General features: G+C 65.7%; 90 protein-coding genes and 1 tRNA gene (2 of these 91 running past the window's edge). 41 read left to right on the forward strand and 50 right to left on the reverse strand.

Annotated features, from left to right (window positions below):
• The 3 genes from V6U71_RS18590 to V6U71_RS18600 all read left to right on the forward strand — a co-directional run.
• Window positions 1-244 carry the final stretch of a GMC family oxidoreductase gene (locus V6U71_RS18590; protein WP_411339830.1) on the forward strand. It extends 1,460 nt beyond the left edge of the window, so only the last 244 of its 1,704 coding nucleotides appear in the window; its start codon lies off the left edge, out of view; it ends in the stop codon at window positions 242-244.
• Window positions 241-927 carry a gluconate 2-dehydrogenase subunit 3 family protein gene (locus V6U71_RS18595; RefSeq protein ID WP_411339831.1) on the forward strand — a complete coding sequence of 229 codons (687 nt, stop codon included), beginning with the start codon at window positions 241-243 and terminating at the stop codon, window positions 925-927. Before V6U71_RS18590 ends, V6U71_RS18595 begins: the two co-directional genes overlap by 4 nt.
• 80 nt (window positions 928-1,007) lie before the next feature.
• On the forward strand, window positions 1,008-3,761 hold the full coding sequence (locus tag V6U71_RS18600; protein WP_411339832.1) for a TonB-dependent receptor domain-containing protein: 2,754 nt from the start codon (window positions 1,008-1,010) through the stop codon (window positions 3,759-3,761).
• 184 nt (window positions 3,762-3,945) lie between these two features.
• On the opposite strand, the gene V6U71_RS18605 is transcribed toward V6U71_RS18600, so the two are convergent.
• Both V6U71_RS18605 and V6U71_RS18610 read right to left on the reverse strand, forming a co-directional pair.
• Window positions 3,946-5,214 carry an MFS transporter gene (locus V6U71_RS18605; protein WP_411339833.1) on the reverse strand — a complete coding sequence of 423 codons (1,269 nt, stop codon included), beginning with the start codon at window positions 5,212-5,214 and terminating at the stop codon, window positions 3,946-3,948.
• Window positions 5,215-5,216: 2 nt separating this feature from the next.
• The gene (locus tag V6U71_RS18610; protein ID WP_411339834.1) at window positions 5,217-6,053 is read right to left on the reverse strand and encodes an MBL fold metallo-hydrolase; all 837 of its coding nucleotides are present in this window, start codon (window positions 6,051-6,053) and stop codon (window positions 5,217-5,219) included.
• 384 nt (window positions 6,054-6,437) lie between these two features.
• Here V6U71_RS18610 and V6U71_RS18615 point away from each other — a divergent pair, with 384 nt between their 5' ends.
• Both V6U71_RS18615 and V6U71_RS18620 read left to right on the forward strand, forming a co-directional pair.
• A complete protein-coding gene (locus tag V6U71_RS18615; RefSeq protein WP_411339835.1) occupies window positions 6,438-7,196 on the forward strand; it encodes a helix-turn-helix domain-containing protein in 759 nt (252 codons plus the stop codon).
• Window positions 7,193-7,912 (forward strand): FadR/GntR family transcriptional regulator, encoded by a 720-nt coding sequence (locus V6U71_RS18620; protein ID WP_411339836.1) that lies wholly within the window; start codon window positions 7,193-7,195, stop codon window positions 7,910-7,912. Before V6U71_RS18615 ends, V6U71_RS18620 begins: the two co-directional genes overlap by 4 nt.
• A gap of 42 nt (window positions 7,913-7,954) precedes the next feature.
• Here the strand turns inward: V6U71_RS18620 and V6U71_RS18625 are convergent, their stop codons facing one another.
• Together V6U71_RS18625 and V6U71_RS18630 are read right to left on the reverse strand one after the other, a co-directional pair.
• On the reverse strand, window positions 7,955-10,174 hold the full coding sequence (locus V6U71_RS18625; protein WP_411339837.1) for a TonB-dependent receptor: 2,220 nt from the start codon (window positions 10,172-10,174) through the stop codon (window positions 7,955-7,957).
• Window positions 10,175-10,266: 92 nt separating this feature from the next.
• Window positions 10,267-11,775: a carboxylesterase/lipase family protein gene (locus V6U71_RS18630; RefSeq protein WP_411339838.1), complete on the reverse strand. Its 1,509-nt coding sequence runs from the start codon at window positions 11,773-11,775 to the stop codon at window positions 10,267-10,269.
• A 629-nt stretch (window positions 11,776-12,404) separates the two neighbouring features.
• On the opposite strand from V6U71_RS18630, the gene V6U71_RS18635 reads away from it, so the two are divergent.
• A complete protein-coding gene (locus V6U71_RS18635) occupies window positions 12,405-13,052 on the forward strand; it encodes a hypothetical protein (protein WP_411342374.1) in 648 nt (215 codons plus the stop codon).
• 336 nt (window positions 13,053-13,388) lie between these two features.
• On the opposite strand, the gene V6U71_RS18640 is transcribed toward V6U71_RS18635, so the two are convergent.
• Window positions 13,389-13,463 (reverse strand) — tRNA-Gly (locus V6U71_RS18640).
• Between the two features lie 198 nt (window positions 13,464-13,661).
• Between V6U71_RS18640 and V6U71_RS18645 the strand changes: the two genes are divergently transcribed.
• On the forward strand, window positions 13,662-14,573 hold the full coding sequence (locus V6U71_RS18645) for a tetratricopeptide repeat protein (protein ID WP_411339839.1): 912 nt from the start codon (window positions 13,662-13,664) through the stop codon (window positions 14,571-14,573).
• Entirely contained in the window at window positions 14,573-15,223 is a 651-nt protein-coding gene (locus V6U71_RS18650) for an LON peptidase substrate-binding domain-containing protein (RefSeq protein ID WP_054731864.1), read from the forward strand. Before V6U71_RS18645 ends, V6U71_RS18650 begins: the two co-directional genes overlap by 1 nt.
• Here the strand turns inward: V6U71_RS18650 and V6U71_RS18655 are convergent.
• Together V6U71_RS18655 and V6U71_RS18660 are read right to left on the reverse strand one after the other, a co-directional pair.
• Window positions 15,210-16,049, reverse strand: coding sequence for a sigma factor (locus V6U71_RS18655; RefSeq protein ID WP_411339840.1), 840 nt, complete (start codon window positions 16,047-16,049; stop codon window positions 15,210-15,212). The two genes, V6U71_RS18650 and V6U71_RS18655, sit on opposite strands and share 14 nt — an antisense overlap.
• 96 nt (window positions 16,050-16,145) lie before the next feature.
• Window positions 16,146-17,387: an FAD-dependent monooxygenase gene (locus tag V6U71_RS18660; RefSeq protein WP_411339841.1), complete on the reverse strand. Its 1,242-nt coding sequence runs from the start codon at window positions 17,385-17,387 to the stop codon at window positions 16,146-16,148.
• Between the two features lie 125 nt (window positions 17,388-17,512).
• On the opposite strand from V6U71_RS18660, the gene V6U71_RS18665 reads away from it, so the two are divergent.
• From V6U71_RS18665 to ribA, 4 genes are all read left to right on the forward strand, one after another.
• Window positions 17,513-19,825, forward strand: coding sequence for an FtsK/SpoIIIE family DNA translocase (locus V6U71_RS18665; RefSeq protein WP_411339842.1), 2,313 nt, complete (start codon window positions 17,513-17,515; stop codon window positions 19,823-19,825).
• A 155-nt stretch (window positions 19,826-19,980) separates the two neighbouring features.
• A complete protein-coding gene (locus V6U71_RS18670; protein WP_411342375.1) occupies window positions 19,981-20,592 on the forward strand; it encodes a LolA family protein in 612 nt (203 codons plus the stop codon).
• A 475-nt stretch (window positions 20,593-21,067) separates the two neighbouring features.
• Window positions 21,068-21,853: an exodeoxyribonuclease III gene (locus V6U71_RS18675; RefSeq protein WP_411339843.1), complete on the forward strand. Its 786-nt coding sequence runs from the start codon at window positions 21,068-21,070 to the stop codon at window positions 21,851-21,853.
• Window positions 21,850-22,917, forward strand: coding sequence for a GTP cyclohydrolase II (gene ribA / locus V6U71_RS18680; protein ID WP_411339844.1), 1,068 nt, complete (start codon window positions 21,850-21,852; stop codon window positions 22,915-22,917). The genes V6U71_RS18675 and ribA overlap by 4 nt, the downstream gene beginning before the upstream one ends.
• Before the next feature lie 87 nt (window positions 22,918-23,004).
• Here the strand turns inward: ribA and V6U71_RS18685 are convergent, their stop codons facing one another.
• The 4 genes from V6U71_RS18685 to V6U71_RS18700 form a co-directional block, all read right to left on the reverse strand.
• Window positions 23,005-23,811, reverse strand: coding sequence for a LytR/AlgR family response regulator transcription factor (locus V6U71_RS18685; protein ID WP_411339846.1), 807 nt, complete (start codon window positions 23,809-23,811; stop codon window positions 23,005-23,007).
• Window positions 23,808-24,932, reverse strand: a complete 1,125-nt coding sequence (locus V6U71_RS18690; protein ID WP_411339847.1) for a sensor histidine kinase — start codon at window positions 24,930-24,932, stop codon at window positions 23,808-23,810. The genes V6U71_RS18685 and V6U71_RS18690 overlap by 4 nt, the downstream gene beginning before the upstream one ends.
• A 43-nt stretch (window positions 24,933-24,975) precedes the next feature.
• The gene (locus V6U71_RS18695) at window positions 24,976-25,485 is read right to left on the reverse strand and encodes a winged helix-turn-helix transcriptional regulator (protein WP_411339848.1); all 510 of its coding nucleotides are present in this window, start codon (window positions 25,483-25,485) and stop codon (window positions 24,976-24,978) included.
• A 135-nt stretch (window positions 25,486-25,620) separates the two neighbouring features.
• Window positions 25,621-26,880, reverse strand: coding sequence for a glycosyltransferase (locus V6U71_RS18700; protein ID WP_411339849.1), 1,260 nt, complete (start codon window positions 26,878-26,880; stop codon window positions 25,621-25,623).
• A 124-nt stretch (window positions 26,881-27,004) separates the two neighbouring features.
• Between V6U71_RS18700 and V6U71_RS18705 the strand changes: the two genes are divergently transcribed.
• Window positions 27,005-29,098, forward strand: coding sequence for a RelA/SpoT family protein (locus tag V6U71_RS18705; RefSeq protein ID WP_054731872.1), 2,094 nt, complete (start codon window positions 27,005-27,007; stop codon window positions 29,096-29,098).
• 46 nt (window positions 29,099-29,144) lie between these two features.
• Here V6U71_RS18705 and V6U71_RS18710 read toward each other — a convergent pair whose 3' ends face one another.
• From V6U71_RS18710 to gdhA, 5 genes are read right to left on the reverse strand one after another with little or no spacing between them, the layout of a single operon-like run.
• On the reverse strand, window positions 29,145-33,446 hold the full coding sequence (locus V6U71_RS18710; RefSeq protein ID WP_411339850.1) for a hypothetical protein: 4,302 nt from the start codon (window positions 33,444-33,446) through the stop codon (window positions 29,145-29,147).
• Entirely contained in the window at window positions 33,447-35,351 is a 1,905-nt protein-coding gene (locus tag V6U71_RS18715; protein WP_411339851.1) for a hypothetical protein, read from the reverse strand.
• Between the two features lie 3 nt (window positions 35,352-35,354).
• On the reverse strand, window positions 35,355-37,334 hold the full coding sequence (locus V6U71_RS18720) for a heme-binding protein (protein WP_411339852.1): 1,980 nt from the start codon (window positions 37,332-37,334) through the stop codon (window positions 35,355-35,357).
• A 4-nt stretch (window positions 37,335-37,338) separates the two neighbouring features.
• Window positions 37,339-38,796: a multiheme c-type cytochrome gene (locus V6U71_RS18725; protein ID WP_411339853.1), complete on the reverse strand. Its 1,458-nt coding sequence runs from the start codon at window positions 38,794-38,796 to the stop codon at window positions 37,339-37,341.
• Between the two features lie 60 nt (window positions 38,797-38,856).
• Window positions 38,857-40,212, reverse strand: coding sequence for an NADP-specific glutamate dehydrogenase (gdhA, locus tag V6U71_RS18730; protein ID WP_054731875.1), 1,356 nt, complete (start codon window positions 40,210-40,212; stop codon window positions 38,857-38,859).
• Window positions 40,213-40,369: 157 nt separating this feature from the next.
• Here gdhA and V6U71_RS18735 point away from each other — a divergent pair, with 157 nt between their 5' ends.
• On the forward strand, window positions 40,370-41,308 hold the full coding sequence (locus V6U71_RS18735) for a hypothetical protein (RefSeq protein WP_411339854.1): 939 nt from the start codon (window positions 40,370-40,372) through the stop codon (window positions 41,306-41,308).
• Window positions 41,309-41,492: 184 nt separating this feature from the next.
• On the opposite strand, the gene putA is transcribed toward V6U71_RS18735, so the two are convergent.
• Window positions 41,493-44,588, reverse strand: coding sequence for a bifunctional proline dehydrogenase/L-glutamate gamma-semialdehyde dehydrogenase PutA (putA, locus tag V6U71_RS18740; protein WP_411339855.1), 3,096 nt, complete (start codon window positions 44,586-44,588; stop codon window positions 41,493-41,495).
• 97 nt (window positions 44,589-44,685) lie between these two features.
• Here putA and V6U71_RS18745 point away from each other — a divergent pair, with 97 nt between their 5' ends.
• The 5 genes from V6U71_RS18745 (at window position 44,686) to V6U71_RS18765 (ending at window position 49,186) form a co-directional block, all read left to right on the forward strand.
• Window positions 44,686-45,156 (forward strand): Lrp/AsnC family transcriptional regulator, encoded by a 471-nt coding sequence (locus V6U71_RS18745; RefSeq protein WP_054731878.1) that lies wholly within the window; start codon window positions 44,686-44,688, stop codon window positions 45,154-45,156.
• A 94-nt stretch (window positions 45,157-45,250) separates the two neighbouring features.
• Entirely contained in the window at window positions 45,251-45,679 is a 429-nt protein-coding gene (locus tag V6U71_RS18750) for a nuclear transport factor 2 family protein (RefSeq protein ID WP_411339856.1), read from the forward strand.
• A 93-nt stretch (window positions 45,680-45,772) separates the two neighbouring features.
• Window positions 45,773-46,600: a ThuA domain-containing protein gene (locus V6U71_RS18755; protein WP_411339857.1), complete on the forward strand. Its 828-nt coding sequence runs from the start codon at window positions 45,773-45,775 to the stop codon at window positions 46,598-46,600.
• A gap of 69 nt (window positions 46,601-46,669) precedes the next feature.
• Entirely contained in the window at window positions 46,670-48,217 is a 1,548-nt protein-coding gene (locus tag V6U71_RS18760) for a hypothetical protein (protein WP_411339858.1), read from the forward strand.
• Window positions 48,218-48,292: 75 nt separating this feature from the next.
• Complete coding sequence (locus V6U71_RS18765; RefSeq protein WP_411339859.1) at window positions 48,293-49,186, forward strand: hypothetical protein; 894 nt, start codon at window positions 48,293-48,295, stop codon at window positions 49,184-49,186.
• 13 nt (window positions 49,187-49,199) lie between these two features.
• On the opposite strand, the gene V6U71_RS18770 is transcribed toward V6U71_RS18765, so the two are convergent.
• Entirely contained in the window at window positions 49,200-50,066 is an 867-nt protein-coding gene (locus V6U71_RS18770; protein ID WP_411339860.1) for an arylamine N-acetyltransferase family protein, read from the reverse strand.
• Window positions 50,067-50,250: 184 nt separating this feature from the next.
• Between V6U71_RS18770 and V6U71_RS18775 the strand changes: the two genes are divergently transcribed.
• The 4 genes from V6U71_RS18775 (at window position 50,251) to V6U71_RS18790 (ending at window position 53,006) form a co-directional block, all read left to right on the forward strand.
• Window positions 50,251-50,712 (forward strand): glycine zipper 2TM domain-containing protein, encoded by a 462-nt coding sequence (locus V6U71_RS18775; protein WP_054589390.1) that lies wholly within the window; start codon window positions 50,251-50,253, stop codon window positions 50,710-50,712.
• A gap of 104 nt (window positions 50,713-50,816) precedes the next feature.
• Complete coding sequence (locus tag V6U71_RS18780) at window positions 50,817-51,707, forward strand: hypothetical protein (protein WP_411339861.1); 891 nt, start codon at window positions 50,817-50,819, stop codon at window positions 51,705-51,707.
• Between the two features lie 43 nt (window positions 51,708-51,750).
• Window positions 51,751-52,317: a hypothetical protein gene (locus V6U71_RS18785; protein WP_411339862.1), complete on the forward strand. Its 567-nt coding sequence runs from the start codon at window positions 51,751-51,753 to the stop codon at window positions 52,315-52,317.
• Between the two features lie 104 nt (window positions 52,318-52,421).
• On the forward strand, window positions 52,422-53,006 hold the full coding sequence (locus V6U71_RS18790) for a 2'-5' RNA ligase family protein (RefSeq protein WP_411339863.1): 585 nt from the start codon (window positions 52,422-52,424) through the stop codon (window positions 53,004-53,006).
• A 10-nt stretch (window positions 53,007-53,016) separates the two neighbouring features.
• Here V6U71_RS18790 and V6U71_RS18795 read toward each other — a convergent pair whose 3' ends face one another.
• Both V6U71_RS18795 and V6U71_RS18800 read right to left on the reverse strand, forming a co-directional pair.
• Window positions 53,017-53,445 (reverse strand): OsmC family protein, encoded by a 429-nt coding sequence (locus V6U71_RS18795; protein WP_411339864.1) that lies wholly within the window; start codon window positions 53,443-53,445, stop codon window positions 53,017-53,019.
• Between the two features lie 28 nt (window positions 53,446-53,473).
• A complete protein-coding gene (locus V6U71_RS18800; RefSeq protein WP_411339865.1) occupies window positions 53,474-53,815 on the reverse strand; it encodes an Mpo1-like protein in 342 nt (113 codons plus the stop codon).
• Between the two features lie 103 nt (window positions 53,816-53,918).
• On the opposite strand from V6U71_RS18800, the gene V6U71_RS18805 reads away from it, so the two are divergent.
• A complete protein-coding gene (locus tag V6U71_RS18805) occupies window positions 53,919-54,140 on the forward strand; it encodes a hypothetical protein (RefSeq protein ID WP_411339866.1) in 222 nt (73 codons plus the stop codon).
• A gap of 87 nt (window positions 54,141-54,227) precedes the next feature.
• Here V6U71_RS18805 and V6U71_RS18810 read toward each other — a convergent pair whose 3' ends face one another.
• The 5 genes from V6U71_RS18810 to V6U71_RS18830 form a co-directional block, all read right to left on the reverse strand.
• Complete coding sequence (locus V6U71_RS18810) at window positions 54,228-54,410, reverse strand: hypothetical protein (RefSeq protein ID WP_145923569.1); 183 nt, start codon at window positions 54,408-54,410, stop codon at window positions 54,228-54,230.
• 149 nt (window positions 54,411-54,559) lie between these two features.
• Window positions 54,560-55,018 (reverse strand): YaiI/YqxD family protein, encoded by a 459-nt coding sequence (locus tag V6U71_RS18815; protein ID WP_054731890.1) that lies wholly within the window; start codon window positions 55,016-55,018, stop codon window positions 54,560-54,562.
• A complete protein-coding gene (locus tag V6U71_RS18820; protein ID WP_411339867.1) occupies window positions 55,015-55,773 on the reverse strand; it encodes a sulfite exporter TauE/SafE family protein in 759 nt (252 codons plus the stop codon). The genes V6U71_RS18815 and V6U71_RS18820 overlap by 4 nt, the downstream gene beginning before the upstream one ends.
• Window positions 55,770-56,483 carry a uracil-DNA glycosylase gene (gene ung / locus V6U71_RS18825; RefSeq protein ID WP_411339868.1) on the reverse strand — a complete coding sequence of 238 codons (714 nt, stop codon included), beginning with the start codon at window positions 56,481-56,483 and terminating at the stop codon, window positions 55,770-55,772. Before ung ends, V6U71_RS18820 begins: the two co-directional genes overlap by 4 nt.
• A gap of 41 nt (window positions 56,484-56,524) precedes the next feature.
• Window positions 56,525-59,596, reverse strand: coding sequence for a TonB-dependent receptor domain-containing protein (locus V6U71_RS18830; protein WP_411339869.1), 3,072 nt, complete (start codon window positions 59,594-59,596; stop codon window positions 56,525-56,527).
• A 178-nt stretch (window positions 59,597-59,774) separates the two neighbouring features.
• Between V6U71_RS18830 and V6U71_RS18835 the strand changes: the two genes are divergently transcribed.
• From V6U71_RS18835 to V6U71_RS18855, 5 genes are all read left to right on the forward strand, one after another.
• A complete protein-coding gene (locus tag V6U71_RS18835) occupies window positions 59,775-60,095 on the forward strand; it encodes a phosphoribosyl-ATP diphosphatase (RefSeq protein ID WP_411342376.1) in 321 nt (106 codons plus the stop codon).
• 14 nt (window positions 60,096-60,109) lie between these two features.
• Complete coding sequence (locus V6U71_RS18840; protein WP_411339870.1) at window positions 60,110-60,487, forward strand: histidine triad nucleotide-binding protein; 378 nt, start codon at window positions 60,110-60,112, stop codon at window positions 60,485-60,487.
• A gap of 131 nt (window positions 60,488-60,618) precedes the next feature.
• Entirely contained in the window at window positions 60,619-66,462 is a 5,844-nt protein-coding gene (locus V6U71_RS18845; protein WP_411339871.1) for an alpha-2-macroglobulin family protein, read from the forward strand.
• Window positions 66,463-66,692: 230 nt separating this feature from the next.
• Window positions 66,693-68,867: a penicillin-binding protein 1C gene (gene pbpC, locus V6U71_RS18850; RefSeq protein ID WP_411339872.1), complete on the forward strand. Its 2,175-nt coding sequence runs from the start codon at window positions 66,693-66,695 to the stop codon at window positions 68,865-68,867.
• 106 nt (window positions 68,868-68,973) lie between these two features.
• A complete protein-coding gene (locus V6U71_RS18855) occupies window positions 68,974-70,539 on the forward strand; it encodes an amino acid permease (RefSeq protein ID WP_411339873.1) in 1,566 nt (521 codons plus the stop codon).
• A gap of 62 nt (window positions 70,540-70,601) precedes the next feature.
• Here V6U71_RS18855 and V6U71_RS18860 read toward each other — a convergent pair whose 3' ends face one another.
• Entirely contained in the window at window positions 70,602-71,849 is a 1,248-nt protein-coding gene (locus V6U71_RS18860; RefSeq protein WP_411339874.1) for a multidrug effflux MFS transporter, read from the reverse strand.
• A gap of 112 nt (window positions 71,850-71,961) precedes the next feature.
• Between V6U71_RS18860 and V6U71_RS18865 the strand changes: the two genes are divergently transcribed.
• A complete protein-coding gene (locus V6U71_RS18865; protein WP_411339875.1) occupies window positions 71,962-72,594 on the forward strand; it encodes a hypothetical protein in 633 nt (210 codons plus the stop codon).
• Between the two features lie 120 nt (window positions 72,595-72,714).
• Here V6U71_RS18865 and V6U71_RS18870 read toward each other — a convergent pair whose 3' ends face one another.
• The 3 genes from V6U71_RS18870 to V6U71_RS18880 all read right to left on the reverse strand — a co-directional run bounded on the left by V6U71_RS18870 (window position 72,715) and on the right by V6U71_RS18880 (window position 78,216).
• The gene (locus V6U71_RS18870; RefSeq protein ID WP_411339876.1) at window positions 72,715-73,017 is read right to left on the reverse strand and encodes a hypothetical protein; all 303 of its coding nucleotides are present in this window, start codon (window positions 73,015-73,017) and stop codon (window positions 72,715-72,717) included.
• A 25-nt stretch (window positions 73,018-73,042) separates the two neighbouring features.
• Window positions 73,043-75,928 (reverse strand): M16 family metallopeptidase, encoded by a 2,886-nt coding sequence (locus tag V6U71_RS18875; protein ID WP_411339877.1) that lies wholly within the window; start codon window positions 75,926-75,928, stop codon window positions 73,043-73,045.
• A 98-nt stretch (window positions 75,929-76,026) separates the two neighbouring features.
• The gene (locus tag V6U71_RS18880; RefSeq protein ID WP_411339878.1) at window positions 76,027-78,216 is read right to left on the reverse strand and encodes an acylase; all 2,190 of its coding nucleotides are present in this window, start codon (window positions 78,214-78,216) and stop codon (window positions 76,027-76,029) included.
• A gap of 158 nt (window positions 78,217-78,374) precedes the next feature.
• On the opposite strand from V6U71_RS18880, the gene V6U71_RS18885 reads away from it, so the two are divergent.
• Complete coding sequence (locus V6U71_RS18885) at window positions 78,375-79,949, forward strand: leucyl aminopeptidase (protein WP_411339879.1); 1,575 nt, start codon at window positions 78,375-78,377, stop codon at window positions 79,947-79,949.
• Between the two features lie 81 nt (window positions 79,950-80,030).
• Window positions 80,031-82,613 carry an ATP-dependent chaperone ClpB gene (gene clpB / locus V6U71_RS18890; protein ID WP_411339880.1) on the forward strand — a complete coding sequence of 861 codons (2,583 nt, stop codon included), beginning with the start codon at window positions 80,031-80,033 and terminating at the stop codon, window positions 82,611-82,613.
• 74 nt (window positions 82,614-82,687) lie between these two features.
• Here the strand turns inward: clpB and V6U71_RS18895 are convergent, their stop codons facing one another.
• The 5 genes from V6U71_RS18895 to V6U71_RS18915 all read right to left on the reverse strand — a co-directional run bounded on the left by V6U71_RS18895 (window position 82,688) and on the right by V6U71_RS18915 (window position 88,381).
• Entirely contained in the window at window positions 82,688-85,690 is a 3,003-nt protein-coding gene (locus tag V6U71_RS18895) for a TonB-dependent receptor plug domain-containing protein (protein ID WP_411339881.1), read from the reverse strand.
• Between the two features lie 242 nt (window positions 85,691-85,932).
• Window positions 85,933-86,529, reverse strand: a complete 597-nt coding sequence (locus tag V6U71_RS18900) for an aspartyl/asparaginyl beta-hydroxylase domain-containing protein (RefSeq protein ID WP_411339882.1) — start codon at window positions 86,527-86,529, stop codon at window positions 85,933-85,935.
• 24 nt (window positions 86,530-86,553) lie between these two features.
• Entirely contained in the window at window positions 86,554-87,177 is a 624-nt protein-coding gene (locus V6U71_RS18905) for a sulfotransferase family 2 domain-containing protein (protein WP_411339883.1), read from the reverse strand.
• A gap of 3 nt (window positions 87,178-87,180) precedes the next feature.
• Complete coding sequence (locus tag V6U71_RS18910; protein ID WP_411339884.1) at window positions 87,181-88,134, reverse strand: aspartyl/asparaginyl beta-hydroxylase domain-containing protein; 954 nt, start codon at window positions 88,132-88,134, stop codon at window positions 87,181-87,183.
• Between the two features lie 4 nt (window positions 88,135-88,138).
• Complete coding sequence (locus tag V6U71_RS18915) at window positions 88,139-88,381, reverse strand: hypothetical protein (RefSeq protein ID WP_411339885.1); 243 nt, start codon at window positions 88,379-88,381, stop codon at window positions 88,139-88,141.
• 134 nt (window positions 88,382-88,515) lie between these two features.
• Between V6U71_RS18915 and V6U71_RS18920 the strand changes: the two genes are divergently transcribed.
• Window positions 88,516-89,238 (forward strand): 2OG-Fe(II) oxygenase, encoded by a 723-nt coding sequence (locus V6U71_RS18920; RefSeq protein WP_411339886.1) that lies wholly within the window; start codon window positions 88,516-88,518, stop codon window positions 89,236-89,238.
• Here the strand turns inward: V6U71_RS18920 and V6U71_RS18925 are convergent.
• The 5 genes from V6U71_RS18925 to xseA all read right to left on the reverse strand — a co-directional run bounded on the left by V6U71_RS18925 (window position 89,235) and on the right by xseA (window position 97,311).
• Complete coding sequence (locus V6U71_RS18925; RefSeq protein ID WP_411339887.1) at window positions 89,235-91,223, reverse strand: tetratricopeptide repeat-containing sulfotransferase family protein; 1,989 nt, start codon at window positions 91,221-91,223, stop codon at window positions 89,235-89,237. The genes V6U71_RS18920 and V6U71_RS18925 overlap by 4 nt on opposite strands.
• Window positions 91,224-91,291: 68 nt before the next feature.
• Complete coding sequence (locus tag V6U71_RS18930; protein ID WP_411339888.1) at window positions 91,292-94,363, reverse strand: TonB-dependent receptor domain-containing protein; 3,072 nt, start codon at window positions 94,361-94,363, stop codon at window positions 91,292-91,294.
• Window positions 94,364-94,649: 286 nt separating this feature from the next.
• A complete protein-coding gene (locus tag V6U71_RS18935) occupies window positions 94,650-95,576 on the reverse strand; it encodes a M23 family metallopeptidase (protein WP_411339889.1) in 927 nt (308 codons plus the stop codon).
• Window positions 95,573-95,785 (reverse strand): DUF2093 domain-containing protein, encoded by a 213-nt coding sequence (locus tag V6U71_RS18940; RefSeq protein WP_054589418.1) that lies wholly within the window; start codon window positions 95,783-95,785, stop codon window positions 95,573-95,575. The genes V6U71_RS18935 and V6U71_RS18940 overlap by 4 nt, the downstream gene beginning before the upstream one ends.
• Before the next feature lie 86 nt (window positions 95,786-95,871).
• A complete protein-coding gene (gene xseA, locus V6U71_RS18945; RefSeq protein WP_411339890.1) occupies window positions 95,872-97,311 on the reverse strand; it encodes an exodeoxyribonuclease VII large subunit in 1,440 nt (479 codons plus the stop codon).
• Here xseA and purD point away from each other — a divergent pair.
• Window positions 97,310-98,587, forward strand: a complete 1,278-nt coding sequence (purD, locus tag V6U71_RS18950; protein WP_411339891.1) for a phosphoribosylamine--glycine ligase — start codon at window positions 97,310-97,312, stop codon at window positions 98,585-98,587. The two genes, xseA and purD, sit on opposite strands and share 2 nt — an antisense overlap.
• A 59-nt stretch (window positions 98,588-98,646) precedes the next feature.
• A complete protein-coding gene (locus tag V6U71_RS18955; protein ID WP_411339892.1) occupies window positions 98,647-99,381 on the forward strand; it encodes a hypothetical protein in 735 nt (244 codons plus the stop codon).
• A 663-nt stretch (window positions 99,382-100,044) separates the two neighbouring features.
• On the opposite strand, the gene V6U71_RS18960 is transcribed toward V6U71_RS18955, so the two are convergent.
• A complete protein-coding gene (locus V6U71_RS18960; RefSeq protein WP_054589422.1) occupies window positions 100,045-100,782 on the reverse strand; it encodes a Bax inhibitor-1 family protein in 738 nt (245 codons plus the stop codon).
• Between the two features lie 139 nt (window positions 100,783-100,921).
• Here V6U71_RS18960 and thpR point away from each other — a divergent pair, with 139 nt between their 5' ends.
• The gene (thpR, locus tag V6U71_RS18965; protein ID WP_411339893.1) at window positions 100,922-101,536 is read left to right on the forward strand and encodes an RNA 2',3'-cyclic phosphodiesterase; all 615 of its coding nucleotides are present in this window, start codon (window positions 100,922-100,924) and stop codon (window positions 101,534-101,536) included.
• Here the strand turns inward: thpR and V6U71_RS18970 are convergent.
• Window positions 101,446-101,934 (reverse strand): low molecular weight protein-tyrosine-phosphatase, encoded by a 489-nt coding sequence (locus V6U71_RS18970; RefSeq protein ID WP_411339894.1) that lies wholly within the window; start codon window positions 101,932-101,934, stop codon window positions 101,446-101,448. The two genes, thpR and V6U71_RS18970, sit on opposite strands and share 91 nt — an antisense overlap.
• A gap of 106 nt (window positions 101,935-102,040) precedes the next feature.
• Between V6U71_RS18970 and V6U71_RS18975 the strand changes: the two genes are divergently transcribed.
• Window positions 102,041-103,639, forward strand: coding sequence for a spinster family MFS transporter (locus V6U71_RS18975; protein ID WP_411339895.1), 1,599 nt, complete (start codon window positions 102,041-102,043; stop codon window positions 103,637-103,639).
• A gap of 43 nt (window positions 103,640-103,682) precedes the next feature.
• Here the strand turns inward: V6U71_RS18975 and V6U71_RS18980 are convergent, their stop codons facing one another.
• From V6U71_RS18980 to V6U71_RS19005, 6 genes are all read right to left on the reverse strand, one after another.
• Window positions 103,683-104,249 (reverse strand): superoxide dismutase family protein, encoded by a 567-nt coding sequence (locus V6U71_RS18980; RefSeq protein ID WP_411339896.1) that lies wholly within the window; start codon window positions 104,247-104,249, stop codon window positions 103,683-103,685.
• A gap of 78 nt (window positions 104,250-104,327) precedes the next feature.
• The gene (locus V6U71_RS18985; RefSeq protein ID WP_411339897.1) at window positions 104,328-105,638 is read right to left on the reverse strand and encodes a UDP-glucose dehydrogenase family protein; all 1,311 of its coding nucleotides are present in this window, start codon (window positions 105,636-105,638) and stop codon (window positions 104,328-104,330) included.
• 114 nt (window positions 105,639-105,752) lie between these two features.
• Window positions 105,753-106,178: an ExbD/TolR family protein gene (locus V6U71_RS18990; protein WP_054589428.1), complete on the reverse strand. Its 426-nt coding sequence runs from the start codon at window positions 106,176-106,178 to the stop codon at window positions 105,753-105,755.
• A gap of 31 nt (window positions 106,179-106,209) precedes the next feature.
• Window positions 106,210-106,728: an ExbD/TolR family protein gene (locus tag V6U71_RS18995; RefSeq protein ID WP_054731921.1), complete on the reverse strand. Its 519-nt coding sequence runs from the start codon at window positions 106,726-106,728 to the stop codon at window positions 106,210-106,212.
• 126 nt (window positions 106,729-106,854) lie between these two features.
• Window positions 106,855-107,670 carry a MotA/TolQ/ExbB proton channel family protein gene (locus tag V6U71_RS19000; RefSeq protein ID WP_411339898.1) on the reverse strand — a complete coding sequence of 272 codons (816 nt, stop codon included), beginning with the start codon at window positions 107,668-107,670 and terminating at the stop codon, window positions 106,855-106,857.
• Between the two features lie 65 nt (window positions 107,671-107,735).
• A complete protein-coding gene (locus V6U71_RS19005; RefSeq protein WP_411339899.1) occupies window positions 107,736-108,392 on the reverse strand; it encodes an energy transducer TonB in 657 nt (218 codons plus the stop codon).
• 351 nt (window positions 108,393-108,743) lie between these two features.
• Here V6U71_RS19005 and V6U71_RS19010 point away from each other — a divergent pair, with 351 nt between their 5' ends.
• Entirely contained in the window at window positions 108,744-109,556 is an 813-nt protein-coding gene (locus tag V6U71_RS19010; protein WP_411339900.1) for a hypothetical protein, read from the forward strand.
• 93 nt (window positions 109,557-109,649) lie between these two features.
• On the forward strand, window positions 109,650-110,978 hold the full coding sequence (locus V6U71_RS19015; protein ID WP_411339901.1) for a homoserine dehydrogenase: 1,329 nt from the start codon (window positions 109,650-109,652) through the stop codon (window positions 110,976-110,978).
• Here V6U71_RS19015 and V6U71_RS19020 read toward each other — a convergent pair.
• Window positions 110,975-111,451, reverse strand: a complete 477-nt coding sequence (locus tag V6U71_RS19020; protein ID WP_411339902.1) for a hypothetical protein — start codon at window positions 111,449-111,451, stop codon at window positions 110,975-110,977. The genes V6U71_RS19015 and V6U71_RS19020 overlap by 4 nt on opposite strands.
• A 60-nt stretch (window positions 111,452-111,511) precedes the next feature.
• Here V6U71_RS19020 and glpX point away from each other — a divergent pair, with 60 nt between their 5' ends.
• A complete protein-coding gene (gene glpX / locus V6U71_RS19025) occupies window positions 111,512-112,480 on the forward strand; it encodes a class II fructose-bisphosphatase (protein ID WP_411339903.1) in 969 nt (322 codons plus the stop codon).
• Window positions 112,481-112,497: 17 nt separating this feature from the next.
• Here the strand turns inward: glpX and V6U71_RS19030 are convergent, their stop codons facing one another.
• The gene (locus V6U71_RS19030; RefSeq protein ID WP_411339904.1) at window positions 112,498-113,823 is read right to left on the reverse strand and encodes a hemolysin family protein; all 1,326 of its coding nucleotides are present in this window, start codon (window positions 113,821-113,823) and stop codon (window positions 112,498-112,500) included.
• A gap of 240 nt (window positions 113,824-114,063) precedes the next feature.
• Between V6U71_RS19030 and V6U71_RS19035 the strand changes: the two genes are divergently transcribed.
• The gene (locus V6U71_RS19035; RefSeq protein WP_411339905.1) at window positions 114,064-114,753 is read left to right on the forward strand and encodes an OmpA family protein; all 690 of its coding nucleotides are present in this window, start codon (window positions 114,064-114,066) and stop codon (window positions 114,751-114,753) included.
• A gap of 63 nt (window positions 114,754-114,816) precedes the next feature.
• Here the strand turns inward: V6U71_RS19035 and V6U71_RS19040 are convergent, their stop codons facing one another.
• Window positions 114,817-115,343: the 3' portion of a MarC family protein gene (locus V6U71_RS19040; protein ID WP_411339906.1), read on the reverse strand. Its footprint extends 103 nt past the window's final position; only the last 527 of its 630 coding nucleotides appear in the window; its start codon lies beyond the right edge, outside the window; its stop codon occupies window positions 114,817-114,819.

Below are 115,343 nucleotides of genomic sequence, written 5' to 3' on the forward strand. Positions count from 1 at the left end.
CAGGAAGGCGATCTCTAAGGGCGGTGAGATCATCCACGAGGTTGGCACCGCGCGGATGGGCAGCAGCGCGAAAGACTCGGTTGTCGACGGCTATGGCCGCAGCTGGGCGGTCCGCAACCTGTTCGTCGCCGACGGGGCGGTGATGGTGTCAAGTCCCGACAAGAACCCGACGCTGTCGATCCTGGCGCTAAGCTGGCGTACCGCCTCGCACATCGCCGATCTGGCCGAAAGGGACGAGTTGTGACCGCGGCGAACGACGATCCCGTCAAGGGCCCGATGCTCGACCGCCGCGCGGCGCTGGTATGGACCGGGGCGCTCGCTGCCGCCCTCGGCACGGCGCACTATTACGGCATCCACTTCGGCGCGGCCGATGGCCCGATCGTGCCGGGCTATGGCCGCGATCCCGACATGAACAATCCGGTCGTGCCCTGGCCGCGGTTGATGACCGAAAGCCAGCTCGCGGCGACGCGCGCGATCGTCGACTTCATCCTGCCGCGCGAAGGCGCAGTTCCTGCGGCGAGCCAAGTCGGCGTGCACGAACTGATCGACGAGTGGGTGAGCGCCCCCTACCCCGAACAAAGCACCGACAAGGCGCTGATCTTCGACGGCCTTACCCGGCTCGACCTGATGGCGCGGCGCAGCGGTAGGGCGAAGGATTTCGCGGGCGCGAGCAAGGCCGTGCAGGCAGACGTGCTCCGCACGGTCGCCGATCCCGCGAGCAAGCTTGCGACCGCGACCTTCTGGAAGCGGCTCCGGCGGCTCGTCATCGGTGGCTATTACACCACCGAGGCCGGGTTCGCCGACATTGGTTACATCGGCAACGTTGCACTCAAGGAATATCCTGCCCCGACCCCTGAAATGCGGGCAGCGATGGAACGCGTTTTTCAACAATTGGGACTTGTCGACCGGACCAGATCGGGCGGCTGAATAGGGGGCGCGAGCCCTCATTTTGGGAGGTTAAAAAAATGAAGATTTCAAAGAATCGCTCTGCGATGACCGGGAGAGCTGTGTCCATCGCAGCCCTGATCGCCTCCTCTGCACCGGCTTTCGCCCAAGATGCGCCGGCCGGTGAACAAGCCGCCGACGATGCAAGCATCGTCGTAACCGGCACCCGCGTGAACCGCAGCGGCTTTACCGCGCCGACCCCCGAGACGGTGCTCGGCGAAGCCGAACTCGAGGGACGGGCCCCCGCAAATATCGCCAATGTCGTGAACGACCTGCCCCAACTGACACCCACGCTGAATCCGTCGACCAGCGGCGTCGGCGTCGGCGGAGGCACCGGCGGCGCGAACCTGCTCAACCTGCGCGGCCTCGGCATCAACCGCACGCTGGTCTTGCTAAACGGGAGCCGCGTCGTTCCTTCTACCACGACCGGCGGCGTCGATGTCAACCTGCTACCGCAAGGATTGGTCAAGCGCGTGGACGTTGTGACCGGCGGTGCTTCCGCGGCATGGGGTTCCGATGCTGTGGCCGGCGTCATCAACTTCGTCCTCGACACCGAATTCGAGGGGCTCAAGCTCAACCTGTCCGCGGGCAGCGCGTTCGAGGGCGATGCGCATACCTATAATGGCAATATCACCTTCGGAAAATCCTTCGCCGGCGGACGCGGTCATCTCCTCGTCGATCTCTCCGGCGCCATTCAGGGCGGCGTCGACAATTTCACCGACCGGGACTGGTACGATGGCTCGAAGGTCGTCAACAATCCGACCTACACCCCGACCAACGGCCAGCCGCGCCAGATCGTCTCGACCGGGGACTTTCTGGTCGCATCGGACGGCGGCGTCATCATATCGGGCCCGCGGGCGCTAAATACGGCGTTCGCGCCCGACGGGACGCCCTTTGCCTATAATCCCGGAACGCCGACCTCGCCCTACAAGATCGGCGGCACGCCGAACGACATCGGGGCCGGTTACCCGCTTGTCGTTCCGGTCAAATATGGCAGCGCCTTCGCGCGCCTGTCGTACGATGTGCTCGATGGGGTCACCGCCTATGTCGAGGGATCTTATTCGAAGTCGCGTACGGTGAACGACACGGCATCCTATGTCTCGCTCGGCAATGTCGTTATCGCGCCCGACAACGCCTATCTGCCCGAGGGATTCACCGGAGCGCCGTTCGTTTTGGGCAAAGTGTTCACATCGCTCGGCACGCCCTACCCGCGCAACGACCGCTCGGTGACGCGGATCGTCGGCGGTCTCGACGGTCGTTTCGGTGACAGCTGGAAATGGGCAGCCTATTACCAATATGGCAAGAGCCACGTCCTGAACGAGGTTTCGAACAACCCGATCGTGCCGAACGTGGTGCTCGCGACCGACGCCGTCTTTAATACAGCCGGCCAGATCGTCTGCCGCTCGACGCTAACCAACCCGACGAACGGCTGCGTACCCTTCAATCCGTTCGGCACCGCGCTGGCGAGCGATGCGGCGAGCGCTTATGCCACCGGCACCGCGGCGCAGCACATCGTGCTGAAGGAGGAGGTCGCGTCCGCCACGATCACGGGTGAACCTTTCTCGCTTTGGGCAGGGCCGATCTCGCTGGCGGTGGGCGCGGAATATCGCACCGAATCCTACACCGCGGACGCCGATCCGCTTTCGATCAGCAGTTCTTATTGGGTGGGCAATTACAAGCCCGGCCGCGGCAAATACAGCGTCAAAGAGGCCTTCGCCGAACTTGTGGTTCCGATCGTACGCGACGTGCCGCTGTTCAAGGCGTTCGACCTCAACCTGGCGGGCCGCATCACCGATTACAGCACCAGCGGAACCGTGAAGACCTATAAGCTGGGCGGAACCTGGGACGTGATCGACGGTGTGCGGATTCGCGGCACGCACTCGCGCGACATTCGCGCACCCAACCTCAACGACCTGTTCCTCGGCGGACAGGCGAACACGCTGATCGTGGTCGACCCCCAGAATGCAAACGCCCAATATGGCGTGGTACAGGTACTCCAGGGCAATCCCGATTTGATGCCCGAGATCGCCAATACCAACACGATCGGTCTGGTCCTGCAGCCGTCGTTCGTGCCCGGGCTCAGCTTTTCGGTCGATTATTATGATACCAAGATCAAGGGCGCGATCACGACGCTATCAGGCCAGCAGATTGTCGATAATTGCGCGGCGGGACAGGCGGGCTTCTGCCCCTCGGTGATCCGCGACAGCGCCGGACTGATCACGCGTGTCAACGTCTCCGGCTTCAACGCCAACGTCGAGAAAGTCCGCGGGATCGATTATGAGCTCAGCTATTCAAGGGCGTTGTCCGACCTCGGCATCGACATACCCGGCCGCGTGAACCTGCGCGTGCTGGCATCGAACACGCGCGAGCGTACGATCACAGCGCTGGGCGGCACGATCGACTATCTGGGGATGGTCGGCACACTCGGGGCTGGGGCGCCGCCGAAATGGCGTTGGCTCAACAGCCTGTCCTATGACAGCGACGCGATGCGCACCCAGCTCACGATGCGCCGTGTCGGCGCTGGCGTGCTCGACAATCGCAATATCGAATGCACCTCGGCCTGTCCGACATCAACGGCGGCCAATCCAACGATCGACAATAACAAGATCAAGGGTGTCACCTATTTCGATCTGTCGCAGACCTTCAAGATCAGGCCTGGCGGCAAGGAAGCCGAATTCTATGTCGCGGTCGAAAATCTGTTGGACCGCGATCCGCCGAGGGTCGCGCTTGCCTCCTTCCTCGCCCCCGGCGCGAGCGGCGTGTTCCACGACCTGATCGGCCGCCGGTTCCGTGTCGGGTTCCGCTTCGAATATTGATCGATCACGGCGCACGCCGGTCGGCAAAGCCGACGCGCTCCCCTTCCTCGGCCCGGCAAGCGATCCGCTTGCCGGGCCTTCTTTTTACGTCCCTGGAGTTCGTCACTGGCAGCTGGGCCGTACGCCCATCTGGGCAATCAGTTGCGACGGTTCGGCGTGTTACTGCGACCGGGAGCGGCAGCGCCTAACGGCGCGGGCGGCCTTCGACAGCCAGCAGGCCAGCCGCCAACAGCCCCGCGCCGAGTGCGATCATCCCGGCAGCATAGCCGCCCGTCTGGTCGTGCAGCCAGCCCACGGCGAAAGGACCGATATAGCCGCCGAGATTTCCGATCGAGTTGATCAGCGCGATCCCGCCCGCTGCGGCCGCCCCCGTGAGCATCGCAGCGGGACGGCCCCAGAATACGGGAAGCGCGGCATAGATGCCCAGCGCCGCGACGACGAACATCGCAAGCGTGACCGCAGGCGTGGTCGCAAAGGCCGCAGCGAAGAAGCCGAACGCGCCAAGCAGTGCAGGCGCGACAAGATATAGCGGACCGCCACGGTCGCGGTCCGAGCGCTGCCCCCAATATCGCATCGCCAACGCCCCGAGCGCAAAGGGCCCGATCGACAAAAGCCCGACCTCGATATTCGAGAGCGTGCCCATCGCCTTGATCATCTGCGGCGCCCAGAAGCTGAAGCCGTAAAGCCCAGCCACAAGACCCAGATAGACGAAGGCGTAACGCCAGACCGCCGGGCTCGAAAGACCCGCACGAAGCGAGCTATGCGGCGCCTCGGCCTGTTCGCGCGCGAGCAGATCGATCAAGGTCCGGCGCTCGGCATCATTCAGGAATTTGGCATCCTGCGGACCATTGGGCAGCAGGAACAGCACCGCAATACCGAGGAGCAATGCTGGGATGGCTTCGATCAGGAACATGCTCTGCCATCCCGCGAGGCCGAAGATACTGGTGTCGAGAAGTAAGGTCGAAAGCGGCGCGCCGATCGCGCTCGACAGCGGCACCGCAATCAGGAAGCCCGCCATCACGCGGCCGCGAACTTCCTTCGGGAACCAGAAGGTCAGGTACAGGATCATGCCCGGGAAGAAACCGGCCTCGGCAATGCCGAGCAGGAAACGGACGATCCAGAAACTGACCGGCCCGGTGACGAAAGCCGTCGCACCCGACAAGAGGCCCCAGCTGATCATGATGCGCGCGATCCAGATCCGCGCGCCGACGCGCCGCATGATCAGGTTCGACGGGACCTCGAACAGGAAATAGCCGATGAAGAAGATGCCCGCACCAAAGCCATAGGCACTCGCCGAAAGTCCGATGTCCTTGTTCATCGTCAGCGCCGCGAAACCGACGTTCACGCGGTCGAGGAAGGAGATGAAATAGAGCAACGCCATAAAGGGGATCAGCCGCCGCATGGCGCGTGCCACGATCGCCTGCTCCGGTGCGCTGAGCTTCGTTTCGGCCATGGTCACTTTCCTTGCGCTTCGTACCGCGCCGCCTGCGCGAGGATGCATTCGCTGTGGATACCCATCGCGCGGGCGTAGCCGTCACGGCCAAGCGCGAAGGGATTGGCTGCTGCGCCGGCTTTGCGTTCGAAGCGGCCGAAGCCATCGTCGACGAAAGCGTGCGTGCTGATCTCGCCCTCGGCGCCGGCCGCCTCGCCAGCCTGCCAGAGCTTGAGCAGCGAGGCGTGCATCTGGCGAACTCCGGCGCTGTTTTCGGGCATCGCGGTCCCGCCCCACAGGGTGAGCGCGATCGGCTTTCCGCCGTTCTTGGCGGTCAGGATCAACGACAGCGTACCCGGCGTGTGTCCGGGCGTCGTCACGAAGCGGATCGTCTCGCCGCCGATTTCGAGCATGGCGCCGTCTGCGGCGACCTGATCGCGCATCGGCGGCGAGACGCCCTTCGCCATTGGGTGCGGGTCGGCGACGATGACGTCCCAGTCGGCGGCACTGGCCCAGATTTTCGCGCCATAAGCGGACTGAAAGTGCCGCGCCCCGCCATAATGATCGACATGGCCATGCGTGATGAGCACGTGCTTGACCTCGGCCGGTTCGAGCCCGAGCCGACGCATCCCGGGCTCGATTACCTTGATCGCATCGTCGTCATTCCACATCGCATCGATCAGCACGAGACCGGCCGGGGTTTTGAGGATCCAGACGCCCACGAAATTGCCGCCCACATAATAGAGATTGTCGAAAGCTGCCGCTGGCGCCGGATCGACCTTGTTCGCAACAATCGGAGCAAGATAGGCATTTGCGTCCTGCGGGGCCCGGCACAAATAGCCGTCGGCGATTGCGGTCATGTCGCTTGCCGCAAGCGTGCGTGCGGCGGCCACATGCCTTTGCGCCGGGTCGGACGCTTGTCCGGCAGCAACAGCACTCACCGAAACCAAAAACGCTGCTGCGGTTCGAGCGATAGCCCGCATGGCTGTTCCTCCCATTATTCTAGGCCTTCGAGGCCTTTTGCAGAGGCGACGATAGGGCAGCCAAAACATGTCCGGAAGGCCGGGCCGATGTGCAGGGCGGCCCTCAGAATTGGCCCCACGGCCCGCCGCCCGGCCTCGGCAGCCCGCGGATCGGGAGAATATGCCACTCCGCATCCTATCTGATAGGTATTGCGCTATCCTATCAGATAGGTTAGATCGAACCACGATAAGAAAAACACGGAGGATGGGATGGAAGGGTCGATGACGCGTATCGATGTGTCGCCCGAGATGGTGACCTTCTACGGCCGTGGCACCGCGGGCGAAGGCCCCTTTCCCGAGCGTGCCCATGCCTTCGTTTTCGATTTTGCCGAAGGGAGTTTCCATTTCCGCTCGGCCTTTACTCCGGGCGATCTTCAGGCCGACGCGGACCGGCTCCGGCTGGTCCTGATCGTAGCTCACGCGGCGTGCGAGCGGCTCCGCGGTCAGCCGTCGCTTTTGCAGGACAATCAGCCCTATCATATGCCCGCGGTGTTGCGGTCGATTGTGGTCGCGCTTCGCGATTGCGCCCTTCCCGAGGGTGTCCAGCAAATCTATCGCGGCGCCAAATGTATCGAGCTTCTGTGCGAGACGATGCGGCTCGACGTCGAGGATCTTCTGTTGCCGAACGGCGCAACGGCGGGCCTCTCGATCGCCGACAGCGAGCGACTGCTGGCCGCGCGCCGTGTGATCGAGGAGCGCTCGGCGGAGAAGCTGACGATCGAGGGAATCGCCCGCATGTGCGGCCTGAATCGGGGCAAGCTGACCCGCGGCTTTCGTGAGCTTTTCGACTGCAGCGTCGCCGATGCGATTGCCGAACAAAGGCTCAGCCGCGCGGGCAATATGCTCCTTGCGACCGATCTCCCGATATCCTCGATCGGATATCGATGCGGCTATCTGAACAATGCGAGCTTCACGCGCGCATTTTCACGCCATTTCGGTATTGCACCGACCCGCTATCGTGCGGCACGTGTGGCGGCATGACGATACTGACTTCCGTGGAAAAACCGTCGCTCGCGGCGCAGGCCGTGAACGCCGTCCGCTCCTATATTCGCGACAATGATCTGAAGGTCGGCGACGCCCTTCCCGGCGAAGGCTTTTTTGCCGAACAGCTGGGCGTGAGCCGCCCGGTGATGCGCGAAGCCTTTGGCGCGCTCGCGGCGCTCAATATGGTCGATGTGGCAAACGGCCGCCGCCCGCGCGTGGGCGCCATCGACGGGTCGGTGATGGCGGCTTCGCTCGATCATGCCGTGACGACCGCGCAGATCAGCGTGGTCGACGTATGGGACGTCCGGCACACGATCGAAAGACGGATCGCGGGGCTGGCGGCCGCGCGACGCAGCGACGGCCAGGCGCAGGACATATTGGGATTGGCCGACGCGATGCGATCGTCGGCCAGCGATTTACCGCGGATGACCGCCTATGATATCGCCTTCCATCAGGCGATTGCCATGGCGTCCGGAAACGCGCTTTTCGTGCAGATGGTTCGCTCTTACGCCGTTTTGATGGAGATGGCCGTGCCGCAGGCCTGGAGCACGCGCATAACGCGCGAGCAACGCGACATCGCGCTCGAACAACATCAAAGACTGGCGCGGGCCATTGCCGATCGCGATCCCGCCGAGGCCATCGCCGCAATGGATGCTCATTTCGACACCTCGATCGCCGACCTGCTTGCAGCAGAGGTGACGACAGCGGGTTGAGGAGGCGACGCCGATCGCCTCCCCTTCCCCGATCCTGCTCCTTCAGAAGCGAAACGCCAGTTCCGCGCCGAGCGTGCGCGGCTGAATCACCGCCATGCCGAACGGGTTGCCGGCCGGCGTCAGCGACTGCGACGCGAGCGCGGTGATACCCCGTTTGTCGGTCAGATTCTTGGCGAACAGTGCAAGGCTCCAACCACTGTGCTCGATCCCGGCGTTCAGGTTGATCGTCGTGTAGTCGGGCACCGTTTTTGCGGCGCGGTCCGCATAGTTCGAGACGCGTTTGCCGACATAGTTGAGCGCCGCGCCCAGATTGACCTTCCAGTCCGGCGCAACGTCCCAGTCATATTGCGCCGACAGGCTATGCCCCCAGCGCGGGACGAACGGCAGGCGATCGCCGTCGAGCCCGCCTGCGGCGACGGCGGGGCTCGTCAGCTTGGCATCGGTGAATGCCGTGGTGAGCCCCAGCGTCAGCCCGGTGACCGGCATCAGCCGCGCGGTGACTTCGACGCCCTTGCTGCGGGCGTTGCCGCCATTGACAAGGAAGTTGAAGCCGCCGGCGCTCGTCTGGATCTGGATATTCTTCCAGTTGGTTAGGAAGGCGGCGGCATCGATCGTGAAAATCGTGTCGACCGCGCCCTTGAAGCCGAGTTCATAGCTGGCGAGCTTGTCGGGTTCAAAGGTCGTCGGAATGCCGGGGAACAGCGCCGGCGGCGGCACCGCGTTCGGCCCGCCCGCCCTATAGCCGGTCGCGATGCGGCCATAGAGCATCGCATCGCGACTAATCTTGAAGCGCGGGTTGATCAGATAGGTGAAGATGTCACCCTTTTCGGTGCCCGAATAGAGCAAGGGCGCCGGGCCGATGATCAGCCCGCGATAGTCCTGATCATAGGTCTGATAATCATGCGAAAAACGCCCGCCGACCAATATGTCGAACCGGTCGCCGAAATGGACCGTCGCGTTGGCGAAGACCGAATATTCCTCATAGGTCGACAGGATCGATGCGACCGCCAGCGACGGAAGAGGTAGCGCGTCGCCTGTCGCGGGATTGAATGGATCGAAGCTCGGGATCCGGTTGATGTCGTCTTCGTGCGTGTAATAGAGGCCGAGCTGCAGATCGAGCAGGCCATTGGCAACACCGGTCGCATCCGCGCGGAATTCCTGGCTGATTCGCTCGACACGCGTTTCCTGGTTGGTGCGCAGGCCGATGCCGCCAAGCGCAGCACCGAAGCCTGTCGTGGCGTCGCCCGCGGTGCGCGCCTTCACGACCTGATAAGTCGTCGATGAGAGCAGGCCAACATCGCCGAGGTCGACCGCAATCTTGCCATTGACGAGGCGCAGCGTGATCTTGCCGGGCTCGCGGGTAAAGCGCCGCTGGGTAAGGTCGCCATAAAGCGGCTGCAGCGTCGTCGCGTCGACGTCGACGACATTGCTGCCGGCGACCTTGGTGTCCTGCGCGATGCCTTGCAGATCGATGCGAACGTTCTCGCCGAGTTTGGCCGCGATCAGCACGCGACCACCGGTGACCTCGACCTCGTTGACGTCCTTGCCGTTCACCGTGGGCGAGTTGACGATGTCGATATAGCCCGCGTCCCTGCGGTGGAATCCGCTCGCGCGGACGACGAGCGTATCGGTGACAAGCGGAACGTTGAGCGCGCCGCGGAAGGCATAGCCGGTGCCACCCTTGCGGACCGAGGAGACCCCGGCGGAGACACGGCCGGTCACCGCGTCGAAATCGGGCTCGGCGGTGACGAACTTGAGCAGACCGCCGACCGCACCGGCGCCGTAGAGCGTGCCTTGCGGCCCCTTCAACACTTCGAGGCGCGCGAGGTCCGACGGATCAAGATCGGGCGTCGTATTGCTGCCGCCCGTATAGGCGTTGACCGAACCGACAGGCGCTTCGTCGATATAATAGGCCGTAGCCGACGCCGACTGCGCCGGGCCGGTCGTGATGCCGCGCAGGGTCACCTGCGTCAGCCCCGCCCGCGCCGAGGTCAGCGAGAGCCCCGGAACCTTGGCGGCATAGTCCTCGAACTTGACCGCGCCCTGCTGGGTCAGCGTGTCCGCCGCTACCACGGCGACCGACGCCGCGACGTCCTGCAACCGCTCCGCGCGCTTGGTCGCGGTGACGATGATTTCGGAGGTCTCGCTGGCTGCGCCGTCGCTCGGCGCCGTCTGTGCGTGCGCCGGGAACCCTGCCAGAATGGCGGCCGTTCCGGTCAGCCAGATGGCGCCGCGCACGTGCGCCAGTCGAAGATCGATCATTTACACATCCTCCCTTATGATTTGATCTCGACCTATCAGATAGGGTGATGCAGCGTGCGGATATGGTTGTGCAGATCGGATATTAGCCTTTGCTAGTCAGACTCGGTTGAAAGGCCGCTGACCTTGTCCCAGAAGCGACGCAATTCAGCGGCCGGGTCGGTCATCATCGCGGGCTTGTCCGCAAAGATCATCGTCGCACGGGTCTTTGCATCATAGCGCGGCCAGGCAGGCAAAGCGGCAGTCGACGGGTTTCCGCTGCGCGCGAAGGCGCCCCAGCTATGCTGCATCAGCGCGGTCATGCGATCCTGCGACGCCCCCTGTCCCGTCATCTCGCCCGCCGTGTCAACCGTGCCGAAGACGAAGGGAATTTCAACCCCATGCGGTGTCCGAAGCACCCCGTTCATAACGGGCGACCGCCAGTCGATCCGGTAGAAATAGACCGGGGCGGCCTGCGCGGCCTTGCGCGTCGCCAGCAGTTGCGCGTTGTGGGTGAACATCTTGTCGGCCATGATATCCGACAGGATGTACATCGGCTTTTCGGCCGGAAGTCGCGAGCGATAGAGGGCCAGGCCTTCGGTGGAAAATTGCGGCCCCATCAGCATCGCCGCCATCATCCCGAGCTTCGCATCGTCGGTTGCGGGCCACGCCGGATCGGCCGCGAGAATGGCCGTCGCCTCATCGCGCGTGTGTCCGACCATCAGCGCGACGTCGGCCGAAACGGGCGAGGCAACGGGGTCGGAGGGATGCGTCGGCAGTTCGCGGCCATCGACCACGGGCCCGAAGCTCAAGATCCCGGCTTTCGCAAACAGCGCGGTGAGCGCGTCGAGCGGCATCTCGCGCAGTTTCAAAATATCGGCGGGCGGAAGCCCCGCCCCCGCGAGAAGCTGCGCGCGAACGGCCAGACCCTGCTCGGACGTTCGCATCAAGGGATCCGAACCACTCTGGATAATCGCTTTCTGGAACAATCCCTTGCCCGCGGGCATGGCCAGCAACGCCGATATTTTGCCACCGCCACCCGATTGACCGAACAGCGTGACGTTGCCCGCGTCGCCGCCGAACTCGCCGATGTTGGCGCGCACCCAGCGGAGCGCCGCAATGATATCGAGCTGACCGTTCAGGCCCGAAGCCGCATAGGCTGCCCCTGCCTCCGGACCGAGATCGAGATAACCAAAGCCATTGAGCCGATGATTGAGCGAAACGACCACCACGCGTTCGCCCTTCGCGAGATGACTGCCATCATAGCCGCCGTCGTAGCTACTGCCGAAGCCATAGCCGCCGCCGTGCAACCACACCATGACGGGAAGCCGCTCGTCGCGCTTGCGATCGGCCGGGCTCCAGACGTTGACGATCAGGCAATCCTCGCTGATGGGCAAGTCCGAAAATCGAAATAGCGGGTTGGAAGGCAGTGGCGGTTGCGGGCAACGATTGCCGGGCCGCGTCGCGTCGCGCACGCCATTCCATTTGGGCGCGGGCTTTGGCGGCAGGAACCGGTTCGCACCGCCCGTATCGGCGCCATAGGGAATAGCGAGAAAGCGCTCCACGCCCTCGCTCGACACGCCTTTGACCTTGCCCGTTTGCGTAGTGGCGATGATTTCATTCAAGAAAGCCGGCGTAGCTCCGACGGCGCAGGCCATGGTTACCGCGCCAAGCGCCAGAATCGCACATCCGAAAGCCCGAGCCGGCATCCTATTCTCCTCATCCATCTCAATCGTCGCAAGCTAGCGCACGATTTCGCTGTAGCGAGCGTCCGGTGTTTGCTGATCAGGTCTGAATCTGTGCTGTGCCGTTTCGGTTCGGCGCTCGCCATGGCGGCCTAAGAAATTCCGTTATGAAGCCATACAAAGAGGGGCTCAAATTCGCGCCAGTCTTCGCCGCTAGTAAACGGACCGCCTTGGCCGATTGCAGACCGTCCGGAATTAGGATGATCGCGCACGCAAGCGGACGCCATGGACCGATGGAGTCCGCCCGCCGTCACCCCCATAGGCTTGTGGTCAATCGATGCAGGCGGCGCCCATCATGGCGCACACCGGCATCGGCGTTATTCTTAACCAGAAGAGGCACGTCGATATCCACCACCTCGTAAAGCGAGACGAGCACATAACATGGCAACCGCAAGCTTCATATCGAAGCGCCCGAAACCTAGACGAGCCGTGCGCAATCGAGAGCGAAAGCAAGTTGCTCAAGCTGGAGCGCCGGGCCAGCGGCGCTTTTTTCGCAAGCGGGCACCCGCATTCTTGTCCCGTCGGGCCCGGTATTCCGAGAACAGAATATCATACTCGCACTCGCGGGCGAAGAGAGCATGCCGCGTTTTCACGCGCCCAAGCTCTTCATGGGCGCGGCAAACATCGGACGGCAGGGCGTCATGCAAGCGGACGTCATGCTCGTCGCCGCTGAACGCTGCCTGATAGATCGGGCCGATGAAGTGATCCTATGTGTCGACAGCTCTAAATTCGGTTTCTCTTCAGGCAACGTCGTGTGCGGACTGCACGAGATCGACATTGTGATCACCGACCCAGGCATCAGCGAAGCCAACACCGCGATGATAAGAGCGGCAGGCGTCGAGTTGGTCATCGCTGACCGAGCGGAGGCTATCCTGTGTCGAGAGCGATTGCCAGTTTGGATGAAATCATCGTTCATCCATGTCTCGCCGTGCTTGCAGGTACGCTCGATGAACGGCTTCATCCGCCGATCAACTGAAGGTGTCGAGCATGCTGCAGGAGGAATGGAAATCGACGCCAACGCTAAATATGTGCTCACCAACATCTTGCCGTGTTTTACACGACGGTTGGGGACGGCAAGGAGGGTGTCGCGGCATTTTTTGGAAAAGCGCGGTCCCCGATTTACAAGCACGGCATTTGCGGCACCTGACCTTTACTGATCGGATTATTGACCGGGCCGCCATTGGCCGGAAGCGGACATGATGATTGTCACGGAAACGGGCGTTTCCGACGTATTCCGACATCTGGCGAATGTCCGACATCGGGCACGAAGGGGAAACTCAGTCGAACGTCTGATACCGCTCGTCTTCATCTGGAACTTCGGAGCTAAGCCGCCGTGCGAAGGACGAGCTATGCGCCAAACGTGCGCTAGACGCCCCCGCAGTTCGCCCCTACCGTATTACGTCCTGCTTACGCGAAGCGAAAAAACGCCGCGAATCGAACTAGCACATTACGCCGCTCAGACATATAAATCGTTGAAAACGTTAGGAAAAATCTGGAGCGGGCGAAGGGATTCGAACCCTCGACCCCAACCTTGGCAAGGTTGTGCTCTACCCCTGAGCTACGCCCGCTCTGGCGGCTGGAAACGGGTGGCTCCCAGCGGGTGAGGCGGGCGATTAGCACCGGCTTTCGGAGTCGGCAACCCCCTTCATGCTTTTCCCGCAACATGACGGTCGAAGGGTTGGCATATCGCCCGCAAATCCCACATAAGCGGGTGCGAGTCTTTTCCGGCCGATGCCGGACCCGCAGATTTTAAGGAGCATCCCCACGTGGCCACTTTGGGTCTGAACCCGCAAGAGAAGGAAGCCGTCGAAGCTTTCCGCCGCGACGTCGTCGAACCGTCGATGACGAGCCTCGTCATTCTCGATTTCTGGGCCGAATGGTGCGGACCGTGCAAGCAGCTCGCCCCGACGCTCGAAAAGGTCGCCGCCGATTATGCCGACAAGGGCGTCGTGCTGGCAAAGGTCGATGTCGATGCCAATCCGTTCATCGCCGGCCAGTTCCAGGTCCAGTCGATCCCGACCGTCTATGCGATCTTTCAGGGGCAGCCGGTCGCGAACCTGACCAACGCGCGCAGCGAAAGCCAGCTCAAGGCGATTCTCGACCAGCTCCTCGCCCAGCTTCCGATCGAAAGCGCGGCGAGCGCCCGCGCGGTCGAGATCGCGCCGCTGATCGAGATGGGCGAAAATATCCTCGCCGAAGGTGACGGACCGCGCGCCGCGAGCATCTTTGCCCAGATCCTCGACATGGCGCCCGACAATGCCGCCGCGCATGGCGGGATGATTCGCGCCCTGCTGCTCGCGGGCGATATCGATAGCGCGCAGGCCGCGCTCGACGCCGTTCCCGCCGAAATCGCCGCGGACCCCGCCGTCGCGCAGGCGAAGAGCGCGCTGGCACTAGCCGCCGATGCGCCCGACGCAGGCGAGCTTGCCGGCTTCGAGGCCGCAGTCGCGGCGAACCCCGACGACCATCAGGCGCGCTTCGACCTTGCCGCGGCGCAGATCGGCGCGGGGCAGCGCGATGCCGCCGCCGACAATCTGCTCCACATCGTCGCCGCCGACCGCGAATGGCAGGACGATGCCGCGCGCGCCAAATTGCTGTCGCTGTTCGAAGCGGTCGGGCTCGAGGATTCGTGGGTCGCGGCGCAGCGCCGCCGCCTGTCGCTGATCCTGTTCGGTTGATGAACGCCGACGCGCCCCTGACCGTCCAGCGGATCGCGATCTTTCCGCTGCCCGGCGCGGTGTTGTTTCCGGGGCTGCATCTGCCGCTGCACATCTTCGAGCCGCGCTATTCGGCGATGGTGCAGGAGGTGCTCGCGCGCGACCGGCAGATCGGGATGATCCAGCCGCGCCAGCTTCCCGGCGAAGAACATCGCGAGCCGCCCGCACTGTACGATATCGGCTGCGTCGGCCGCATTATCGACGTCGAGGCGCTCGACGAGGGGCGCTTTAACCTCGTGCTCGAAGGCGTCGCGCGCTTTCGCGTTCGCCGCGAGCTCGACGTGACGACGCCCTTCCGTCAGGTCGAGGCCGAAATCGAGATCGAGGCCGAAGACGACGCGGTGCTGTCGAGCATCGAACGCGCCAGCCTCGAGCGCGAAGCCAAGCGCTTCGCGGCGCGGCAGGGCTATGTCGTCGACTGGGATTCGGTCGGCCAGCTCGACGATGCGACGCTGGTCAACGGCATCGCGCAGGTCGCGCCGTTCGACGCAGCGGCGAAACAGGCGCTCCTCGAAGCGACGCCGATCGACGCGCGCGCCGAGCTGGTTGTCCAGATGATGCAATTCTTCGGTCGCTTCGATGGCGACGACGGACGCGCTACGCTGCAATAATATTGGTGATCAGCTCGATTGCAGGACCGTGCAACGCACGATGGGTCTCGATAGATTGCCCAGCTTCCCTTCTTCGTCGCCCCGGACTTGATCCGGGGTCCATGACGACGCCTGTTGCCTGGATCCCGGATCGAGTCCGGGATGACGAACGTGGGGGAGGCAAGTGCAGCCGCACATCCGCATGGTGGGCGATATCCGCCAGCGCACGGCGGACGATATGGCGCTCGCTTTCACTCAGCCGCTCCGTCGCTTCGGGCCCGATCATATGGCGGCGTACGAGCACCTGTTCGGCGGAGCTGCAGCCGCCGCCCAACCGGACGCGCCGCCGGTCGGCCCAATCGGCGACGAGGCGGTCGGCAAGCCGCCCCGCGAGGCAATCGGCGGCGCGGCGCTCGGCGGCGTCCTCCGCCGCCGGGTCAGCCAGCCATGCATCGGCCCCGGCGTCGATCATCGCATCGAGCGAGAGCGTCGCGGCGCCTGCCCGCCCCGCGCTGCCCTGATCGCCACGCAGGCGGAGGCGAAGCGCCTGCAATTCGGCGCGGAGCTGCCAGGTCACATAGGTGGTGAAGCGCGCCCGCGCGGGATCGTAGCGTTCGGCAGCGCGGTGGATCGCGATCGCGCACGCCTGCTGCGCCTCCTCGGCGTCGGCCCAAAGGCCATAGGCGCGCGTAAAATAGCGGATCCGCGGCGCGAGCAGCGCGGCGACACCGGCGAAGGCGCGATCGACCCCGGCCCGCGCCCGTCCGCCGGGCGCGGCATCGAGCGCGGTGCGCGCCGCGATCAACGCCGTTACCGCCTGTTCGAGCGCCTCGCTTGTTGCCGACATGATCCCGTCCCCCGACCTGCGCGGCACGGTTGCCGCAAGGACAGGGTTAGATCGCCGTGGTTAGCGGCGACACGCCCGCCGCCTACGCAATATTACCTAGATTTCGGCGCCGGTGAGCAGGCGCGGCAGGTCGCCCGCCTCGCCCCGCGCTTCCTCCATGAAGAAGCGCTTGAGCAACGGCAGCCGCTGCACCGCGCCGAGCCCGGTGCGGCGTACCGCCGCGGCGGTGCGGCCGGGAATGCCGAATAACCGCGTCAGCCCGTCGGTCGCGAGGCTGACCATCAGGCTGTCGAGTCCGCGCCAGCGCTGGTAGCGCGCGAGCAGCGCGGCATCGCCGACATCGAGGCCGAGCCGCGCGCCTTCGACAAGCACTTCGGTCAGCGCCGCCACGTCGCGGAGGCCAAGGTTGAGCCCCTGCCCCGCGATCGGATGGATGCCGTGCGCGGCGTCGCCGACGAGCACCAGCCGCTGCGCGACGATCGACGCGCTGTGGTGGAAGCCGAGCGGATAGGTCATCCGAGGCGCGACGAGCTCCATCGTACCGAGCAGACCGCCGGCGCGCTTTTCGAGTTCGGCGGTGAAGCCGCGGTCGCCGAGCTTGGCGAAACCGGGTCCATCCTTTTCGGAGACGGTCCACACGAAGGCGGAGCGATGCCGGCCCTGTTCGTCGTCGACGAGCGGCAACAGCGCGAACGGCCCGGCGGGATAGAAGATTTCGTGCGCGACATTGCCGTGCGGGCGTTCGTGGGCGACCGCACCGATCATCGCATGATGATGATAGGACCAGTTCGCGATGCTGAACCCCGCCGCATCGCGCGTCGGCGAGCGGCGCCCCTCCGCGACGATCAGCAGCGGCGCGGCGAGCTGCGTTCCGTCGGCGAGCGTCAGCGTCACGCCATGGGCGTCGATGTCGCGCGCCGTCACCCGCGCCGGCATGTGCAGCCGGACGAGCGGCGCGTCGGCCAGTGCGGCCGCCAGCGCCAGCCGTAGCCGGCGATTTTCGACCATCGTGCCGAGCGGCGCGCTGTCTTCGGCGGTGACGAAATCGAGTTCGCCGCCGCGCCCCTGCCCCGGGACGCCGTCGCCGACCTTGATCGCGCGGATCGGGCAGCCGTGGCCGGCGAGGCGATCGGCGAGCCCAAGCACTTCGAACATCTGCCAGGTCGCGCTGGCGATCGCCGAGGCGCGGCCGTCGAAGCCCGGCGCGATCGTCGCGACCGGGTCGGCAGGGTCGACGATCTGCGACGACAGGCCATGATGCGCCAGCGCCAGCGCCAGCGCCTGGCCGACAAGGCCGCCGCCCGAGATCAGGACATCGCTGCGCAGGGTTTCGCTCATGTCGCTGCCGTAGCGCGGGCCGCGATCATTGGGAAGGCTGTGCGCAACGGGCCGGGCCCTGCTTGACGGCGAGTCCGCCCCATGCGCATATCGCCGTGGTTAATCGACAGGGACCCGAACTCAGCATGGCAAGCCGCAAGGCCATTACCGCAAAGGCCGACTGGCGCACCGTTTTCCGCCAGAGCATCGCGCGATCGCTGGTGATCGCTGCGGCGGCGGCGCTCGGCCTTTTTACGCTATTCCTGACGTTCGCGCTCCTCACCTACGACGGCACCGACGCCGCGATCCACACCGCCGCTGGCGGTAATCCGTCGAACTGGATGGGCGGCGCGGGGGCATGGTTCGCCGACCTGATGCTGTTCGTCGGCGGCGCCGCGATCGTCCTGCTATTGCCGTTGTTCGGCGTCGTCGCATGGCGGCTGTGGGCGGTGACGCCGCAGCCCTATTGGAAGCGCCAGCTCGCCCTGGCCTTCGTCGCGATCCTGCTCGTCGGGCTGGGACTGCAGCTCTGGGCGCCCGACAGCAGTGCGCCGCTTCCCGCCGGCTGGGGCGGGATCATCGCGCTGATCGTCGGCAGCGCGGTCGACCCCTTGTTCGAACGCGCGGGCGATCCCGCCGCGGCACTGATCCGCTTCGCCACGATCCTTCTGCTCGTCGGTGTCGGCCTGTGGCTCGGCTGGCGTGCCTTGCGGCTCGAAAAGGGATGGGCATCGCGGTTCCGGCTGCCCGCGGCCGAAAGCAGCCGCGTCGCCATGCCAGCGAGGGCCGCCGAAACCGACCCAAGGATCGTCGATCCGGCCGAGCGCGTCGTCAAGCCGCGTCCGCTCGCCGAACCCAGCGACCGTGCCCCGCCCGAGATCGCCGATCCCGCGCAGCGCAGCGCGCCCTCGAAACCGCGGCCGAAACCGCAGACCGAGCTGTTCACCAATTATCAGCTCCCCTCGATCGACCTGCTCGCGCCGCCGCCGCCCGGACCGACCGGGCAGATCGACAAGGCAGGGCTGGAACGCAACGCACGCCTGCTCGAATCGGTGCTCGAGGATTTCCAGGTCAAGGGCGTCGTCACCGCGGTGCGCCCCGGACCCGTCGTCACCATGTACGAGCTTGAACCCGCGCCGGGCACGAAGGCGAGCCGCGTGTCGAACCTCGCCGACGATATCGCGCGCAATATGTCGGCGCTGTCGGCGCGCATCGCGCCGATTCCCGGCCGCACCGTGATCGGTATCGAACTGCCCAACGCGCATCGCGAATCGGTCGTCCTGCACGAAATCATCGGCAGCGCGCTGTTTCAGGACCAGACCGGCGCCCTGCCGATCATCCTCGGCAAGAATATCAGCGGCGATGCGATGATCGCCGACCTCGCCCCGATGCCGCACCTGCTGATCGCGGGTACGACCGGCTCGGGTAAATCGGTCGGCCTCAACGCGATGATCCTCTCTTTGCTCTATCGGCTCGGTCCCGATCAGGTGAAGATGATCATGATCGATCCCAAGATGCTGGAACTCAGCGTCTACGACGACATTCCGCACCTGCTTGCCCCGGTGGTCACCGAACCCAAGAAGGCGATCCGCGCCCTCAAATGGGCGGTCGAACAGATGGAGGACCGCTACCGGATGATGTCGTCGCTGTCGGTGCGCAACCTTGCCTCCTACAACGACAAGGTCCGCGGCGCGCTCGCCAAGGGCAAGTCGCTGGGGCGCCGCGTCCAGACCGGCTATGACCCCGACACCGGCCAGCCGGTCTATGAGGAAGAGACGCTCGACTATGCGCCGCTGCCGCAGATCGTCGTCGTCGTCGACGAACTCGCCGACCTGATGATGACCGCCGGCAAGGAGGTCGAATTCCTGATCCAGCGGCTCGCGCAAAAGGCGCGCGCGGCGGGCATCCATCTGATCCTCGCGACGCAACGCCCGTCGGTCGACGTCATCACCGGCGTCATCAAGGCGAACCTGCCGACGCGGATCAGCTTCAACGTCACCAGCAAGATCGACAGCCGGACCATCCTCGGCGAGGCCGGCGCCGAACAATTGCTCGGCAAGGGCGACATGCTGTACGTGCCCGGCGGCAAGCAGATCACCCGCATCCACGGACCTTTCGTGTCGGACGACGAGGTGCGCGCGGTCGCCGATCACTGGAAGGGCCAGGGCCGCCCCGACTATATCGAGAGCGTCACCGAGGATCCCGAGGACGGCGGCTTCGCCATGGAAGGCGCCCCGGCGGGCGGCGACAGCGCCGAGGACCGCATGTATGCCAAGGCCTGCCAGATCGTCGTCGAAAGCCAGAAGGCGTCGACGAGCTGGCTGCAACGGCAACTCCGCATCGGCTACAACAGCGCCGCGCGGCTGATCGAGCGGATGGAAGAGGAAGGGCTGGTCAGCCCGCCCAACCATGTCGGCCGCCGCGACGTGCTCACCGACCAATATGGCCAGCAGCGCTGACCCGGTTCGGAACCATCGCCGCGCCCGCGACTTGAACAGCATCTAACCGGCGGGTTCAGGGCATGTTCAATGCCCGGACGCCATGAACCGGCCGGAACAAACAGAATGAGAGCCCGATGACCCTGAAGAATCCCCTCACCCGCGCCGCCGCTTTCATGCTCGCTCCTGCCGCCGCCGCCGGCCTCGCGCTGGCCGTGCCTGCGGTTGCGCAGTCGTCGAACGCGCTCGCGTCGGTGCAGGCGCATCTCAAATCGACCAGCTCGATGACCGCCGACTTCACGCAGACCGACCGCAACGGCCAGCGGCTGACCGGCAAGCTGACCCTGAAGCGTCCCGGCAAGATCCGCTTCCAGTATCAGAAGGGCGTGCCGCTGCTGATCGTCGGCGACGGCAGTTCGCTGACCATGATCGATTATGAGGTGAAGCAGGTGCAGCGCTGGCCGGTGAAAAATTCGCCGCTCGGCGCGCTGCTCGACCCCGACCGCGACCTCAGCAAATATGCGAAGGTGCTACCGACGGGCAACGACGGCGTCCTCAGCGTCGAGGTCAAGGATCCGAAACGCCCCGAATATGGCACGATCACCATGGTGTTCATCCGCGACGGCGCGTCGCCCGGCGGCCTCCGGCTGCGCGGCTGGGTCGCGCTCGATTCGCAGAACAACCGGACGCGAATCGATCTCGCCAACCAGAAATTCAACGTCGCCGTCGCCGATTCGACCTTCAAATGGACCGACCCGCGGCCGAAACAGCGCGGCCGCGCCGGCTGAGCTACCCTCCTTTGCGAAGCTGTTGAGACGGCGCCGGTTTCACAAACGAAACCGGCGCCGTTTTTCCGCCCAACCGCCGCCCAGTATCGACGAACTGCAATGACGCGCCCAAAACCGTTCATTTTCGTTCAGCTTGGCGACAGGGAGGAGCGGCTATTTCACCTCTCGAAGGCGCCAACACGGCACCCGGACTTGGGTTTCCCCCTGTTGCCCCATCCGGAACGCCCGGTGCCTTCATTCAAGAGCGTGACGAACGCTGACCTTGAACCCCCGTTCCACCGCCCCTGGGACGGGGGTTTAATTTGTCCGGTGTTTGCGTTTGGCCGCTGACGCGGCTGGCGGCACCAGCCCGCTCCCCTACCCGGCCTCCCAACAGCGTATCCTGCAATGGGAGGCCGGGTAGGGGAGCGGGCTGGTGCCGCAAAGCAAGAAAGCCATCGTTGCACCGGTCCGCCTGCGCCGATAGAGCCACCGCATGACAAGCATCGCATCCTGGAACATCAACAGCGTCCGTGCCCGCATCGGCATCGTCGAAAAATTCCTGCGCGAAGAAGCTCCCGACATTCTGTGCCTGCAGGAAACCAAGGTCGAGTGCGGCACCTTTCCCAAGGATATGTTCCGCTCGCTCGGTTACGAGCATATCGAGACTCACGGTCAGCGCATGCACCACGGGGTCGCGATCGTCAGCAAGGTGCCGCTGACCGACCTGCGCAAATATGACTGGCAGGCGAATGGCGAGGCGCGCCACGTCGGCGTGACGCTGCCGTCGGGCGTCCGGCTCGACAATGTCTATATCCCTGCCGGCGGCGATATCGCCGACCGCGATCTCAACCCGAAGTTCGGGCAAAAGCTCGATTTCTTTGGCCGGATGACCGAGTGGGCCGGCGCGCTCGACCAGCCGACGGTCCTGACCGGCGACTTCAATGTCGCGCCGCTCGAAAGCGACGTCTGGAACCACAAGGCGCTGCTCGACGTCGTCAGCCACACGCCGATCGAGGTCGAAACCCTCGGCAGGCTGCAGGCGGCATCGAACTGGGTCGACCTCGGCCGCCATTTCATCGCCGCGCCGACGCCGCTCTACACCTGGTGGAGTTATCGCGCGAAGGATTGGGAAGCGTCGAACCGCGGCCGCCGGCTCGACCATATGTGGATCACGCCCGACCTGCTGCCGCAGGCGCTGTCGCATCGCATCGTCCAGCCGGCGCGCAGCTGGGAACGCCCGTCGGACCATATCCCGCTGGTCACGGAGTTCGCTTTTTGACCGACGGCGCGAGCGATGCCGGCGCCCGCCAGGCGGCGCGCGCCATCGATGCGCTCCGCCGCGGCTGGCCGTTCCGGGTGACCGGGCCTGACGGGGCGCTCGACCTGCTGGCGGTCGAAAGCGCGCGCGATGACGCGCTCGTCGGGTTCGGCAGCAGCGACGTGCTGATTTCGGGCGAACGCGCCGTGACGCTGAAACTCACCAACCAACGCGTCGCGGCCACGCCGGGGCCGGTGCGGCTCGCCGGCGCGGCCGACCGGGTTGCGGCGGCGCTGGTGATCGCCGACCCCGCACTCGACCTCGCTCATCCGCTCAAGGGCCCCTTCCGCACCGTCGCCACCGGCAGCGAAACCGCCGCATCGGCTGCGATGACGATGGCGCGCCACGCCGGACTGCTCCCCGCCTTTTTTGTTCGCGAAGCCACCGGCGCGACAGAGACCGCCTGTTCGGCCGACGACGTCGCGCTGCTGCTCGACCCCGCCCGGCTGCAGGTCGCGGCGCGCGCGCGCCTGCCCGTCGCAGCAAGCGAAAGCGCCGAGATCGTCGCCTTTCGTTCGCCCGAAGAGGCCTCGGACCATGTCGCGCTCGTCATCGGCAAGCGTGACGGCAATCCGCCCGTCGTCCGGCTGCACAGCGAATGCCTGACCGGCGACGTGCTCGGCAGCCTGAAATGCGATTGCGGGCCGCAACTCCACGCAGCGCTCCATGCGATGGCCGACGCGCCATGGGGGGTGCTCCTCTATTTGCGGCAGGAAGGTCGCGGCATCGGGCTCGTCAACAAGCTGCGCGCCTATGCGCTGCAGGATCAGGGCTATGACACGGTCGACGCCAATCTGCGGCTCGGCTTTCCGGTCGAGGCGCGCGACTTCGCGATCGCCGGGCGGATGCTCGAACTGCTCAACATCCCGCGCATCCGGTTGATGACGAATAACCCCGAAAAGGTCGCGCGGCTGGAGAAGGAAGGCGTCGAGGTCGTCGAACGACTCCCCCTCGCATTGCCGACGAACAAATATAACGAGCAGTATCTCGCAACGAAGCGCGACCGGACCGGGCACCAGCTTTAAATGCACGTCGCCCCCGCGAAGGCGGGGGCCGCAGGCAGCCCGGCACTACACCGACAGCGCCCCCGCCTTCGCGGGGGCGACGCCATCTTAATGCACGAACCTTGCCACCACGTCGCGGTAGCTGCGGCTGACCTTCACCTGCGCGCCCGATCCGAGCACGAGGAAGCATTCGCCGTTGGTGTGCGGCTTGACCTGCTTGACCTGGCTGAGGTTGACGATCGTCGAGCGGTGGACGCGCTGGAAGTTGCGCGGGTCGAGCCGCTTTTCGAGGTCCTTCATCGTCTCGCGCAGGATGAGCGAATTGTCGGCCGTATAAATGCACATATAGTCGCCAGCGGCGTCGATCCGCTCGATGCTGTCGACGTCGACGCGGAAAATCTGGCCGCGATCCTTGATGTTGATCATCTTTTCATAGCGGTCGGCGGCATGCGCGTCGGGCTGGACCTCGGCGCCATATTCCTCGACCGCTTCGGGGGCGACTTCGGCAAGCACCGTCTTGAGCCTTTCGACCTCGGCCACGCCGCGCTTCTCGGCAAGGCGCTGGCGGACGCGATCGAGCGCGTCGGCTAGCCGCTCGGGCTCGACCGGCTTGACCAGATAATCGACCGCCTGCGCTTCGAACGCCCGGATCGCATGGTCCGAATAGGCAGTGACAAAGACGACCAGCGGCGGTTCGACCTCCATCAGCCCCTGAATGACCGAAAAGCCGTCGAACCCCGGCATCTGGATGTCGAGGAAAACGAGGTCGGGCTTGTGGGTCTTGATCTTTCTGATGGCCTCGCGGCCGTTGAGCGCGGTGTCGACAACCTCGACATCGCCATGGGCTTCGAGCCGCAGTTGCAGGCCTTGGGTGGCCAGTTTTTCATCATCCACCAGGATGGTTCTGATCGTCATATGCGTTCGGTTCCAATCGTCATTTGCCCGTCGGGCTGGAACGGAAACTCGATAACCACCGTGAACCCGCCCTCAGCGTCCGTCTGGACGTCGAACCGGTGCTGGTCGCCAAAAGCCTGCGCCAACCGGTCCCTGATGTTGGCTAAACCCACACCGGTCGATTCCGTTGCAAAGCCAGTGGTGGGGTCCGTACCGTCGGCTGACAATCCCGACCCGGTGTCGGACACGGTGATCCGGACATTTTGACCGGCAAGCTGTGCGGAAATGGTGATATCGGCGCCGTCTTCCTGCGGCGTCACCGCATATTTGATCGCATTTTCGATCAGCGGCTGGAGCAGGAGCGAAGGCAAACGCGCGCGCGCAACGGCCGGATCGATCGCGAAATGCGGCCGCAAACGCTCCTCGAAGCGCATCTTCTCGATATCGAGATAGAGCTTGAGCGTCTCGATCTCCTGCGCCAGCGTCACCTGCGCGGTCGGCTCATTGGCGAGCGTGTAGCGGAGGAAAGCCGACAGGCGCGACAGCATCGCATTGGCCGGCTCGGCCTGTTTGAGCAGCACGAGGGTCGAAATGCTGTTCAGCGTGTTGAACAGGAAATGCGGGTTGAGCTGATAACGCAGCATCGCGAGCTGTGCCGACGCCGCCTGCGCCTCGAGCCGCAGCATGCGGTCCTGCTGCTCCTCGAGCTGGAGGAAATAGTTGATCGCGAAATAAAGCGCCGACCAGGCACCGAGCGAGGTCGCATCGATATAGACCGCGCCGAGCAGCAGGCTGGTGAACCCCGCCTCGCTCGCCGGGTTCTGGATTTGCGCGACCCATGCATCGATAAACGCCCAGAGCGCGGTCGCCACCCCGGCGAGCCCGAAGCTGACCCCCCACATGAGCAGCGGGCGGCGGTTGATCAGCGCGCGATAGCAGACCGACAGGATCAGCGAGAGCGAGAAGCCGGTGATCGCCGAGATCATCTGCGGGATCAGGAAGGAAAAGCTCTGCCCGTTGGCGAGCCCCGATACGCCGCGCAGCCCAAGCCACGCGGTCCACCCCAATATCTGGAGATTCCAGAAGGCGCGCACCTTGTTGCCGAAAAAGGGGCCCGGCGAGGACAGTCCGAACAGCGACATGGCGGCCTATGTGATCAGCGCTGGGCGCGTCGCAGCGAAGCGATCATTCCGCCGCGACCGGCGCCATCCGCGCGCGCGCCTGCCCGAGCGGCTGGAGTTCGGCGCGGTGCATCCACACCAGTTCCTTGTACCCGAGCGGCCGGCCGTCGTGCGCGGTGATCGTCACCGGCCCGATCGGCTGTTCGTCGCGCGTATCGACGAGCACCGGGGTCGACGGCACGCCCGCACCCCATTTTTCGCCCCACTGGCGCAGCGCGATCATCGCCGGGAGCAGCTCGACACCCTTTTCGGTGAGTTCGTAGCGCACCTTGCGCCGGTCCTCGGCCATCACCTCGCGCGCCATGATGCCATGGTCGACGAGCCGCGACAGCCGGTTCGACAGGATGTTGCGCGCAATATTGAGTTCCTGCTGGAACTCCTCGAAATGATGAACGCCGTTGAAGGCGGCGCGCAGGATCATGAACGACCATCGCTCGCCCATCGCCTCGAGCGCGAGCGGCAGGGCGCAATTGTCCCCGTAAAGAATGTTCAGCGGTTCGCGTAATTTTCCCATGGGTCGAGCACTATCCGATAATCTGCGCCAGCGCCAAAAAAAATTATGGCACCGGCAAGCTTGCCCTAAAGGAAATGGCGCGGCGCCGGCGATCTGCAACCCCTGACCTGCGTTGCGTCCTACGGCAACGGCGCGTCAGGAAAACCGGATCGTGATCAGCCGGTCTTCGAGGATGCGAAGCTGGTGCGCCCGTTCCAGATCGGCGGGAACCGCAGCCTTGCTCGCCATGCCATTCGTCGCAAGGCGCGCGAGAAAATCGGCGATCGCATCTTCTTCCGTGGTCGCGATGCCGAGCTGATAACCGGCGATGACCCTGCCTGAATCGGAACCAGGATTGGCGAGCGCGACGATCGGGCGGCCCGAACCGATATATTCGAACAGCTTGCCGGGCAGCAGCGTATCTTCCCATGGCGCGGTGCCGACGACAAGGATCAGCGCATCAGCGGCGCATTGCGCGTCGAGAGCCTGAGCACGCGGCACCCGGCCGCGATCGACGATCGCGATGTCGGGAAAGTCGGCTGCAAGTTGAGCTACTATCTCGGGCTCGGAGCCATAGAAGTCGATGCCGACCGGCGATCCCAGCCTCTGCGCCGCGCGCAGCAGCGGCGTCACGTCGCGCCGCTCGCCATATAATATGCCGGTATAGACCAGACGCAGGCGGGTCGGATCGCGGCGGTAGTGATCGCAATCCTCAATGCCCGCATCGACGCCGTTCATCACCGTGATCACCTTGTCCGCCAGCGCGGGATAGGTCGCCCGGTAATAGTCGCTCATCCCCTCGCTTACCGCGACGACCAGATCCGCCGAGGCGAGAATCTTTCGTTCATAGCTGCTGTCGAGCGACTGATAGAAGGGTGCCGTCAGCTTGTAGGGGTTGCGGGCCCAGATGTCGCGATTGTCGGCGACGAACAGCGCGCCGCATTGCCGCGCGGTATCGCGGGCGGCGGCATGGACCGAAAAGGGCAGCGCGGTCGACAACACGACATCGGGTGCCGGGAGGTCGCGGAGGAGGTCGCGGGCGCGGCGCTTCATCGCCCGCGCGACCGGACGGATATGATCGGGCCACGACAGCAGGCGCAGCGCCGTGCTGAGGCGATGCGCGATACTGCCCCGGCCCGGCTTGAAACTCGACGAGCGGGTCAGCCAGCTATCGGGTACATAGTGAACGTCGAAACCCGACAGGTCGGTGACGAAGGTCTGCGGAACCGCCTCCGATGCGCCGGCGATGACGGTGACCTGCCAGCCGCGCGCGGCGAAATAGCGCGCCATCGCGACGGCGCGCGACGAGCCGACTTCGTTGACCGGCGGAAACCAGTAGCTGAAGATCCAGAGACGCTTCGCGGCGGGAGATTGCTCCGCAACCGATGACGTCGAATCAAGAATATGGGTCCCCATCGTGCCGGTCCTAGTGCGCAGGGCCGGTGCTTCCAACCGCCTTTACCAAGTTGCGGACGCTTTGTGAGGATGTGCAAGTCATTTTCGCATTGCAATTGGGCTTACATGAACGACATTGAAGCAGATGCTGAGGCAATATGAACTTGTCGAGCGCGTGCGCGCCTATGATCCCGACGTCGACGAGGCGTTGCTCAACCGCGCTTATGTCTTCACCGTCCAGAAGCATGGCAGCCAGAAACGGGCTTCGGGCGACCCCTATTTCAGCCATCCGGTTGAAGTCGCGGGGATTTTAACCGACCTGCACCTCGACAGCGAGACGATCGTCACCGCACTGCTCCACGACACGCTCGAAGACACGCTGACGACGCCCGAGGAGATCGAGCGCCTGTTCGGGCGCGATGTCGGCCGGCTCGTCGACGGCGTGACGAAATTGAGCAAGATCGAGGCGCAGACCGAGAATGAGCGCGCCGCCGAAAATCTGCGCAAGTTCCTGCTCGCGATGTCGGACGACATCCGGGTGCTGCTCGTCAAGCTCGCCGACCGGCTGCACAACATGCGGACGCTCCACTTCATCCAGAGCCCCGAAAAGCGCCGCCGCATTGCCAAGGAGACGATGGATATCTATGCGCCGCTCGCCGAGCGGATCGGCATGTACGAATATATGCGCGAGATGCAGCTCCTTGCGTTCCGCGAGCTCGAGCCCGAGGCCTATGCGACGATCACCGGCCGCCTCGCCAAGCTGACCGCCGGCGGCAAGGACAAGGTCGCCGCGATCAGCCGCGAGTTCAAGGAGTTGCTCGCGAAAAACGGCATCGAGGCCGAGGTGTCGGGGCGCGAGAAGCATCCCTATTCGATCTGGCGCAAGATGCAGGAGCGGCACGTCAGCTTCGAACAGGTCACCGACATCATCGCCTTTCGCGTCATCACCCCGACCGACGCCGATTGCTATGCCGCGCTGGGCCTGTTCCACCGCAAGTGGAAAATGGTCCCCGGCCGGTTCAAGGATTATATCTCGACCCCAAAGCGCAACGGCTACAAGTCGCTGCACACGACGATCATGCATCAGCAGAATATGCGGATCGAAATCCAGATCCGCAGCCTCGGCATGCACCAGCAGTCCGAATTCGGGCTCGCCGCACACTGGGCGTACAAGCAGGGCGGCAGCACGCCCGACGGGCAGGCCGGGTGGATACGCGACCTCATCGAAATCCTCGAACAGACGCACGACCCGGAAGAGTTTCTCGAGAACACCCGGATCGCGATGTACCAGGATCGCATCTTCGCCTTCACTCCGAAAGGCAGCCTGCATCAGTTGCCGAAGGGCGCGACGCCGGTCGATTTCGCCTACGCCGTTCATACGGGCCTCGGCGACCGCACCGTCGGTGCCAAAGTCAACGGCCGCCTCGTGCCGCTACGCACCCAGCTCGCCAATGGCGACACCGTCGAGATTCTTTCGTCGGACAAGCAGACGCCCCAGCCCGCCTGGCTCGGCTTCGCGGTTACCGGCAAGGCGCGCGCCGCGATCCGCCGCCACGTCCGCTCAAAGGAAAAGGTCGAACTCGCCGCGCTCGGCCGCAAGATGTACGACGAGATTGTGGCAAGGCTGCCGAACAAGGTCGGCGACAAGGCGCGCGCCGCAGCGCTGACCCGGCTCAAGCTGGACGACGACAGCGCGCTCTATGTCGCGATCGCCAAGCAACGCCTGACCGACAATGCGGTGCTCGAAGCGCTCGTCCCCGGCATCACTGCCGAGATGAAGACCAAGCCCGGCAAGCTCGCGCAGGGCGCCGCGGTATCGATCGCCGGGCTCACACCGGGCGTCGCCTACCAGCTCGCCGATTGCTGCCACCCCGTGCCCGGCGACCGCATCGTCGGTCTCGCCCGGCCGGGCGAAGGGATCGAGGTCCATGTCATCGACTGCCCCAGCCTTGCCGACGGGGTCGATGCCGACTGGATCGACCTCAGATGGCAGGAGGATAGCGAGGGCGGCAATGCGCGGCTATGCGTCGTCATCCTCAACGAACCCGGCACCCTCGCCGAAATGTCGGGCATCCTCGCCGCCAATATGGCGAATATCACCAATTTGCGCCTGTCGAACCGCGAGGGCGGGTTCCACACCTACGATGTCGTCGTCGAGGTGCGCGACGTCCACCATGTGATGCGGATCCTGTCGGCGCTCCGCGCGTCGGACAATGTGGTGCAGGCCGAACGGCTCTAGCTCATCGTCCTTGCGAGCGGAGTTTAGCCCTCGCTAGGGCGGTGAACTAGTTCGGATAGGCCAGCGGCGGCCGCCAGCCGCTCTGATCGACCTCGTCGCGCACCTTGTATACGATGCCCTTGCTGTTCAGGAACAGCTTCTCCATCTCGCCGCGTGTGAACGGGCGCGACCCGACGCGGCCGAACACCGCCATCTGCCCGCCGGTCTCGTCGACCGCGCGGTCGCGATCGAGGCCCTTCGACAGCGCAAGCGCCGGCGACGGCGTTTTCGCCCAGGCGATCAGTTCGGGTGTCGGTTTCGGCGAGAAGCCATAGAGGCCCGGATTGTCGGGACTGGTGAGCTGGAGCACCTTGATACCGTTCCGGCCGTCGGCGACATAGGCGAAGAGCGAGGCGTTGGTCGATCCGACGATCACATCCTCGGCGTCGCTGAGCGCGCCGCCGAAATTGAGCCCCGGCCAGACGAGCGGCGCCGCCGGCCGCGTCACGTCGACGATGACCAGCCCGTCCGCCTTCGCCGCGACATACATATAGGTGCGCGCGACATAGATTTTGCGCGCATTCGCAAGCCGCACCGTGCCCGACGGCACCGCGATCGGCTGCGCAAGGTTGGTGACGTCGAACAGCTTCACCCCCTCGGCATCGGTGACCCATAGGTAGCGGAACTGCACCGCGCTGGCGCGTGCGTCGGTCAGCGGCAATTGCGCCGTGACCTTCGGCTGGAGCGGGGTGGTGAGGTCGAGCACGACGAGCCCGGCGTCGGTCGTGACATAGGCATAGCTGCCTGCGAGCGTCACATGCCGCGCCCCCGCCAGCACATTGCCCTCATTCCACGTCAGCGCGCGGGTGAACTTGTTGTTGCGGAATTCGCCGTCGGCGAGCGTGTCGATATCGACGAGCACCAGCCCTTCGACGCTGTCGGTGATCACCGCATAGCGATAGATGTCGTGCATCTTCTGCTCGTGGTTCTCGGGGAAATTCTTCACGATATTCTCGTTGCGCGACACGCTGATCGGCTGCGTCGTCGCGATCGCCATGCAGGTCGCGTTCTTCGTCTTCACATGCGTGTCGTGGCCGAGCGGCGAGAAAGGCGCGCGGACGATGCGTTCGGAGAAGCCCTTGTTGCCGATCGAGGCGACGTCATAGACGCGGAAACCGCCCTTGCCCTCTGCCACGAACATATATTCGCCGCGCTGCTGCAGGCAGTTCACCCGCCCGCTCGTGCCCTGGACGATATTGGCGAACTCTTCGAGCGCGTGGGTTTCGCCCGAGCCCTTTTTGTCGAAGGTCTTGCCGCGCACCCAGTTCTTGAGCTCGCGGCCGTTCTGTTCGACGTGCAGTTTCCAGTAATCGGGATAGGCATATTTCTGGAGATAGCTGCCGATCACCGCCTGCGGCTCGTCCCATTCGGTGACGCGCGTCGCCTGGAAGCCGCCTTCGAGCCCCGACCAGACGTTGAGCCCCACGAAGTTGACGAAATTGGTGCCGAGCAGGTTGAGCTGCGCCATGATCGCATTGTTGTCGTCGGCCGCCGACAAATGGCAGTCGGTGCATTGCTTGGTTTCAGAGCGGCGCACGGTATGCGGGAAATGCGGTGCGAAAGCCTGGCTCGAATAGCCCGCCGAGCTGATCGGCGGCTGCTGCACATAGATGCGCTCGCGGTTGATATTGGTCGATGACAGGACAAGCGCCGATGTCGATCGCACCGGGGTGATGATCCCGCGCACCTCGCCATCGGGGCCGGGTTCGCCGGGCTTGGTGAGCTGGTGCCGGCCGAGCTGGAACATCTCGTCGCGCGCCACCTGCGGGTTGTAGGTGGCGAAGTTGCGCGTCTCCTCGCCCTCGAAATGGTGCATCTTGGTCTTCCAGTTTGCCTCGATCGGCAAATGGCAGCCGCCGCAACTGGTGGTCCACGACAGGTGGCAGGTGAAGCAGGTCATCTTGTCGTCGCCGTGCGCGCGATCCTCCTTCGCCACCCCGGGACCCCAGGCAAAGCTGCCGTCCTCGGCGCCCGAACGCGCCATCAGCTTGGCGCGCGCCGCCTTGGCGTTGAAATGCGGCCCCGGCGTCACCGCCTGCTTGACGAGGCTGACCTGCCATTCGAGCTTGGGATCGACGATCGAGCGCTGGATCAGCCCGATCACCTCGGCATTGTCGTCATACTGGAATTCGAAGCGCCGCCGTCCGTCGGGGTTGCGCAGCAGCGCAAGGTTGGTGCCCTGCGGCCGCGCCGCGACGTTCGAGGTCAGAAGGTTCGGCAATGCGTCGGCGGTGCCGTGGCAATCCTTGCAGCTGATCTCGACCGCGTTCGCGACTTCGCCCTGGATATAGCCGTTGCCGTGGCTGTCCTGCGCAAAGTGGCAGTCGGCGCATTGCATGCCCTTTTCGGCGTGGATGTCCATCATATGGACCGCCTTGCCGGGGTTGATGCCGGGCGGCACGAACTTGCCCTCTACCCCCGGCTTGCCCGGATCGGCGCTCATCAGACAGAGGTCGCGCTGCTTCGGGTCGCTGTAATGGCTGCAGCTCTTGCGCCACTTTTCGGGATCCTTGGGATCGATGATATTCGCGGTGTCGGTGCCATAGGTCGACATATTGCCGTCGGCGGTCAGCAAATTGCCGTTGCGGTCACGCTTGAAGATGCCGCGGAAGTTCCAGCCATGCCCGTGATAGTCGGCGAACTGCGTATCCTTGTTCGTGTCGTTGACGTCATAGACGTCGCGGAGGAACTCGACGTCGGCCCAGAGGCCGCGCGCTGCCGCCGCCTCGGGATTGCGTTCGAGCACCTTGTGGACTTCGGCTGCGGTCGGATAGCGCTGCTGCTTGTATTTCTTCTGATATTCCTCGTCGCTCATTCCCGGCGGGCGCGGCGCGGTGTTGTCGGGGCCCGGCCACATCTGCGGCGCGTCCGATTCATAATCCCACATCGTGTAGCCGAGGTAGGAATTCAGGAAGATGTTCGGCTGGTGCATGTGGCAGCTCATGCACTGCGACGTCGGGATCGCGCGGGTGAATGTATGGCTGATCGGATGCCCCGATTCGCCGCGCGCCGGCGAACCGGGACGCGCCGGCACTTCGGGATCGGCGGGATCGATCAGCGTACCATGGCCACCCCCGGCCTGATGACCGTCGTCCGCCCCGTGCGCGTCGCCGCCATGGCCGTCACCGGCTTTCCGTTTCTTTTCGGCGATCGTCGGGTCGACCGTCGCGGTCTCGCCGTCGCGGCCGAACTTCGCATAGGTCAGGCTGTGCCGCGGCTCGCGGTCGTTGGCATAGACGACGTGGCAACCCGAACAGCCCGAATGGCGATAGTCGCCGGGCTGGTCGTTCGTCCCCATGAACCACATCAGCGGATCGTTGAGGCGCGTCTTGTGGATGTTGAGCACCGGGATCGAGACGCGCAGGCCGGTGCCGGGGCCACGGTTCGACTGTTTGAGGTCGGGGCGCCCCGGTTCCTCGAGCCGCTGGATGCTGCCCGTCGGGTTGGGCAGACCGATCTCGGGGAATTGCGTGTTGATGTTGCGCCCGCCGCGCTCGAAGACGCGGAAGACGTCGCCCGGCGGGATCACGCTCCAGCGCGGCAGCGGATACATTTTCGCCAGCGCGCCGCGCTTCTTCTCGTCCTCGGTCAAGATCTTGTCGGACGGGAAGCTCGGTTTGCACGCCTCCTTATATTCCTCGGCGGTCAGCCGTGACGACGGCGACAGGATACAGGCCGATTCGCCGGTGCGCGTATAAGCCTCGCCGAAAATGTAATTCTTATAGGGGACGATGCCGTTGTTATACGCCGCGCCGCCCCACAGCATCGCACCGGTCGACATCATCGACCGCTCGGTCGCCTCGATCACCTCGAGATGGCAGGCGCCGCACGCCTCGCGCGCGACGCGATAGTCGCTTGGGTTCACGAAACGGATGAACTCGGGCGATTCCTTGTTGAGCAGCGTATAGCTCCGCTCGGGGTTCGCCGAACTGTCGTGCCAGGCGCCGGGCAGCGTCGGCTGCGGATGCGCGAGCTTCATCGCGGCGAGATTATAGGGATTCTTGTAACCGAGTTCGGGCTTGCCGAAGGCGGCGGGCGTCGTCGCGTCGCCGCCATGGCAGTCGGTGCAGCCGAGCCGCACTGCGGGGGTCGTATGCATCGACGGCTGGTCGGTACGCGTGTGGCAGCTGTAACAACCCTCCGACTTCGCCGCGACATCGGCCTCGGTCTGCTCGCGCGGCGCCGGCGGGGTGAAGCGATATTCGATCTTGAGCGGCTTTTCCTCTTCGGACGCGCGCACGATGCTGGCACCGAAGGCCAAGGTCATCAACGCGAAGGCCAGAAAGGCGAAGAGTTTGCGTGCCACCATCTAGAAACTCACGATCACATTGGCGAGGATCGACAGATAGGCGTCGTCGCGCTGCTTGTTGTCGAACAGGTCCTTGAACCCCTTGCCGGGCAGGAGCACGGCCGCGCTCAAACGCCCGACGATATTCTGCGTCGCTTTCGGTCGCCAGATCGCCGCGAGCGACAGGTCCCAGCCGATGTCCTTCGGAATCGATCCCTCGCTGCGCAGCACCTGGAGCGACGACGTATTCTCGAACCACAAATGGTTGAGGTTGGTGCTGAGCCGGAATTCGGGCGTAAGGTCGAAATCAGCCCCGGCGCCGAGGAAGATGGTGCCCGGGTTGTTGAAGTTCGACTGCCCCTCTTCCTTCGATGAGCGGAGCGAGTTCAATATGCCGTTGCGCCCGTTGATCGAGATCACCCGCCCGCCGCCCGCGAACGGGATCGTCTGGCGGATCCAGTAGCTGGTGTCGGCGCCGCCGAAGATCGGATTTTCGAAGATTGCGTCGAAGCCGCCCTCGGTGTTGTTATAGGGGTCACCGTCGCCCGTCGCGTAAAGCCCCGACAGGCGGAAACGCATCCAGTCATGGTCGTAGCTGAGCTCGGCGGCGGCGAAACCCGCCCGGATCTCGGCGGGCTTGCTGGTGAAGAAGCTGTTCCGGTCCTCGCCGAGCGCAGCGTAAAAGCTCGCGGTCAGATTGATCCGCCCGATCCGGCCGTCGGCGCTGTAGCCCAGGTAAACGACATCATATTCGCGCCCGCGCAGGTCGCCGAGCAGCGCGGGCCGCACCGGGAACCCATTATGGTCGATCTGGATGTCGTTCTTTTCGCGGTTCATATTGTAGGTCACGCTGACCTGGCTGGTCAGCCCGACGAACGGGAAATCCTGGCGATAGAGATTGCCGGTGAAGATGAAGTCGCTGCGCGGCGTCTGGGTGATGTCGTTGAGACCGCTGTTGGTATCCTTCTCGAGCCGCCAGAAGGCCGCGAGATTATACTGGAAGCGGTTGTTGTCGCGGTTACCGAACAGCCGGATGCCGAGCTGGCTGTCGTTGAACAGGAAGCCACGGAAATCGCTCTGGAACGGCTGGATGCCGAGGCGGATCGAATAGAAATCATAGCGGTCGGACGTGTTGCCGAGATGCTTGTCGATGAAGGCTTCCTGCACCCCGATGAAATGATCGAAGCGATGGCTCGCCTTCGACGGGCGCACGTCGAGCACACGCCGTTCGGGCACGTCGACATAATTGGCCTGATAGGCGAGCGTCAGGCGATATTCGACGTCGGGCGGCTTGAACGCCGTCGACCCCTTGATCAGCGCGAAACCCGCGATGAAGGTCTGCGCGGCGACGAAGCTGCGGTTCTTGCCGAACACGTCGAGACTGCCCGGCCGCTCGGTGGTCTGGACGCCGTTGGGGATCGGGAAGGTCCGCGGTTCGAGCACCGAGTCCGAAACGAGATTGGCGACGAAGAACCAGTCGTCGCCCTTGATCGGCAGCCACTTGACCTTGCTGCGATCGATCGCGCGGTCGCCCTTCAGCACATTCTGGTGATAGGGGTCGAACCAGCGTTCCTTGACTACCCCCAGCGTCTCGATCAGCCGCCAGCGGTCGGGGACCGGCAACTGGTCCTCGATCCCCGGAAAGGCTTCGGGCGGCGGCGGTCGAAGCGCGCCGACATTGTCCTGCGTCAACTGGTCGGGCAGGTCGGGGGTATAACCGGGACGGCGGCGGCCTTCGATGATCTGGGTGACGAGGTCGTCGCCCATCACTTCTTTCCAATCGACCGGCGGCGGCGGCGGGGTCAGTTCGTCGAGCGCCGGTTCCTCGGCCGCGGGCGGTGCGGGCACGGGTTCGACCGCAGCCTCCGGCGCGCCCTGCGCCGCAAGGCTTGCGATGATCGGCCAAAGGCTGCCCCCCGCCATCATCGTCTATAGCCCGTCGCAGACATTTTGCTGCGCCGTGTCGAGGAAGGGCGCGAAGGGGCAACTGATATAGCGCAGCCGCACCCCGGCGCCGACGTTCACGACGATCGTGTCGGCACGGATCGCCTTCGGCGCGTTGCCGATGCCGCCGACCCGCGCGCCACCGTTATGCGTGCCCAAAAAGCTGATCATGTCGTCCTGGTCGATGCCGTCGCCCGACACCCCGATCGCCCCGACAAGGCGGTCGCCGCGATAGATGGGGACCGAGCCGGGAAAGATCTGGATGCCGTTCTGAAGCCGGTTCTGTCCCGCCGCGACGTCGGGCAGGGTCGTGCAACGCTGCGGTGTGTCGGTCGCGCTGCTGCCGCCGACGAAACCCAGATGCGCCCCCAGATTGCCGATGATCAGCGCCGATTGCAGCCCGGTCGAGAAGGGATTGAACTGCTGGATCGGACGCGACAGCGGCCCGTGCGGCCGTCCCACTTCGCCGTCGGGGAAATAGGGGCGCGACAGATTGCCGCCCGAGCGGTCGGCGAAGGCGATCTTGCCGGTGAGCGCGGTCGAATCACCCAGGAAAGTCCGCGTCGCAGGCACGAACTGGCGGACATCGGCGCTCGCGTTGGCGCTGAGTTCCGCGCCCGCCTGCGCGCCCGAGAAGAAGGCGGCGGTGCGCGCCTTCTGCAGGCTGACGTCGGTGCCGAAGATCGGCGCATCGGGCGAGCGGACGATGCCGAGCACCGAACCGTGCGTGTCGACGATGCTGATCGTCACCTGCGCGCGGCTGTCGAGCGGGCGGCGGATCTGCGCGCGGGCGCGGCTCATCACCGCGAAGGCTTCCTCGAGCACCGCGCGCGTTTCGGCGGCGGTGAGCGGTGCGCTGTTCGACGCGCCGTCGGTGCCGGCGCGGATCGGGTAGCGGTTGGTGCCGCTGCCGTTGGTCAGCACAAAGGCGTCGCGGTTCGAGAATTCGGCGCTGGTCGAGGCGCGGATTCCCGACGCCTCGCTGCCATAGGCGGTTCCCGCAATCACTGCGGCATTGGCATAGCCGGTGACCGCGATCAGGCTGCCAGCGCTGCCGTTGAGGCTCGCAAAGCTGGCGCCGCCGGCGCTCATCACCCCGGCAAAGGTCGCGTCGGAGAAGCGCAACGACGTCCCATCGACGGTAATCTTGTCGGCCGTGATGCTCGTCGGCGCTTGAAAGCCGCGCGTCCCCGCCAGCGCGATGAACTCCTCGGCATCATTGTCGATATCGAGCGTGTCGGGATCGCTGCCGTAGTCGCCGTCGCCCATCACCCCGATGCCGCCGACGAGCACGCCGTTCTTGTAGAGCGGCAGCCCGCCCGGATCGGCGGCGAGCCCGAGCGGCGAGCGCTTCGGCCCGATCAGCGCCGCCGAACCCGCGGCGCCGAAGCGGCTGCTCAAATCGCTGCACGGAAGCTGGCTGAACTGCACCCCGAACAAAGGCCCGCTCTCCAGACCGACGGTGGTCGGTGCGGGCGGAAAATGCTCCTGGACGATCTGGCTCGCGGTGCGGGTCGAAAAGGCGTTGCCGCCGCTCGACAGATAGGCGCCGGTGACCGCCTTGGCGATCGCCCCGGCCGCCGCCGGAAAGGGCACATTCTGCGCGTCGATATTGGCGCCGTTCGGCGCCGCGGCGGTCGTCGCGGTGGCGCGCGCGCCGTTCATCCGGAACACGGCGAGGACGTTGCCGACGCGGTCGGTCACCGCGATCACCGACGGCAGGCCGCGCGCCTGCGCCTCGGCGACCGCATTGGCCAGGATCTGCTGCACCTCGGTGACGCTCAGCGATTGCGCGGCGGGCGGGGTATAGAGGCCGCCCGGCGGCGGGGTCGGCGTCGGCGTCGGCGTGGGGGTCGGCGTCGGGGTGGGCGTCGGCGTGCCGCCGCCACCGCCGCACGAGGTCAGGAGCAGCGCGCCGATAGCCGCGAAGGTCGCCGAGCGGAACAGGGAGGATCGGGTTTTCATATCGTTAGCGCAAAGCCCTGATCGAGCGCACCGCGCTGCCGAGCGCGGTCTGGAAGTCGGCGGGTTTATAGGCGTTGGGATCCTTGACCGCGGTATAGGCACGATCGATGTCGCCGCGAATCCCGGCCGCTGCGCCGACGGTGACGCGCCCCGACGACACCATTGCATTGAGCAAGGTGTCGACGCCCATCACCGCCTGCTGCGAGCCCGAATAATCGGTGAAACGATCGCTGATCGCCTTCGCCGAGATCGCATCGACCATCGCAAAGGCGTCGGTCCCCGAAAAGCCGCGCGACGCGAACGCGCTCTTCAAGGCCGCGACCGTCTGCGACAGCTCCGCTGCCGCCTTGACCGCGCTCGCGCGGTCGGTCGCCATCGCCTTGTGAAAGGCGGCGGTGCGCGCCGCGAGCTGGTCGGCGAGCGCGGGCGATGCGAGCCGCGCCGCGGCGGCGAGCATGATCAGATTCTCGTCATTATAGGGCGGCATGCCTTCGGGCAGATTGCGCCCGGGGTTGCCGAGGCTCGTCTTCACCGGCTTCGCCTGATCGAAGATGCGACGGTGGCAGCTATGGCAATCGAGGAAGTAGAATTCGGGGAACATGCCCTCGGTCCCGCGCCGCGACTGGAACAGCGACAGGCTGCGCTCGATTGCGGTCGCCTGTCCGACCGCCCACATCTGGACATGGTCGGTGCGGCCCGCCGGGGCGCCGAACTTGCGCCAGCCGTAATCGGCATCCTCCTGATGATGCGCCTGCAGCGACGAGAAGAGGTCGAGTTCGAAGCTGATCCGCGGATGCCCCGCCGCCATGATGCGATGGGTGACAAACTGGCCCTCGCCGGCCGAGCCGAAATGGCAATCGACGCAGACCCCCGCGCGAACCACCGGGTCTTCCAGCTTTTTCAGCCCCGCCGACAGGTTGGCGAGATGCTTCTGGCGCATTTCGGCGTCGGGATCGGCGTTGGTGCCGACCCCGGCATAATGGCTGGCGATCCAGCCGCCTGCGGGGCCGTGGCACGATTCGCAGCCGACCCCGTCCTCGATCGGCACCGTGCCGCGCATCGCACCGCCCGCCGCGTCGATCGCGCCCTTGGTGCTGTGGCAGCCAAGGCACATCGGCGCCGTCGCCGCGTCGCCGATGCCGAGATTTTGCGCGATGAACCGGCTGCGGCTGTTGCTGAGCACCGCCCAGGCACGGCTGTGCGCGCCGCCGGGGGTCGATGGCTCCTGCCATTTCATCAGCTCGTCCTGGCGGACGACGGTCCCGTCGCCCTCCATCCGGCCGTGACAGGTCGATCCGGCGCACGAGGCGACGCCGGTATAGCGGGCGCCGCTTTCGCCCTGCGAACGCGCGGGCGGCGCGGCGACGACGGCGGCGAGCGCCAGCACGAACAGCATCGACGCGAGGGCGGCAAATGCCGCCCAAGGTCGATCGCCGCGCCCTGAACCCGCGTTCGTCGTCATCCGCAGTCCCCTTTGTCCCCGGCCCGACGCTTTTGCGCCTTGGCCCCTGATCTCACTAGCCTAAACCACCCCAAATGCCAGCATCGCGTCGGCGACTTTCTTGAAGCCCGCGATATTGGCGCCCTTCACATAATCGACATAACCGCCCCCCTGATCACCATAGGTCAGGCAGCGCGTGTGGATGCCGTCCATGATGTCCTTGAGCATCTGCTGCAGTTCGGCTTCGCTCCAGCTCCGGCGGCCGCTATTCTGGCTCATTTCCAGCCCCGAAACCGCAACACCGCCGGCATTGGCCGCCTTGCCCGGCGCGAACATGATCTTCGCGTCCTTGAAGACATGCACCCCGTCGAGGTTGGTCGGCATGTTGGCGCCCTCGCTGACCGCGATACAGCCGTTCGCGACCAGCGTCTTCGCATCCTCGCCGAGCAACTCGTTCTGCGTCGCACACGGCAGCGCGACGTCGCACTTCACCCCCCACGGCGTCTTGCCCGCGGTGAAGCTCGCGCCCTTGAACTCGTCGCAATATTCCTCGATCCGGCCGCGGCGGTGCGTCTTGTGCGTCTTCACCCAGTCGATCTTTTCCTGCGTAATGCCGTCGGGATCGTGGATGAAACCGCCCGAATCGGACAGGGTCAGCACCTTGCCGCCGAGCTGGACGATCTTTTCGGCCGCGTGCGTCGCGACATTGCCCGAGCCCGAGATGACGGCGGTCTTGCCGACCAGATCCTGCCCCTTCGCCGCCAGCATGTTGGCGAGGAAATAGACCGCGCCATAACCCGTCGCCTCGGTGCGGATCAGCGAGCCGCCCCATTCGAGACCCTTGCCGGTGAGCACCCCGGTGAATTCGTTGGTGATCCGCTTATACTGGCCGAACATGAAGCCGATTTCGCGCCCGCCGACTCCGATGTCGCCCGCCGGCACGTCGATGTCCGCGCCGATGTGGCGATAAAGCTCGGTCATGAAGCTCTGGCAGAAGCGCATGATCTCGCGCACGCTCTTGCCCTTGGGATTGAAGTTCGACCCGCCCTTGCCGCCGCCCATCGGCAGCCCGGTCAGCGCATTCTTGAACGTCTGTTCGAACGCGAGGAACTTGAGCACGCTTTCGGTGACCGACGGGTGGAAACGGATGCCGCCCTTGTACGGGCCGATGGCATTGTTGTTCTGGACCCGCCAGCCGCGCTGGACGCGGATATTGCCGTTATCGTCTTCCCAGCAGACGCGGAAGGACACGACCCGGTCGGGCTCGGCGATGCGCCGCAGGATCTGCTGCGCGTGATATTCTTCCTTGTCCTTGATGAAATCGAAGATGTCCTCGGCGACTTCCTGCACCGCCTGCGCAAACTCGGGCTGCCCCGGGTTGCGCTTTTTCACACCCTCCATGAACGTCGGAAAATCGACGTGATCCGATACTGCCATGCACCCCTCCCCTGATGACTGGAAAGCCGGTGCGACCCCGTTAACGATTTAGTCGTTGACCGACCTTGCCCGACCAAGGCTACACCATCGCGAAGCAAAGGCAATATGACGGCGCGCACAGACGATATTTTTTCGGCGGCGCACAAGAGGGGCAAAAATGAGCGAGAGCAACAAGATGACCGGCGGCATCACGCGCACCAACCGGGCGATCCTGGTCGCCGCCTTCGTCCTGCTGGCGGGAGCGATCGGCTATGCTGTGTGGCGCGATTCCGCGCCGGCGGCGCCCGGTGCGGCCGCCGAAGCCGCCGCCGCGCCGTCCGACCAGCTCGCCGCGCTCGAGGCGCGGACGCAGCGCGAACCGAACAGCGCCGAGGCCTGGACCGCGCTCGGCGCGGCGCGATTCGACCTCTCCGATTTTGCGGGTGCCGCTGCCGCTTATGAAAAGGCGGTCGGGATTTCGCCCGAATCGGCAGGACTATGGTCGGCGCTCGGCGAAGCCCGGGTGATGGCGAGCGACCGCGACCCGATGCCGCCGCAGGCGCTGACGGCGTTCGAAAAAGCGATCACACTCGACGCCAAGGATCCGCGCGCGCGCTATTTCATGGCGGTGAAGAAGGATATCGGCGGCGATCACAAGGGTGCGATCGACGACTGGTTCGCGCTGCTCGCCGACACGCCGCAGGGCGCGCCGTGGGAGGCCGACCTGCGCCGCACGATCGAACAGGTCGGCGCGATCCACAAGATCGACGTCGCCATGCGGCTCACCAATACGCAGGCGCGGCCGCTGACCGCCAACGAAATGCCGGTCGCGGCACGCGCGATCCCCGGCCCGAGCCGCGCCGACATGGAGGCCGCATCGCAGCTTCCCAAGGGTCAGCAGGATCAGATGATCGAGGGCATGGTGAGTGGGCTCGAAGCCAAGCTGAAGGCCAACCCCGCCGACGTCGACCGCTGGATCATGCTGATGCGCAGCCGGATGACGCTCGGCGAAACCGCGAAGGCGGCGCAGGCGCTGAAAGACGGCATCGCCGCCAACCCGGCGGCTGCGGGGCGGCTGAAGGCACAGGCGCAGCTCTTGGGGGTGCCGGGGGCGTAATTGGCCGTTGGCCCGCGAACGAGAAGCAGATATACTCACCCTGCTGCTGCGGGGGGAACCATAACAAAGGGTCGCCGCGGCGCAAAGCCGCGGGACGCTTTCGGACGTATTGCCCGGGACAGCCGTCCACTCTGTATCGGGCCTCGTGGTCACCTGATCCCACCGGACAACCGGCGGATTGCTCCTACCCCGCCATCAGTGCCGCATTGCCGCCGGCTGCGGTGACATCGGTGCTGATCGTCTTTTCCTCGGCAAAGCGGTGCAGATAATGCGGCCCGCCCGCCTTCGGCCCCGTCCCCGACAGGCCGCGCCCGCCGAAGGGCTGCGATCCGACGATGGCGCCGATCTGGTTGCGGTTGACATAGACGTTGCCGACCTGCGCGCGCGCCGCGACATGCGCCGCCACTCCGTCGATGCGCGTGTGGACGCCCAAGGTCAGACCATAGCCCGAGGCGTTGATCGCATCGATCAGCTGATCGAGTTCGCCGCCCTTCCACGTCGCGACGTGGAGCACCGGCCCGAAAATCTCGCGCTTCAGGTCGGTGACATGGTCGAGCCGGATCAGCACCGGCGGCACGAAATGGCCACCGGCGGGCAGGTCGGTGCGCCCCGCCTCGGCGATGACGCGGCCCGCCCCGCGCGCTTCGGCGACATAGGCGGCAATATTCGCCTGCGCCTCGTCGTCGATGATCGGGCCGACGTCGGTCGCGAGCAGCGCCGGATCGCCGACATTGAGCTCGGCCATCGCGCCCGCGACCATTTCGATCATTCCCTCGGCGACATCCTCCTGCACGCAGAGCAGACGCAGCGCCGAGCAGCGCTGCCCCGCCGACTGGAAGGCGCTGGCGACAGCGTCGCGCGCGACCTGTTCGGGGAGAGCGGTCGAATCGACGATCATCGCATTGGCGCCGCCGGTTTCGGCGATCAGCGTCGCAATCGGCCCGTCGCGCATCGCTAGTCCGCGGTTGATCGCGCGCGCGACCTCGGTCGAGCCGGTGAAGGCAACCCCGATGATATCGGCATGGCCGGTCAGCGCGACCCCGACGGTCTCGCCGCGGCCGGGCAGAAATGCGAGCACATCGCCGGGAATGCCGGCTTCGAGCAGCAGTTCGACCGCCGCATGCGCGATCAGCGGCGTCTGTTCGGCCGGCTTGGCGAGCACGGCGTTGCCCGCCGCGAGCGCCGCCGACACCTGCCCCAGGAAGATGGCGAGCGGGAAGTTCCACGGGCTGATGCAGGTGAAGATGCCCTTGCCTTCGAGGATCAGCTCGTTGCGCTCGCCGGTCGGCCCGGGCAACGCGACGGGGTAAGTGAAGTCGGCGCGCGCCTGACCCGCATAATAGCGCAGGAAGTCGATCGCCTCGCGCACCTCCGCGATCGCATCGACGAGCGTCTTGCCCGCCTCGTCGATCGCGAGGCCGAGGAACTGCGCGTCGCGCGCCTCGAGCAGGTCGGCGGCGCGTTCGAGCCGTTCGGCGCGGAAGGCGCCGCCGGCGAGGCTCCAGTCGTCCTGCGCGGCGCGCGCAAGGGCCACCGCGTCGGCGACCGCCGCAGTGTCGGCCTCGATCACCTGTCCGACGACGGCGCCCGTCGCGGGATTTCGGACGGCTTCGGCCTTGCCGCTGCGTGGGGCTCCGCCAACGATCGGCGCCGCGACGGCATCGCTCCGCCGTGCTTTGGCGATCGCGGCCGTCAGCGCCTCGGGCACGCCGGGTTCGCCAAGGTCGTAACCACGCGAATTGCGGCGGTTGGCGCCGAAAAGCTGGAGCCCGGTCGCAATCTTCGACGCCGTCTTGCTTGCGACGCTGCGCGGGTCGACCGCGAGCTGTTCGGCGGTGACGTCGGGATCGGAGAACTGGTGCACGAAGCTGGAGTTCGCGCCATTTTCGAGCAGGCGGCGGACGAGGTAGGCGAGCAGGTCGCGGTGCGTGCCGACCGGCGCATAGACGCGCACCGGACGCGGCGGCGGGAACAGCGCGACGAGCGCATCATGCGCGCCCTCGCCCATGCCGTGCAGTCGCTGCAGTTCGTAATCGCCGCCCGCGAACAGTTCGGAGACGAACGCCAGCGTCATCGCATTGTGGCTGGCGAACGCCGGATAGATGCAGTCCTGACAATCGCGCAGCAGTTGCGCACAGCGAAGGTAATTGAGATCGGTGTGGAGCTTTTCGGTGAACACCGGGAAATCGCCCAAGCCCAGCGTCTGCGCACGCTTGATCTCGGTATCCCAATAGGCGCCCTTGACGAGGCGCATCGACAGCTTGACGCCGCGCGCGCGCGCTTTCGCCGCCAGCCAGTCGATGACCGCCGGCGCGCGCTTCTGATAGGCCTGGATGACGATGCCGAGCCCGGTCCAGCCGTCGGCGATCCCGGCGTCGATGAGCGCCGCGAACACATCCATATGCGGCTCCAGCCGGTCGCTTTCCTCGGCGTCGATCATCAGCGGGATGTTCACCGCGCGCGCCGCCTGCGCGAGTTCGATGACGCGCGGGATCAGTTCTCCCTGCACCCGCGCGGGCTGAAGATATTCGTAACGGGGATGGAGCGCCGAAAGCTTGATCGAGATGCCATGGTTGGCGTGCGGGTCGCCGGGCTTTGCGCCCTTGCCGATCCGCGCGATCGCTGCCGCATAGCTGTCGTAATAGCGCGCGGCGTCTTCGGCGGTGCGTGCGGCCTCGCCGAGCATGTCGAAACTCGCCAGCTCCGATTTTTCCTTGTCGGCGCGCTTGACCGCCGCGTCGATCGTTTCGCCCATCACGAACTGCTGGCCGAGCAATTTCATCGCGGCGAGCGCCGCCTGACGGATCACCGGCTCGCCCGAGCGGCGGATCATCGACTTGAGCAGGCTGAGCGGGTTCGCCTTGCTGCCCATCGCCCCCAGCATCAGCGTCGCCGACCCCAGCGACAGGCCGCGCGACGACAGCGCAACGATCAAGGGACTGTCGCCATCCTCGCCCTCGGCCCAGTGACGCCCGGCGATCTTGTCGCGGATCAGCGCGTTGGCGGTCGCATTGTCGGGCACGCGCAGCAGCGCCTCGGCAAGGCACATCAGCACGACGCCCTCTTCGGTCGACAGGCGATAGCGGTTCATCAGCTGCGCGACGAGCGTCTCGCGCTCGCCCTCGTCCTTGGCGCGGCGAATGATCGTCAGTCCGCGCTGGGTCACCGCAGCGACGCTGGCGGACGATGTCGCCAGCGCGGCGCGCAGATCGGCGACGATATCGGCTTCGGGGCGGCGGGCGAGGGTGCGCAGCGCGGCGCGATCGTTGGTCTGGGTCATGGCGCATGATAGCGCAAATTATCAAGTCGATCCGACTTCATATTGAATTCAAAGTTTATGATTTGACCTATTTCTCGATCAATCTTAGTCCATTCATATGAAAAACGAAGCATCAATAGTCGATATGGACGAGTTCGACCGCAAGATTCTCGCGATTCTCGGCCAAAACGGCCGCATCACCTTCACCGAGCTCGCCCAGCGCGTCGGCCTGTCGAAAACTCCCTGTCAGCAGCGCGTGAAGCGCCTGCAGGAAAGCGGGCTGATCATCGGCTTTCGCGCAATCATCGATCCGGCGAAAGTCGGGCTCGACCATGTCGCCTTTGCCGAGGTCAAGCTGTCCGACACGCGCGAGGAGGCGCTGCGCCAGTTCAACGCCGCGGTGCGGCAGATCGCCGAGGTCGAGGAATGCCACATGATCGCGAGCAGCTTCGACTATCTGCTCAAGGTCCGCACCGCGGACATTCGCCGTTACCGCATCGTGCTGGGCGAAAAAATCTCGAGCCTGCCGCATGTCGCGAGCACCTCGACCTTCGTCGCGATGGAAACGATTCTCGAATCGGCGCGCTAACCGGACGCGCGGCGCATCGATCGAGCGCGCTTTCATGCGTGACAGCCGCCGCAAGGGCGCTAGCCTGCGGTCCCGACCAACGACCGGAGCCACCATGCTGTCACCCCTCCTTGCCCTCGCCGCCGCAACCGCTCCGGCCGCCGCCACCGATCATGCGGCGATCGAGGCGACCTGTTTCGATTATGTCGACGGCCAGCTCGAGGGCGATCCCGAACGGGTGAAGCGCGCGCTGCATCCCGATCTCGCCAAGCGCCGCGTGATCGGCGACTCCCCCGACGAACGCCTCGGGCTGCAGCGCATGAGCCGCGAGGAGCTCGTCGACCTCACGAAGCGCGGCGCGCTCAAGACGCCGCGCGAAGCGTGGAACCGCTCGTGCCGGATTCTCGACGTCACCGGCGATGCCGCCGCCGTGCGCGCCGAAACGCCATGGTTCGTCGACTATTTCCACATGGGAAAATTCGGCGAACGCTGGGTGATCGTCAACGCGCTCTGGCACATGAAGCCGCGCCCGGACGCGCAATAGCCTGTCCCCACCCGGTTCGAACCTCGCCGTCGTGCGGCGCTTGCAAAAGACACCGGTATCAGTAGCAAGAGGCAAGAGCAGGGAGATACGATCATGATCGCCGCCCCATTCGCCGCCGCGCTGCTGCTGGCGCTCGCCGCACAATCGTCGGGCGCGACGCCCGCCCCCGACCCCCGGCGCCCCGCACCGGTTTTCGACAGCGTCCCGCCCGAACTGCCCGCGCTGACCCGCCCCGCCGTGCTGATCGTCAGCAAGACCAACGGCTATCGCCACGACAGCATCGCCGAGGCGGTTCCCGCGATCGAAGCGCTGGTCCGCGCACGCGGCTGGAGCAGCTTTGCGGCCGAAAATGCCGCGGTGTTCAACCCCGAACAGCTCGCCCGCTTCGACGTCATCGTCTTTGCCAATGCCAGCGGCGACATTTATACCCCCGGCCAGCGCGCCGCCTTTCAGGCGTGGATCGCCAAGGGCGGCGGCTTCGTCGGCCTTCACAGCGCGGGCGACGGCAGCCACCCCGGCTGGTTCGTGCGGCTGCGCGGCAACGGGAATTTCACCGGCCATCCGGGCGGCGCCGACCAGTTCCAGCCCGCCGATCTGGTGCTGACCGACCGCAGCCACCCCGCGACACGCCACCTGCCGCCGCGCTGGCGCTGGACCGACGAATATTATGCGTGGGACGCCCCGCCCGCCGCCGACGCGCATATCCTCGCCCGGCTCGACGAGGACAGCCTGCGGCTCGATGCGGCATATCGCATGGGCGAGGGGCATGCGCTCGTCTGGTGGCGCTGCGAAGGCCGCGCCCGCATCTTCTATTCGGCGCTCGGCCACCGGGCCGAGGCCTGGTCCGACCCCTCGCATCTCGAAATGCTGGACGGTGCGATCGGCTGGGCCGCGCGCGCCGAAGGGGCGGGATGCGATTGAGCGCGGCTTAATCCGATTGGCACGCGCCGCCGACCGCGCTATCTATCTCTCGCAAAAGGGAGAAAATCGATGGCGACGGTCAAGCGCATCCACCGGCTGCTGCTCGGCACCGCGGCCTGTTCGATGCTCGCGGCATGCGGCGGCGGAGACAGCGGCGGCGGAGTGGTGGTTGTTCCGCCGACGCCAACTCCCACACCGACACCCACGCCGACGCCGACACCGGCGGTAACGCCAGGGATCTGTCCTTTCCCTGCCGTCGCAGCGGTGCTTGAAAATGCCGGCACGATCACCGGCCCGGAAGGGACGTGGCGTCTGTGCCGCCTCCCGGCCCGCTTGATATTTCAGAAATACCTTCTCCCATACCGGCCGGGCGTTATTTACACGATCAAGGGGCGGGTGGAGATCGGCGGCGATCATGGGCCAGACATCGAAGATTTCGCCGAAACCACGATAAGGTTCGAGCCGGGCGCCATCGTCATGGCCGAAGACGCCGATTCCTATATTGTCGTCCGTCGCGGCGGCTGGCTGACCGCGGAAGGCACGCCGACACGGCCCATCATTTTCACCAGCCGCGAAAATGTCGAGGGGACCGCAACCGACGCCAGTTCGAAGCAATGGGGCGGCATCCTGACCACGAGCTGGGGCCCGATCAGCGACTGTGACGACCCCACCAAAACGCCCGGCTCCATCGGTTGCGAGCGCGATCTTTTGCCCGGCTTCGCTTATGGCTCCAGCATCGTCAATTATCGCGAAAGCCTGCTGCGCTACGTCCAGATCCGTTATGCGGGCGCGCCGATTCCCGATTCGGACCTCAGCGGCCTCGTCATGGCGGGCTCGCAGCCGGTGCGGACCCAGCACCATATCCAGGTGCACAACAGCGGCCAGGGCATGTCGCTGCTCGGCGGGCGCGGCAATTTCCAGCATCTGTTGCTGACGGGGAACGACCGCCTCTATGCCGACGTCGCATATCAGGGCAATCTGCAATATGTCGTTGCGGCGCAGCCCACGGGCGGTCCCGCCGGCCCGATCCTGAAGATCGATTCGGACGGCAACGAGGATGTAACGCTGCGCTCGCAGCTCCGGATGTCGAACTTTACCCTGCTCCAGCGGAACGGCGTGCCGGCCGGCGAAGCGGCGATCTCGATCCGCGGCGGCGCCGACCCCGCGCTCGTCAACGGGCTGCTCGTCTCGCCGGGCGCGCCGTGCCTCGGCATCGGGGGCACAGCGACGATCCAGGCCGCGAACCCGGCGATCGGCGAACTGGGCCCGCCGCGCGTCTTCTCGGTATCGATGCAGTGCGGCAGCCCGCGCTTCGCGGGGTCGAACGGGGTGAGCGACGCCGACGTGCAGGCGATCTTCGACATGGGCACCAACAACAGCGCGTCTTACTCACCCGGCCTGATCGGCAACTTCGTCAACGGCGTCACCGAAACCGCGCTGATCGCCTATGATGCCAGGACGATCGATGCCTTCTTCGACACCACACCCTATGTCGGCGCCGTCCGCGACGCGAACGACGACTGGTACAAGGGCTGGACGTGCAGTTCGTCGATCCTGCCCTTCGACGGCGCGGCGGGCGATTGCACGCGTATCCCGGTATTTCCCGCCGATCCGTGACGGCAAGCGGCTTGCGTATCGCGCGCCCGCGCCTAAACTGCCGCGACGGGTTCCTGCCGCACGGAAGAATCGACGATGCGTCCGCTGACGACCCTTATTCTCGCGCTTTCCTGCATCGCCGGAGCGGCGGCACAGGAAGGCGCGCCGGCAACCGGCAAATCCGACATCGTCGTGATCGGCGAAAACGACCGCGAGCAGCGCGAGCGGCAGATCCGCGCATTTGTCCGCGACCTCACCGACACGCAGGGGATCGATCCGGTCGCGCGCTTCGACCGCGACGCGGTGTGCCCAGCGGCGGTCGGGCTGACCGAAGCGCAGGATGCTGCGGTGACCGCCCGGATGCGCCGCGTCGCCATGTCGGCGAAGATGCGCGTCGCCGTCCCCGGCTGCCGCCCCAATGCGCTGGTCATCTTCGCGCAGGACAAGGAAGAATTGGTCCGCGCGCTGCTCCGCGCGCATCCCGCTTATTTCAAGGGTGACGAAAACCGGCCGGTCGAACTCGCCAGCCGCCCCGGCCCCGCGGTCGCCTGGTATCTGGAGGATGTCGTCGATCGCAACGGGACGTCGGTGCCGATGAACAACCAGCGCGGCTACCGCATATTGAGTTCCACCGATACGCCATCGCGGATCGCCCCGACGACGCGGCCGATGATCGTCGCATCGGTTGTCGTGGTCGAATATCGCGCGCTCGCGGGGCTCACGACGACGCAGGTCGGCGATTATGCCGCGATGCGCGCCTTCACCCGCGCCGATCCCGAACGGCTCGAAGGGTCGCAGGCACCGACAATCCTGACCATTCTCGACGCGCCGATGGGCAGCGAGGTTCCGCCGACCCTCACCCATTGGGACCTCGCCTATCTGCGCGGCTATAATGCGATCGACACCGGGCGATATGCGCCGCAGCAGCGCCACGAAATCGGCAAGGCGATGACCCGCGATCTCGAACGCGCCGCGTCGCCGGAAGACTGAGCCCGCAGCCGGCCTAAGCGGGTACCGCAATCTCCGCAGTCGCGGCGCGTTCGATCGCCGTGCGCCAGTGCGGCCGCACCGGCAGCAGGAAAATCGACGCCAGCGCCTCCTCGATCTCGTCGGCGCCAAGATAGCGCCGCTCGCTGCGCCCGTCGGCAAAGCGGATCGACAGCCGGTTGTCGCGCAACCCGTAACGCGCCTCTGCGGTCGTCCGCGCGGCGATCAACTGGTGGCGGAAATGCGAATCGGGGTGCGTCGCGGTGTACCAGTTGCCCACTTCATAATCGATCGCCGGGGGCGACGCGTCCTCGATGGCATAGAGCGTCCGCCATTCATCGTCGATCAGCGCCGCGAGCCGCCATTCGGCCCCGCGCCGCGCGATGCGATAGGTTTCGTGCGGCGTTTCCTGCGGTGCGGCGACATCGAACGCGAGCGGTGCGGGCGGCACGGCGGCGCCGAATCCGACATCGGCCAGCCACGCCCGTCCGTCGAGCATGACCCGCACCGCCATATGCGTCCGCGCCGTCGGCGGCGCGTCGTCGGGCAGCATCCAGCGGACGCGCGCGATCAGGCCTTCAGCGGCAAAGCCGAGCGCTGTCAGCACGCGCAGGAACAGCCCATTCTGTTCGAAGCAATAGCCGCCGCGGCGCGCCGCGATCAGCTTGGCATCGACCGCCTCGGCGCCGATATCGACGCCGGCGCCGGTGAGCGCGTCGATCGCCTCGAACGGGATCGCGGCGATATGCGCCGCCTGCAATGCGGCAAGCACCTCCAGCGTCGGCGCCAGCGGCCCGTCATAACCGATCCGCGCAAGGTAGCGCGGCAGGTCGACGGCGGGCGGGGCAGCAAAATCTACGGGGGGTCGGGTGTCGTGCGGCATGCCATTCTCCGGTCTCGCGAATCATTCGCCGCCCCTTATGAAAGCTCAACCTTGGTGGAGATCAAGCGATAAGCGGGAACCTGCGGGCGGTCTCGCGGGTCTATCCGGCATAAGCTTCCCCGCATGCCGCGCCAAACCCGGCGGGCACGCCGGCGCTCGCCGGCCCCCATCAGGAGTGAAGCAGATGAACCGACTGATGCTTTCCCCCCTCATCGCCGCGACGATGCTCGCCGGCGGCTGCGCCTCGACCGGTGGCTATGGCGCCTACGACGACGGCGGCTACGGCTATTATGATCGCGGCTATTACGACCAGAATGGCCGTTACGACTATGACCGGCCCGATCCGCGGCGCGGCGGCTATTATGCCGACGATTATTACCGCAGCGACCGCCGTTACAAGGAACGCCGCCTGTCGAATAACGACCGCGTTTATCGCGGCCGCAACGGCCAATATTATTGCCGCCGCAGCGACGGGTCGACCGGGCTGATCGTCGGCGGGGTGGTCGGCGGCATTGCCGGCAACGTCATCGCTCCGGGCGATTCGAAGACCCTCGGCACCGTGCTCGGCGCGGTCGGCGGCGCGGTCGCCGGCCGGGCGATCGACCGCAGCGCCAGCAAGGAAAAGGACGGCGTGCGCTGCCGCTAAGGTCGCGCTAACGCGCGGCCTGCCTACCGGCAGTCGTCATCAAACTATTGGAACCCGGCTGTTTCCGGCCTATCATCGGCCGGCAACGGTCGGGATGATGCCGGATGATGACGACGATCCTGTTGGCAATGGCGCTGTCCGCCGGGCCCGCTCCCGCCGTCGTGCCGCCCCCTGCTCCCGTCGATCAGCGCGAGCTGGTCGTGACCGGTCAGCGCGGCCCCGACCGGCGCAGCGAGACCTTCGTCGACACCATCGCTACGCCCTCGCAAAAGGACCAGATCGCCCGGTTCGAGGATCCGCTGTGCCCGACCAGCATCGGCCTCGCCGAACGCGATGCCGCGATCGTCGCGCGCCGTATCCGCGCCGTCGCCAAGGCAGCCGATATCCGCACCGCGAGGGAGAGCTGCCGCCCCAATCTCGTCATCCTCGTCGTCGATGACCGGGCCCGGGCCATCGCGCACTGGCAAAAGACGCGCCCCGATTTCTTCGACACGCTCCCGAAAGCCGAGATAGCGGCGCTGGCGAACGGCGACGGCCCCGTCGCGGCGTGGCAGATCGTCCGCCTGAAAGGCGCCGACCGTCGCCCTGTCGGCCGCACCGAGGACGGCGCGGTCGATTATTATGTCCAGAACCAGGTCGTGCCGACGCGCATCGGCACGACGATCCAGTTCGAATTCGGCGGCGCCTTCCTGCTCGTCGAGGCGTCGGCGCTGCGCGACATGACGCTGACCCAGCTCGCCGACTATGCCGCGATGCGGACGCTCGCGCGAACCGATGACGGCCGCGGCGCCGCGCAGGCGATGCCGACGATCCTGTCGCTCTTCGGCCCGGGCGGCGCCGAGGCCGCGCCGCCCAGCCTGACCCACTGGGATCTCGGCTTCCTCGCCGGGCTTTACCGGCTCGACCCGGCCTTCCGCTCGAACGAACAGCGCAAGGCGATCGCGCGCGTCGTGCGCCAGCATGTCGGCGCCGCCCGCGACGATGCCGAGGATTGATCCCGTTTTGCCATCACCCGGCCCATTCCACAGGAGATATGACATGATCTTTCGCGCGCCCCGCCTGCCCGCCGCTGCCCTGATCGGCGCGGCCGTCCTGACGCTGGCGGCGTGCGACGGCAGCAGCCCGGAAAAGCAGGCGGCCGCGGCGCCGGCCGGCGAGGCGAAGGAACAGCCCACATCGGCTACGCCCGAAATCGCAGCGCCGGCGGCCCCGGCCGCCGCGGCACCCGCGGCGGGCGCCCCCGACCTTGCCGCCTATGTCGGCAAATATCCGTTCGACAAGGTCGATGGCATCGCCTTCGGCGACCATCCGCTGGTCAAGGCGGGCATTGCAGCGACGGTGAAGGACGCCCGCATCCGCACCGCCATTACCACGACGCAAGGCCCCTCGGCGCCGATCGAGACGATCGACGGCAAGATCGCCTCCTGGTCGTGCCAGCAGCATAAATGCGGCGAGCATCAGTGGATGGTCCTCGTCGATCCAAAGACCGGCGCCACCGACGTCTGCTACATGAACGACCCGGCGATGGTCGACGATGCGCGCTGGTTCCTCGCGAACGGCAAGGAGGAAAAACGCGACGGCGATTGCGCGGCGAAAAAGGGCTGACAGTGGCGAGAGAGGGGCACGCCTTCCCGCCGCCCCCTTCCGATTCGACTCTTCTGGCAAATGAGAACATAATAGGAACATTGATCCGATTCGGAGGAAGGACGATGGACCCGATGTTCCGCTATTTCCTGGGCTTTCAGGTTGCCGCCGACCGGGCGGGCTGGCTGGCGCGCCAGTTGCCGCCTGTCGCGGGCGACCTGTTCGCGGGGCTGAAGCCGCAAAATTATCATCTGACGCTCTGCACGATCGCCGAAACAGCCGAGCCGCAGCCTTTCCTGCGGCAGCGCGTCACGACGGCGTTCGCATCGGGGCTCCCCGCTGCGAGCCACATTCCCTTCGGACGCATCATGAGCCGCGAGATGGGGGCCGAACTCACCACGGTCGGCAGCATCGGCGGCGTACGCCATCTCTACGACGGCATCGTCGCGCTGCTGGCGGCGCAAGGCATCGAACCGATGCATCGAAAGTTGGGGCTGCGGCCTCACATCACGCTCGGCTATGGCGCCTGTGCCTTCGACCCCGTCCCCATGGCCTGGCGGTGGACGCCGCGCGAACTCGTCCTGATCGAAAGCCATGTCGGCCATCGCCGCCACCGCGTGCTGCAAAGCTGGTCGCTGCTTCCGCCGGCGCAGGGCGCCTTCGCCTTCATGGAAGACGAACTGCCGCCGCCGCTGCGCCGCGCCGCCTAGGGTCGGGACCTTAGCTTTCGAGGCTGTGCTCGAGCGTGATCTCGCAGTTCAGCAGCTTCGACACCGGGCAATTCTTCTCGGCCTCCTCGGCGATCTTCGCGAACTCTTTGGCGCCGATCCCCGGTACCTTGCCGGTCAGCGTCAGCGCCGATTTGATGATCGCAAAACCGCCGTCCTGCTGCTCGAGCGTCACCGCCGCGCTCGTCTCCAGCGTGTCGCCCGAATAGCCGGCGCGCGCGAGCCCGAAGGACAGCGCCATGGTGAAGCAGGCGGCATGCGCCGCCGCGATCAGTTCCTCGGGGTTCGTTCCCGGCTGCCCCTCGAAACGGGTGCCGAAACCATAGGGTTGCTTGTCCAACACGCCCGACTTCGTGGTGATCGATCCCCGCCCTTCCTTGCCGAAGCCTTCGTAGCGGGCGGATGCGCGATTGACGGTCATCGATATATCTCCTTGGCCAAAACCATTATCAGGACGCGCCGCGCGCGACTCCTGCTTTGTCGAGTTCGGGGCCCAGCCGGCCGGTAAGCCACAGCCCCCACATGCGGAAGTCGGCGGCGAGGCTCCATAGCGGATAGGTGAAGGTCGCCGGCCGGTTCTTCTCGACCCCGAAATGCGCGACCCACGCGAAGAAATAGCCCGCGAGCGGCAGCGCGGCGAGCCAGCCCCAGCGCCCGCTCGCGACCGCCGCGACGGCGATCAGCACGACCAGGCTGGTGCCGATATAATGCAGCGCCCGCGTGCGCGCCTTGCTGTGTTCGCGCAGGTAAAAGGGCCAGAATTCGGCGAAGCTCGTGTAGCGTCCCGGCATGGCGCGAGGATGCGGCGGCCGGCGGGCGAGGTCAAGCGGCGCCTTCGAGACGCGAGCCCCCCATCGTGATAGACTGGCGAAACTCTGGACGGAGGGGGATCCTATGAAGAAATCGACGCGCGCGCTGCTCGGGCTGGTCCTGCTCGATGCGGTCATCCTCATCGGCGCCTGGTATATGGTCGCGCAGACGAAGAGCGGGGCCTGGAATTCGAACGATCCGGCGGCATCGATCGGGATGATCTCGACCGGCGCGGGCGCGCTCGTCGGCTTTAGCTCGGTGGTCCTGCTGCTCGCCTTCGTCATGCACCGCCGCACGGGCAATTGACGCAAAGACCCTCCCGCCGGGGTCGCATCGGCGGGAGGGTCATCCGGACCGGCCGGAGGGACCGGCCCGAAATCGGGCAAATGTGGATCAGCGGTTCGCGGCTTCGCGCACCTTCTGCACTGCGGGCAACAGCAGGCCGATCAGGATCTGCACCGGATTGGTGGTGATCGTCATGCCCTGCGAGGGCTGCGCCGACTGCGCCATCGCGGGGGTCGCCGACGCAAGAACGGTCAGCGCGAGTACGGGGGCGAGAAACATCTTCCGGGTCATCGTCATTCCTTTCAAAGCGGTTCGTCGGTTCGAAACTGGCTCGGGTCGTTCCCGATGCCCCGCTTATGCCGCGGCGCCGGGCATGCCGCGGTGATCGCCGTCACTGGCGCGAAACAATTTCACAAACGACTGAAAAGAAACGGAAGAAATTACGCCTGGCGTTTCAGCCGGACCAGCGCGGTGTCGAGCGCCTGCAAAAATTGCGAGCGATCAGCCTTCGAGAAAGCCGGCGGGCCGCCGATCTGGTCGCCCCCGGCGCGCAGGTCGGCCATGATCGCGCGCGTCGCGATCGCGGGGCCGATCGAAGCGAGCGTAAACGGCTTGCCCGTCGGCGCCAGCACCGTCGCACCGGCCTTCAGCGCCCGGTCGGCGAGCAGGATGTCCGACGTGATCACGATGCTCCGCGCGTCGGCCGCTTCGGCGATCCAGTCGTCGGCGGCGTCGAAGCCGTCGGAGACGACGACCCGCTCGATCAGCGGGTGGTCGGGGACACGCAGCCGGCTGTTGCTGACGATCGTCACCGCGACCTCGTGCCGCCAGGCGACGCGATAGACCTCGTCCTTCACCGGGCAGGCGTCGGCGTCGACCAATATCCGGATCGCGCTCATGCCGACACCCTGTCCCAGAGCAGCTTCGCGCCGAGCAGCACCATCAAAACATAAATGAGCACATAGAAACGCGCGGGGTTCATCCGCTTCATCCAGCGCACCGTCACCAGCGTCGACACGATCGCAAGCGGCATCAGCAGCAGCGCCGCGACGACCACCTCGTGCGGAAAGGCGCCGAGCGCGAGATAGGCGGGCACCTTCATCCAGTTGACGATCGCGAACAGGATCGCGCTGGTCCCGATGAAGGTCAGGTGCGGCAGCTTGCGCGGCGTGACCCACATCTGGAACGGCGGTCCGCCGGCATGCGCGATCTGGCTGGTCAGCCCCATGATGCCGCCAAAGAACGTGCCCACCCAGCCGGGCGACGTCGACGGCGCGACGATCCGCCCGCCGCGCTCGACCCACAGCCGATAGACGCCGAACGCCAGCGTGATTGCGCCGAGCGCCATCATCAACTGCCCCTCGTTCACCCGCTCGGCATAATACCAGCCGGCCGCAATGCCGGCGGCCGCGCCGGGCAGCATCCAGCCGATGATCCAGCCGTCCCACGTATGGCGGAACGACCAGACGCTGATCACATCCTGCACGATCAGGATCGGCAGCAGGATCGCCGCCGCGGTTGCAGGCGGGAGGACGAGCGCGACCAGCGGCGTCGCAAGCGCGCCGACCCCGGCAAGCCCGCCCTTTGCCATGCCGACCAGAACCACCGCGATGATCAGGACCGCGAGCGTCGCCGGGTCGGCCAAAATGCTCATCCCGGGGCGTGCCCGGGGTCGTCGGGAAGCCGCCAATCGATCGCGCCGCGCCCATGCGCTTCCAGAAAGGCATTGGCCTGACTGAACGGCCGCGACCCGAAAAAACCGTTGTGCGCCGACAGGGGCGACGGATGCGGCGCGCGCAGGATCAGGTGCGGGCTCCCCGCCCCCAGCCCCGGCACGTTCGCCGCCTTCTTCTGCGCATGGCTGCCCCACAGGATGAACACCTTGGGCGCCGGATCGGCCGCGACCGCCGCGACCGCGGCGTCGGTGAACTTCTCCCACCCCTTGCCCTGATGCGACGCCGCTTGTCCCGCCTCGACGGTCAGGCAATTGTTGAGCAGCAGCACGCCCTGTTCGGCCCAATGCTTCAGATATCCATGGCGGGCGCGGGCGATGCCGAGGTCGCTTTCCATCTCCTTGTAGATGTTGACGAGGCTCGGCGGGGTGCGCACCCCCGGCTGGACCGAAAAGCACAGGCCGTGCGCCTGCCCCGGCCCGTGATAGGGATCCTGCCCGAGGATCACGACGCGCACATCGTGCGGCGGGGTCGCGTCGAGCGCGGCAAACCAGTCGCGCGGGCGCGGATAGATCGCCTTGCCCTTTGCCCGCTCGTCCGCGAGAAATTGCTTGAGCGCCGCCATATAGGGCTGTTCGAACTCGCCGCCGATACGGGCGAGCCAGTCGGGATGGAGTTTGACCTCGGCCATGCCCGCGCTTCACCAGAGGAGCGCGGGCTTGTCCAGTGCGCTTACAGCTTGCCGCGCACGCTGAGGAAGAAACGCCGCCCCAGATAATCATATTGCGTCCCGAACGCAGGCGCCTGGCCGATCACCGGCGGGGTTGCGGCGACGACGGTCGAGACGCGCGGTGGCGGGGTATCGAACAGGTTTGCGACCCCCAGCGTGATCCGGAAGCGTTCGGCGACGTCGCGGCTCAGCGACAGCGAATGATAGAAGGTCGCGGGCACGCTGACGTCGGGACAGAAGCGGCCGCCCGGCCGGAAGCTCGACGTGCGGCAGGCATCGCCGCCCTGCGCGCGCAGCAGATCTTTCATGTTCGACGCTGCACCGGTGACGTCGAGGCCATAGAACAGCGTCCATCCCCCCTTGGTCCAGCCGAGGTTGAAATCGCCGACCCATTTCGGATTGCCGATCTTGCCATTGTCATCGATTTCGGTGCCGGGGAACAGCGCGACCTTGTCCTCGACCTGCCACGTCATCTGCGCGCGGAACGCCAGCGCGCCGAGATTGCCAAGATCCTGATCGATCGCCAGCGACAGGTCGACGCCGCGATTGCGCTGGCGGCTGATGTTGACATAGCGGTCGGTCACCGTCGCAATGCTCTGCGCATCGGGGCCCGCGGTGACGCGCGTGAACAGGTCGCACAAGGGTTCGTCGGCGAAATCGGAATCATAACAGCCGCGCACGATATTGCCCGCGCCGAGCAGGGTGATCTCGTCCTTCACCCGGATGTCGAAATAGTCGACGGCGAGCCGCGCCTTGAGCCCGCCCCACAGCGCCCCCGACAAGTCGGGCGTCAGGATGACCGACACCGTCTTCGCGGTCGAGGTCTCGGGCTTCAGTCGGCCGATGCCGCCCCCCGACACGATCGTCGCGGGCCCGATCCCGCCCGCATAGTCGGGTGCGATGCCGGCGGCGGCGCAATTGTCGAAAATGCGCTGACTGATCGCGCCGGCCGCGAGCCTTGCGCCGGTCTGGATGCACGGATCGATGTCCTGCTGGCCGAGGAAACCCGTCTGGTCCTCAAGGAAGAGTTCGAACAGCGCCGGGGCGCGGAACGAGGTCCCCCATGTGCCGCGGAAACGCAGCCAGTCGGTCACGGCCCAGTCTGCGCCGACCTTCCATGTCGTATCGCTGAAGCTGTCTTTCGCCCCGCCGCGCGATGTCGCCGCGACATGCGTATAGCGCGCCGCGCCCGACAGCGTCAGCCGCTCGATCATCGGCACGCCTGCGAGCAAGGGGATTTCGACCTCGCCGAAGATTTCCTTCGACACGGTACGCCCGGCGGTAATCCCCGAGGTCGTGAAATTGGCGACGTTACCCGCCAGCGTCGCTTCGCCGGGCGTGTCGTCGATTTCGTCGCGGCGGATATTGGCGCCGAACGCCGTGCTAACGGCACCCGCAGGCAGATCGAACAGCTTGCCGGTGAGCAGCGCTTCGGCCGACGTTTGCTTGAACAGCGTGCGGCCCGTCTCGCGGCCGGTCAGGAAGGCGCGCTCCTCCGGCGTGAAATCGCCGCGCAGCACGCGCGGGTCGGTGAAATCGATGTCGATGCACGGAACGCCGCGGATCGCGGTCTCGGTCCCGGCGCACGAACGCGTGCGCAAGGTCTGCGATGCAACCGCGTCGCGATAGATGACGTCCTGCGTATAGCTGGCGTCCGAACGGCTGTGCTGGCCGCTCACATCCCATTTCCAGCCGCCGCCCAGCGTGCCGCGCAAGCCGAGCACGCCGCGGTAATAATCGACGTTTGCGCTGCTTTCCGACTTCACCAGCACGCGCGGGCGCAGGATGATGTTGCCGGCAAACTCGCCGTTGAACGGATCGCCCAGGTCGGTGGGATCGCAGTTGTTCGCCGCGGGGTTGCAGAGGAAAAAGGGCAGCACCGATGCGCCGGTGAACTGTTCGAGTTCGATCCGCTGGAAACCGTTGCTGTGCGACTTGCGGTTGCTGAACAGAAATTCGCCATAGGCGGTGATCGCGTCGGTGACGTCATAGGCGCCTTCGACGAAGGCGCTGACGCGGCGCACATCCGAAAACACGTCCATATTCTGCTCGACCGGCTCGAACTGGTTGAGCGCGCCGGTCGACGGACCGTCGAAATTGACCCCGAAGAAATCGGCGGGGCCGAACACGCCGATCGGGTTGTAGGTATTGATCGGAATGCCGACGCCGGCGAATTGATTGCCATATTGGCCCGCGAAGATCGCCTGCCCGTTCGGCGCGATCAGCCCGGGGCCGAAGGTCGGGAACCCGTTCTCGTCGATCCCCGAAAAATCGCTGAAGACGATCATATTGGCCTGCGTGCTGCTGCACGCGGGGCGCCCGGTGCGAAAATCGACGATGTCGGCGCGGCTGCCGTCAGCTTCGCGCTTCAGATATTCCTCCGAGCAGAACAGGAAACCGCGGTCGCGGCGGGTGAGGTTCTGCTGGCGGAAATAGTCGACTGTCGCGAAAAAATGCCCCCGGTCGAATGTCTTGCCGAAGCTGGCATCGACGCCATAGCTTTCGCCGCCGCCATGCTCGGTGACCGACGAAAAGCCGCCGCCCTCGAAGCCGTTCAGGTCGTTGCGGGTGAGGATGTTGACCACGCCCGCGACCGCATCCGAGCCATAGATCGACGACGCGCCGGTCTTGAGCACTTCGACCTGGCGCGCCACCGACAGCGGCAGCACGTTGAGGTCGAAGGGCGCGACCGACCCGCGGATACCCGCCGGACCGGCGCGGCGGCCGTTGATCAGCACCAGCGTGCGCTCGGCGCCGAGGCCGCGGAGCGACACCGTCTGCACGTCGTTGCCGCCATTGGCGACGAAGCGGTTCGAGATCGCCGAGGTGATCTGGATCGACCCCTGCGCGGCCGGGGTCGACTGCAGGACGTCGGCAAGCTGGACCTGCCCCTGCCGTTTCGCCGTTTCGGGGTCGATGACCTGAATCGGATCGGCGCTGGTGAATTCATTCTTCGCGATGCGCGATCCGGTGACGATGATCTCGTCATCGCCCGTCTGCGCCGCAGCGGGCGTCGCGGCAAATGCGATCGCCGCGGCTGTGGTGCTCAGAAACGCCAGGGAGGTGGCATCCATTTTCATGATCTCAGTCCGATTTGATAAAGTCGATCCCGTGCCCCCGCGCCGGAGACTAGGCGACGGGCGTTTCGATATGGTTTACGCTGCGGTAAACTCTTGCCGCGCGGGTTGCGCTTGTCCGGGCCGTGCGCCGCCGCTAGGCACGCTCTCGAAAGGATCGGGCATGGCACAGGATATCGGCGGGGCGCTGGCGCGGCTCGAAGCGGTGGTGAAGGACCGGCTCGCCGCGAACGATGCGGGCGCCTCCTATGTCGCCAGCCTTGCCGCCAAGGGCCGTGGCAAGATCGCGCAGAAACTGGGCGAGGAAGCGACCGAGACCATCATCGCCGCGCTCACCGAGGACGATGCCGCGCTGACCGGCGAGGCGGCCGACCTGATCTTCCACCTCACCGTGCTGCTCGCCGACCGCGGTATCGCCTGGGGCGACGTCGCCGCCGAGTTGGGCCGGCGCCACGGCACCTCGGGCCACGCCGAAAAAGCCAGCCGTCCGCAATAACAGGAGTTTCCTTCATGGCGATCGACGCGACGCTTCCCTATGACGACAATAATATCTTCGCGCGCATCCTGCGCGGCGAACTGCCGTCGAAGACCGTCTATGAAGACGAGCATGCGCTCGCCTTCCACGACATCAACCCGCAGGCGCCGCTGCACATCCTCGTGATCCCCAAGGGACCCTATGTGAGCTGGGACGATTTTTCGCAGCGCGCGAGCGAAGCGGAAATTGCGGGCTTCGTCCGCGCGGTCGGCACGGTCGCACGCGACAATGGCCTCGTCGTCGCCGGCTACCGCCTGCTCGCCAACGTCGGGCCGCACAGCGGGCAGGAAGTCCCGCATCTCCACGTCCATCTGTTCGCCGGACAGCCGCTCGGGCCGATGCTCGTTCGCTGACTTTCGCGCCTGTCTATGATCGCGGTCACAGCGCTGCCCGCGAATACGACTAAGCGTGCACGATGCGCGGTAGACTCTTATCCCTGTTTCCAGCAGGATAGACGCGCATGTCAAAGCGGGGAGACGGTGCGATGAAAACGGGATGGCGCGCGCTGGCGGAGCGGCTGGCCGGCAAGGCGAAACTGGCGCTCATCATCCCCCTGAGCCTCGCGATGGCGGCGACCGCCGCCGCCGATACCGTCCCGCAGGTCACCCTCGCCACCCCCGGCAGTTCGGGCACCGGCGACGGCACGATCACCCGCTTCACGCTGCGCTTTTCCGAAGACATGGTGCCACTCGGCGATCCGCGCGCCAAGGCCCCCGCGACCAATGATTGCAAACTCCCCGCCGATGGCCGCTGGGTCGATACGCGCACCTGGGTGCTCGAATTCGAAAAGCCGCTGCCCGGCGGACTGAGCTGCCACGTCCAGCTCCGCTCCGACCTCACCACCGCGCGCGGAGTGTCGGTCGGCGGCAACGATCGCTTCGCGCTCGACACCGGCGGCCCGTCGGCGCGCGCCGTGCTCGCGGGCGGCATCTACGACGGGATCGAAGAGGACCAGATCTTCCTCGTCGCGACCAATGTCGCCGCCGACCGCGCCTCGGTCGGCCGCTTCGGCTATTGCGCCGTCGACGGGATCGGAGAGAAGATTCCGCTCGACGTCCTGCCGCGCGAGACCGCAACCGAAATCCTGACCGGGCTCGGCGACAACAACTGGTCGCGCCAGTCCTTCGCTTATGACGCCGGGCTGCCGCTGCGCCTCCCCGCCGCGGGCGCCGATCGCGAGGCGGCGCTCGACCGCGTCGTGCCGGTCAAGTGCCGCCGCCCGCTGCCCCCCGGCCGCGACATGGCGCTCGTCTGGGACGCCCGCATCAGTCAGGCCGGCGTCCCGAGCCGCACCGCCGGACGCGACCAGCGCTTCGACTATGACATCCGCCCCGCCTTCACCGCCAAGATGTCGTGCAACCGCGTCAATCCGCAGGCGGGCTGCAACCCGATCAAGGATGTGACGCTGAGCTTCGCCTCGCCGGTCGCGCGCGACACTGCGCTCGCCGCGACGCTTTCCACCGCCGACGGCAAGCGGCTGACGCCCAAGGTCGACGACGACGACAAGAATGATGCGTATCTGACGCAGGTCCGCTTCACCGGCCCGCTGCCGCAGAATGTCGACGCGACGCTGACCTTGCCCGCCGATGTTACCGACCAGAGCGGCCGCAGACTGCAGAACCAGACGAACTTCCCGCTGAAATTCCACATCGACCGCGCCCCGCCGCTGGTCAAATTCGCCGCCGAATTCGGCATATTGGAAGCGAGCGAGGGCGGCGTGCTGCCGGTCACCGTGCGCGGCGTCGAATCGTCGCTGGTGCAGGCGAACCTCAAAATGCCCGCCACGGCGCTCAAGGTCGGCGACGACGATGCCGCGATCGCGCGCTGGCTTAAGCGCGTCGACGACGCCGACGACACCGATTATCGCGAGGAAAAGGACCGGACCGGCAAGGAGGTCACGGTCAACTTCACCGGCACCAAATCGGTGTTCGAGGATGCCCCGGCGGGCGGCGAGCGCCGCGACCTCCAGCTCTCGCCCCCGGCGGGCGGCAAGGAGTTCGAAGTTGTCGGTATCCCGCTCACCGAAAAGGGTTTCCACGTTGTCGAGATCGCCAGCCCCGAACTCGGCGCCGCGCTGCTCGGGCGCAAGGCGACGCGCTATGTCGCGACCGCGGCGCTCGTCACCAACATGGCGGTGCATTTCAAATGGGGCCGCGAAAGCTCGCTCGCCTGGGTCACCTCGCTGGACACCGGCCTCCCCGTCGCGGGCGCCGAAATCCGCGTTTCGGATAGCTGCACCGGCCGCCTGCTCGCGCGCGGCACCGCCGACAAGTCGGGCCGCCTCGCTTTCCCGAACGGGCTGCCGCAGCCCGAAACCTATTCGAGCTGCGAGGACGATCCCGATCCGAACAGCAGCGAGGGCCATGCGCTGATGGTCACGGCGCGCGCCGGCGACGATTTCAGCTTCACCCTCACCGACTGGGGCAATGGCATCCGCCCCTATGACTTCGACCTTCCTTACGGTTGGTCGGACCGCGAGGACATCCTCCACACCGTCTTCGACCGCGCGCTCGTCAAGGCGGGCGAGACCGTCCATATGAAGCATCTGCTCCGCCGCCCGGTCGGCACCGGCTTCAAGACGCCCGAAGCGCTGACGGGCAAGCTCCGCCTCGTCCACCGCGGCTCGGACACCGAATTCGAAATGCCGTTCAGCATTGCGGCGACCGGCAGCGGCGAAACGACATGGAACGTCCCCGCCTCGGCGCCGATGGGCGATTATGAGCTCGTTTTCGTCACCAAGGACAAGGATGGCGAGGACAAGACGATCTGGTCGAACCAGTCGGTCAAGGTCGACGAATATCGCCTGCCGACGATGAAGGCGACGGTGACCGGACCCAAAATGGCGCCGGTGCGCCCCACCGCAGTGCCGCTATCGCTGTTCGTCGGCTATCTCTCCGGCGGCCCTGCCGCGAGCCTGCCGGTCGAACTGCGCACCAATTTCCGCCCGAGCTGGTCGCCGCCCGAGGATTACAAGGACTGGGATTTCGACGGCCAGCCGGTCAAGGAAGGCACCGTCCAGCTCGACGACAGCGGCGACGAACCCAGTGCCGAAATGCCGCTCGCGCGCTCGGTGCCGCTGCTGCTCGACGCCAATGGCGCCGCGACGGCAAATGTCGCGGTCGACCAGCCGATCACCGAACCGACCCAGATGGCGGTCGAAATGGACTATGAGGATGCCAATGGCGAAACGCTGACCGCCAGCCGCCGCATCACCCTCTTCCCGTCCGCCGTCCGCCTCGGCCTCAAGACCGACGGCTGGTTGATGCGCGACAACGACCTCCGGCTCAATTTCATCGCGCTCGACCTCGACGGCAAGCCGATCCGCAGCCAGCGCGTCCAGGTCGTGGTCTACAACCGCGAGATCATCACCGCGCGGCGGCGCCTGATCGGCGGCTTCTACGCCTATGACAACCAGATGCGGACGACCAAGCTCGCCGCAAATTGCGCGGCGACGACCGACAAGCTCGGCCGCGCAAGCTGCGCGATGGCGCCCGGCGTTTCGGGCGAGGTGACCGTGGTCGCAACGACCGTCGATGCCGACGGCAACGAAGCACGCGCGGTGCGTTCGGTGTGGCTCGCCGGCGACGACGACTGGTGGTTCGGCGGCGACAATGGCGACCGCATGGACGTCATCGCCGAACAGCCGCGCTACGCCGCGGGCGACACCGCCAGCTTCCAGGTCCGCATGCCCTTCCGCGAAGCGACCGCGCTCGTCACCGTCGAGCGCGAGGGCGTGCTGTCGAGCTTCGTCGTGCCGCTCAAAGGCACCAATCCGGTGGTCAAGGTCAAGCTGCCCGCCACTTACGCCCCCGATGTCTATGTCTCGGTAATGGCGGTGCGCGGACGCGTGACCGGCGGCGAAAGCTGGTTCCGCAAGTTGAAACGCGCCGCCGGCTTCAAGATCGAGAATAGCGAAGGCGCTCCGCCGACCGCACTCGTCGACCTCGCCAAGCCGAGCTACCGGATGGGCGTTGCACGGATCAAGGTCGGCTGGGAAGGCCATCAGCTCGGCGTCAAGGTCAAGGCCGACAAGGAAAAATACGCCGTCCGCGAAACCGCAAAGGTCGCGATCGAGGTCAAGACCCCGAACGGCAAGGCACCCGCCAACGCCGACGTCGCCTTCGCCGCGGTCGACGAGGCGCTGCTCCAGCTTGCCCCGAACGAAAGCTGGGACGTTCTCGACGCGATGATGGGCGAACGGACGCTCGACGTGCTGACCTCGACGGCGCAGATGCAGGTGGTCGGCAAGCGCCATTATGGCCGCAAGGCGCTCGAACCCGGCGGCGGCGGTGGCGGCGACCTTTCGGGACTGACCCGCGAGGATTTCCGCCCCGTCCTGCTGTGGAAAGGCAATGTGCCGCTCGACAGCAAGGGCCGCGCGCTCGTCGATGTGCCGCTGTCCGACAATCTCTCGGGCTTCCGCCTCGTCGCGATCGCCACCGACGGTTCGCAATATTTCGGTACCGGGTCGACCAGCGTGCGCACCGTGCAGGATCTGTCGGTCTTCGCCGGAATGCCCGAACTCGTCCGCACCGGCGACACCTATGACGCGCGCTTCACGCTGCGCAACGGCACCGATCAGGCGATGACGGTCACCGCCAACGCAACGCTGTCGCCCGCGGTCGCGACCGCACCGCCGCTGACCGTCACCATCCCGGCGGGCGGCGCAGTGCCGATCAGCTGGTCGATGACCGCGCCGGAGCAGACAGGACCGATCGAATGGACCGTCGAGGCAGTGTCGAAGAACGGTAAGCAGCGCGACCGCCTCGTTGCGCAGCAGGTCGTCGAACCTGCGGTGCCCGTTGAAACCTGGGCCGCCAGCCTGTTCCGCGTCGGTCCGGCAACGACGCTGCCGATCGCCATCCCGGCGGGCGCCCTGCCCGGAGGCTATGTCGACGTCGCGCTCGCGGGCACGCTCGCGCCACCGCTGTCGGGGGTGCGCGACTATATGGCGATCTATCCCTACAACTGCTTCGAACAGTCGACGTCGCGCGCCATCGCGCTCGGCGATATCGGCCGCTGGCAGGCGCTCGCGGAGGCGATGCCGACCTATCTCGATGACGACGGATTGCTGCGTTACTGGCCGAACGACCGGCTCGAAGGGTCGGCCGAGCTCACCGCCTATGTCCTCGCGATCACCGCGGCGAACGGCTACGCCATCCCCGAAGCATCGAAGGCGAAGATGATCAAGGCGCTGCAGGCGGTCGTCGACGGGCGGCTGACGCGCAAGGGCTATGGCCCCTATGACATCCGGCCGGTCCGCATCGCGGCGCTCGCCGCGCTCGCGCGCAACAATGCCGCCAGCCCGCAATTGGTGGCGGCGATCGACGTCGCGCCGGTCGATATGGCGACGGGCACGCTCGCCGACTGGCTGGTCGCGCTCGAAAAGACGCCGGGCGTGCGGAACGCTGCGGGGCTGCGCACCGCGGCCGAAGCGGAGCTTCGCAAGCGGCTCGTCTACGAAGGCACCCGCCTCGACCTTGTCGACGACGCACGCGCGCCCTGGTGGATGATGACCAGCGGCGACGAAATGGCGATCAAGGCGCTCGAAGCCGTGCTCGGCCGCAAGGGCTGGGAAGACGACGCCGGCAAGCTGATGGTCGGCGTGGCGCAGCGCCAGCGCAAGGGCCATTGGGACACCACCCCCGCCAACGCATGGGGCGCCACCACCGTCCGCCGCTTCGCCGAACTCTATCCGGCGAGCGCGATCACCGGCGTCACCAATATCGCGCTCGCAGGGAACAGCGCGTCGCAAAGCTGGCCGCTTCCGGCCGAGACGCCCTCGCCGCTGCGTGTCGCGCTCGCCGCGGCGACGATGAGCCTCAGCCATGAAGGCACCGGCGCGCCGTGGGCCACGGTCAGCGTCAAGGCCGCGGTGCCACTCAAGGAGCCGCTCAACGCCGGCTACCGGATCAAGCGCTCGATGAGCATCGTCAAGGCCGCGAACAAGGACCGGCTGACGCGCGGCGACGTGGTGAAGATCCGCATCGAGGTCGTTGCTGCCGCCGGGCGGACATGGGTCGTCATCAACGATCCGGTCCCGCCGGGCGCGACGATCGTCGGCAACCTTGGCGGCCAGTCCGAAATGCTCGCCGAGCAGGCGGGCGGATCGGGCGCGCAGCCGAGCTATGTCGAACGCGGCAAGGATAGCTGGCGCGGCTATTTCGGCTGGATGCCCGCCGGCACCCACGCGGTCGAATATGTCGTGCGGCTCAACGGATCGGGCCGCTTCTCGCTGCCGCCGACCCGCGTCGAGGCGATGTACTCGCCCGCGATCCGCGGCCAGTGGCCGAACGCCCCGGTCACGGTGGCGAACGTCGGGTCGTAATGAATAGACGCCCCCTCATTGTCCATTTGCGTCGAGCGAAGTCGAGATGCCCATCGGCGGCGCACGCCCTTGGCGCGCCTCGACTTCGCTCGACACGCACGGGAATCACGGGGAACCCCGAATATCCAGATTTCGTCACCCTGAACTTGTTTCAGGGTCCATGGCCTGTCCTCGCGACCCGCGCGGCGTTGAAAGAGACGTCCGGCCGTGGATGCTGAAACAAGTTCAGCATGACGAGGTTGGTTGGGCAGGTTCAGGGTAGCGGGCATTCTCCACGCAAACACCGATGGTTCGACGCCTTCGCCTGGCTTGCGCTTGCCGCGCTGATCCTCGTCACCATCGCCCATCTCCTCACCCGCCCGCCGCCGATGCCCGACTATGCCGACGTCCGCGCGAACTGGCAGCCCAGCGAAGCGTGGCTCTACGACCGCGACGGCCGCCTGCTCGACAGCGAGCGCGTCAACTTCGAACGCCGCCGCCTCGCGTGGGTGCCGCTGAAGGACATCAGCCCCGCCGTCCGCGATGCAGTGGTGCAGAGCGAGGACCGCCGCTTCTGGTCGCACGGCGGCGTCGACTGGCTCGCCGTGGCGAGTGCGGTTCGCGCACGCCTGATGAGAGGGGGGACCGGCGACCGTTCGCGCGGCGCCTCGACCCTGCCGATGCAGCTTGCCGCCTTCCTCGACCCGAGCCTCGCGCAGCCCGGCAAGCGCGACTGGCGCACCAAGATCCGCCAGATGCGGGCCGGACAGGCGCTCGCGTCGGGCTGGACGCACGACCAGATGCTCGAGGCCTATTTCAACCTCGTCCCCTTGCGCGGTGAGGCGCAGGGCATCGACGCCGGTGCGCGCAGCCTGTTCGGCAAGCGCCCCGCCGACATGACGCGCACCGACGCCGCGCTGTTCGCCGGGCTGCTGCCCAATCCCGCCGCGGGCGCCGAGGCGCTCGGCCGCCGCGCCTGCCGCGCCGCCAAGGCAAAGGATTGCACCGCGATCCGCGCCGCGGCGGCGACGCTCGTCTCGGGCGAGCGCGCCGCGCAGTTCGACCCGGCGCTCGCTCCGCACCTCGCCGTCCGCCTGCTCGACAAACCCGGCAAGCGCGTCACGACAACGATCGACCGCCGGATCCAGACGGCGGCGATCGTCGCTCTGCGCCGCCAGCTTGCCGGTCTCGGCTCCGACCGGGTCCGCGACGGCGCGGTCGTCGTGCTCGACAATGCCACCGGCGACGTCCTCGCTTACGTTGGCGGCGTCGGCCTCAAATCGACCGCGGCGGCAGTCGACGGCGCCAACGCGCGGCGGCAGGCCGGCTCGACGCTGAAACCGCATCTCTATGCGCAGGTGATCGAACATGGCTGGCTCACCGCCGCATCGATCCTCGACGACAGCCCGGTTCAGCTCGACACTGCTTCAGGGCTTTACGTTCCCAAGAATTACGACCGCAGCTTCAAGGGGCCGGTCAGCGTCCGCAACGCGCTCGCTTCCTCGCTGAACGTCCCCGCGGTGCGCACTCTCGTCATCGACGACGTCCAGGAGTTCCGCGACCGCCTCTGGGCGCTCGGCTACCACGGCCTCGTCGAGGACGGCGAATATTACGGCTTCAGTCTGGCGCTAGGATCGGCGGAAGTTTCACTCGTCGAACAAGCCAACGCCTTCCGCACCTTCGCGAACGCGGGGCGCTGGTCGCCGGTGCATTTTACGCCCGGCAAAGCGCCGCAGGACGAGCGCCCCATCGTCAGCCCCGCCGCCGCCTTCATCGTCGGCGACATCCTCGCCGACGCAACCGCGCGCGCCGACGCCTTCGGCGCCGACAGCGCGCTGCGCCTCCCCTTCTGGGCCGCGGCGAAGACCGGCACGTCGAAGGGCATGCGCGACAATTGGTGCATCGGCTGGTCCGACCGCTTCACCGTCGCGGTCTGGGTCGGCAATCTCGAGGGCGATTCGATGCGCGCCGTATCGGGCACCTCGGGCGCCGCGCCGGTATGGCGCGACGTCATGCTCGCGCTCCACGCCGACCGGCCGGGAAAGCCGCCAACGATGCCCGCCACCGTCGAAGCGCGCCAGATCAGCCTTCCCGGCACCCGCGAACCGCCGCGCCGCGAATATTTCCTCCGCGGTACCGCGCAGGCGGAAATGGCCGCCGCGCCAGAGGTGGCGCGCCGCCCGCGCATCACCAGTCCGCTCAGCGGCAGCGTCTATGCACTCGACCCCGATATCCCGATCGACCGGCAACGGCTGGCAGTCACCGTCAGCGGCGCGGCCGCCGGTTACCGGCTGATCCTCGACAAAAAGCCCGCGGGCGACGCCGATACCGGACTACAAATCCTGCCGCGCCCCGGCATCCATATCCTGACCCTCGTCGATCCCGGCGGACGCACGATCGACCGCGTCCGCTTCACGGTGCGATAGGCACGATAGGCCTAGCGAAATTAAGTTGCGCTGTCCGGGCGAGCGGCTAGTCTGAGCGGTCAGGAGAGGGGCGCCGGTCCAGGGACGCCCACAAGGGGATAAACACATGATATTTGGACGCGTTAAACCGCTTGCCGCCATATTGGCGGCCGCGGAAAAGAAGTCACTTCCTCGTACATTGGGCGCCTTTCAGCTGATGTTGTTCGGCATCGGCTGCGTCATCGGCACCGGCATCTTCGTGCTGACCGCTGCCGGCGCGCAAAAGGCCGGCCCCGGCTTGATGCTCGCTTTTGCCATCGCCGGGCTGATCTGCGTCGTCGCCGCGCTCTGCTATGCCGAAATCGCGGCGATGATCCCGGTCGCCGGGTCCGCATACACCTACACCTATTCGACGATGGGCGAGATTCTCGCCTGGACCGTCGGCTGGGCGCTGGTCCTCGAATATGCGGTCGCCGCGTCGGCGGTGTCGGTCGGCTGGTCCGGCTATTTTACAGGGACCATATTAAACCAGTTCCTCGGGATACAATTGCCCTCCTTCCTCGCCGGCGCGCCGCTGGCGCTCGGCGGAATCGAGGGCGGTTTCATCAACCTGCCCGCCGTCGTCATCGCACTGCTGATGACCTGGCTGCTGATGATCGGCACCACCGAAAGCGCGCGGTTCAACGCGGTCCTCGTGACGATCAAGGTCACCGCGCTCTCGGCCTTCATCCTGCTGACGCTGCCGAGCGATCAATTCTCGGCCGACAAGTTCAACCCCTTCCTGCCCGCCGGCGTCTTCGGCGGCTTCGGCTCGGGCATCGGCGCGATCGGCGCCGCAGCGACGATCTTCTTCGCCTATGTCGGCTTCGACGCGGTTTCGACCGCCGCCGAGGAAACCAAGAATCCGCAGCGCAACGTTCCGATCGGGCTGATCGGGTCGCTGCTGTTCTGTACCGTTTTCTACATTCTCGTCGCCGCAGGCGCGGTCGGCACGATCGGCGGCCAGCCGATCATGGGCCCGAACGGCATCCCCTTCCCCGCCGGGTCCGAAGAACTGGCACGCCAGTGCGCGACCTTTGCCGAGGATAATTTGCCGCTCGTCTGCTCGAACGAAGCGCTGGCGCATGTGCTGCGTCAGATCGGCTGGTCGGGCGTCGGCAACATGCTCGGCATCGCCGCCTTCGTCGCGCTGCCGTCGGTTATCCTGATCCTGCTGTTCGGCCAGACCCGTATCGCCTTCGTGATGAGCCGCGACGGCCTGCTGCCCGAATCGTGGAGCAAGGTACATCCGAAGTGGAAGACGCCGCATGTGATCACCGCGGTCACCGGCGTAGTCGTCGCTTTCGCCGCCGCCTTCCTGCCGGTTGGCAAGCTCGCCGACATCGCCAATGCCGGCACGCTCTATGCGTTCATGATGGTCGCCATCGCGGTGATGATCCTGCGCAAGACCGCCGCCGACGCGCCGCGCGCGTTCCGGACCCCGGCACTGTGGCTGGTCGGACCGCTCACCATCGCCGGCACGGTCTTCCTCTTCTTCAACCTGCCGCTCGACGCGATGCTCGTACTCCCGCTCTGGGGCGCGCTCGGCCTCCTGATCTATTTCGCGTACAGCCGCAGCCGCAGCCATCTCGGCCGCGGCATCGTCGAACTGCATGAGGATGATCTCGAACCCACCGCCCCGATCCACGAATAAGGACGGGGTCCGGAAAAGATCAGGGCCGTCGCAGCACCCGCTGCGGCGGCCCTTTTCGTTGGTTAGTAGGGGCTTTTCGGCGCAGTTCCCGGTCGGGTAAACAGCTTGCCGCGTTCGGCCCACAGCACCAGCAGCAGGCCGGCAAGCGCACAGCCAAAGAAGGCATAGGCGAGCGGAAGCGTCGAACCGTCATATTGCTGGCCGATCAGCGCGCCTGCGGTCGCGGCGAGCAACGTCTTGGCAAAGCTCTGATACGACGATGCGACGCCTGCCATATGCCCGAAATCCTCCATCGCGATCGAACCGAAGTTGCTGCCGATGAAGCCGATCAGGCCGACATTGACCATCATCAGCCCCGTGAACATCGCGAGTGTCTCGACCCCGCTCAGCGCCGCGGCGATCTGGGCGATCGAGGTCGCCATAAAGGCGAACACCGCCGTCTGCGACACCCGCCGCGCACCGAAACGCTCGACGATCGCAGCGTTGGAGAAATTGGCGATCGCGATGCCGATCGCGACGCAGGCAAAGACGAGCGGGAAAAGCGCCCGCGAGCCGAACACCTCGGCAATGATCTGCTCGCTGCTGTTGAGGTAGCCGAACAAGGCGCCCTGCATCACACCGGCGGCGATCATATAGCCCGCGGCGCGCCGGTGGCGGGTCACCGTCGCCCAGCCGGCGACCAGCGTCCGCCAGTCGAGCGGGCGCACATCCTCGGCCGTCAGCGTCTCGGGCAAGCGGCGCAGCCAGACGAGCATGACGACGCCCATCACCGCAAGCACGAGGAATATCCAGCGCCAGCCGGCGATTGCCGCGACCCCGGCGCCGATCGTCGGCGCGATGATCGGGACGATCATGAAGACGAGAAAGATCAGCGACAGACGCTTCGCCATGGCATCGCCCGCGAACAGGTCGCGAATCACCGCAACGACGATCACCCCCAGCGCGGCGCTGACCATCCCGTGCGCGAAACGCAGCGCGAGCAGCATCGGAAAGCTGGTCGCAAGACCGCAACCGATCGCGAAGACCGTATAGGCGACGAGCGCCGGGACGAGCACGCCCTTGCGGCCGAAGCGGTCGGCGAGCGGGCCGTAGACCAGCGAGCCTATCGCGGTACCGAGCAGGTAGATCGAAATGACGAACTGGCGATCGTTGGCGACAGTCACCCCGAGCGTCGCGCCGATTGCGGGCAGCGCGGGCAGCATCGCATCGATGGCGAGCGCGTTGAGCGCCATGACCATCGCCATCATGAACACCATTTCACGGTCGCCCGGGAGACCCGACCGCTGCGAGGACTGAGTCATTTTGTGCATGCAGCGGCGCTATGCGCCTATGCTGCTGCTTTGGATAGCCCCCGCATGCCTCCGGTATCGATTGGCAATGCTATTCAATGAAAAAGACAAAGCTGTATGGTGAGCGATGAAGATGTCCGCTTTCGACCGATTGCGGACGCGCCCAAACATTGTCAGAAGCTTGCAAGAATTCCTGACAAGGACAGGTGTGGTTATGGTTAGGCTAATTCGAGGTACAGGCTTAATCGTCGCTATTATGATTTCAGGGTGGGGCTACGCCACAGCGGAGGAGCGTTCGGCCGGCCTATTCGTCAACGAAGAGGCGGCACTAAAATATACCTCGTCGTTTGGTCAAGGATGGGATGCACCGGTCAGCACAGAATCAGATGGAGACCTATTTAAGCTCAAGATAAAGGTTTTCGATTTTCAGCTTAATGAGCGGCGCGGTTATGCGCTTTTGGGTTCGGATAAAGCGGGCGTAATCCGATACTACGAAGTCCGTTTCCCAATCATTGAAAAGCGCTGTTCAGGTGCGCCCGAGACGCGCACCTTGGCACGATCGCTTCTTAACCGCTTTGAGCCGGCTCAATCGGGAGATATGCCCCAAATCAATCGCCTTGCAAGTCTGGCCGAGCTTGTTTGGCCCTACGAGGCGTTCAGCAGCGGTCCCGGGATCGAGATTGGAGATACCGGCTTTAAGTTCTACAAGATGAACGGCTATTGCAGCTTTCGAGTGTTCCGATCGCCCAATCAGTCCGCCAATTAATCGCGTCCGCTTCCCACCCCAAAGTCGCTAGCAACCTCGCACCGTCAGGCCATGCGACGGACGGAAAAAAGGCCGCCCCGCACATGGCGGGACGGCCCTGTTTCAAATTCGCTCCGGCAATCAGCTCTGGCGGGTGCCGGTCATCGCCATCGAACCGAACGCGCCCGCCTTGATCGTGCCGGTCAGCGCGTCGCCGTCGATCGTCGCTTCGCATTCGAGCGTCATCGGCATCGGCACCTTCATGTTCATCGTCCAGGTCAGCTTGTTGCCGTCGACCTTGCCGTTCTCGACATCGAGCGAACCCATCGCGCCGGCATTCTGGCCGGTGAAGCTGTCGCCATCGCTGCTCACCGTGAACACCGACTTCTGGTCGCCCATCGGCGACTTGGTCACGCAATCGTAGCTGCCGTCAACTTGCGCCATCCTATCTCTCCTACTGAAACAAATGTTAATTAGCTGGAGGCACCGTTTCCACCGCCAGACCCAATCCGTCAAGCTGCGGTTTGACCACGGCGGCATCGCCGACGACGACATAAACAAGATCGTCGGTGCTGAGCGCCTTGCGCGCCGCGGCGTCGATCTCGGCCGCAGTCATCGCTTCATAGGTCGCGGGCAAAGTCTCGTAATAATCGTCGGCGCGTCCGTATTTGACGATCGCGCGGAGGCCGCCGAGCACGTCGCCCGAGGTTTCGAAGCTGCCGGGCAGTTCGCGGACGCTGCCGTTGATCGTGCGCTCGAGTTCCTCCTTCGTCACGCCCTTGTCGCCGAGGAAGCTTTTGAGGTCCTTTTGCAGCTCGCGGATCGAATCGCCGGTGCGGTCGGCCTGCACCGGCGCTGCCGCCACCCAGTTCACGCGGTCCTGCTCGCCCGAGATGCGGCTGCGTACACCGTAGGACCAGCCCTTGGTCTCGCGCAAATTGGTGTTGAAGCGCGACAGGAAGTTGCCGCCGAAGATATCGTTCGCCGATTGCAGCACCTCGAGTTTGTCGCCGCCCTTGGCGTCGAGCACCTTGCCGGCGAGGATCACCGACTGCGGCGACTTGGGGCGGTCGAACAGCAGGATACGCGGCTTCGGCGCCGGGATCGCAATGTCGAAATGCTTGACCGGCTTCGCCGTCGCCGGCGCCTTCCACGCCCCGAAGCTCGCATCGAGCTGCTTCTTCACCTCGGCGAGCGTCGTGTCGCCGACGACGAAGATCCGCGCCGTGTCGGGACGGACCCATGTCGAATGAAAAGCCGCAAGCTGGTCGCGGGTCGCGGCTGCCACCGACTTCGCATCGCCGAGCCCCGACGGCGGGATGCCATAGGGATGATCTGCGCCGTACAGCACCGGCATGAGCACCCGCGAGGCGATCGCGTTCGGATTGTTCATCTCGGCCTTCAGCCGGTTGAGCTGCTGCGCGCGAACGCGCTCCAGTTCCTTCGCGTCGAACGCCGGATTGCGGATATAATCCGCGAGCAGGCTCAGCGAGGCGCCGAGGTTCGGCTTCAGCGCGAACAGGCTGAACACCGTTTCGTCGGCGTTCGCCGATCCGTCGATCTGCGCGCCGAGCCGCTCCTTCGCTTCGGCGAAGGCGATCGAATCGAGGCTGGTCGTGCCCTCGTCCATCAAGCTGAGCATCAGCGACTGGGTGCCGAGGGCATTATGCGGATCGGCGGCATAGCCGGCGTCGAAGCTCACCGCGACATTGACCGTCGGCACCGTCGCGCGGCGCGCAAAGACCACCTCGATACCGTTCTTGAGCTTGGTGCGTTCGATCGCCGGGAAATCGAGCGCCTTAAGTTCGGCAACCGCAGGCAGTTGCGAGCGGTCAGCGATCGACGTCGCATCGCCGATTCCGGTGTCGGGGCCGACATCGTCGAGCGCAGCATTCCAGTAACGATCGGGCTCGATCGCACCGGCAACCTTCCCTGCCGTGACCGCGCCGCCGCGCGCCTCGCCGCCCTCGGTGCGTTCGCCGGGGGTGTAGGTCAGCGAAAAGGCCGGACGCGACAGCCATTTGTTCGCGACCGCCTTCACCTGTTCGGGGGTCGCCTTCGCCATCCGGTCGAGCTCTACCTTGTAGTAAGCGGGATCGTTCGAATAGAGCGCGCCCTCGGCCAGCGTCACCGCCTTGCCGCCGAACCCGCCGACCGCCTCGAGCCCCGAAATCGTGCCGCCGAGATAGCTGGCGGCCGTCCGCTGCAACTCGTCGGCGGTCGGGCCGCTCGCGAGATAGGCGGCGATTTCCTCATCGAGCCGCTTTGCGACATGTACCGGGTCGACGCCATCCTTGACGTCGGCCTGGACGATCAGGATGCCCGCATCCTCGAACGACTGCGCATAAGCGGCGACGGCAACCGCAACCGGGTCCTTGCGAACCAGCGCATTGTCGAGCCGCGACGACGACAGGCCACCGAGCACGCCCATCGCCATCTGCAGTTGCACCGCCTCGGGATCGTTGAGCCCCGGGATCGCCCACATGCGATAGAGGCGCGTCGTCGGGATGAGGTCCTTGACCTCCTTGGCGAGCGGGGCGGGCAGGCTGGGAACCGACGTCTTCGGCGCCTGCACCGCCGGACCGCGGGGGATGTCGCCGAACCATTCCTGGACCTTGGCCTTTGCTGTGGCGAGATCGACGTCGCCGGCGAGCACAAGTACCGCATTGTTCGGGCCGTAATTGTCGGTGAACCACTTCTTCACATCGGCGAGGCTCGCCGCGTCGAGGTCGGCCATCGAACCGATCGTGCTGTGATGATAGGGATGGCCGGTCGGAAAGAGATTCTCGAAAATCTCGTAGCGCAGCAGGCCATAGGGATTGTTGTCGCCCTGCCGCTTTTCGTTCTGGACAACGCCGCGCTGGTTATCGAGCTTTTCCTGCGTCACCGCGCCGAGCAGATGCCCCATGCGGTCGCTTTCGAGGAACAGCGCACGGTCGAGCGCACCGGTCGGCACCGTTTCGAAATAATTGGTGCGGTCGACGTTGGTCGTCCCGTTGCTGTCGGTCGCACCGACCTGTTGCAGCGGCTCGAAGAAATCGCCGGGCGCATTTTCCGACCCGTTGAACATCAGATGCTCGAACAGGTGCGCAAAGCCCGTTTTGCCCTTCGGCTCGTGCTTCGACCCGACGCGGTACCACACCGACACCGCGACGACGGGCGCCTTCCTGTCCTCGTGCACGATGACCCGGAGGCCGTTGTCGAGCGTGAAGCTCTGATAGGGAATATCGACCGCCTTCACGAGGTCGGCGATCGGCGCCGGCGCGGCGGCTTTCGATTTGGCGAGCGCGGGCCCCGCGGCGACGAGCGAGGTCGAAAGCGCGAGGGCGATAGCAAGGCGGGGAAAACGGGACATGGGCATCCTCTTGAAGACGCGAGGCAAGTGATTGCCAGCGCGCGGCGTTGCGCCGGAAAGGCACTGTATCAGCGGTTTAGGACAGCGGAATGCGCCTTTCAAGGTCGATAGAAGCGCGCACCGCTGGCCTTCAGCGCCGCCGGGTCGAACAGCACCGGCTTCAGCTTGTGCGCGACGAACAGCGGCGCCTGATCGTTGTAATGCGGGCTTTCGGGCCGCGTCGTTGCGGCGCCGAAGGGCTGGATCGATTCGGAGCGGACGCGTCCCGCCTTGTCCCAGGTCACGAACATGATGAAGCTGTCGCCGTGGCGCACCTTCAACCGCCCGTCGGGCTCTTCGTCCCACAACGTCGAGGCGCGGATGGTGTCGTTGCCGCCGTCGAGCGGCAGGTCGACGCGGTTCGGTCCCTCGCCATGGCGCAGCCGCAGCACCGTACCGAGCTTGGGGTCGAGGCCCGCGAAATGGTCCTGCAAATGCGCAACGACCTCCTTCAACGTCGTCAGCGGATCGGGTTCGGCGCGGCGCTGGTAATGGCTGCCGTTCGCGGGGCGGAGCAGCATCAGCGCGAGCGCGTCGCCATGCCCCTTGCCGTCGAGGTTCCAGTCCCATTTGCCGAGCAGCCGCTGCGCCTCGACGAGCGCCGGATCGCCCTTGACGTCGAGCGCGAGGATGCGGTCGATCCACGCCTTGGCATAGCCGGTCTTCGCATAGCTGGTGTCATATTTGATCGCCTTCAGCCGCGCCTCGTCGATCTGCCCCGATGCCTCGAACAGGTCGATCAGCCGCGAGGCGCGATTGGTCATGTCGTCCTCGATGCCGAGCAAGGGCGAGAAGGCGGCGGCGTCGAGTTCGTCGCCCGGCCCCGCCGCGACCCACGGCGTGTTGTTCGCGTTCATCACATAGCCCGAGCGCGGGTTGACCAGCGCAGGGACGCGGTCGAACGGCAGCGTCTTCGTCCACACATCGGCCGAGGTATCGCCGGGCAGGATGCCGCGCCAGTTGTATCCCGCCGGCCGGTCGGGGAACATCGCATTATAGAAGAGGCCGATATTGCCCGCGGCGTCGGCATAGATGAAATTGGTCGCGGGCACGCCCTGACCCGACATCGCCGCGCGCCACTCGGCGAAATTCTTCGCCTTGTTCAGCCGGTAATATTGGGTGACCATATTCGCCTGGTCCTGCCCCGCGTAGCGGATCGCGAACGCCCCCTTGGCATTTTTGATCACCGGTCCGTGAACCGAGCGCCAGATGGTGCGCGGCACCGGCAGGACGAACGGCCCGAACTTCACCTTCAGCCAGATGCGCCTTTCCTCGAGCGGCAGCCATTTGCCGTCGAAGCGATAGTTCTTGCCCTCGTCGTCGAGGACGAGCTGGTAGACGTCGATCAGGTCGGGCCGGTTCACCGTGTTCGTCCAGCCGAGATATTTATTGTGGCCGAGGAAGGGATAGGGCGAGCCGGGGAAGTTCGCCCCCGCGAAATCCCAGCCCTCGCCCGAATGGACGACCAGTTCGTACCACGCGACGCCGCCGGTCCACGGCTGGTGCGAGTTGGAGACGAGCCGCGTCGCGCCGTCGGTGGCGCGCGCCGGCGCGACCGCCATGCCGTTCGAGCCATTGTCGGCCGGGTCACGGCCGACTGGTGTCAGACTATCGGCCGGGTCACGGCCGACCGGCGTCAGCTCGCGCGGCACGAGCTTGCCCGTCGCATCGAGCGCCGGACCGCCTTCGCGCCCGATCGGCGTATCGCCGACGAGCGATCCGAGCACTGAATCGAGCCCGAAGAAGAAAGGCGAACGGAGCACGAAACCCGCAACGACATCCTCGCCGGTCACCGGGAACAGCCCCGACAGCCGCACCTCGCCCGGATGCTTGTCGGCATAATGGTTGAGCCCCGCCGCATAGGCGGTGAAGAGCTTTTTCACATCCTCTGGCAGCCGCGGCCAGTCGCGCGCCGTCGTTGTCCGGATATCCAGCAGCGCCGCGGCATAATCGACCTTGGCGCCATCCTCGCCGAGCATGGCACCCGCGCGGCCCCGCGTCATCGCGAGCACTTCCTGCAAGGTCGAGAAATCATCCTCGGCATGCGCATAGGCGACGCCGTAAGCGACATCGACATCGGTCTTGCCGAAGATATGCGGCACCCCGAACTTGTCGCGCGCGATCCGGACATCGGTGGGCTTGTAGGTCGGCGCCGGCGGCGCGCTGGCGGTCAGCGGCTCCCAGACGGCGAGCGATGCTGCCCCGACGACAAGCAGCAACAGCAAAGCCAGCAAAGCCCGTCGCAGCATGGTCCATTCTCCCGTCGGGGCATGTTTCAAAATCGCGCCTGTGTGGCGACCCTGTCGTCCGATGGCAAGCGGCTGTCGTTCGTCGAGTGCGGTTTGCGCGGCGTGCCGGTCCCGCTATGCAGGCAGCATCATTCGAAAAAACAGGGAATTATCGTCCAATGCGCACCAAGAGCCTGCTCCTCGCTGCCTGCCTGTCTTTTGCCCCGGCATCCGCCGCGCTGGCCCAGACCGTCACCGGTTCGGGCGTCGTTCCGGCAACCACCGCGAACAGCGCCGGCCGCGCGATCGGCTTTGCGGCCGAGGCGCCGGCGGGGGGTGCGCTGGTCGTCGTGATGACCGATGCGGTGCTGCCGCCGCTCGACGGCGCACCGCTGACCGGCGCCGAGCGGCAAGCCGTCACCGCCGCGATCACCGCCGCCGATTACAAGGGCGAAGCCGGATCGACCCTGTCGCTGCGCGGTATCGGCGCGCATTCGCGCATCCTGCTTGTCGGCGCCGGCGCTGCGCCCTCGTCGCTCGCGCTCGCCGAGGCCGGCGGCAAGGCGGCACAGGAACTGGCGAACGAAGCCCAGCCGGTGACGGTCGCGGGCGCCTATGGCGACGCAGCGGCGGCCGACGTCGCTTATGGCTTCGCGCTCGGCCAATATCGCTTCGACCGCTACAAGACCGTCGACCGGAAGGCGGTGCCGACGGGCGCGGTCACGCTGCTCGGCGCCAATCCCGCTGCCGCCAAAGCCGCCTTCGACGGACGCTGGCAGCCGCTCGCCGAAGGGGTGCGGCTGTCGCGCGACCTCGCCAACGAACCCGCGAACATCATCTATCCCGAAAGTTTCGTCGCACGCGTCCGCGACGCCTTTGCCGGTGTCGGCGGCGTCAGCATCGAAGTGCTCGACGAAGCAGCGATGCGCAAGCTCGGCATGGGCACGCTCGTCGGCGTCGGCCAGGGCAGCCCGCGCGGGTCGCGGCTGCTGCTCGTCCGCTATCGTGGCGGCAGCGCGCCCGACGCACCGCTGGCCTTCGTCGGCAAGGGGATCACCTTCGATTCGGGCGGCATTTCGCTGAAACCCGGCGCGGGCATGTGGGACATGAAGGGCGACATGTCGGGCGCCGCATCGGCGGTCGGCGCGGTGCTGTCGCTCGCCAAATCGCGCGCGCCGGTCCATGTCGTCGGCGTCGCCGCGCTTGCCGAGAATATGCCCGACGGCAATGCCCAGCGCCCCGGCGACATCACCCGCACCATGTCGGGCAAGACGATCGAGATGCTCAACAGCGACGCCGAAGGCCGCCTCGTCCTCGCCGATGCGAACGAATATGTCGCCAGCGCTTACAAGCCGCGGGCGATCGTCAATATCGCGACGCTGACCGGCGCGATCGTCGGCGCGCTCGACGATCAATATGCGGGCCTGTTCGCGCGCGACGAGAAACTCGCCGCCGCGCTGCTCGCGGCCGGGACGGCGAGCGGCGAGGAATTGTGGCGGATGCCGCTCCACAAAAATTATGCCGAGAAGATCAAGTCCGACATCGCCGACATCCGCAACATCGCACCGAGCCAGGGGCCGGGCGCGAGCATCGGGGCGCATGTCATCGGCTTTTTCGTCGACGAAGCGACGCCCTGGGCGCATCTCGACATCGCCGGCGTCAACCAGGCCGACAAGGCGACGCCGCTGGTGCCGAAGGGCATGTCGGGCTTTGGCGTCAGGCTGCTCGACGAGCTTGCGCGCAGCGGTGCCTAGGCGTTCGGCGGAACTTCCCGGCGCCTCTTGTGTTGCCAAAGTGCAACACTATCTTGCTGGGCAAGAAAGGGGCGTTCTTCCATGAACCTCGAAAAATTTACCGATCGCGCCAAGGGCTTTTTGCAGGCGGCGCAGACGATCGCGATCCGCTTGAACCATCAGCGGATCGCGCCCGAGCATATCGCGAAAGCACTGCTCGAAGACAATGAAGGCATGGCCGCGGGCCTGATCGCGAAGAGCGGCGGCGACGCCGCGCGCGCGGTCGCAGGCATCGACGCGCTGCTCGCGAGGGTGCCCGCGGTGTCGGGATCGGGCGCGCAGCAAACGCCGGGGCTCGACAATGACGCGGTGCGCCTGCTCGACCAGGCCGAACAGGTCGCGAGCAAGGCGGGCGACGGTTATGTGACCGTCGAGCGGCTGCTGCTCGCCATGGTGCTTTCTGCCACGACCCCGGTCGGCAAGGCGTTCGCCGACGCGGGCGTCACGGCCGACGCGCTCAACAAGGCGATCAACGACCTGCGCGGCGGGCGTACCGCCGACACCGCCTCGGCCGAAGACCGCTATGAGGCGCTCAAGAAATTCGCGCGCGATCTCACCGAAGTCGCGCGCGAGGGCAAGCTCGACCCCGTCATCGGCCGCGACGAGGAAATCCGCCGCACGATCCAGATCCTCGCGCGCCGGACCAAGAACAACCCGGTGCTGATCGGCGAAGCCGGCGTCGGCAAGACCGCGATCGCCGAAGGCCTGGCGCTGCGCATCGTCAACGGCGACGTGCCCGACAGCCTGAAGGACCGCCGCCTGCTGTCGCTCGACATGGGCGCGCTGATCGCGGGCGCCAAATATCGCGGCGAGTTCGAGGAGCGTCTCAAGGGCGTGCTCGACGACGTGAAGGCCGCCGAGGGCGAGATCATCCTGTTCATCGACGAGATGCACACGCTGGTCGGCGCGGGCAAGGGCGAGGGCGCGATGGACGCCTCGAACCTGCTGAAGCCAGCATTGGCACGCGGCGAGCTCCACTGCATCGGCGCGACGACGCTCGACGAATATCGCAAGCATGTCGAAAAGGACCCGGCGCTGCAGCGGCGTTTCCAGCCGGTGTTCGTCGGCGAACCGACGGTCGAGGATTCGATCTCGATCCTGCGCGGGATCAAGGAGAAATATGAGCTGCACCACGGGGTGCGGATCACCGACGGCGCGATCGTCGCCGCCGCGACGCTGTCGAACCGTTATATCTCCGACCGCTTCCTGCCCGACAAGGCGATCGACCTGATGGACGAGGCGGCGAGCCGCATCCGCATGGAGGTCGAATCGAAGCCCGAGGAGATCGAAGGGCTCGACCGCCGGATCATCCAGATGAAGATCGAGGAAGCCGCGCTCGGCAAGGAGAGCGACGCCGCATCGAAGGACCGGCTCGCGACCTTGCAGTCCGAACTCGCCAATCTCGAGCAGCAGTCGGCCGGGCTCACCCAGAAATGGCATGCCGAGAAGGACAAGATCCACGCCGAGGCGAAGATCAAGGAAGAGCTCGACGCAGCGCGTTCGGCGCTCGACCAGGCGCAGCGCGCGGGCGACCTCGCGAAGGCGGGCGAACTCAGCTATGGCACCATCCCCGGGCTCGAAAAGCAGCTCGAAGCGGCGCAAGCCGCGGCGGGCAATGCGATGCTCCGCGAGGAAGTTACCGCCGACGACATCGCCGCGGTGGTCAGCAAGTGGACTGGCATCCCCGTCGACCGGATGATGGAAGGCGAGCGCGAGAAATTGCTCGGCATGGAAGCGACGCTCGAAAAGCGCGTGATCGGGCAGGACGAGGCGGTGCGCGCCGTCTCGACCGCGGTGCGCCGCGCGCGCGCGGGGCTGCAGGACCCCAACCGGCCGCTCGGCAGCTTCCTGTTCCTCGGCCCGACGGGCGTCGGCAAGACCGAGCTCACCAAGGCGCTCGCACGTTTCCTGTTCGACGACGACAATGCGATGGTCCGCATCGACATGTCCGAGTTCATGGAGAAGCACAGCGTCGCGCGGCTCGTCGGCGCGCCCCCGGGCTATGTCGGCTATGAGGAAGGCGGCACGCTCACCGAGGCGGTGCGGCGCCGGCCCTATCAGGTCGTGCTGTTCGACGAGGTCGAAAAGGCGCATCAGGACGTGTTCAACATCCTGCTGCAAGTGCTCGACGACGGGCGCCTCACCGACGGGCAGGGCCGCACGGTCGACTTCACCAACACCCTGATCATCCTGACCTCGAATCTCGGCAGCCAGGCGATCGCAGCGCTGCCCGACGATGCGCCGGTCGAGCAGGCCGAGCCTGCGGTGATGGAAGTCGTGCGCGCGCATTTCCGGCCCGAGTTCCTGAACCGGCTCGACGAGATCGTGCTCTTCAACCGCCTCGCGCAGCAGCATATGGGCGGCATCGTCGACATTCAGGTCGCACGCGTCCAGAAGCTGCTGACCGATCGCAAGGTGACGCTCGACCTCACCGACGCGGCGCGCGCGTGGCTCGGCCGCGTCGGTTACGATCCGGTCTATGGCGCCCGGCCGCTCAAGCGCGCCGTGCAGAGATATCTGCAGGACCCGCTCGCCGACCTGATCCTGAAGGGCGAGGTCAAGGACGGGTCGACGATCAAGGTCGACGAAGGCGACGGGGCGCTGGTGCTGACACCTGCCGGCTGAGCCCCGCTTCAAGGCAAAAGAAAGGGGCCGGAGGGATATTCCCTCCGGCCCCTTTTTTGCACCGTTCTGCCGGATCAGAACACCTTGGCCTTGATCCCGACGTAGAACGACCGGCCGACCGCGCTGATCGGATAGCCGACCGCGCCGTCGTCGGGCTTGCGGTCGAAGAGGTTGTTCACGCCGCCGTAGAACTGGAACTTGTCCGCGACATCATACGCCATATACAGTTCATGCTCCCACTTCTGGCGGTACCAGATATATTGCGAGGGCGCATAATCGGGGTTCGCCGCCTGCTCTTCGCGGGTGACGCGGCGGGTCTTGTCCCACCAGTCGATGCCATAGTTGAGCGTGAACGGGCCCTTGTGCCAGGTCAGGTCGAAGCTGGCGCTGAACTTGGGCGCCGGATAGACCGAACTGTCGCGCTCGTTTTCGGGATCCGCACCGAGCGACGGTACGAAGCTCAGCTTGTCGAGATAATTGCCGACGAGCCGCAGGTCGAGATTGCCCGCCTTGTCGCCGAGGTCGATCCGGTAGCGAATGTTCGCGTCGAGGCCCGCGGTGCGGAACGAAGCGACATTCTGGGGAATGACCTTGTAATTGTTGACGAAGCCGGTCGTGCCGCTGCGGCTGATCAGCGCGCAATAGTCGTTGTCGAGCGACGGCTGATCGTAGCAGAGGTCGACGATATCCTGCGCGGTCGAGTACTGGATCGCCTTGGTCAGCTTGATATCGTACCAGTCGAAGCTCATCGTCAGGCCGGGCAGGAAGCTCGGGTTGAGCACCACGCCGGCCGTCCAGGTCTTCGCCTTTTCGGCGCTGAGGTCGGGGTTGCCGCCCTGCTGACCCAGCAAGCTGCTGTTCCCCGGCGACGCACCATTGTTCGCCGGGTCGAACAGCGGGTCGCCGTCGCCATCGACGGCATCGATGTCGATACCCAGCGCACCCAGCGCCGCACGGCAATTGGCCGCGCGCGGTGCCTTGCCTTCGGCGATCCGGTCGGGACCGCACGGATCGTCGATAAACTCGAACGACCCGTTGAGCGGCGAGAACAGCTCGGTGATGTTCGGCGCGCGCACCGATTTCGAATAGGTGCCGCGGAAGGCGATGTCGCGCACCGGCGCATAGGTGCCGTTGACGTTCCACGTCGTCGTCGTGCCGACCGTCGAATAGTCGGAGACGCGAATTGCGCCGCCGATCGACAGGTCCTTCGCAAACGCCATGTCGGCGAGGATCGGCAGGCGGATTTCGCCATAGACCTCCTTGACGTCGAAGCTGCCGCGTTCGACCTGGGCCGCGCTATTGTCGATCAGGTCGCCGCCCTGGCTATATTCGGACGGCCGCGAATAGCTCGTTTCCTTGCGATATTCGGCGCCGAGAGCAAAGCCGACCGGACCGCCCGGCAGCTCGAAAAAGGCGCCCGTGTCGCCCGACAGCGCGAAGCTGGCGACATATTGGCGCAGCCGCGAATAGTCCGAATGGTCGGCGAGGACGAAGGCCAGCGCCTCCTTCGACGGCGACCCGTTGCCGAGAATGTTGAGCGGCACGCACTCGCCCGGCCGGAACGTCTTCGGCGGACCGTTGAACACGACCGGATTGCCGAAGCTCGACCCGAAGATGTCGGTTTCGCCGGGCAGGTTGATGCGGCAGGTGATGTTGCCGTCGGCGTCGTACACCGAATCGAGCGCCGCATAATAGCGGTCGGCGATCCGGTCGCCATAGTTGGTCGACCGCTGCGTCGCCTGACCGAACACGAACGACGCGTCATAGTTGAGGTGCGGCGTCAGCTCGCCCGTCGCGCTGATCACGCCGCGCCACAGTTCGCGGTCGAGTTCGTAACGGCGCTGGCCGAAATCGAAATTGTCACGGCTGAACAGCGCGCCCTCCGACGCCAGATCCTCGCCGAAACGCTCGATCAGGAACGCGTTGTCGGGTGCAAGCTCGGTATAAAGGTCATAGGTCGGCTGCGATTCGGTCCACGCCTTCGACTTCACATATTTGACCTCGGCGTGCAGCTTGAACGCCGGATCGAACTCGTAACTCGCCATCGCGTTGGCGATGTGGCGCCGCGTATAGGGCGTGTAATCGCCATAATAGGTCTCGCGCGGCGTGCTGTCGCCGCCGATGGTGAAGGCGGTGCCGGGGACATAGTTGCCGAGGTCATAGGGTTTGCCCTCGCCGGTGAATTCGGGAACGCCGTCGCCGGTGAAATCGATCGCACCGCCCATCGAGCTGTCGGCCCAGCGCAGGCCGGTCAGCAGGATGCGGTCGGGCACATTCGGATCGTCATCGGCCGAATTGGGATCGCCATCGTTCGGATTGCGCACGAGCGCATAGGACGGGCCGGTGCGTCCGTAGTTCAGGCGCTGTTTCTGGCTGAAACGATCGGTTTCATTGAATTCATAGGCGACCGTGACGTTGCCGCGGCCGTCGGCGAAATTCTTGCCCGCCGTCGCCGCGATATAGCGCTCGCCAGCGTCGCCGCGCTGCGAAATGCTGTTCTGGGCGCGCAGGCTCAGGCCCTCGAAATCCTTCTTGAGGATGAAGTTCACGACGCCCGAAACGCCGTCGGCGCCATAGATCGCCGACACCCCACCGGTCAGCACGTCGACGCGCTCGACGAGATCGGTCGGGATCGTGTTGATATCGACCGCGGCCGTCCCGGGATAGCCCGCGACATGGCGCTTGCCGTCGACGAGGACGAGCGTCCGGCTGGTGCCGAGGTTGCGCAGGTTGAGCAGATTGACGCCGACCGATTGCGCATTCAGCAGGTTCGAACCGCCGGTGTTGATGTTGCGCTGCGAACCGAGCAGGGCGGGATTGTCCGACAGGAATTCGGTCAGGTTGGTCTGCCCCGACTGCTGGATCGTCGTCGAATCAACGGTGACCACCGGATTGGGATTGCTGAAATCGGGGCGCGCGATACGCGTCCCGGTGACGACGATGGCATCGCCTTCTTCGGCGGCTGTTTCATCGGCGGGCGCATCCTGCGCGATAGCCGGAACCGCGATGAGCGCAATGCCCATAGCCAGCGGGGCGGCGCCAAGGCGAAGGCGCCGCGCATCGATCAGTTTTTTCACGTTTGAAGTTCCTTGCTCGTGGATCATAGCGGCATGCGCCGTGGGGGTGTTGGTACGCCACGAGCACACCCCCATGCAGGGGTGCTTGGCAACCGCCGCTTCAGGAGTAAAGAAAATCTCCAATCATTTCTGTCGTTTCCTTCGCCACTGTGACGAAGATGCAACAGACCGGCGCCGCAGGGCGACGCGAGGCGATCTTCAGTTTCGGCTCATCCCCGGTCAAGCACGCTTCGCCGGAAGCGTCAGGCGCTGACCACCTCACCGATCCATGCGGGGTCCGCCTGATCGGCATCATAATATTCGAAGATCAGGTGGATGCGCGAGTCGGTCCCGCGATTGACCACCGCATGCATGTCCATATTGTTCACCTCGGCCGCCTCGCCTTCGGCGATATGGTGCGTCTCGCCGCCGAGGCGGAACAGCACCTGATCGTTGGTCTGGATCGGCACATGGATCTTGTGCGGCCATTTCGCGGCCGGGTTGGCATCGCGGTGCGGCTGGATGATGCCGCCGGCCGGCATGCGCGCGAGCATGACGCGCGGGAAGATGCCGTTGGCATAGCCATAATCGGCGGTCGCGGCGCGCAGCACCGGCATGATCGTCGGCTCCCAGGCTTCCCAGATCGGCCGCGCGAAGGAGGCGCGCCAGTCGCGCACGTCCGACACGAAGCGGAAGACGATGTGCGCGGTCGCGTCGAGCGCCTCGAAACGGTTCGGCTTGTCGGCATTTTCCGCCTGCCATATATCTTCGGGAATCGCGAGCACCGCGGCCTTCAGCGCCGCGATATCGACTGCGCCGAGCCGGCGGATGCTCTTGGTCTTGCGAGGGTTCGGGTACATGGCGCGCGCCTCAAATTTTGCCGGTCAATACTCATAACCGAAGAGGTCGAGGTCGCGGGCATAGATTTTCGCGACGCCGTCTATCAGTTCCTGATTATAATAGTCGCGATAGGCGCCGCGCTGCGAGCGGTTGGCATGATCGAGCGGCGTCGACGCGATGCCGATGCGCGCGCAGATCGCATCATAGGATTGCTGCATCTCCTCCACCTTACCCAGCATATCGGCGAGCAGCGTTCCGTCGCGGTCGGTCAGGAACAGATGTTGCGGGCGAAAGATGATGTGCTGATGCGGCGGCGCGACAAACAGGAAATGGCGCATCACGCGTTGCGGGTCGCGCGCGAACGTCCCTTCGCGACTGGTTGCAAAAGCGCAATAGGAGACGAAGCGGTCGAACGGATTGCGGACGAAAGCGAATTTCAGATAGTTCGAGAACATCTCCTCGCCGAGGAAGGGGCGCACTTCGGCAAGGCTGATATGCCCGTGGCCGAGCCGCGCGAGTTCAGGGATCGGGAACTTCTTTTCGACGAACAGGCGGGCCTGCTCGATATCGTCGGGTCCCATATGCTCGCGCAGGCCATGCCGCACCGAATGCGTTCCAGTTTTCGGAATCGCGGCGAAAATGAAGCGATGCTTGTACGAAACGATCATCGGTCAGGCTGCAGCAGCGACCGGCGATGCCGCGTCGGGTGCGGCGACCATGAACACCAGTTCGGCAAGCGCGCGGTCGAAGGGGACATTATTGGGCAGGAGCATACGCTGCGCCTCGAGCCGCTGGAGGTCGCGCTGGACGTCGCCGATCAGCCGGCGATAGGCCGGAAGCCCCGCCGCCGCGGTACCATATTGCGCCCATAGCGCACCCCAGGCGTTGGCGAACTGCTCGAGCCGCGCCGCGATCGCGCCGCGCGCGTCGGTATCGGCGCATTGCGCGAGCAGAAAATCGATATGGCAGCGCACTTCCCACACCGACATCACCGCGGGCAGGTTGACCTGTTCATAGGCAAGCGGCACCGGCGCGACCGATCCCGGCGCGATCCGCTGGACCGGCTGCGCATCGCGGCCCATATTTTTGGCTTCGGCAATCAGGCCCCACAGTTTTTCGCCGCCGACGGTATCGAGCACCAGATGGACGCGCTTCTGGTCGCCGTCGTTGCGGACATTGTGCAGGCAGAAGCTGTCGAACAGCCAGCATTCGCCCGGCGCCATATGGACGGTCTCGCGATCGCAGCTGAAGGCAACGCCGGGGTTGGTGATCACCGGGATGTGGATGCGGATATGGGTGCGCCAGTAATAGCCGACGTCGACATGCTCGGGCACCACCGCCCCCGGCGCCAGCCCCATCAGCCGGCTGCGACCCCACACCGCGCCGAGATCGGCAAGGATTTCGGTGATATAGGGGCATTGGCGCAGCGCTTCGGTCGGCGCCATCGGGCCGCTGAACCCGTTCGACACCTGTCCCGCCGGCGTGATCAGCGGCACCGCATCGTTTCCGGGCAGGCGGCCGGGGTGCGGCAACCACGCGGCCGCAGGCAAGGCCGCAACCTCGGCGGCGAGCGTTTCAGCACAATATTGCCGCGCCAGCTTGACCAGCGGCATCCCCAGCTTCATCGGGTCACTCGCGCCGGATCTCGATCTGCGGGCGATCGATCAGTTCGCGCGCATTGCGCTTCTGCTCCTCCTCAATTGCTTCCCATTGTCCCGCAGTCTTGCAGATCTGGCTATAAAAACGCGTACCCGTCCGCTGGGTGCGCTTGCAGACCATCTTGTCCTTGGCATCGACGGCCGCTTTGTCGGTCGAAGGGCTGGCGAACGCCGGGGTTACGGGAAGCAGCAAGGAGGCCGCGGCGAGGCTCAACAGATGAAATCCGCGCATGACAGTCCAACTCCAAAGCAATATCGCTATGCAAGGAATATATTCGCTTGCCCCCGTCACTGTCAATTCGACCCCGCCGGCGACCGGGCGGTGAAACCCTTGGGAACCAAAGGATCATGGCCTTGGATTTTCGGCTTTCGGACCGGATCGACCACGATGCGCTGCGGCGGCAGTTCCTGCGCAACGGGCGCGTGGAGATCGAGGGCTTGCTGGCGGAGGGCCAGGCCGAAACCCTGCGGCATCACCTGCTCGCCCGCACCGACTGGAAGCTTGTCATGAACGCCGGCGACAAGGTCTATGAGATGACCCGCGACGCCTATGCGGCGATGGATCCCGCCCAGCGCAGCCAACTCGACCGGCATATCGTGAACGCCGGCCGCGAGGGTTTCCAATATCGGTACGAGGCCATTCGCGTTCCCGATGCCGGCCGCACCGCCGATCCGTCCGACCTGCTGACCGGCTTTGTCGCCTTTCTCTCCTCGCCCGCCGTGCTGGCCATGCTCGGCGCCATTCTGGGCTGCGAGGATGCCGCCTTCGCCGACGGTCAGGCGACGAGCTATGGCGCAGGACACTTCCTGACCCGCCACGACGACGATGTGGCGGGCAAGCACCGCCGCGCCGCCTATGTCTATTCATTGGCGCCGGCATGGCGCGCCGAATGGGGCGGCCTGCTGATGTTCCACGGCGACGACGGCAATATCGAGGAAGCCTTTGCCCCCCGCATGGACGCGCTACGGCTCTTCTCGGTGCCGCAGCAGCATAGCGTCAGCTACGTCACCCCGTTCGCGCCCGAACCACGCCTGTCGATCACCGGCTGGCTGCGCGCGCGCGACGGCTAGTCGAGGCTGTAACCGTAACGCTCGACCCACGGCGCGAGAATCGGCAGGATTTCGCGCATCTGGGGTTCGTAGCGCTTCCAGCGCCCGCTCGCCGACGAATAGATCGGTTCGGTAACCTGCGCATAGCTGGGGGTGCGGATGAAGCCGCGCTCGACCGCCGTTTTCTGGTGGTCGAGGACGCCCTCTTCCCAGTCGAGCCCGAGAAAATCGAAAAGCGGCCGCGTCGCCGCCGCGACATCGGCGATCATCGCTTCATAGCGCAGCATATGAACGTCGATCGGGAACAGCGCCCGGCAGTTTTCCCAATAATGGAAAATGCTGTCGTAGGTGCGGCTGGCGTTGGCGAGATCGAGAAAGCTCGCCATCGCCTCGGTCGGCTTGAAATTCTGGATATAGCAGCTCAGCACGACGTCGCACGGATGCCGCATCGCGAGAATGAACTTCGCGTCGGGAAACAGGCGATGGATGAGCGGGACGCGGATCATCGACAGCGGGTTTTTATCGATGACGAGCCCGCCGGCCGGGGACGGCGCGCGCTTGTCGAGCTCGGCGAAATAGCGGCCCCGCAGGTCGGCGACGGCAGCCGCATCGAGCGTGCGGATGTGGTCGAGGTCGCCCAGCGATTGCGCCAGTTCCTCGATGATCGGCAGCTCTTCGAGCACATGGGTGCGGCTGTGTCCCATCAGGATCGTGTCGAGCAAGGTGGTGCCCGAACGCGGGAAACCCACCAGGAAAGCCGGCGAAGCGCGGTCGGCAGCGGGCGGCACCTCGGCCCATCCCGCAAACCACGCCTGCGTCGTCTGGCGATCGGCGGCGGCAATGGCGCGCTGATAGGCGCTGCGATCGACGCCGACACCCATCGGGCTTTGCGCCTGCGCCCGGTTCATTTCCTCATAGAAATAGAGCGCGTCCTCCGCCCGGCCGAGCCTGTCGGCGAGCTGCCCCGCGAATTGCATTCGGATCGTCGAGTTGACGCTCGACCCATGCAGGTCGCGGATCAGCGCGAGCGCCGTTTCGCGGTCGCCGTCGCGCGACAGCATCAGCGCGCGGAGATAATCGATATCGTCGCCGGTTACCCCCGCCACGGTGGCATCGGCCAGTACGGCACGTAGCTCGTCGAGCCGATTGGCCTTTTCGAGCAGAATGCCCAGGTTGAGATAGGCGGGAGCGAAGCGCCGATCGGCCTTGATCGCAAAGCGCAGCGCCCGCTCGGCCTGGTCGTTATTCGACAGGTCGAGAAAGGCGATGGCGATCGCCAGGAAGATTCTGGGATTCGACGGATCGAGACGTGCCGCCGCGCCGAGCGCGCGCAGCGCCGGTTCGGCATGATCGATACTCGTCAGCGCCCGCCCGAGTTCGATCAGCGGCGCCGCCTCCTGCGGCGCCAGCAGCGCCGCCTTTTCGAGCATCCGGCAGGCATCTTCATAGCGGTCCATCGAAATCAGGACGCGGGCGATATTGGTGTGGACGAGCGAGGATTTCGGATCGATCTGCCGCGCTTCCTGAAAGGCCTGCAGCGCGCCTTCCAGATCGCCGGCCTCGTGCCGCGCATTGCCAAGGTTGTTCCAGGCGGTGAAATTCTTCGGATCGTCCGAAACCAGCTTTTCATAGGCCCAGCCGGCTTCGGTCGCGCGCCCCTGCGCTTTCAGTATCTGCGCCTGCATCGCCTGCAATTCGGCCGATCCTGCGACATCGCCTTCGGCGCACACACGTGCAGCCTCGTCCGCCTCGCCCAGATCGAGCAGGGCCCGTGCGAGGTTGATCCGGGTATCGCTGGTGTCGGCGCCATTGGCGAGCGCTCGGCGGAGATAATCCACCCCCTGCCGCAACGCGCCGGTCTGGCACGAAACGACGCCAAGCAGCTGGAGCACGGTCGGGTTCGCAGGCTGCGCGCGGAGCGCCGCCTCGCCCTCGGCTTTCGCGGTCGCAAGGTCGCCCTTGGCATAGGCCGCATAAGCGGCGCGTAATTTGTCGGTCACGGTCATCGACGCTGTCTATAAAAAAAGAGGGCGGGACACCAGTCCCGCCCTCTCCTTTGGTTCGTTGCCGAAGCTTAGAACTTCAGGCGTGCCGACACATAGGCGCGGCGACCGATGACGTCGTACAGCGACGGATCGGTGCCCGACTGCACGTTCGGTGCATAGGTCGGCGGCTGCTTGTCGAACGCATTGTTGACGCCGATGCGGAAGGTCATCGCATCGACTTCGGCCTGAAGCGCGAAGTCGAAGTAGAAGACGCTGCCCGGACCCGTGAACTCTTCGCCGACATACTGAACCGCAGCGCGGTTCTTCATACCGTCGGTGAAGCGAACGCGGGTGTCGAAGCTCAGCTCACGCGTGATGTTGAGCTTGGTGTTGAGCGTCGCCCTCCAGCGCGGGAAGCTCGTTCCCAGGCCGGCGCCGAAGTAGGATGCGGTGCCCGCATAATCCGTCTTCAGCCCACCCAGACCGACATTCTTGAAGTCGATCAGGTAGTTGACCATCAGGTTCATGTTGAGCGCGCTGTCTTCGTTGATGAACGGCGTCGGCAGGCGATAGCCCAGCTGAACGTCGACACCCGAGGTCTTGACCGACCCGGCGTTGACGAACTGGAAGTAACCGCTGGCGTCACCGCCGAGCTCTGCCGGCAGGTAGATACCGGTCATGTTGTTGTTCGAACGGCCGATTGCGGCGCAATACGGGCTGTCCTCATCAAGACCCGGATTGATGTCGTTGTAACCATAGCAGGATGCGATGATTTCGTTGACGTCCGGATTGAGGATCGTGTCCTTGATCTTGATGTTGTAATAGTCGATCGACCCCGTGAAGCCGCCGGCCTGGAACACCGCACCGACAGTGAAGGTGTCCGATTTTTCCGGCTTCAGGTTCGGGTTGCCCGTCGTCGTGATGAACGCCTGGGCACCGGGAGTCGCAACGAACGTATCGGCGGTTCCGTCACCCACGCCAGTCGCAACGCAAAGCGCGCGAGCTTCCGCACCGCCGTTTGCACGGAAGTTGCTGTTCGACGAACAGGGGTCGAAAATCTGCGGGAAGCTGCCGCCGCCCGAGAAGAGTTCGCCGAAGTTCGGTGCGCGGACCGAGTGCTGGTAGCTGGCACGCAGGCGAACCTGATCGATCGGGCTCCAGGTGATCGTGCCACCATAGGTCCAGTCGTTCGACGGCGCGCCATCGACACCGTTCTGGATGTCGTTGAAGTCGCTCTTCGAATGACGTGCGGTCAGCGACAGTTCCAGCGTATCCATGATCGGCGCACGAAGTTCGCCGAAGAAGTCGAGGAACTCGTTGGTGCCGAGGTCGGGCGTGCTGGTGTTGAAACCGGCGATCGGACCGAAGAGGGCACCCGGGTCGAACGCATATTTGAACTTGCGCTGTTCGACACCCAACACGACACCCAGCGGACCGCCCGGCAGGTCGGCGAGTTCACCCGAGACATAAGCCTGGGCAACCTTCTGCGTGAACTTGGTCTGCGTCACGCCCGTTTCCGAAACGAAATCGACGCATGCCTGCGACAGAGGCTGGATGCCGAACGGATTGAAACCGCCTGCGCAGAGGCTGTCGCCGCCATCGGCGGCTTCGAGCAGCTGCTGCACCTTCTGGACGTTGACGTTGCCCGTCGCGCGCTGGTCGATCGTGGTTTCGCCCCAGCTGTAATAGGCTTCATAGCGCCAGCCGGGAGCGAACTCGCCGCGCAGGCCGACGAGGCCCTGGATGACTTCGTTCTCGAGCTGCTGTTCGCGCAGACCGGTACCGAGGAAACGGTAACCGATACGAACGCCTTCATCGGCGCCCGAGCCCGCGAGGTTCGGGTCGTTACCCGTGCGCGAGTTGAGCAGCAAGCGCAGGTCGTCCGAAATGAACGGGTTGGTGACCGGAACCACGAAGCCGGTGATGCGGCCCGGCGTCGGGTCAGTACCGGGAGGTACATTTCCGGGGGCCCCCGGCCCGCTGTCATGAAAAAGGTTTACCAGCGGCGAACGCGCGTTCAGGACCGAGGCCGAGCTGTTGGTGTTGACGATGCCGGTGCTGACCGGGGTCGGCGCCAGTGCCGTCGCCGAGTTATAGTTGGTGTAGCCACCCTGCACGAACACTTCGAACGCCGGGTTGATCTCGTACTTCGCGGTCAGGAACGCCGATTTGCGTTCCAGCGGCAGGACGAGGATGTTCACGATGTCGAAGTTGTAGCTGTAGAAATCGGGGTAGAAGTTGAGGTTCGGATTGGCGGGCGAGGAGAGGTCGTACCGGAAGTTCGACACATCGACCGGGCTGTTGAACGTCCCGACGCCGAACAGCGAACCGTCCGAGTTGAACGCCAGCTGGTTGGTCCGCGGGACCTGACCCGGCGCAACGCCATAGCTCGCGAACAGCGCATCGACCGCGGCCTGGTCATAGGGGTTGGTCGCGCTGTTGGTGAGCGAACCGGTCGGGAACGAGCTCGTCGTCGAGGTCGCCTGCGACGCGAACGGACGCTGCGCCTTGATCAGGCCCTGGCGCTTCGAATATTCGGCCGAGAAGGCGATGTTGCCGCGGCCGTCGGCGAAGTTGCCGCCGATGATGCCGCTGATCTGATATTCGCGCGCGTCGGTCTTCGGAAGCGAGTTCGAATAGGTCGCACGAAGGTCGATGCCTTCGAAATTGTCCTTGAGGATCAGGTTGACGACACCCGCGACGGCGTCGGCGCCGTAAGCCGCGCCGGCACCGCCGGTCACGATTTCGATGCGCTCGATCAGGCCCTGCGGGATCGTGTTAAGATCGACCGTCTGGTCCGAAGCCGACACCATCGGGCGGCGGCCATTGATCAGGACGAGGTTACGGTTCGAGCCGAGACCGCGCAGGTTGATGTTCGACTGACCGCCGTTGCCGGGGTTGTTCGACGTCGTGGTGCCGGCCGGATTGACCTGCGGCAGCGTGTTGAGGAAGGTGTCGAGCGTGACGTCGGCGTTTTCGACCGTCGCTTCGCCGGTGACAACCGCAACCGGGCTGTTCGATTCGAGGTTCGGACGCGCGATGCGCGAACCGGTGACGACGATCGTCGCTTCGCCTTCGTCGGCGGGCGCGTCCTGCGCCTGGACGGGAGCCGAAACCATCGCGACGCCCAAGACGAGGGGCGCGGCGCTCAGTTTCAGCATGGAAAGTTGGGTTTTCTTCACAGTGCAGTCCCTTGCTACTGGTGGCTAAGATACCCGGGCCCCAGCGCGAAGGCACAAACCCCCGAACAGACACCCCGATAGCGTGCGGGATGGAGGGTCATTCATCTTGAGTAAAGGAAATTCCCGGCGCGTTCGGCGGTTTCGGAAGTGATTGTGACGTATTTGCAACAACCCGGAGAAACGACGAAACACAATGCGGTAGCCGCACCTGTTTCGCGACATTTTGTTTCATTGGTTACGAAATCGCTTCGGCCTCGCCGGCCGCTCAGCTGCCCATCGGGCCCGCAAGTTTTCCGGGATCGAGCCGCGCGTCGCGCCATTTGAGGCCCCAGTGCATGTGCGGCCCGGTGGCGCGTCCCGTCCGGCCGACCGTCCCCAGCCGCTGCCCCTGGACCACCCGATCGCCGACCTTCACGTCGAGCTGCTGGCAATGGAGAAAGGCGCTGTTGAGGCCCATGCCATGGTCGACGATCAGCAGGTTGCCCTCGAGCGTGAATGGTGCCGCCGCCGCGAGCACGACGACCCCATCGGCGGGCGCCACGAAGGGGGTTCCCGCCGGCACCGCAACGTCGGTGCCGCCGTGATAGCTGCCGGGCTTGCCCTGATAGACGCGCTGCGACCCGAAAAAGCCCGACAGGCGTCCGGTCACCGGCCAGCGGAATTGCTGCCGCCAGCCGTCCGATACATGATCTGTTCGCCGCGCCTCGGCGATCTGGGCGAGTTCGGCGGGACGGCGGCGCTCGAACTCGGCGTCGCTCGCCGCGCTGCCGCGATAGGGCGCGTTAATATGCTCGATCCGCCAGCTCCCCGCCGCGACCGCGAGATAGCGTTCGACGGCGCGTCCGTCGGCGCGCGTGGCAACGAGGTGCTGGCCGGTTTCGGCATCGCGGTCGAAAGCGATCAGGAAACTGCCGTCGGCGGCGACCGGCACCGCCTTGCCGTCCAGCGTCAGCGTGCGCGTAGCGTCCGGTACCTGCCCGATCAGCACGCCGCCCTGTTCGGGCACGCCGCGAAACGTGAAATCGCCGCGCACCGGCGCGCTCGGTCGCGGCACCGGTGCCGGTGTCGGCGCCGGGCTTGCGACGGGCGGCGGCGTCGGGGCGGGTGTGTCGGCGGGCGGGACGCAGCTTGCCGTCAGGATCAATAGCGGCAGCGCGGCAGCGGTGCGGAACCGGTCCTTCGTGCCCCTCATGCGCCGCGCGTATCGTCCAGCGCGGCCTGCACCGAGATCGCCGCCGTGGCATAGGGTTCCTGCCGCGCGACCGACCAGTAACGCAGCTCGTCGAGCCCGATCGCCACCCCGGTCACTGCGCACAGGACATGGTCGCCCGGCGACAGGACACGAAAGCCGTTGGGTCCGTAATGGAGGTTGGCGAGGCGGTTGCGGCTGGCGATCAACATGGTTTTGGTCCATTCGGTGTCGGGTCTTTGCCCGACTATAGCCATATCTGGCGGCGCAGCCACCCCCTCCCCGTTGCGTCGGCGGCTCAGAACAACTCGCCCTGCCCCCGCTCCGGCGATGCATCGGCAGGTTTGCGGGCCGACTTTGGCGGAGCCGGAGACGAAACTGGCGCAGGCTTCGTGTCGCCACCGCTTACCGCAACCGGCACTTCGCCGTCGGCGAATTGCAGCCGGAGCGCCCCTGCTTCGCGCGCCGCGCCGGCCGTCGTCACGATCGCCCCGCCCGCATCGCGCACCATCGCATAGCCGCGCGACAGCAGCGCGCGCGGGTCGAGCGAGACGAGCAGTCGCCCCAGCCCCTCGAGCAGGGCCCGGTCGCGATCCCAGCGCCGCGCGAGCAGGCCGGGGCGCAGCGCCGCACCGCGCGTCGCCAGCCGTTCGGCGACCACGGTCAGCCGGTGCCGCTGCGCCCGGTCGAGCCGGTCGCCGGCGTCGTCGAGCCGCTGCCGCTGCGGCGCGTAAAGCGCCTCGCGCCGCGGCAGGTGCCGCGCGAGGGCGGCAAGCCGTTCACTTGCAAGGGCCTGATGCCGGTTCGCGGCGCCGATCATGCGGCCGGCGCGATGGATGAGCAGTTCCTGCAATTCGGCGCGCACCGGCACGGCGATTTCGGCGGCGGCGGTCGGGGTCGGCGCGCGCACGTCGGCCACGTGATCGGCGAGCGTCACGTCGGTTTCGTGCCCGACGGCACTGATCGTCGGGATGCGGCAATCGGCGATCGCACGCACGACAACTTCCTCGTTGAACGCCCACAGATCCTCGATCGAGCCGCCGCCACGGGCAACGATGACGAGGTCGGGGCGCGGCACCGGCCCGCCCGGCCGGATCGCGTCGAAACCGCGCACCGCGTTGGCGACCTGCGCCGCGGCGCCGTCGCCCTGAACCAGCACCGGCCAGACGATCACGTGCATCGGAAAACGGTCGGCGAGGCGGTGGAGGATGTCGCGGATCACCGCACCGGTCGGCGACGTGACGACCCCGATGACAGCGGGAAGCCGGGGCAGCGGCTGCTTGCGTGCCGGGTCGAACAGACCCTCGGCGCCGAGCCGCGCCTTGAGCTTTTCGAACAGGAGCATCAGCGCGCCCTCGCCCGCAACCTCAAGGCTGTCGACGACGAGCTGATATTTCGAGCGCCCGGGGTAAGTGGTGAGCTTGCCGGTCGCGATCACCTCGATCCCGTCCTCGGGCCGGAAGGCGAGGCGCCCCGCCTGCCCCTTCCACATCACCATGTCGATCAGCGCATTATCGTCCTTCAGCGCCGCATAGAAATGCCCCGAAGCCGCGCGTTTGGCGCCCGACAGCTCGCCGCGCACGCGTACCCGTGCAAAGCCATCCTCGACTGTGCGCTTGATCGCCGCCGACAATTGGCTGACTGACAAGGCAGGCGCATTGTCCCCCGGCGCCGCCTCGGCTAACAGCCGCGCTTCGGTGCCATCGTCGGACGCCGTATCGGGAAAAGGGACAGACATGAATATCCTGCTGGTGGGCTCGGGGGGCCGCGAACATGCGCTGAGCTGGCAGTTGGCGCAATCGGCGAGTTGCCGCAAGCTCTATGCCGCACCGGGTAACCCGGGGATCGAGGCGCACGCCGAATGCGTCGCCATCGCCGCCGACGATCTCGACGGGCTGATCGCCTTCGTCCGCGCGCACAGCATCGATTTCGTCGTCGTCGGTCCCGAAGCGCCGCTCGTCGCCGGGCTCGCCGACCGGCTGCGCGCGATCGGCGTCGCGACTTTCGGCCCCGGCGCCGCGGCAGCGCGGCTTGAGGGATCGAAGGGCTTCACCAAGGACCTGTGCGCGCGTGCGTCGATCCCGACCGCCGCCTATGTCCGCTGCACCAGCGCCGAGGAAGCGCATGCGGTGCTCGAGGGCTTTGCGATCCCCGTCGTGATCAAGGCCGACGGCCTCGCCGCAGGTAAAGGCGTGATCATCGCCGAAACCGCGGCCGAAGCAACGGCCGCGATCGACGACATGTTCGACGGCGCCTTCGGCGGCGCCGGCGCCGAGGTGGTGATCGAGGAGTTCATGACCGGCGAGGAGGCAAGCTTCTTCGCGCTGTCCGACGGTACGGACGTGATCGCATTTGGCAGCGCGCAGGATCACAAGCGCGTCGGCGACGGCGATGTCGGTCCGAACACCGGCGGCATGGGCGCCTACAGTCCCGCCCCCGTGCTCACCGCCGAACTCGAAGCCGCGGTGATGGACCGCATCATCCGGCCGACCGTCAGGGCGCTTGCCGCCGAGGGCTCGCCTTATGTCGGCGTGCTGTTCGCCGGGCTGATGCTCACCGGCGAAGGGCCGAAGCTGATCGAATATAATTGCCGCTTCGGCGATCCCGAATGCCAGGTGCTGATGATGCGCTTCAGGGGCGACCTCGCGGCGCTGCTTCATGCTGCGGCAACCGGCACACTCTCCGCAGCACAGGCACCGGCCTTTGCGCACGATTATGCGCTCACTGTCGTCATGGCCGCGAACGGCTATCCGGGCACACCGGCGAAAGGCGGCGCGATCCGCGGAATCGCGGGGGCCGAGGCAGGCGGCGTGCGCGTCTTCCATGCCGGCACCGCACGCGCCGATAATGCGATCGTGGCCGCCGGCGGCCGCGTCCTCAACGTCACGGCGACGGGCAAGAGCGTTACCGAAGCGCAGGCACGGGCCTACGCATCGGTCGACAAACTCGATTTCCCGACCGGTTTCTGCCGCCGCGACATCGGCTGGCGCGAGGTCGCGCGCGAGGCGGAATAGGCGGCGCTGGACGCGGCTGGCGCGCCCGCATAGGCTGAACGGAAAGCAGGGAGAGCATCATGACGTGGCTTCAGGAAAATTGGATCGTCGCGGTCGTCGGCCTCGTCGTCGCGGTCATACTGCTGTGGTGGCTCTTCGGCCGCAAGAAACCCGAAGAGATCGCGCCGTCGGCCGCGACTCCCGCCGAACCCCGCAAGCCGCTCGAACCGGCAAAGCCCGAAATCGTCGCGGCCGAGCCGGCACGTTTCAAGCCGGTCGAGCCGGCACCCGCACCGACGCCGCCTCCCGCGCCGGTCGCCAAGGCGGCGCCTCCTCCCGCACCAAAGCCCGAGCCCGCCCTCGATATTCCCGAAGAACCCTCGGTTCCGGCGGCGCCCGCAACCGAGACGCCGCCTGCCCCCGAACCCGAACCCCGTCCGGCCCCGGCGCCCGAGCCCGCGCCGGAGCCGGAGCGCGCCGTTCCCGAGGAACCGACCGTTCCGCCGCCCGCTCCAGAACCCGCTCCGACGCCGGCGCCGGCGCCGGCCGCCGCGCCGATGGCAAAGACAGACAATCTGCAATTGCTGAAGGGCGTCGGGCCCAAGATGGTCGCGCTGCTCGGCGGTCTCGGCGTGACGAGCTTTCAACAGATCGCGGACTGGACCGACGCCGATATCGCGACAATCGATCCGCAGCTCGGCGCATTCCAGGGCCGAATCGCGCGCGACAATATCGTCGATCAGGCGGGCTATCTCGCCCGCGGCGACAAGGCCGGTTTCGAAGCGAAATATGGGGCGCTCGGCGGCGAACTCTGATTTCGGCAGTGTTCGAAGCTTGTCTCGCAAGCTTTCGTGATCGGGCAGTTTCGACCGAATGCGGACTGGCCGCTTCCAGGCGGCAAACCTAGAGAAGCGGACGTTTGAAGCCGGTGGGGCGAGAATGACAGCTCGGGACCGGTTGCGGACATACCGGAAAGGACTAGCAAGCTCTCCATGCGAGCTGATCACTCACTTGCAGTTTTTATTGCCGCCTGCACCCTCTTGGGATGCCAGCCCGCGGAACCGACGGCATCGGCGCTGAGCATACCGTCTCTCGGCGAATGTACCGCTTCCGGCGGAACAATCGAAAAAACCGGAATGGATAGCACTCCTCGATGCGTCATTCGGACCATGGACGCCGGGAAAGTCTGCCGCGATAGTTCAGATTGCCAAGGACGATGCCTCGTCGATGATTGGGAGGGTGAACGGCCGCCGCGTATTGGCACGGCATCGCTTGGGAGGTGCGAGGCGTCCAACCTTACATTTGGGTGCTTCGCTGAAGTCCGCCGAGGAAAGATCAGCAGCTCCTTTTTGTGCGTAGATTGAATGGCTGCTTTCCCACCGCAAAGCCGACATTCAAACCCGACGATCTTTCACGCAAAGAAAAAGCCCGGCGAATCGCTTCGCCGGGCTTTCCCGTTCGATTGCTTGTCGGACCGCTTATTCGCGGCTGCCCAGCAGGTTGAGCAGGAAGGTGAACATGTTGACGAAGTCGAGATAGAGGCTGAGCGCGCCCATGATCACCGACTTGCCGACAAAGTCGGTCCCGCGGACGTAGAAATACATGCTCTTGATCTTCTGCGTGTCATAGGCGGTCAGACCCGCGAAGACGAGCACGCCGATCACGCTGATCGCCAGGCTGAGCGCGTTCGACTGGAAGACGAAGGCATTGAGCAGCATCGCGACGATAATCCCGAACACGCCCATGATCAGGAAGGTGCCGAGGCCCGACAGATCCTTCTTGGTCGTATAGCCATAGAGGCTGAGACCCATGAAGGCGGCCGCCGTCGCGAAGAAGGTCTGCGCGATCGACGCGTCGGTAAAGACGAAGAAGATCGACGCCATCGACAGGCCCATAACGACCGAAAAAGCCCAGAACAGGCCCTGTGCGGCGGTCGTCGACAGCTTGTTGATGCCAAAGCTCAGCACCATCACAAATGCCAGCGGCGCGAACATGATCAGATATTTGACTGCGCCCGGGCCGAACAGCAGGGCGGGCGCGCCTTCCCAGCGCGAAAAGAGCAGCGCGACGATGCCGGTCAGCAGCACCCCCGACGCCATGTAGTTGTAAACCGACAGCATGTACGACCGCAGCCCGGCATCGACGGCCTGGTCCATTGCGTTCGCGCCGGCGCCAAAACCGGAAGCCGCCACATTGGGGTCGTTCCAATTCGCCATTTTTCATCTCCATCACTGGCCAGCCCATACCGGCCGTACGGCGAATATCGGCATTTTCCTCCCCGCTTTCAAGCGAAACCGGACATTACGCGCGCTTTGCGGTTTCCGAACGTGGCGAAGCCCTTATGCTGGCACAGCCATGTCCACCCATCGCCTCTTCGTCGCGCTGCGGCCGCCGCGTGCGATCCGCGAACAGCTCATCGCCGCGATGCACGGCATTTCGGCCGCCCGCTGGCAAAGCGACGACCAGCTTCACCTCACCTTGCGCTTCATCGGCGAGGTCGACCGTCATCGCGCCGAGGATATCGCCGCAGCGCTCGGCAGCCTGCATGCGCCAGCCGTCGCCGCGCGCCTTGCCGGGGTCGGCTTGTTCGAACGTCAGGGTCGCCCGCACACGCTCTGGGCCGGGGTCGAACCGCATCAGGCGCTCGCCGCGCTCCATCGCAAGGTCGACCAACTGCTCGCGCGCGTCGGCGTCGCACCTGAAACGCGAGCGTTTCAGCCGCATATCACGCTTGCCCGTCTCAATCGCGCGACGGGACCAGTCGCGCCGTTCCTCGCGCTGCACAGCGATCTCGCGAGCGCACCCTTCGTCTTTGACCATGCCCTGCTCTATGAAAGCGAGATGGGCCATGGCGGGTCGCGCTATCACCCGGTCGCGCGCTATCCGCTTTTCGCAGACGCCGCGACCAGCGCCGCGGCGACCGCGCCGACATCGTCCCACGTCGCGGCGAAGCCGCCGTCGTCGCCATAATAGGGATCGGCGACGCTGTCGCCCGCGCGCCCCGGCACCAGATCGAGCATCAGCCGCAGCTTTGCCGTCGCATCGGCGGGCGCGAGTGCGCGGGCATCGCAAAGGTTGGTTTCGTCGGCGGCGAGGATCAGATCGAAGCGATAGAAATCCTCGCGAACCAGCTGGCGGGCCCGGAGGTCCGCGATGTCGGTGCCGCGGCGACGCGCCTCGGCCTGCGCGCGCCGGTCGGGCGGATGGCCGATGTGCCAGTCGCCCGTCCCCGCCGAATCGAGCGTCGCATCGATACCCGCTTCGGCAAAGGCCGCGCGCGCCGCACCCTCGGCCAGCGGCGAGCGGCAGATATTGCCGAGGCAGAGGAAGAGGATCGCCGGTTTCGCATTTTGTCTATCTTCGCGCATATTGCTCCTGTCGCCCGCAAAGTTGAACCGACTTTCAACTTGCGCCTTTTCGCGGCTCTGCTAGCCATTGGCGTCAACGATAACGGGTGAGCGGGAGGGATGCCAGATGGCCGAGGAGACGAGCCACGGTGGAGCGGCGCATGAGCAGGCACCGGCCGCCGCGGCCAGCGCCAGCGGCTATAGCTGGTACGTGCTGTCGGTGCTGGTCGTCGTCTATATCCTGAATTTCATCGACCGGCAGATCATCAGCATCCTCGCGGTCGACATCAAGGCCGACCTCGGGCTGAAGGACGGCGACATGGGCTTCCTCGGCGGCGCCGCCTTCGCGGTCTTCTACGCGCTGTTCGGCATTCCGCTCGGCCGCCTTGCCGACAACTGGAACCGGGTCAAATTGCTGTCGATCGGCCTGACCCTGTGGTCGGCGATGACCGCGGCGTCGGGCTTTGCGTACAACCAGCTGACCCTGACGCTCGCGCGCATGGGAGTGGGCGTCGGGGAAGCGACTGCCAGCCCGACCGCCTATTCGCTGATCTCCGACTATTTCCCGAAGCGGCAGAAGGCGACGGCGCTCGCCATCTATTCGTCGGGCCTGTACCTCGGCGGCGGCGTTTCGCTGTTCATTGGCGCGTTGATCCTCGAGGGGTGGAATAGGGCCTATCCGGCCGGCGGGCCATTGGGGCTGGTTGGCTGGCAGGCGGCCTTCCTCGCCGTCGGCATTCCCGGACTGTTGCTCGCCCTGTGGGTCGCATCGCTGCGCGAGCCGGTGCGCGGCGCGATGGACGGCACCCCGGCGCACGGCTCGCCGACGCCGCTGCGCGAATTCGGCAAGGATCTGTCGATGATCGTGCCGCCGCTGACGCTCTATGGCGCTTGGCAGCGCGGGCCAGCGGCGCTGGCGATCAACATCGGCTTCGCCGCGGCGGTCAGCACCTTTGCCTGGTGGATGATAAAACTGACCGGCAATTTGCCGCAATGGTCGGCCGTCGCGCTCGGCTATTATGCCGTCTTCTCCTGGGCCTGCACGCTCCGCGCGCATGATCCCGCGACCTTCCGGCTGATCTGGGGGACGCCGGCGTTCATCTGCACGACATTGGGCTATGGCCTCGTCAGCCTCGCCGCCTATGCGCTTGCCTTCTGGTCGGCGCCCTATGCCGAAGCGGTGCTGGGCCTCCCCAAGCAGGAACTGGCCTTCATCCTCGGCGCGAACGGCGCGGTCAGCGGCTTTGTCGGAGTGATCATCGGCGGCCGGATCGCCGACGCGCTGCGCGAGAAAAATCCCGCGGGGCGCATCCTGATGATCATCTTCGGCGTCGTCGCGCCGGTCGTTCCAATCTGGATCGGCTATACGACCGAGGATTCGACGATATTCTATACGATGAACTTCCTTGCCGGCCTGTTCGGCGCGGCAGCGCTCGGCGCCGCCGCGGCAACGACGCAGGATCTGGTGCTGCCGCGGATGCGCGGAACGGCGACGGCCGCCTTCTTCCTCGGCACGACGCTCGTCGGCCTGTCCTTCGGCCCCTATATGGTCGGACAGATTTCCGATCTTGCCGGGACGATCGTCGACGGCAAACCGGTGGGTGACCTGCGCACCGGCATCCTGTCGCTGATCGGCGTCGCGCCGATCGCGCTCGGGCTGCTCATCTATGCCTATCGCGCCGTGCCGCAGGCCGAAGCGACGATCGAGGAACGGGTGCGGGCTTAAGGGCCAACCGTGGCCCCCGCCTGCGCGGGGGCGACGGTGCTATCTAGTCCGCCTTCGCCACGATCACGCCGCAGGCGATGCGGTCGCCGCTGTTGCCGCTGGGATCGGTCCGGTAATCGTCGGGCTTGGCGTGGATCACGAACGCCGCGCCGTCGGCATCGAGCAGCCCGCCGTCGCCGGCGAGGCGCGTGCCGACGAGGGTCAGCGTCGCGCGGCCGATCGTGTCGGGCTCGACGACGAGGTTCGGCATGTCGCCATGATGCGCACCCATCGGATTTTCGCGCCCGTGTTGCGCGCCGGTCGGATTCCAGTGCGGCCCGGCGCTCGTATATTTGGGACCTTCGCAAAGGCCGACGGCATGGACGTGCATGCCATAGGTGCCCGCCGCGAAGCCGCGCGCGACCAGTTCGAGCCGGAGGCCGTTCGTATCCTTGAAGATGTCGACGCGGCCGCGATCGCTGCCGCTGGCGTCGGTCAGCTGCGCCACCGCATCGGGTTCGGGCAGCTTGTCGGGCGACCCCTTGCCCGTCAGGCTGGCGCAGCCGGCCAGCGCGAGGGCGATCAGGCCGGTGGCCAGCAATGCGCCGTTGCGGCGCGATACGATCGTCATAACTTGCTCCCCATGGATTGGCGGGGGGCACGGCGGCCGCATCGGCGACCGTCCGGGCCCGTCACAGGATGAATGCCCTTATTCGGCGCGGGTTCCAATAGCGATGTGGCGAAAGCCGTGCCGGAGGACTTCGTCGCGGCGATAGATGTTGCGCAGGTCGACGAGCAGCTTGTCGGCCATGCTGCCGCCAAGCCGCGCGAGATCGAGCGCGCGGAAGGCGTCCCATTCGGTGATGATCGCCACCGCGTCGGCGCCCTCGGCCGCGGCATAAGCGCTTGCCTTCATTTCGACCTCGGGCATCATCGGCGCCGCGATCTCCATCCCTTCGGGATCATAGGCGGTGACGCGCGCGCCGGCGTCGAGCAGCGTCTGGACGATCGCGAGGCTCGGCGAATCGCGCATGTCGTCGGTGTTCGGCTTGAACGTCAGCCCGAGCAGCGCGACCGTCTTGCCACGCGCGTGGCCGCCCATCGCCGCGACGATCTTGCGGCCCATCGCGCGCTTGCGCAGGTCGTTGGCCTGCACCGTCGCTTCGACGAGGCGCAGCGGCACTTCATTGTCCTGCGCGGTCTTCAAAAGCGCGAGCGTGTCTTTCGGGAAGCAGCTGCCGCCATAGCCGGGACCGGCGTGGAGAAATTTCGCGCCGATCCGGTTGTCGAGGCCGATGCCGCGCGCGACGTCCTGCACCTCGGCGCCGACGGCCTCGCAAAGATCGGCGATCTCGTTGATGAAGGTGATCTTGGTCGCGAGGAAGGCGTTGGCGGCATATTTGATCATCTCGGCGGTGCGCCGGCGCGTGACGAGGATCGGGGCTTCGTTGAGGAAGAGCGGCCGGTAAACTTCGCGGAGGACGGACTCGCCATGCGCGTCTTCGGCACCGATCACGATGCGGTCGGGGCGCTTGAAATCGCCGATCGCGGCACCTTCGCGCAAGAATTCGGGGTTCGAGGCGACGCTGTGCGACCGCCCCGGCGCGCCCTCGCGCAGGATACGCTCGACCTCGTCGCCGGTGCCGACCGGGACGGTCGATTTGGTGACGATCACGCAATCATGATCGAGTGTCGCCGCCAGTTCCTCGGCGGCGCCGAAGACATAGGAAAGATCGGCATGGCCATCGCCGCGGCGCGACGGCGTCCCGACCGCGATGAACACCGCGTCGGCCTCGGCAACTGCAGGCGCAAGGTCGGTGGTGAAGGACAGGCGCCCCGCCGCGACATTCTTGGCCACCAGCGAATCGAGGCCGGGCTCGTAGATCGGCATCCGCCCCGCGTTCAGCGCCTCGATCTTGCCGGCATCCTTGTCGACGCAGACGACATCGTGGCCGAAATCGGAAAAGCACGCCCCCGATACCAGCCCGACATAGCCGGTTCCGATCATGGCGATTTTCATGCGAACTACCTTATGTTGTTGCGGCCGGCGTGTCATTAAGGACAAATGTTTCAAACGAAAAGGGCCGCGAATTGCTTCGCGGCCCTTTCCATAAAACGCGTTAAGGATCAGTGATCAGAAAACGCGCGCATATTGTTCGTTGCCGACGAAGCCGAGCTTGCCGACGCCGCTGCGCTTGATCACCGCCATCACATTGTCGACGACGAAATAACGCGCATAGGGGTCGGGCTGAACCTGAAGCTCGGGCTCGACCGGCAGTGCCTTGGTCTGCTCGAGATAGTTCGCGAGCTGGGCAAGGTCGACCGGTGCGCCGTTCCAGGTGATCGTCCCGGCGGGGTCGATCATCACCTTGTTCTTTTCCGGATCGACATTGTTCTTGCTGTCGGTCGGAACCGGCAGGTCGATCTTCACCGCGTGGGTCTGGACCGGGATGGTGATGATGAACATGATGAGGAGCACGAGCATGACGTCGATAAGCGGCGTCGTGTTCATGTCCATCATCGGTTCATTGTCGTCCCGATCGCCAACGGCCATGGACATAGGATTATTCCTTCATAACTGCGGGGCCGCCTTACAGGCGACCCAGCGTGCCAGAGCCGGGAGCCGGTTCGGAAATGAACCCGATCTTCTGGAAACCGGCATATTGCATCGTGTAGATCACCCCGCCGATGCACTGGTACGGCGTGTTGATGTCACCGCGGATATGCACCTCGGGGAAATTTTCCTCGGTGATATTCTGCGGTCCACCGATGTCGGCAAGAAGCTGCTCGAGCTTCTTTTGCCCGCGTTCCAGCAACTGGCGCGAATCGACCGGGGTCTGGCCCCAGTAAACTTCGCACGCCGTGCTTTCGGGGTTCGGTTCGCCGTCACCGTCGGTGTCGGCCGAACGGACCGACAGCAGCACATTTTCAGGCTTCGTCGTCGTCGGCTCGAATACCACGGCCGGCAGCTTGAGGTTCACCGTCTCCAACACCACGGGAACCGTGATGAGGAAGATGATGAGCAACACAAGCATGATGTCCACGAGCGGCGTCGTGTTGATTTCGGACATCGGGGCTTCTTCGCCCTTTGCGCCTGCACTCATCGCCATAGGATTAGCATCCTGTCACAAAATTGTCTGTTACGGACCGGGTCGACCCGCCAGCGGCGCATCGACCTGTCCAGCGGACCTCGCCAGCCGCCCGTCGGGAGGCGTGGCGAGGATCCATTAGACCGGTCAGGCCTTCTTCGGCGCGGCGGCGGGAGCAGCCTTCGCCGGAGCAGCCAGAACCGCCGGCTTCACCTGGCCGCCCGACATGATCGAACCGAGAACGTCGTTCGAGAAGGTCGACAGACGGCGGGCGATCGCCTTGTTGCGGCTCTGCAGCCAGTTGAACGCGAGCACCGCGGGAACGGCGACGATCAGACCGATGGCGGTCATGATCAGCGCTTCACCGACCGGACCGGCGACGGTGTCGATCGATGCCTGACCCGACGCACCGATCTTCACAAGGGCGCGAAGAATACCGATAACGGTACCGAACAGACCGACGAACGGCGCGGTCGAACCCACGGTCGCGAGGAAGGCGAGGCCGCCGTTGAGCTTCGAGTTGATGTGGTTCTGCGAACGCTCGAGCGTGCCGTGCATCCAGTCGTGCGCTTCGACGGGGTCGGTCAGCTTGTTATGCTCTTCGTTGGCGCGCAGACCGTCTTCGACGACCTGACGATAGGCGCTGTTCTTTTCGAGCTTCGCGGCACCGTCGGCCAGCGTCGGCGCGCGCCAGAAATTGGCGTCGACCGCCTTGCCCTGGCCGATCACCTTATTCTGTTCGAACAGCTTGGTGAACAGGATGTAGAGCGTCCCGATGAACATGATCAGCAGCACCAGGAAGGTGACCTGCGACACGATACCGCCTTCGCACAGCGCGGGAACGAGACCGTAAGGGTTCTGGCCTTCTTCCTTGACGCACATCGAAGCGGGCATCAGGCTCAGGCCTGCGTCGTGAGCAGCTGCCGGCGCCGCAGCGGCGGCATTTGCGATCAGATTAAACATGCTGGTTATTCCCTCTCAAAGAATAAAATTGGTCAAAATACTGGGTCGGGGCGACCCGCGCCTTGTCAGCGCGGAATCTGCCACCGGATACGATTGCTGTAGCTCCCGCCCGTGGGGTTGCCCGCACGGTCCTTGCCGGGATTGAAGCGGCCGCGACGCTGGATCAGCTTGCACGTTTCCGCATCGAGGTCGGCGTGACCGCTCGACGAGGTAACATCGCACGACGTGATCTTGCCGTCGACACCGTAAGTGACGCGGAAACCGGTCGTTCCCTCACGCTCTTCACGCATGGCGCGCGCCGGATAGTCGTCGTTCGTCGCCCAGCGACCCGGGTTGCCCTTCGGCGTGCCCGCTTGGCTGAGGTCGGGAGCCGGCGGCGGAGCCGGCGGAGCCGGCGGCGTGTAGACGGGCGGCGGCGGAAGCCGCGGCGGCGTCGGCACCGACTGGACCGTGTTCGTCGTTACCGGCGGCGGGATCGGCGACGGAGGCGTCACGACCGGCGGCGGAGGCGGCAGCTTGTTGTCCGGCGGGGGCGGCGGGGGCGGCTCCTCCGGCGGCGGCGGCTCTTCGACGTCCACCACATCCAATTTTTCGGCAATCTTCTTGACGATACTGATGTTCAAACCATTGACCAGGCCATAGCCCAGCACTGCCGTGAACAGACCAACCAAGACAATTGCCACTACCCTGTTTTTAGGGTCGACATTATCACCATAAGCCATTCAGGGACGACGCTCCTTGCTAGATCATCCTGACACCAATCCGTACCATCGGGTTCGGTTGCCAAATGCCCGGATGATTTCCGATGCGTTTTGCGAGACCCGATAGCATAGCATCCGGCTGTTTATGTTCTTGCCGGACGCTTCGAGCCCGTCCTATCGCGGTGGCGGCAAGTTCGCAAACCCTTTATCAGCGGTTAATGTGCCCTGCCCCATGATGGGGCTTCCGATAGCGTTACCGGTGTCATCCCGGTGTCACAAATGATGGAAAGTGATTTGACCATGCGCGCGCTTTTGCCGACCGCCCTTGCCGGAATTTTGCTTGCAACAGGCGGGATTCAGCCGGTTTCCGCGATGCAGACCGCCAGCGCTCCCGCGACGGCAAGCGCCTATAGCTACGCCGACATCGCCGATCTCGCGACCGCCGCGCCGATGACGATCCACGCCCAAATTCGTAGCGCCACGGTCCTGAAGCCCGACCGCGCGCCCGGTCTCGCGGCCGGGCACGCCCGATTCTATGTCGAAGCCGAGGTCGTCGGGCTGATTCGCGGATCGGGGCCGCTCGCCGCACGGATCACCTATCTCGTCGATCTGCCGCTGGCGGCGAACGGCAAGGCGGCGAAGCTCAAGAAGAAGCAGCCCGTCCTGCTCTTCGCCCGCCCTGTCGCGGGGACGGCGGCGGGCACCAACAGCACCGGCAGCGTCCGCCTGATCGCGCCAGACGCCCAGCTCTTGTGGGATCCGGCGACCGAGGCGCAGTTGCGGGCGATCCTGACCGAGCTCGTCAAACCGGGCGCACCGCCCGCGATCACAGGAATCGCTAACGGCTTCCATGTCCCGGGCACCCTGCCCGGCGAGGGCGAGACACAATTATTCCTCGATACGAAGACGGGCGAACCGGTGTCGCTCACCATCCTGACCGCCGCCGACGGATCGCGCCGCTGGGCCGCGGCGTTCGGCGAGATCGTCGACGGATCGGCCGCGGTGCCCAAGCGCAATACGCTGGCGTGGTATCGCCTTGCCTGCGGGCTGCCCAAGACCCTGCCGCTGAACAAGCTGGCGGGCACGGCTCCCGACGACCGCCGCAAGGCCGCATCCGACTATGCCGTCGTGCTCGGCGCGCTCGGCGAATGCACGCGAACGCGCAAACCGCCCGTCGCCGGATAAAGAAGAGCTACCGGCCCGCCAAGGCACAGCGGGCTTGTTTCATGGCGAAAAGCCGATAGGGGCGCTGGCGACCGCTAGCCAAGGAGTGCCCCGATGTCCGCTTCCACCGTCCCCGCCCCACGCCCGCCGCTCCGCGTCGCGCTCGCCGGGATCGGGGTCGTCGGCGGCGGCGTCGTCCGCCTGCTCGAAGCCAATCGCGACCTGATCGCGCGCCGCGCCGGACGCCCGGTCGAGATCGTCGCGATCTCGGCGCGCGACCGCCACCGCGACCGCGGCATCGACCTCGCCCCCTATCGCTGGGAAGACGACATGGGCGCGCTCGTCGCGGCCGACGATGTCGATGTCGTGGTCGAAATGATCGGCGGCGCCGATGGCGCGGCGCTGACGCTGGCGCGCCAGACGCTCGGCGCAGGCAAGGCGCTTGTCACCGCGAACAAGGCGATGATCGCGCACCACGGCCTCGACCTCGCGCGGCTGGCCGAGGAAAAGGACACGCCGCTGAAATATGAGGCAGCGGTGGCTGGCGGCATCCCGGTGATCAAGGCGATCCGCGAGGGCGCGTCGGCGAACGAGATCGCGCGCGTCTACGGCATCCTCAACGGCACCTGCAATTATATCCTGACGCAGATGGAGCGGAACGGCGCAAGCTTCGCCGAAGCGCTCGCCGCGGCACAGGCCGAGGGTTATGCCGAGGCCGACCCGACCTTCGACGTCGACGGCATCGACGCTGCGCATAAATTGTCGATCCTTGCCGCGCTGTGCTTCGGAACGAAGCTCGACATCGATGCGGTGACCGCCGACGGCATCCGCAATCTGACCGCTGCCGACATCCGCGAAGCCGAAGCCCTCGGGCATCGCGTCCGCCTGATCGGCATGGCCGAGCGCGACAGCGGAGAAAACGGCGGTGGCCTCTACCAGCATGTCCAGCCGTGCCTCGTCCCGTCCGACCATCCGCTCGCCTATGTTCCGGGCGCGCTCAACGCCGTCGTCGCCGAGGGCAATTTCGTCGGCCGCCTGTTCTTCGAAGGCGCCGGCGCCGGCGCGGGACCGACGGCGTCGGCGATCGTCGCCGACATCATCGACATCGCGCGCGACGAATATGGCCCCGCCTTCGCGATGCCCGTCGATTCGCTCGACCACGCCCCGGCGGCGGACGCGGGCGCGCGGGTCGGCAAACATTATGTCCGCCTGATCGTCGAGGACCGCATCGGCGTGCTCGCCGAGATCGCCGCGGCGATGCGCGATGCCGGCGTCTCGATCGAAAGCCTCATCCAGCGCGGCGGCGACGACGAGGACAGCGTCATCATCGTGCTCGTCACCCATGAAGGCCCGGCGAGCGCGATCCACGCCGCGCTCGGCATCCTCGCGGCGTCGGACCATGTCGTCGGCACGCCGATGCACATGCCGATCCTCGCGCTTTAAGGTTCGGCTTCTTCGGGGAGCGGCGTCCCCGTATCGGGATCGGTCGCACGCTTCGCCATTTCATAGAGCGCATTATATTCGGGGCCGGGCGGATAGCCTTTGCCCAGCGCCACCCAATTATAGGGCAGGCGGTCGAACATCATCCCCTGCGCCTCGGCGCGCGGCAGTTTGGGCCGGGCGTCGCGACCGACCCCCGCGATCGCACGGAGTTCGGGCGACAGCCGATGCCGCTCCGTGTCGGTGCCGCACACGGTAATCGACCCATCGTCGGCCGGTTTGCAGCGCCGGATCGGGTCGACCATCTCCTTGGCGTTGGCGGCAGCGGTTTCGGCATCGCGCGGCGGCGGCGGCGCGGGCGGTCCCTGCACCTGCGCGGCGGCCGTCCCTGCCGTCGTCATCGCGATGACGCAGGATGCGGCAAAAGCGGCGCCGAATCGGGCGAAGCATCCTCGACAAGCGGTGCGGCCGGCCATATGGCGCGCACCATGCCCGACGGGGGCGGCAAGGCAATAGCAAAGACGGAGAGTAGCGGGATGACGAACAGCAGCAACCTCGACCGGGTACTCGTGCTCGAAATGGTGCGCGTCACCGAAGCTGCGGCAATCGCGGCGGCGAAGCTGATCGGGCGCGGCGACGAGAAAGCCGCCGATGCCGCGGCGGTCGAGGCGATGCGCACCGCGTTCAACACGCTTTATATGGATGGCACCATCGTCATCGGCGAAGGCGAACGCGACGAGGCGCCGATGCTCTATATCGGCGAGAAGGTCGGCAACGCGCCCGGCAAGGGCCCAAAGATCGACATCGCGGTCGACCCGCTCGAAGGCACGACGATCACCGCCAAGGCGGGGCCCAACGCGCTCGCGGTGCTGGCGATCGCCGAGGAAGGCTGTCTGCTCAACGCTCCCGACGTCTATATGGACAAACTCGCGGTCGGCGCCGGCTATTCACCGAACATCGTCAATTTCGACAACAGCATCCGCGAGAATGTCGAGGCGGTGGCGCGCGAGAAGGGCTGCGGCCCCGAGGACATCATGGTGTGCGTGCTCGACCGGCCGCGCCACGAAGCGATGATCGCCGAATTGCGCAGCCTCGGCTGCGGCGTCGCGCTGATCCCCGACGGCGACGTCGCCGGCGTGATCGCGACGACCAACCCCGAAACCAACATCGACATCTATATGGGGTCGGGCGGCGCGCCCGAGGGCGTCCTCGCTGCGGCGGCACTGCGCTGCGTCGGCGGCCAGTTCAAGGGCCGGCTGCTGTTCCGCAACGACGACGAACGCAAGCGCGCCGCCAAATGGGGCGTCGAGGATCTTGACCGCGTCTATGACCTCGAAGATCTTGCCAAGGGCGACGTGATCTTCGCCGCGACCGGCGTCACCGACGGGTCGCTGCTGCGCGGCGTCAAGCATCGCCGCGACGGCGTGATGACCACCGAAACGGTGGTGATGCGCGCCTCGTCGGGAACGGTGCGCTGGGTGAAGGGTGAACATCGGGCGGGCTGACGCCCGCGCCAGTCTAGCTACTCCCCGTCGCCGTCGTCCTTCGGCCGGCGGATTTCGCTGACGAGCAGCTTGTCGATCTTGCGGCCGTCCATATCGACGATCTCGAAGCGCCATCCCCGGTCGCTGAAATGCTCGCCCTCCTCGGGCAAGCGCTTCAGAATGGCAAGCGCGTGGCCGGCGGCGGTCGCATAGTCGCGGTCGTCCGCCAGTTCGATTCCCAATCGCTCGGCCATCTGGTCGGCGGGCATCGATCCCGCGATCAGCAGGCTGCCGTCGTCGCGCTCGACGACGAAGGGCTCGCTGCCGATATCCTGGTCCGACGCGAATTCGCCGGCGATCGCCGCGAGCAGGTCGGCAGGGGTCACCAGCCCTTCGAAATGGCCATATTCGTCGTGGACGAACAACATCGGCACATCGGCGGCGCGCAGGCTTTCGAGTGCGTCCATCGCGTCGATCTGGTCGTGGATGACCTTGGCCGGGCGGGTCAGCGTTTCGAGGTCGAGCGCCTCGCCCCGAAACAGCGCCGCAGCGATATCGCGCGCCTGCACGATGCCGACGATCTCGTCGACCGAACCGCGCGCAACGGGGATGCGGGTATGCGGGGTTTCGAGCAGCTTGGCGCGCACCATGTCGGCGTCCGACGCGATGTCGATCCAGTCGACATCCTTGCGCGGCGTCATCACTTCGCGCACCGGACGGTCGGCCAGCCGGACGACGCCCGAGATGATCGCGCGCTCGCTTTCCTCGATCACCCCCGACTTTGACGCCTCGGCGACGATCAGGTGCAACTCCTCGGCGGTCACCCGGTCTTCCGATTCGCGGTTGAGGCCGAGCAGGCGGAACACCAGCGCCGAACTGTTATCGAGCAGCCAGACGAGCGGCGCGGCGATTCGCGACAGCCAGTACATCATCGGCGCGACGATGATCGCGATCCGTTCGGGGGCGCGAAGCGCAAATTGCTTGGGCACCAGTTCGCCCGCGATCAGCGAGGCATAGGTGGTGAGTGCGATGACCAGCGCGAAGGCCACCGACAAGGCGGTTTCCGCGTCGAAGCCGAACAGCGCCTGCAGGCGCTCGGCCACCGGCTGGCCGAGGCTGGCACCCGAATAGGCACCGGTCAGCACGCCGATCAGCGTGATGCCGACCTGCACGGTCGACAGGAAGCGTCCGGGGTCCGATGCGAGCTGCCGCGCGATCTTCGCGCCGCGACTGCCGCGCTTTTCGGCGGCTTGCAGGCGCGGATCACGCGACGAGACGATCGCGAGCTCGGACATGGCGAAAACGCCGTTGAGGAGGATGAGGATCAGGATGATCACGACATCCGACCAGGGAAAAGGGGTCATTGGGCGGTCGTACGGCGCGTCGGCGCCCGGCCCCTGTCAGCTTCGGTCATGCCTTCCTATAGGCGAAAGCGAAGCCCGTGCACAATGGGATCGCAGCGATCCGGTTCGGGGAGCATTGCTGCGGCCCGGCTCAGGCGCCGTTCAGCATGATTTTGGAACCAGTTGGCGGGCCATATGTTATCGGCGTATCGGGCGGCCATCGCAGGACCGGGTCGGGCCGCCAAGCTAGGGAGCGAAAAGATGAAGACTAATATGATCAAGCTCACCCTCCTCGCGAGCATCGGCGCGCTGTCGCTGAGCGCCTGCGTCACCGATCCGGTGACCGGCGAGAAGAAGATTTCGAAGGCCGCGATCGGCGGCGTCGGCGGCGCGCTGGGCGGTTATCTGCTCGGCGACCTGATCGGCGGCAAGAACAGCCGCACCGAGGAAATCGTCGGCGCAGGCATCGGCGCGGTCGCCGGCGCGGGCGCGGGCTATTATATGGACCAGCAGGAAAAGAAGCTGCGCGAACGTACCGCCGGCACCGGCATCGACGTCGAACGGCAAGGCGACCAGCTCGTGCTCAACATGCCCGGAGACGTCACCTTCGACTATAACAGCGCGTTGGTGAAATCGCAGTTCCGCAGTGCGCTCGACAATGTCGCGTCAACGCTCGCCGAATATCCCAGCACCTATATCGACGTCTATGGCCATACCGATTCGACGGGCAGCGACAGCTATAATCAGGGTCTGTCCGAACGCCGCGCCGCGTCGGTCGCCGACTATCTGGGCGGCCGCGGCATCCAGCGCGCCCGCATGGCGACGATGGGCTATGGAGAATCGCAGCTCAAATGTTCGCCCGAACGCAGCGAGGCCGACTATCAGTGCAACCGCCGCGTCGAAATCCGCATCGCGCCGGTGACGCAGGCCGATGTGAACGCCGCACGCTGATCTCCACTCCCGTGGACAGGAAAGGGCGTCGCCTGCGGGCGGCGCCCTTTTTTCATCCCTTTTCTATGCCAGGCTGGGAAAACTGGCCTTGAGCCCGTCGATAAGGAACTGCACCGCGAGGGCAGCGAGCAGCACGCCGAGCAGCCGGGTGATCAGCGCCTCGCCCTTGTTGCCGATCAACCGCATCAGCGGCCCCGCAGACAGCAGCGCGGCCAGCGTCAGCAGCAGCACGAGCAGCAACGCGCCGAAGATCACGAAGGCGCGGTCGAGACCGTTGTTTTGCGCCACCAGCAACATCACCGACGCGATCGATCCGGGCCCGGCGATCATCGGCATCGCCATCGGAAAGACCGACACATCCTCGATCTCCGGGGTCGCCTTGACCTTTTCGGCCCGCTGCTCGCGCCGTTCGGTGCGCTTTTCGAACACCATGTCGATCGCGATGATGAACAGCATGACACCGCCTGCGATGCGGAAGCTGTCGAGGTCGATGTGGAGGAAACTCAGCAGCGCTTCGCCGAACATCGCGAAGAAGACGAGGATGGCGCCCGCGATGATCACGGCGCGGATCGCCATCGACCGGCGCTGTT

Origin of the sequence: Sphingopyxis sp. J-6 (assembly GCF_046603995.1) — a bacterium.
Taxonomy (GTDB): domain Bacteria; phylum Pseudomonadota; class Alphaproteobacteria; order Sphingomonadales; family Sphingomonadaceae; genus Sphingopyxis.

Excerpts from the sequence above, each read along its gene's own strand:
- V6U71_RS18605 (WP_411339833.1), bottom strand. The coding sequence starts at position 5,214 with ATGGCCGAAACGAAGCTCAGCGCACCGGAGCAGGCGATCGTGGCACGC.
- V6U71_RS18610 (WP_411339834.1), bottom strand. The coding sequence starts at position 6,053 with ATGACCGCAATCGCCGACGGCTATTTGTGCCGGGCCCCGCAGGACGCA.
- V6U71_RS18615 (WP_411339835.1), top strand. The coding sequence starts at position 6,438 with ATGACGCGTATCGATGTGTCGCCCGAGATGGTGACCTTCTACGGCCGT.
- V6U71_RS18620 (WP_411339836.1), top strand. The coding sequence starts at position 7,193 with ATGACGATACTGACTTCCGTGGAAAAACCGTCGCTCGCGGCGCAGGCC.
- V6U71_RS18625 (WP_411339837.1), bottom strand. The coding sequence starts at position 10,174 with ATGATCGATCTTCGACTGGCGCACGTGCGCGGCGCCATCTGGCTGACC.
- V6U71_RS18650 (WP_054731864.1), top strand. The coding sequence starts at position 14,573 with ATGAACGCCGACGCGCCCCTGACCGTCCAGCGGATCGCGATCTTTCCG.
- V6U71_RS18655 (WP_411339840.1), bottom strand. The coding sequence starts at position 16,049 with ATGTCGGCAACAAGCGAGGCGCTCGAACAGGCGGTAACGGCGTTGATC.
- V6U71_RS18660 (WP_411339841.1), bottom strand. The coding sequence starts at position 17,387 with ATGAGCGAAACCCTGCGCAGCGATGTCCTGATCTCGGGCGGCGGCCTT.
- V6U71_RS18665 (WP_411339842.1), top strand. The coding sequence starts at position 17,513 with ATGGCAAGCCGCAAGGCCATTACCGCAAAGGCCGACTGGCGCACCGTT.
- V6U71_RS18670 (WP_411342375.1), top strand. The coding sequence starts at position 19,981 with ATGCTCGCTCCTGCCGCCGCCGCCGGCCTCGCGCTGGCCGTGCCTGCG.
- V6U71_RS18675 (WP_411339843.1), top strand. The coding sequence starts at position 21,068 with ATGACAAGCATCGCATCCTGGAACATCAACAGCGTCCGTGCCCGCATC.
- V6U71_RS18685 (WP_411339846.1), bottom strand. The coding sequence starts at position 23,811 with ATGACGATCAGAACCATCCTGGTGGATGATGAAAAACTGGCCACCCAA.
- V6U71_RS18690 (WP_411339847.1), bottom strand. The coding sequence starts at position 24,932 with ATGTCGCTGTTCGGACTGTCCTCGCCGGGCCCCTTTTTCGGCAACAAG.
- V6U71_RS18695 (WP_411339848.1), bottom strand. The coding sequence starts at position 25,485 with ATGGGAAAATTACGCGAACCGCTGAACATTCTTTACGGGGACAATTGC.
- V6U71_RS18700 (WP_411339849.1), bottom strand. The coding sequence starts at position 26,880 with ATGGGGACCCATATTCTTGATTCGACGTCATCGGTTGCGGAGCAATCT.
- V6U71_RS18705 (WP_054731872.1), top strand. The coding sequence starts at position 27,005 with ATGCTGAGGCAATATGAACTTGTCGAGCGCGTGCGCGCCTATGATCCC.
- V6U71_RS18710 (WP_411339850.1), bottom strand. The coding sequence starts at position 33,446 with ATGGTGGCACGCAAACTCTTCGCCTTTCTGGCCTTCGCGTTGATGACC.
- V6U71_RS18715 (WP_411339851.1), bottom strand. The coding sequence starts at position 35,351 with ATGATGGCGGGGGGCAGCCTTTGGCCGATCATCGCAAGCCTTGCGGCG.
- V6U71_RS18720 (WP_411339852.1), bottom strand. The coding sequence starts at position 37,334 with ATGAAAACCCGATCCTCCCTGTTCCGCTCGGCGACCTTCGCGGCTATC.
- V6U71_RS18725 (WP_411339853.1), bottom strand. The coding sequence starts at position 38,796 with ATGACGACGAACGCGGGTTCAGGGCGCGGCGATCGACCTTGGGCGGCA.
- gdhA (WP_054731875.1), bottom strand. The coding sequence starts at position 40,212 with ATGGCAGTATCGGATCACGTCGATTTTCCGACGTTCATGGAGGGTGTG.
- V6U71_RS18735 (WP_411339854.1), top strand. The coding sequence starts at position 40,370 with ATGAGCGAGAGCAACAAGATGACCGGCGGCATCACGCGCACCAACCGG.
- putA (WP_411339855.1), bottom strand. The coding sequence starts at position 44,588 with ATGACCCAGACCAACGATCGCGCCGCGCTGCGCACCCTCGCCCGCCGC.
- V6U71_RS18745 (WP_054731878.1), top strand. The coding sequence starts at position 44,686 with ATGAAAAACGAAGCATCAATAGTCGATATGGACGAGTTCGACCGCAAG.
- V6U71_RS18750 (WP_411339856.1), top strand. The coding sequence starts at position 45,251 with ATGCTGTCACCCCTCCTTGCCCTCGCCGCCGCAACCGCTCCGGCCGCC.
- V6U71_RS18755 (WP_411339857.1), top strand. The coding sequence starts at position 45,773 with ATGATCGCCGCCCCATTCGCCGCCGCGCTGCTGCTGGCGCTCGCCGCA.
- V6U71_RS18760 (WP_411339858.1), top strand. The coding sequence starts at position 46,670 with ATGGCGACGGTCAAGCGCATCCACCGGCTGCTGCTCGGCACCGCGGCC.
- V6U71_RS18765 (WP_411339859.1), top strand. The coding sequence starts at position 48,293 with ATGCGTCCGCTGACGACCCTTATTCTCGCGCTTTCCTGCATCGCCGGA.
- V6U71_RS18770 (WP_411339860.1), bottom strand. The coding sequence starts at position 50,066 with ATGCCGCACGACACCCGACCCCCCGTAGATTTTGCTGCCCCGCCCGCC.
- V6U71_RS18775 (WP_054589390.1), top strand. The coding sequence starts at position 50,251 with ATGAACCGACTGATGCTTTCCCCCCTCATCGCCGCGACGATGCTCGCC.
- V6U71_RS18780 (WP_411339861.1), top strand. The coding sequence starts at position 50,817 with ATGATGACGACGATCCTGTTGGCAATGGCGCTGTCCGCCGGGCCCGCT.
- V6U71_RS18785 (WP_411339862.1), top strand. The coding sequence starts at position 51,751 with ATGATCTTTCGCGCGCCCCGCCTGCCCGCCGCTGCCCTGATCGGCGCG.
- V6U71_RS18790 (WP_411339863.1), top strand. The coding sequence starts at position 52,422 with ATGGACCCGATGTTCCGCTATTTCCTGGGCTTTCAGGTTGCCGCCGAC.
- V6U71_RS18795 (WP_411339864.1), bottom strand. The coding sequence starts at position 53,445 with ATGACCGTCAATCGCGCATCCGCCCGCTACGAAGGCTTCGGCAAGGAA.
- V6U71_RS18800 (WP_411339865.1), bottom strand. The coding sequence starts at position 53,815 with ATGCCGGGACGCTACACGAGCTTCGCCGAATTCTGGCCCTTTTACCTG.
- V6U71_RS18805 (WP_411339866.1), top strand. The coding sequence starts at position 53,919 with ATGAAGAAATCGACGCGCGCGCTGCTCGGGCTGGTCCTGCTCGATGCG.
- V6U71_RS18810 (WP_145923569.1), bottom strand. The coding sequence starts at position 54,410 with ATGACCCGGAAGATGTTTCTCGCCCCCGTACTCGCGCTGACCGTTCTT.
- V6U71_RS18815 (WP_054731890.1), bottom strand. The coding sequence starts at position 55,018 with ATGAGCGCGATCCGGATATTGGTCGACGCCGACGCCTGCCCGGTGAAG.
- V6U71_RS18820 (WP_411339867.1), bottom strand. The coding sequence starts at position 55,773 with ATGAGCATTTTGGCCGACCCGGCGACGCTCGCGGTCCTGATCATCGCG.
- ung (WP_411339868.1), bottom strand. The coding sequence starts at position 56,483 with ATGGCCGAGGTCAAACTCCATCCCGACTGGCTCGCCCGTATCGGCGGC.
- V6U71_RS18830 (WP_411339869.1), bottom strand. The coding sequence starts at position 59,596 with ATGGATGCCACCTCCCTGGCGTTTCTGAGCACCACAGCCGCGGCGATC.
- V6U71_RS18840 (WP_411339870.1), top strand. The coding sequence starts at position 60,110 with ATGGCGATCGACGCGACGCTTCCCTATGACGACAATAATATCTTCGCG.
- V6U71_RS18845 (WP_411339871.1), top strand. The coding sequence starts at position 60,619 with ATGAAAACGGGATGGCGCGCGCTGGCGGAGCGGCTGGCCGGCAAGGCG.
- pbpC (WP_411339872.1), top strand. The coding sequence starts at position 66,693 with ATGACGAGGTTGGTTGGGCAGGTTCAGGGTAGCGGGCATTCTCCACGC.
- V6U71_RS18855 (WP_411339873.1), top strand. The coding sequence starts at position 68,974 with ATGATATTTGGACGCGTTAAACCGCTTGCCGCCATATTGGCGGCCGCG.
- V6U71_RS18860 (WP_411339874.1), bottom strand. The coding sequence starts at position 71,849 with ATGCACAAAATGACTCAGTCCTCGCAGCGGTCGGGTCTCCCGGGCGAC.
- V6U71_RS18865 (WP_411339875.1), top strand. The coding sequence starts at position 71,962 with ATGTCCGCTTTCGACCGATTGCGGACGCGCCCAAACATTGTCAGAAGC.
- V6U71_RS18870 (WP_411339876.1), bottom strand. The coding sequence starts at position 73,017 with ATGGCGCAAGTTGACGGCAGCTACGATTGCGTGACCAAGTCGCCGATG.
- V6U71_RS18875 (WP_411339877.1), bottom strand. The coding sequence starts at position 75,928 with ATGTCCCGTTTTCCCCGCCTTGCTATCGCCCTCGCGCTTTCGACCTCG.
- V6U71_RS18880 (WP_411339878.1), bottom strand. The coding sequence starts at position 78,216 with ATGCTGCGACGGGCTTTGCTGGCTTTGCTGTTGCTGCTTGTCGTCGGG.
- V6U71_RS18885 (WP_411339879.1), top strand. The coding sequence starts at position 78,375 with ATGCGCACCAAGAGCCTGCTCCTCGCTGCCTGCCTGTCTTTTGCCCCG.
- clpB (WP_411339880.1), top strand. The coding sequence starts at position 80,031 with ATGAACCTCGAAAAATTTACCGATCGCGCCAAGGGCTTTTTGCAGGCG.
- V6U71_RS18900 (WP_411339882.1), bottom strand. The coding sequence starts at position 86,529 with ATGTACCCGAACCCTCGCAAGACCAAGAGCATCCGCCGGCTCGGCGCA.
- V6U71_RS18905 (WP_411339883.1), bottom strand. The coding sequence starts at position 87,177 with ATGATCGTTTCGTACAAGCATCGCTTCATTTTCGCCGCGATTCCGAAA.
- V6U71_RS18910 (WP_411339884.1), bottom strand. The coding sequence starts at position 88,134 with ATGAAGCTGGGGATGCCGCTGGTCAAGCTGGCGCGGCAATATTGTGCT.
- V6U71_RS18920 (WP_411339886.1), top strand. The coding sequence starts at position 88,516 with ATGGCCTTGGATTTTCGGCTTTCGGACCGGATCGACCACGATGCGCTG.
- V6U71_RS18925 (WP_411339887.1), bottom strand. The coding sequence starts at position 91,223 with ATGACCGTGACCGACAAATTACGCGCCGCTTATGCGGCCTATGCCAAG.
- V6U71_RS18930 (WP_411339888.1), bottom strand. The coding sequence starts at position 94,363 with ATGCTGAAACTGAGCGCCGCGCCCCTCGTCTTGGGCGTCGCGATGGTT.
- V6U71_RS18935 (WP_411339889.1), bottom strand. The coding sequence starts at position 95,576 with ATGAGGGGCACGAAGGACCGGTTCCGCACCGCTGCCGCGCTGCCGCTA.
- V6U71_RS18940 (WP_054589418.1), bottom strand. The coding sequence starts at position 95,785 with ATGTTGATCGCCAGCCGCAACCGCCTCGCCAACCTCCATTACGGACCC.
- purD (WP_411339891.1), top strand. The coding sequence starts at position 97,310 with ATGAATATCCTGCTGGTGGGCTCGGGGGGCCGCGAACATGCGCTGAGC.
- xseA (WP_411339890.1), bottom strand. The coding sequence starts at position 97,311 with ATGTCTGTCCCTTTTCCCGATACGGCGTCCGACGATGGCACCGAAGCG.
- V6U71_RS18955 (WP_411339892.1), top strand. The coding sequence starts at position 98,647 with ATGACGTGGCTTCAGGAAAATTGGATCGTCGCGGTCGTCGGCCTCGTC.
- V6U71_RS18960 (WP_054589422.1), bottom strand. The coding sequence starts at position 100,782 with ATGGCGAATTGGAACGACCCCAATGTGGCGGCTTCCGGTTTTGGCGCC.
- thpR (WP_411339893.1), top strand. The coding sequence starts at position 100,922 with ATGTCCACCCATCGCCTCTTCGTCGCGCTGCGGCCGCCGCGTGCGATC.
- V6U71_RS18970 (WP_411339894.1), bottom strand. The coding sequence starts at position 101,934 with ATGCGCGAAGATAGACAAAATGCGAAACCGGCGATCCTCTTCCTCTGC.
- V6U71_RS18975 (WP_411339895.1), top strand. The coding sequence starts at position 102,041 with ATGGCCGAGGAGACGAGCCACGGTGGAGCGGCGCATGAGCAGGCACCG.
- V6U71_RS18980 (WP_411339896.1), bottom strand. The coding sequence starts at position 104,249 with ATGACGATCGTATCGCGCCGCAACGGCGCATTGCTGGCCACCGGCCTG.
- V6U71_RS18985 (WP_411339897.1), bottom strand. The coding sequence starts at position 105,638 with ATGAAAATCGCCATGATCGGAACCGGCTATGTCGGGCTGGTATCGGGG.
- V6U71_RS18990 (WP_054589428.1), bottom strand. The coding sequence starts at position 106,178 with ATGTCCATGGCCGTTGGCGATCGGGACGACAATGAACCGATGATGGAC.
- V6U71_RS18995 (WP_054731921.1), bottom strand. The coding sequence starts at position 106,728 with ATGGCGATGAGTGCAGGCGCAAAGGGCGAAGAAGCCCCGATGTCCGAA.
- V6U71_RS19000 (WP_411339898.1), bottom strand. The coding sequence starts at position 107,670 with ATGTTTAATCTGATCGCAAATGCCGCCGCTGCGGCGCCGGCAGCTGCT.
- V6U71_RS19005 (WP_411339899.1), bottom strand. The coding sequence starts at position 108,392 with ATGGCTTATGGTGATAATGTCGACCCTAAAAACAGGGTAGTGGCAATT.
- V6U71_RS19010 (WP_411339900.1), top strand. The coding sequence starts at position 108,744 with ATGCAGACCGCCAGCGCTCCCGCGACGGCAAGCGCCTATAGCTACGCC.
- V6U71_RS19015 (WP_411339901.1), top strand. The coding sequence starts at position 109,650 with ATGTCCGCTTCCACCGTCCCCGCCCCACGCCCGCCGCTCCGCGTCGCG.
- V6U71_RS19020 (WP_411339902.1), bottom strand. The coding sequence starts at position 111,451 with ATGGCCGGCCGCACCGCTTGTCGAGGATGCTTCGCCCGATTCGGCGCC.
- glpX (WP_411339903.1), top strand. The coding sequence starts at position 111,512 with ATGACGAACAGCAGCAACCTCGACCGGGTACTCGTGCTCGAAATGGTG.
- V6U71_RS19030 (WP_411339904.1), bottom strand. The coding sequence starts at position 113,823 with ATGACCCCTTTTCCCTGGTCGGATGTCGTGATCATCCTGATCCTCATC.
- V6U71_RS19035 (WP_411339905.1), top strand. The coding sequence starts at position 114,064 with ATGAAGACTAATATGATCAAGCTCACCCTCCTCGCGAGCATCGGCGCG.